The 115,343-nt window shown below is 39.1% G+C and carries 107 protein-coding genes (2 of these 107 cut by a window edge); 57 read left to right on the top strand and 50 right to left on the bottom strand.

Translation table 11 applies throughout. From position 1 onward, the window contains the following. A protein-coding gene (locus ACYVHJ_RS09345; protein WP_460514258.1) for a hypothetical protein crosses the window boundary here: on the bottom strand, positions 1-676 show its start. 1,124 nt of this gene lie to the left of the window's left edge; the window shows 676 of its 1,800 coding nt (coding positions 1-676); it begins with the start codon at positions 674-676; its stop codon lies off the left edge, out of view. A 214-nt stretch (positions 677-890) separates the two neighbouring features. Next, on the bottom strand, positions 891-2,006 hold the full coding sequence (locus ACYVHJ_RS09340; RefSeq protein WP_460514257.1) for an MBL fold metallo-hydrolase: 1,116 nt from the start codon (positions 2,004-2,006) through the stop codon (positions 891-893). A gap of 582 nt (positions 2,007-2,588) precedes the next feature. Here ACYVHJ_RS09340 and ACYVHJ_RS09335 point away from each other — a divergent pair. Further along, a complete protein-coding gene (locus ACYVHJ_RS09335) occupies positions 2,589-2,942 on the top strand; it encodes a DUF3127 domain-containing protein (protein ID WP_339905611.1) in 354 nt (117 codons plus the stop codon). Positions 2,943-3,069: 127 nt separating this feature from the next. On the opposite strand, the gene purE is transcribed toward ACYVHJ_RS09335, so the two are convergent. From purE to ACYVHJ_RS09270, 13 genes are all read right to left on the bottom strand, one after another. Next, positions 3,070-3,594: a 5-(carboxyamino)imidazole ribonucleotide mutase gene (purE, locus tag ACYVHJ_RS09330; protein WP_339905612.1), complete on the bottom strand. Its 525-nt coding sequence runs from the start codon at positions 3,592-3,594 to the stop codon at positions 3,070-3,072. Beyond that, the gene (locus ACYVHJ_RS09325; protein WP_460514256.1) at positions 3,591-4,730 is read right to left on the bottom strand and encodes a 5-(carboxyamino)imidazole ribonucleotide synthase; all 1,140 of its coding nucleotides are present in this window, start codon (positions 4,728-4,730) and stop codon (positions 3,591-3,593) included. The genes purE and ACYVHJ_RS09325 overlap by 4 nt, the downstream gene beginning before the upstream one ends. A gap of 197 nt (positions 4,731-4,927) precedes the next feature. Then, positions 4,928-5,080, bottom strand: coding sequence for a lmo0937 family membrane protein (locus tag ACYVHJ_RS09320; RefSeq protein ID WP_339904655.1), 153 nt, complete (start codon positions 5,078-5,080; stop codon positions 4,928-4,930). Positions 5,081-5,159: 79 nt separating this feature from the next. Further along, positions 5,160-6,938 (bottom strand): P-loop NTPase family protein, encoded by a 1,779-nt coding sequence (locus ACYVHJ_RS09315; RefSeq protein WP_460514255.1) that lies wholly within the window; start codon positions 6,936-6,938, stop codon positions 5,160-5,162. 460 nt (positions 6,939-7,398) lie between these two features. Continuing rightward, the gene (locus tag ACYVHJ_RS09310; protein ID WP_460514254.1) at positions 7,399-9,006 is read right to left on the bottom strand and encodes a PepSY-associated TM helix domain-containing protein; all 1,608 of its coding nucleotides are present in this window, start codon (positions 9,004-9,006) and stop codon (positions 7,399-7,401) included. A gap of 10 nt (positions 9,007-9,016) precedes the next feature. After that, entirely contained in the window at positions 9,017-9,310 is a 294-nt protein-coding gene (locus ACYVHJ_RS09305; protein ID WP_460514253.1) for a hypothetical protein, read from the bottom strand. Between the two features lie 2 nt (positions 9,311-9,312). Next, entirely contained in the window at positions 9,313-9,639 is a 327-nt protein-coding gene (locus ACYVHJ_RS09300; protein ID WP_460514252.1) for a hypothetical protein, read from the bottom strand. A 197-nt stretch (positions 9,640-9,836) separates the two neighbouring features. Then, a complete protein-coding gene (locus ACYVHJ_RS09295) occupies positions 9,837-10,526 on the bottom strand; it encodes a hypothetical protein (protein WP_460514251.1) in 690 nt (229 codons plus the stop codon). A 10-nt stretch (positions 10,527-10,536) separates the two neighbouring features. Next, positions 10,537-10,866: a DUF6686 family protein gene (locus tag ACYVHJ_RS09290; RefSeq protein WP_460514250.1), complete on the bottom strand. Its 330-nt coding sequence runs from the start codon at positions 10,864-10,866 to the stop codon at positions 10,537-10,539. 178 nt (positions 10,867-11,044) lie between these two features. Beyond that, entirely contained in the window at positions 11,045-12,277 is a 1,233-nt protein-coding gene (locus tag ACYVHJ_RS09285; RefSeq protein WP_460514249.1) for a DUF4374 domain-containing protein, read from the bottom strand. A gap of 14 nt (positions 12,278-12,291) precedes the next feature. Beyond that, entirely contained in the window at positions 12,292-14,664 is a 2,373-nt protein-coding gene (locus ACYVHJ_RS09280; RefSeq protein WP_460514248.1) for a TonB-dependent receptor, read from the bottom strand. 405 nt (positions 14,665-15,069) lie between these two features. Next, positions 15,070-16,194, bottom strand: a complete 1,125-nt coding sequence (locus tag ACYVHJ_RS09275) for a PepSY-associated TM helix domain-containing protein (RefSeq protein ID WP_460514247.1) — start codon at positions 16,192-16,194, stop codon at positions 15,070-15,072. After that, on the bottom strand, positions 16,194-18,575 hold the full coding sequence (locus ACYVHJ_RS09270) for a TonB-dependent siderophore receptor (protein ID WP_460514246.1): 2,382 nt from the start codon (positions 18,573-18,575) through the stop codon (positions 16,194-16,196). The genes ACYVHJ_RS09275 and ACYVHJ_RS09270 overlap by 1 nt, the downstream gene beginning before the upstream one ends. A 540-nt stretch (positions 18,576-19,115) precedes the next feature. On the opposite strand from ACYVHJ_RS09270, the gene ACYVHJ_RS09265 reads away from it, so the two are divergent. Beyond that, positions 19,116-19,916, top strand: a complete 801-nt coding sequence (locus ACYVHJ_RS09265) for a hypothetical protein (protein ID WP_460514245.1) — start codon at positions 19,116-19,118, stop codon at positions 19,914-19,916. 130 nt (positions 19,917-20,046) lie between these two features. On the opposite strand, the gene ACYVHJ_RS09260 is transcribed toward ACYVHJ_RS09265, so the two are convergent. The 3 genes from ACYVHJ_RS09260 to ACYVHJ_RS09250 are packed head-to-tail and all read right to left on the bottom strand — an operon-like array spanning position 20,047 to position 22,742. Continuing rightward, complete coding sequence (locus ACYVHJ_RS09260; RefSeq protein ID WP_460514244.1) at positions 20,047-20,910, bottom strand: mechanosensitive ion channel family protein; 864 nt, start codon at positions 20,908-20,910, stop codon at positions 20,047-20,049. A gap of 48 nt (positions 20,911-20,958) precedes the next feature. Beyond that, positions 20,959-21,666 carry a class I SAM-dependent methyltransferase gene (locus tag ACYVHJ_RS09255; protein ID WP_460514243.1) on the bottom strand — a complete coding sequence of 236 codons (708 nt, stop codon included), beginning with the start codon at positions 21,664-21,666 and terminating at the stop codon, positions 20,959-20,961. Next, entirely contained in the window at positions 21,663-22,742 is a 1,080-nt protein-coding gene (locus tag ACYVHJ_RS09250; protein WP_460514242.1) for a type III polyketide synthase, read from the bottom strand. The genes ACYVHJ_RS09255 and ACYVHJ_RS09250 overlap by 4 nt, the downstream gene beginning before the upstream one ends. A gap of 86 nt (positions 22,743-22,828) precedes the next feature. On the opposite strand from ACYVHJ_RS09250, the gene ACYVHJ_RS09245 reads away from it, so the two are divergent. Continuing rightward, positions 22,829-23,698 carry a UbiA family prenyltransferase gene (locus ACYVHJ_RS09245; RefSeq protein WP_460514241.1) on the top strand — a complete coding sequence of 290 codons (870 nt, stop codon included), beginning with the start codon at positions 22,829-22,831 and terminating at the stop codon, positions 23,696-23,698. 126 nt (positions 23,699-23,824) lie between these two features. Then, entirely contained in the window at positions 23,825-27,259 is a 3,435-nt protein-coding gene (locus ACYVHJ_RS09240) for a ThuA domain-containing protein (protein WP_460514240.1), read from the top strand. A 56-nt stretch (positions 27,260-27,315) separates the two neighbouring features. Here the strand turns inward: ACYVHJ_RS09240 and ACYVHJ_RS09235 are convergent, their stop codons facing one another. Then, the gene (locus tag ACYVHJ_RS09235; protein WP_460514239.1) at positions 27,316-28,488 is read right to left on the bottom strand and encodes a Rossmann-fold NAD(P)-binding domain-containing protein; all 1,173 of its coding nucleotides are present in this window, start codon (positions 28,486-28,488) and stop codon (positions 27,316-27,318) included. A gap of 146 nt (positions 28,489-28,634) precedes the next feature. Further along, a complete protein-coding gene (locus ACYVHJ_RS09230; protein ID WP_460514238.1) occupies positions 28,635-29,624 on the bottom strand; it encodes a 2-hydroxyacid dehydrogenase in 990 nt (329 codons plus the stop codon). A 359-nt stretch (positions 29,625-29,983) separates the two neighbouring features. Here ACYVHJ_RS09230 and dapF point away from each other — a divergent pair, with 359 nt between their 5' ends. From dapF to ACYVHJ_RS09205, 5 genes are read left to right on the top strand one after another with little or no spacing between them, the layout of a single operon-like run. Further along, positions 29,984-30,790, top strand: a complete 807-nt coding sequence (dapF, locus tag ACYVHJ_RS09225) for a diaminopimelate epimerase (protein WP_460514237.1) — start codon at positions 29,984-29,986, stop codon at positions 30,788-30,790. Positions 30,791-30,820: 30 nt separating this feature from the next. Continuing rightward, positions 30,821-34,201 (top strand): preprotein translocase subunit SecA, encoded by a 3,381-nt coding sequence (gene secA / locus ACYVHJ_RS09220; protein WP_460514236.1) that lies wholly within the window; start codon positions 30,821-30,823, stop codon positions 34,199-34,201. Positions 34,202-34,212: 11 nt separating this feature from the next. Further along, entirely contained in the window at positions 34,213-34,752 is a 540-nt protein-coding gene (locus tag ACYVHJ_RS09215) for a hypothetical protein (RefSeq protein WP_460514235.1), read from the top strand. Next, positions 34,739-35,929 (top strand): M20 metallopeptidase family protein, encoded by a 1,191-nt coding sequence (locus ACYVHJ_RS09210; RefSeq protein WP_339903607.1) that lies wholly within the window; start codon positions 34,739-34,741, stop codon positions 35,927-35,929. The genes ACYVHJ_RS09215 and ACYVHJ_RS09210 overlap by 14 nt, the downstream gene beginning before the upstream one ends. Before the next feature lie 16 nt (positions 35,930-35,945). Then, positions 35,946-36,716: a S1/P1 nuclease gene (locus tag ACYVHJ_RS09205; protein ID WP_460514234.1), complete on the top strand. Its 771-nt coding sequence runs from the start codon at positions 35,946-35,948 to the stop codon at positions 36,714-36,716. Positions 36,717-36,718: 2 nt separating this feature from the next. Here ACYVHJ_RS09205 and ACYVHJ_RS09200 read toward each other — a convergent pair whose 3' ends face one another. Then, complete coding sequence (locus ACYVHJ_RS09200; RefSeq protein ID WP_339903609.1) at positions 36,719-37,411, bottom strand: ComF family protein; 693 nt, start codon at positions 37,409-37,411, stop codon at positions 36,719-36,721. A 144-nt stretch (positions 37,412-37,555) separates the two neighbouring features. Between ACYVHJ_RS09200 and ACYVHJ_RS09195 the strand changes: the two genes are divergently transcribed. The 18 genes from ACYVHJ_RS09195 (at position 37,556) to ACYVHJ_RS09110 (ending at position 56,631) form a co-directional block, all read left to right on the top strand. Continuing rightward, a complete protein-coding gene (locus ACYVHJ_RS09195; protein WP_339903611.1) occupies positions 37,556-37,918 on the top strand; it encodes a hypothetical protein in 363 nt (120 codons plus the stop codon). Further along, complete coding sequence (locus ACYVHJ_RS09190) at positions 37,915-38,673, top strand: exodeoxyribonuclease III (RefSeq protein ID WP_460514233.1); 759 nt, start codon at positions 37,915-37,917, stop codon at positions 38,671-38,673. The genes ACYVHJ_RS09195 and ACYVHJ_RS09190 overlap by 4 nt, the downstream gene beginning before the upstream one ends. A gap of 41 nt (positions 38,674-38,714) precedes the next feature. Further along, positions 38,715-39,116 carry an ATP-binding protein gene (locus ACYVHJ_RS09185; RefSeq protein WP_339902563.1) on the top strand — a complete coding sequence of 134 codons (402 nt, stop codon included), beginning with the start codon at positions 38,715-38,717 and terminating at the stop codon, positions 39,114-39,116. 1 nt (position 39,117) lies between these two features. Next, positions 39,118-39,567, top strand: a complete 450-nt coding sequence (gene ybeY / locus ACYVHJ_RS09180; RefSeq protein WP_460514231.1) for an rRNA maturation RNAse YbeY — start codon at positions 39,118-39,120, stop codon at positions 39,565-39,567. Positions 39,568-39,620: 53 nt separating this feature from the next. Next, positions 39,621-41,486 (top strand): tRNA uridine-5-carboxymethylaminomethyl modification enzyme MnmG/GidA, encoded by a 1,866-nt coding sequence (gene mnmG / locus ACYVHJ_RS09175; protein ID WP_460514230.1) that lies wholly within the window; start codon positions 39,621-39,623, stop codon positions 41,484-41,486. 1 nt (position 41,487) lies between these two features. Next, on the top strand, positions 41,488-42,375 hold the full coding sequence (locus ACYVHJ_RS09170) for a class I SAM-dependent methyltransferase (RefSeq protein WP_460514229.1): 888 nt from the start codon (positions 41,488-41,490) through the stop codon (positions 42,373-42,375). Next, positions 42,372-44,126, top strand: coding sequence for an Ig-like domain-containing domain (locus tag ACYVHJ_RS09165; protein WP_460514228.1), 1,755 nt, complete (start codon positions 42,372-42,374; stop codon positions 44,124-44,126). The genes ACYVHJ_RS09170 and ACYVHJ_RS09165 overlap by 4 nt, the downstream gene beginning before the upstream one ends. An 805-nt stretch (positions 44,127-44,931) precedes the next feature. Then, a complete protein-coding gene (locus tag ACYVHJ_RS09160) occupies positions 44,932-45,366 on the top strand; it encodes a MarR family winged helix-turn-helix transcriptional regulator (RefSeq protein WP_460514227.1) in 435 nt (144 codons plus the stop codon). A 40-nt stretch (positions 45,367-45,406) separates the two neighbouring features. Then, positions 45,407-47,812: a 3-hydroxyacyl-CoA dehydrogenase/enoyl-CoA hydratase family protein gene (locus tag ACYVHJ_RS09155; protein WP_460514226.1), complete on the top strand. Its 2,406-nt coding sequence runs from the start codon at positions 45,407-45,409 to the stop codon at positions 47,810-47,812. An 86-nt stretch (positions 47,813-47,898) separates the two neighbouring features. Next, complete coding sequence (locus tag ACYVHJ_RS09150; RefSeq protein ID WP_339902570.1) at positions 47,899-49,071, top strand: thiolase family protein; 1,173 nt, start codon at positions 47,899-47,901, stop codon at positions 49,069-49,071. An 83-nt stretch (positions 49,072-49,154) separates the two neighbouring features. Continuing rightward, positions 49,155-50,963, top strand: coding sequence for an acyl-CoA dehydrogenase family protein (locus ACYVHJ_RS09145; protein WP_460514225.1), 1,809 nt, complete (start codon positions 49,155-49,157; stop codon positions 50,961-50,963). Positions 50,964-50,972: 9 nt separating this feature from the next. Further along, positions 50,973-51,482 (top strand): DinB family protein, encoded by a 510-nt coding sequence (locus tag ACYVHJ_RS09140; protein ID WP_460514224.1) that lies wholly within the window; start codon positions 50,973-50,975, stop codon positions 51,480-51,482. A 108-nt stretch (positions 51,483-51,590) separates the two neighbouring features. After that, positions 51,591-52,157, top strand: coding sequence for a glycosyl-4,4'-diaponeurosporenoate acyltransferase CrtO family protein (locus tag ACYVHJ_RS09135; RefSeq protein WP_460514223.1), 567 nt, complete (start codon positions 51,591-51,593; stop codon positions 52,155-52,157). Between the two features lie 181 nt (positions 52,158-52,338). Further along, positions 52,339-52,533 (top strand): hypothetical protein, encoded by a 195-nt coding sequence (locus ACYVHJ_RS09130; protein ID WP_460514222.1) that lies wholly within the window; start codon positions 52,339-52,341, stop codon positions 52,531-52,533. Between the two features lie 399 nt (positions 52,534-52,932). After that, the gene (locus ACYVHJ_RS09125; RefSeq protein ID WP_460514221.1) at positions 52,933-53,460 is read left to right on the top strand and encodes a peptide-methionine (S)-S-oxide reductase; all 528 of its coding nucleotides are present in this window, start codon (positions 52,933-52,935) and stop codon (positions 53,458-53,460) included. A gap of 19 nt (positions 53,461-53,479) precedes the next feature. Next, the gene (gene msrB / locus ACYVHJ_RS09120) at positions 53,480-53,941 is read left to right on the top strand and encodes a peptide-methionine (R)-S-oxide reductase (RefSeq protein WP_460514220.1); all 462 of its coding nucleotides are present in this window, start codon (positions 53,480-53,482) and stop codon (positions 53,939-53,941) included. A gap of 127 nt (positions 53,942-54,068) precedes the next feature. After that, the gene (locus tag ACYVHJ_RS09115) at positions 54,069-55,934 is read left to right on the top strand and encodes a Xaa-Pro dipeptidyl-peptidase (RefSeq protein WP_460514219.1); all 1,866 of its coding nucleotides are present in this window, start codon (positions 54,069-54,071) and stop codon (positions 55,932-55,934) included. A gap of 181 nt (positions 55,935-56,115) precedes the next feature. Continuing rightward, positions 56,116-56,631 (top strand): peroxiredoxin family protein, encoded by a 516-nt coding sequence (locus ACYVHJ_RS09110; protein ID WP_460514218.1) that lies wholly within the window; start codon positions 56,116-56,118, stop codon positions 56,629-56,631. Between the two features lie 56 nt (positions 56,632-56,687). On the opposite strand, the gene ACYVHJ_RS09105 is transcribed toward ACYVHJ_RS09110, so the two are convergent. The 6 genes from ACYVHJ_RS09105 to ubiE form a co-directional block, all read right to left on the bottom strand. Continuing rightward, positions 56,688-56,987 (bottom strand): hypothetical protein, encoded by a 300-nt coding sequence (locus tag ACYVHJ_RS09105; RefSeq protein WP_460514217.1) that lies wholly within the window; start codon positions 56,985-56,987, stop codon positions 56,688-56,690. A 402-nt stretch (positions 56,988-57,389) separates the two neighbouring features. Then, positions 57,390-58,160: a ThuA domain-containing protein gene (locus ACYVHJ_RS09100; RefSeq protein WP_460514216.1), complete on the bottom strand. Its 771-nt coding sequence runs from the start codon at positions 58,158-58,160 to the stop codon at positions 57,390-57,392. A 39-nt stretch (positions 58,161-58,199) separates the two neighbouring features. Continuing rightward, positions 58,200-58,979 (bottom strand): M15 family metallopeptidase, encoded by a 780-nt coding sequence (locus tag ACYVHJ_RS09095; RefSeq protein ID WP_460514215.1) that lies wholly within the window; start codon positions 58,977-58,979, stop codon positions 58,200-58,202. Further along, entirely contained in the window at positions 58,976-59,734 is a 759-nt protein-coding gene (locus ACYVHJ_RS09090; RefSeq protein ID WP_460514214.1) for a Rossmann-fold NAD(P)-binding domain-containing protein, read from the bottom strand. Before ACYVHJ_RS09090 ends, ACYVHJ_RS09095 begins: the two co-directional genes overlap by 4 nt. Positions 59,735-59,794: 60 nt before the next feature. After that, the gene (gene porT, locus ACYVHJ_RS09085; protein WP_460514213.1) at positions 59,795-60,574 is read right to left on the bottom strand and encodes a type IX secretion/gliding motility protein PorT/SprT; all 780 of its coding nucleotides are present in this window, start codon (positions 60,572-60,574) and stop codon (positions 59,795-59,797) included. Next, the gene (gene ubiE / locus ACYVHJ_RS09080; protein WP_460514212.1) at positions 60,523-61,245 is read right to left on the bottom strand and encodes a class I SAM-dependent methyltransferase; all 723 of its coding nucleotides are present in this window, start codon (positions 61,243-61,245) and stop codon (positions 60,523-60,525) included. Before ubiE ends, porT begins: the two co-directional genes overlap by 52 nt. Positions 61,246-61,361: 116 nt before the next feature. On the opposite strand from ubiE, the gene yihA reads away from it, so the two are divergent. Genes yihA through ACYVHJ_RS09065 form a run of 3 tightly spaced genes read left to right on the top strand, consistent with a single transcriptional unit; the run spans position 61,362 to position 62,789 of the window. After that, on the top strand, positions 61,362-61,967 hold the full coding sequence (gene yihA / locus ACYVHJ_RS09075) for a ribosome biogenesis GTP-binding protein YihA/YsxC (protein ID WP_460514211.1): 606 nt from the start codon (positions 61,362-61,364) through the stop codon (positions 61,965-61,967). 58 nt (positions 61,968-62,025) lie between these two features. Next, positions 62,026-62,463, top strand: coding sequence for a DUF5606 family protein (locus ACYVHJ_RS09070; RefSeq protein ID WP_460514210.1), 438 nt, complete (start codon positions 62,026-62,028; stop codon positions 62,461-62,463). Between the two features lie 5 nt (positions 62,464-62,468). After that, complete coding sequence (locus ACYVHJ_RS09065; protein ID WP_460514209.1) at positions 62,469-62,789, top strand: hypothetical protein; 321 nt, start codon at positions 62,469-62,471, stop codon at positions 62,787-62,789. Positions 62,790-62,824: 35 nt separating this feature from the next. On the opposite strand, the gene fbp is transcribed toward ACYVHJ_RS09065, so the two are convergent. After that, a complete protein-coding gene (gene fbp, locus ACYVHJ_RS09060) occupies positions 62,825-63,841 on the bottom strand; it encodes a class 1 fructose-bisphosphatase (RefSeq protein ID WP_460514208.1) in 1,017 nt (338 codons plus the stop codon). A 54-nt stretch (positions 63,842-63,895) separates the two neighbouring features. Here fbp and ACYVHJ_RS09055 point away from each other — a divergent pair, with 54 nt between their 5' ends. Next, positions 63,896-65,164, top strand: coding sequence for an amino acid kinase family protein (locus tag ACYVHJ_RS09055; protein WP_460514207.1), 1,269 nt, complete (start codon positions 63,896-63,898; stop codon positions 65,162-65,164). Positions 65,165-65,213: 49 nt separating this feature from the next. Here the strand turns inward: ACYVHJ_RS09055 and ACYVHJ_RS09050 are convergent, their stop codons facing one another. Beyond that, positions 65,214-65,705: a low molecular weight protein-tyrosine-phosphatase gene (locus ACYVHJ_RS09050; protein ID WP_460514206.1), complete on the bottom strand. Its 492-nt coding sequence runs from the start codon at positions 65,703-65,705 to the stop codon at positions 65,214-65,216. Between the two features lie 169 nt (positions 65,706-65,874). Here ACYVHJ_RS09050 and ACYVHJ_RS09045 point away from each other — a divergent pair, with 169 nt between their 5' ends. Beyond that, the gene (locus ACYVHJ_RS09045; RefSeq protein ID WP_460514205.1) at positions 65,875-66,288 is read left to right on the top strand and encodes a Fur family transcriptional regulator; all 414 of its coding nucleotides are present in this window, start codon (positions 65,875-65,877) and stop codon (positions 66,286-66,288) included. Between the two features lie 49 nt (positions 66,289-66,337). After that, positions 66,338-66,967 (top strand): peroxiredoxin, encoded by a 630-nt coding sequence (locus ACYVHJ_RS09040; protein ID WP_014019877.1) that lies wholly within the window; start codon positions 66,338-66,340, stop codon positions 66,965-66,967. Positions 66,968-67,017: 50 nt separating this feature from the next. Here the strand turns inward: ACYVHJ_RS09040 and ACYVHJ_RS09035 are convergent, their stop codons facing one another. Further along, positions 67,018-68,130, bottom strand: coding sequence for a GAF domain-containing protein (locus ACYVHJ_RS09035; RefSeq protein WP_460514204.1), 1,113 nt, complete (start codon positions 68,128-68,130; stop codon positions 67,018-67,020). A gap of 659 nt (positions 68,131-68,789) precedes the next feature. On the opposite strand from ACYVHJ_RS09035, the gene ACYVHJ_RS09030 reads away from it, so the two are divergent. From ACYVHJ_RS09030 to ACYVHJ_RS09015, 4 genes are all read left to right on the top strand, one after another. Next, the gene (locus tag ACYVHJ_RS09030) at positions 68,790-70,733 is read left to right on the top strand and encodes an HAD family hydrolase (protein ID WP_460514203.1); all 1,944 of its coding nucleotides are present in this window, start codon (positions 68,790-68,792) and stop codon (positions 70,731-70,733) included. Positions 70,734-70,741: 8 nt separating this feature from the next. Beyond that, positions 70,742-71,314, top strand: a complete 573-nt coding sequence (locus ACYVHJ_RS09025) for a pyridoxamine 5'-phosphate oxidase family protein (protein ID WP_460514202.1) — start codon at positions 70,742-70,744, stop codon at positions 71,312-71,314. A gap of 97 nt (positions 71,315-71,411) precedes the next feature. Then, complete coding sequence (locus ACYVHJ_RS09020) at positions 71,412-72,374, top strand: TIM barrel protein (RefSeq protein ID WP_460514201.1); 963 nt, start codon at positions 71,412-71,414, stop codon at positions 72,372-72,374. Positions 72,375-72,745: 371 nt separating this feature from the next. After that, positions 72,746-74,278, top strand: a complete 1,533-nt coding sequence (locus ACYVHJ_RS09015; RefSeq protein ID WP_460514200.1) for an arylsulfatase — start codon at positions 72,746-72,748, stop codon at positions 74,276-74,278. A gap of 107 nt (positions 74,279-74,385) precedes the next feature. Here ACYVHJ_RS09015 and ACYVHJ_RS09010 read toward each other — a convergent pair whose 3' ends face one another. From ACYVHJ_RS09010 to ACYVHJ_RS09000, 3 genes are read right to left on the bottom strand one after another with little or no spacing between them, the layout of a single operon-like run. Continuing rightward, positions 74,386-74,967 (bottom strand): LutC/YkgG family protein, encoded by a 582-nt coding sequence (locus ACYVHJ_RS09010; RefSeq protein WP_339906058.1) that lies wholly within the window; start codon positions 74,965-74,967, stop codon positions 74,386-74,388. Further along, positions 74,964-76,340 (bottom strand): lactate utilization protein B, encoded by a 1,377-nt coding sequence (locus ACYVHJ_RS09005; RefSeq protein ID WP_460514199.1) that lies wholly within the window; start codon positions 76,338-76,340, stop codon positions 74,964-74,966. The genes ACYVHJ_RS09010 and ACYVHJ_RS09005 overlap by 4 nt, the downstream gene beginning before the upstream one ends. Before the next feature lies 1 nt (position 76,341). Next, positions 76,342-77,082, bottom strand: coding sequence for a (Fe-S)-binding protein (locus ACYVHJ_RS09000; RefSeq protein WP_460514198.1), 741 nt, complete (start codon positions 77,080-77,082; stop codon positions 76,342-76,344). Between the two features lie 512 nt (positions 77,083-77,594). Here ACYVHJ_RS09000 and ACYVHJ_RS08995 point away from each other — a divergent pair. Continuing rightward, the gene (locus tag ACYVHJ_RS08995; protein WP_460514197.1) at positions 77,595-78,731 is read left to right on the top strand and encodes a 6-bladed beta-propeller; all 1,137 of its coding nucleotides are present in this window, start codon (positions 77,595-77,597) and stop codon (positions 78,729-78,731) included. Next, positions 78,728-79,861 (top strand): 6-bladed beta-propeller, encoded by a 1,134-nt coding sequence (locus ACYVHJ_RS08990; protein WP_460514196.1) that lies wholly within the window; start codon positions 78,728-78,730, stop codon positions 79,859-79,861. Before ACYVHJ_RS08995 ends, ACYVHJ_RS08990 begins: the two co-directional genes overlap by 4 nt. A 56-nt stretch (positions 79,862-79,917) precedes the next feature. Here ACYVHJ_RS08990 and ACYVHJ_RS08985 read toward each other — a convergent pair whose 3' ends face one another. Further along, entirely contained in the window at positions 79,918-80,631 is a 714-nt protein-coding gene (locus ACYVHJ_RS08985; RefSeq protein ID WP_460514195.1) for an SAM-dependent methyltransferase, read from the bottom strand. A gap of 12 nt (positions 80,632-80,643) precedes the next feature. Between ACYVHJ_RS08985 and ACYVHJ_RS08980 the strand changes: the two genes are divergently transcribed. Further along, on the top strand, positions 80,644-80,877 hold the full coding sequence (locus tag ACYVHJ_RS08980; RefSeq protein WP_339904701.1) for a DUF2905 domain-containing protein: 234 nt from the start codon (positions 80,644-80,646) through the stop codon (positions 80,875-80,877). A gap of 441 nt (positions 80,878-81,318) precedes the next feature. On the opposite strand, the gene ACYVHJ_RS08975 is transcribed toward ACYVHJ_RS08980, so the two are convergent. After that, positions 81,319-82,080: an alpha/beta fold hydrolase gene (locus tag ACYVHJ_RS08975; protein WP_460514194.1), complete on the bottom strand. Its 762-nt coding sequence runs from the start codon at positions 82,078-82,080 to the stop codon at positions 81,319-81,321. A gap of 12 nt (positions 82,081-82,092) precedes the next feature. Then, a complete protein-coding gene (locus ACYVHJ_RS08970; RefSeq protein ID WP_460514193.1) occupies positions 82,093-82,809 on the bottom strand; it encodes a pyridoxine 5'-phosphate synthase in 717 nt (238 codons plus the stop codon). A gap of 146 nt (positions 82,810-82,955) precedes the next feature. On the opposite strand from ACYVHJ_RS08970, the gene ACYVHJ_RS08965 reads away from it, so the two are divergent. The 11 genes from ACYVHJ_RS08965 to ACYVHJ_RS08915 all read left to right on the top strand — a co-directional run bounded on the left by ACYVHJ_RS08965 (position 82,956) and on the right by ACYVHJ_RS08915 (position 92,235). Then, on the top strand, positions 82,956-83,408 hold the full coding sequence (locus tag ACYVHJ_RS08965; protein WP_460514192.1) for a GatB/YqeY domain-containing protein: 453 nt from the start codon (positions 82,956-82,958) through the stop codon (positions 83,406-83,408). A 7-nt stretch (positions 83,409-83,415) separates the two neighbouring features. Continuing rightward, positions 83,416-83,961 carry a CvpA family protein gene (locus tag ACYVHJ_RS08960; RefSeq protein WP_339903924.1) on the top strand — a complete coding sequence of 182 codons (546 nt, stop codon included), beginning with the start codon at positions 83,416-83,418 and terminating at the stop codon, positions 83,959-83,961. Beyond that, positions 83,945-84,535, top strand: coding sequence for an anthranilate synthase component II (locus ACYVHJ_RS08955; protein WP_460514191.1), 591 nt, complete (start codon positions 83,945-83,947; stop codon positions 84,533-84,535). The genes ACYVHJ_RS08960 and ACYVHJ_RS08955 overlap by 17 nt, the downstream gene beginning before the upstream one ends. Positions 84,536-84,667: 132 nt before the next feature. Then, positions 84,668-85,333, top strand: a complete 666-nt coding sequence (locus ACYVHJ_RS08950; RefSeq protein ID WP_460514190.1) for a CBS domain-containing protein — start codon at positions 84,668-84,670, stop codon at positions 85,331-85,333. A gap of 6 nt (positions 85,334-85,339) precedes the next feature. Continuing rightward, entirely contained in the window at positions 85,340-86,215 is an 876-nt protein-coding gene (locus ACYVHJ_RS08945; RefSeq protein WP_460514189.1) for a diacylglycerol kinase catalytic domain-containing protein, read from the top strand. Between the two features lie 74 nt (positions 86,216-86,289). Beyond that, on the top strand, positions 86,290-87,048 hold the full coding sequence (porG, locus tag ACYVHJ_RS08940; protein ID WP_339903919.1) for a type IX secretion system protein PorG: 759 nt from the start codon (positions 86,290-86,292) through the stop codon (positions 87,046-87,048). An 82-nt stretch (positions 87,049-87,130) separates the two neighbouring features. Continuing rightward, positions 87,131-87,874 carry an undecaprenyl diphosphate synthase family protein gene (locus ACYVHJ_RS08935; RefSeq protein ID WP_460514188.1) on the top strand — a complete coding sequence of 248 codons (744 nt, stop codon included), beginning with the start codon at positions 87,131-87,133 and terminating at the stop codon, positions 87,872-87,874. Between the two features lie 87 nt (positions 87,875-87,961). Then, positions 87,962-90,673 (top strand): BamA/OMP85 family outer membrane protein, encoded by a 2,712-nt coding sequence (locus ACYVHJ_RS08930; RefSeq protein ID WP_460514187.1) that lies wholly within the window; start codon positions 87,962-87,964, stop codon positions 90,671-90,673. Between the two features lie 2 nt (positions 90,674-90,675). Continuing rightward, a complete protein-coding gene (locus tag ACYVHJ_RS08925; RefSeq protein ID WP_460514186.1) occupies positions 90,676-91,200 on the top strand; it encodes an OmpH/Skp family outer membrane protein in 525 nt (174 codons plus the stop codon). Between the two features lie 21 nt (positions 91,201-91,221). Beyond that, positions 91,222-91,764, top strand: coding sequence for an OmpH/Skp family outer membrane protein (locus ACYVHJ_RS08920; protein ID WP_460514185.1), 543 nt, complete (start codon positions 91,222-91,224; stop codon positions 91,762-91,764). 87 nt (positions 91,765-91,851) lie between these two features. After that, positions 91,852-92,235: a hypothetical protein gene (locus ACYVHJ_RS08915; RefSeq protein WP_460514184.1), complete on the top strand. Its 384-nt coding sequence runs from the start codon at positions 91,852-91,854 to the stop codon at positions 92,233-92,235. A gap of 320 nt (positions 92,236-92,555) precedes the next feature. On the opposite strand, the gene ACYVHJ_RS08910 is transcribed toward ACYVHJ_RS08915, so the two are convergent. From ACYVHJ_RS08910 to ACYVHJ_RS08900, 3 genes are all read right to left on the bottom strand, one after another. After that, on the bottom strand, positions 92,556-94,130 hold the full coding sequence (locus tag ACYVHJ_RS08910; RefSeq protein ID WP_460514183.1) for a family 43 glycosylhydrolase: 1,575 nt from the start codon (positions 94,128-94,130) through the stop codon (positions 92,556-92,558). A gap of 17 nt (positions 94,131-94,147) precedes the next feature. Next, positions 94,148-95,143 carry a glycoside hydrolase family 43 protein gene (locus ACYVHJ_RS08905; RefSeq protein ID WP_460514182.1) on the bottom strand — a complete coding sequence of 332 codons (996 nt, stop codon included), beginning with the start codon at positions 95,141-95,143 and terminating at the stop codon, positions 94,148-94,150. Positions 95,144-95,318: 175 nt separating this feature from the next. After that, positions 95,319-96,446 carry an amidohydrolase family protein gene (locus ACYVHJ_RS08900; protein ID WP_460514181.1) on the bottom strand — a complete coding sequence of 376 codons (1,128 nt, stop codon included), beginning with the start codon at positions 96,444-96,446 and terminating at the stop codon, positions 95,319-95,321. Between the two features lie 246 nt (positions 96,447-96,692). On the opposite strand from ACYVHJ_RS08900, the gene ACYVHJ_RS08895 reads away from it, so the two are divergent. Then, on the top strand, positions 96,693-97,052 hold the full coding sequence (locus tag ACYVHJ_RS08895; RefSeq protein ID WP_460514180.1) for a hypothetical protein: 360 nt from the start codon (positions 96,693-96,695) through the stop codon (positions 97,050-97,052). Between the two features lie 63 nt (positions 97,053-97,115). Here the strand turns inward: ACYVHJ_RS08895 and ACYVHJ_RS08890 are convergent, their stop codons facing one another. After that, entirely contained in the window at positions 97,116-97,892 is a 777-nt protein-coding gene (locus ACYVHJ_RS08890; protein ID WP_339903847.1) for an HNH endonuclease, read from the bottom strand. 316 nt (positions 97,893-98,208) lie between these two features. Here ACYVHJ_RS08890 and rnhA point away from each other — a divergent pair, with 316 nt between their 5' ends. Both rnhA and ACYVHJ_RS08880 read left to right on the top strand, forming a co-directional pair. Further along, positions 98,209-98,667: a ribonuclease H family protein gene (gene rnhA / locus ACYVHJ_RS08885; RefSeq protein ID WP_460514179.1), complete on the top strand. Its 459-nt coding sequence runs from the start codon at positions 98,209-98,211 to the stop codon at positions 98,665-98,667. After that, positions 98,667-99,395, top strand: coding sequence for a tRNA1(Val) (adenine(37)-N6)-methyltransferase (locus ACYVHJ_RS08880; protein ID WP_460514178.1), 729 nt, complete (start codon positions 98,667-98,669; stop codon positions 99,393-99,395). Before rnhA ends, ACYVHJ_RS08880 begins: the two co-directional genes overlap by 1 nt. Positions 99,396-99,449: 54 nt before the next feature. Here ACYVHJ_RS08880 and ACYVHJ_RS08875 read toward each other — a convergent pair whose 3' ends face one another. From ACYVHJ_RS08875 to ACYVHJ_RS08830, 10 genes are all read right to left on the bottom strand, one after another. Beyond that, positions 99,450-101,351 carry a glycoside hydrolase family 97 protein gene (locus ACYVHJ_RS08875; protein WP_460514177.1) on the bottom strand — a complete coding sequence of 634 codons (1,902 nt, stop codon included), beginning with the start codon at positions 101,349-101,351 and terminating at the stop codon, positions 99,450-99,452. Between the two features lie 85 nt (positions 101,352-101,436). Then, positions 101,437-102,339 (bottom strand): NAD-dependent epimerase/dehydratase family protein, encoded by a 903-nt coding sequence (locus tag ACYVHJ_RS08870; protein ID WP_460514176.1) that lies wholly within the window; start codon positions 102,337-102,339, stop codon positions 101,437-101,439. Between the two features lie 147 nt (positions 102,340-102,486). Beyond that, positions 102,487-103,896, bottom strand: a complete 1,410-nt coding sequence (locus ACYVHJ_RS08865; RefSeq protein ID WP_460514175.1) for a PQQ-dependent sugar dehydrogenase — start codon at positions 103,894-103,896, stop codon at positions 102,487-102,489. 118 nt (positions 103,897-104,014) lie between these two features. After that, positions 104,015-105,433 (bottom strand): serine dehydratase alpha family protein, encoded by a 1,419-nt coding sequence (locus tag ACYVHJ_RS08860; RefSeq protein WP_460514174.1) that lies wholly within the window; start codon positions 105,431-105,433, stop codon positions 104,015-104,017. 132 nt (positions 105,434-105,565) lie between these two features. Then, positions 105,566-105,781 carry a transposase gene (locus tag ACYVHJ_RS08855; RefSeq protein WP_460514173.1) on the bottom strand — a complete coding sequence of 72 codons (216 nt, stop codon included), beginning with the start codon at positions 105,779-105,781 and terminating at the stop codon, positions 105,566-105,568. 126 nt (positions 105,782-105,907) lie between these two features. Beyond that, entirely contained in the window at positions 105,908-106,123 is a 216-nt protein-coding gene (locus ACYVHJ_RS08850; protein WP_460514172.1) for a hypothetical protein, read from the bottom strand. A gap of 36 nt (positions 106,124-106,159) precedes the next feature. Then, the gene (locus ACYVHJ_RS08845; RefSeq protein WP_460514171.1) at positions 106,160-106,858 is read right to left on the bottom strand and encodes a DNA alkylation repair protein; all 699 of its coding nucleotides are present in this window, start codon (positions 106,856-106,858) and stop codon (positions 106,160-106,162) included. A gap of 131 nt (positions 106,859-106,989) precedes the next feature. Further along, positions 106,990-108,297, bottom strand: coding sequence for a D-alanyl-D-alanine carboxypeptidase (locus tag ACYVHJ_RS08840; RefSeq protein WP_460514170.1), 1,308 nt, complete (start codon positions 108,295-108,297; stop codon positions 106,990-106,992). 318 nt (positions 108,298-108,615) lie between these two features. Next, positions 108,616-110,019, bottom strand: a complete 1,404-nt coding sequence (locus tag ACYVHJ_RS08835) for a RagB/SusD family nutrient uptake outer membrane protein (protein WP_460514169.1) — start codon at positions 110,017-110,019, stop codon at positions 108,616-108,618. A gap of 11 nt (positions 110,020-110,030) precedes the next feature. Beyond that, positions 110,031-113,126: a SusC/RagA family TonB-linked outer membrane protein gene (locus tag ACYVHJ_RS08830; RefSeq protein ID WP_460514168.1), complete on the bottom strand. Its 3,096-nt coding sequence runs from the start codon at positions 113,124-113,126 to the stop codon at positions 110,031-110,033. 356 nt (positions 113,127-113,482) lie between these two features. Here ACYVHJ_RS08830 and ACYVHJ_RS08825 point away from each other — a divergent pair, with 356 nt between their 5' ends. The 3 genes in view from ACYVHJ_RS08825 to ACYVHJ_RS08815 are tightly spaced (at most 9 nt apart) and all read left to right on the top strand, a layout consistent with a single transcriptional unit that may run on beyond the window. Next, entirely contained in the window at positions 113,483-113,971 is a 489-nt protein-coding gene (locus ACYVHJ_RS08825; RefSeq protein WP_460514167.1) for a cytidine deaminase family protein, read from the top strand. Beyond that, on the top strand, positions 113,971-114,618 hold the full coding sequence (locus ACYVHJ_RS08820; RefSeq protein WP_460514166.1) for an alpha/beta hydrolase: 648 nt from the start codon (positions 113,971-113,973) through the stop codon (positions 114,616-114,618). The genes ACYVHJ_RS08825 and ACYVHJ_RS08820 overlap by 1 nt, the downstream gene beginning before the upstream one ends. 9 nt (positions 114,619-114,627) lie before the next feature. Continuing rightward, positions 114,628-115,343 carry the 5' portion of a 3-deoxy-D-manno-octulosonic acid transferase gene (locus ACYVHJ_RS08815; RefSeq protein WP_460514165.1) on the top strand. Its footprint extends 529 nt past the window's final position, so 716 of the gene's 1,245 nt are visible here — the first part of the coding sequence; the start codon lies at positions 114,628-114,630; the stop codon falls past the right edge of the window.

Here is a 115,343-nt window from a genome sequence, read left to right as displayed (position 1 = left end):
ATCGTTCTGAAGTTTTGTTATTGCTCCCATCTATTATAGGCCTGGGCCCTTTACCCCAAGCTCCTAAGGTAATATAGGGAGGAAGTTTACCTTTAATCAAGGGGTTTTGGACCTTTGTCCAATCTTCTATCCGCTGCCCTCTTTTCCACAAATAAAACATCCCCGCTTTTCCTGTGCTTATGGCCGGATTGCTTCCATAGAAGTTATCTCTCCACCTTCGGTAGGGATGTTTCCGCGTGCCTTGCCCCTTGTCCTTAACCTCATTGTCAAAGTAAACACAGTTTCTAACCGGTATTCTATAAACCTTACAAATGGTATCCTGAAAATAAGAATCATATAACTTGACCCGCACCGTCAGGTACCTTGTCTCCTTAAAAAGCGAAGCTTTTAGAATGGATAGTTCTCCTCCGGCTGAAATTGAAAATGCTTGGTCCGTATTTCCTGACTGTATTTCGAAACTATAAGAAGTGTCATCTATCTGAGTTGCCCATCTCCTATTAAAAAATTTTTGATGGCTCCACAAAAAATTTACCTTTCCTACATGATCTCCGTTTTCACAATCTTCCGGAAGTATATAGTATTGGTTATAAACAGGAGCATTGGATTTAACTTCTGCAACTGTTCTGATATCTTCTGTATGCGTTATCGGATGCCTAAATGAGGAATAATCTGTCATAAAACCAATTGCTTACCTTATCGTCTCCATTGAAATTAAAAAACGCTCACACACTTGGGTGAGCTTCGTTGGGTAAATAAAAATAACCGCTTCGGGAATAGTTTCAAAGATACTAAATATTTATAATTGTAGATACCTTCCTGATGCTTATGGTTAAATGAAAAATATTGAAGACCTAATTCAAGCTTGAACAAAAATCAATAATATACTTAGGTTATTCTTTGCCCAACAATTGCCACCAATCCGGTTGAGAAATGACAATATTATCCAGCACTATGGGCTCCCCAATTCTTGGAGTAATGACATTTAAATTCAGCTCTTTTGCTTTTTGAGAAACCCGTTCCACCGGATCTGTCCAACTGTGGTGAGACAATTTGAAAGCACCCCAGTGAATAGGCATGATGGTTTTGGCTTTTACATCTTGACCTGCCATTGCTGTTTGCTCAGGAAACATGTGGACAGTCGGCCACAGCTCATTGTATTGTCCACATTCCATCAAGGCCAGGTCAAAAGGCCCATATTCTTCTCCGATTTCTTTGAAATGATCTGCGTATCCACTGTCCCCACTAAAGAATAAATTGGCTGTAGGGGATTGGATGATCCAGGAAGACCATAAGGTATGGGCCCTATCCGAAATTCTTCTTCCTGAAAAATGCTGGGCAGGCGTACAGCGTATAGTCAACCCCTCAAAGTTTTCTTCTTGCCACCAATCCATCTCTACAATGTCTTTCTTATCAATACCCCAGGCTAGCAAATGAGCCCCTACACCTAAAGGAGTGAAAAATGTATTGACCTTTTCTTTTAACTTTTGAATGGAACCATAGTCCAAATGGTCATAATGATCATGGGTAATAAGCACTGCATCTATTGCAGGCAACTTCTCTATTTCAATAGGAAGTTCCTTACTAAACCTTTTGTTTCCTAAAAGAGGATGGGGAGCAGGAACTTCCCCAAACATCGGATCTATCAGTATTGTCTTGCCATCTAGTTGTAATAAAAAGGTAGAATGGCCAAACCAAACCAAGCGGGTTTCGGACCCAAACTGAACGATATCCAGGGAATCAATTTTTACGGTTGCTATATTCTCTTCCGGAACCGAGTTTGGAATGGTCTTCATCATTCCGGTGATGGCTTTGAACATATCACCGGCACTCATTTCCATTTCTACATTTCCATTGTTTACAAATTTCCCATCCTTAAAATGTTTGGATTGGGTATACCTGCTGTAAGCCTCTTCACTAGGCTTTCCACCAAACTCCGGACTAAAATGCATAAACAATATACCCGCTATAATTAGAAGGCCGATTACTGAAATAAGTAGGGTAATCATTCTGTATATTAATTTTTTAAGTATTCTCATTTAGACTGCTAACTATTGCGTCGAAAGCCATGGGTTATAAAAAGAAAAGGTTTTCTCGCAAGAGTCCGAAAAAACCGAGGTGAAAATAAAGTTTAGCTTAATCCAATAGCTTTTTACGGTTAGAATTGTATAGGTTAAATTTAAACGCTAAAGATGCAATAGAACTTCTATTACCTGCTGAAATCCCTACAAAATCTGCCACTTTGTAGCTGTTTTCAATTGCACCAAAGAAGTGGGATCCTAAAATTTCCAACCAGCCTGATTTTCATACGATTCCAACATTTCCCTTAAATACGGAAATCTTATTGAATTATCCGGGTTAAGTTACGATTAAAAACCATTCAGGTTTAAATTTTTTATCAGGTAGGCATTAATGAACAATGGAAGTCTCTCTAATCCAAAACCTAAAAAAGCTCCTATTTTAAGGAATTCGAACTTAAAACAGCAAAACTGCTTTGAATTACCTTTTTGTATATTCTAACCTTCCAAGATCTCGTTTTAAAAATCAAGAGGATTTAATTACCTTCGTTTTTTCATTAAAAAAGAATCAACATGGAGATATCAGGAAAAATCATACAAGCCCTAGAAGAACAATCCGGAAATGGTAGAAACGGAACATGGAGAAAAAGGGACTATATTTTGGAAACCGGAGGACAGTATCCAAAGAAAGTTTGTCTAACTGTCTGGGGGGATAAAATAGATCAGTTTAACATTCAGCAAGGACAAGAATTGACGGCAAGTATTGAGGTAGAAAGCAGGGAATTTAATGGACGCTGGTATACCGACGTAAAAATCTGGCGAGTAAATAATGCAAGCACCCCAAATGCTGCTCCGGCCCCAAAGAATGAAATGCCTGATGTCACCACTTTCAATGATGAGAGTGAAGGAGATGTATTGCCATTCTAATAACAATCAAACCTGAATATATATTTAGCACATTGCTACCCGGTTCAATGTTATTTTGTAGCTATTTGCCGGAGATAAAAAAAGTCGGATTCTAATTTTTGAATCCGACTTTTTTGTTTTCATAAGCCTATTGCTTTGAATCTAGTGCGGCTTTCCAGCCTATCTCCTCCACTCGTTCCGCCGAAGCCAATACTTTTTCTGAAAGAGATTGTTTAAATTCCTCGAGATTTTTTGATACTTCCTCATCATAAGCACCAATGATAGAAGTGGCTAAAATACCCGCATTTTTCCCTCCATTTAATGCCACTGTAGCCACGGGAATTCCGGAAGGCATTTGAAGGATCGAAAGAATACTGTCCCATCCATCAATTGAATTGGAGGATTTTACTGGCACACCAATAACGGGTAAGCTGGTAAGGGAGGCCACCATTCCCGGAAGATGTGCTGCACCTCCGGCCCCGGCAATGATTACTTTTATACCCCTTTTTTTAGCTTCTTGGGCATAGTTTATCATTCGAACGGGAGTTCGATGGGCAGATACTATGGTCAATTCATAGCCTACTTCCATTTCTTCTAAAAATTTGGCGGCTTCAGACATTATTGGCAGGTCGGATTGACTGCCCATGATGATACCCACTTTTATCTCAGTCATGCTTTAATCTTTATAAGTTCTTTTATTCTATCTGCTTTTTCTTTCAATAAGCCGGCATCTTCCGCAAGAAGGGTAACATGACCCATTTTCCTGAATGGCTTTGTGATTTTCTTCCCGTATAAATGTAGGTAGACTCCCTGTTCTTTAATGGCTTCATCCATTCCTTCCACAATGGCATCTCCTGTATAGCCATCTTCTCCCAGCAAGTTTACCATGGCAGCAGGACATCTCAAACCAGTCTCGCCCAATGGCATGTCCATGACAGACCTAAGATGCTGTTCAAATTGTGAAGTAAAATTGGCTTCAATGGTATGATGCCCACTATTGTGCGGGCGAGGGGCAATTTCATTAACCAGCAATTCACCGGATTTGGTCAAAAATAGCTCTACTGCTAATAAACCCACCATGTCGAGCTTTTGAATCACCTCTTCGGCAAGTGCCCTAGCATTTGCTTCTATTGTTGAACTAATATCTGCCGGGGAAAATAAAAACTCAACTAAATTATGCTCAGGATGAAAGGCACATTCCACCGAGGGAAAGCTTTTCACCTCTCCGGCCTCATTCCGCGACACAATCACGGCAAGTTCCTTGTCAAAATCTATTAACTTTTCCAGCAAACCGGGGGCATCAAAGGCCTTTTCCAGGTCATCTGCATTGCGCATTATTTGTACCCCACGGCCATCATAACCTTCTTTTCCCAACTTATTTACGGCCGGCAAAAACGATGCTTGCTTTTTCACCTCTTCTTTATTTTCTGTAAGAATAAATGGAGATGTAGGGATTCCCTGATCCAAATAAAATTGTTTTTGGCTTCTTTTGTCTTGAATGAGCGCGATGATATGGGGTTGAGGAAAAACTTTTACGCCTTCTTTTTCAAGTTGAAATAGGGCCTCAGTATTCACATGTTCTATTTCAATTGAAATGACATCACAATTCTTCCCAAAAGAATAAACTGCATCATAATCTTTCAAGTTTCCATTTACAAAATTATTACTGAGGAATTTACAGGGAGCATTTGGATCAGGATCCAAAATATGCACCTCAAGGTTATAATTGATAGCAGATTGGATAAGCATCCTTCCCAATTGTCCTCCACCCAAAATTCCTAGGGTCTTTTGCTGATAGTTTTTCTGCACAGTATGATAATTTTTTATGAATCAGTACAAAATTAAGGAATCTCTACCATTATGTTGCAGGGATAAGCCATGGCAAGTTAAATTAATCTTTGCACATAGTTTATTCTTTTCACCTAAGAGCTATACGATTGAAAAAATTAGACAAAAAAAAAGGTTACCGCATTAGGTAACCCCATTTTATATTATAATCCAGAAGGCTAAACTGACCTCCCACCAATAAGACGGAACAAAACAGCTATTACTGCTAACACTAATAATATATGTATAAGGCCTCCTACAGTATATACAAAGGCTCCTATAATCCATCCTATTACAAGAATGATTGCAATCACATACAATAAAGAACTCATGGTTGTATTGGTTTTAAATGGTTGTTTTATTTGATACTACTAGACCAATATTTATGCCAAAGTAAATTGAGTCGCTATTTTATAAAGCTTTGTTGATCTCTATGCCCATCAGTTCCATTAGCTTTTGCGCATTAAAATTAGGACAGGAACCTTTCTTTATTGTATAGTCAAATACGATTTCATCCTTTTGAATATCGTGGTGGAAACTGTAATTTACCAAAAAGGGCAACTGGTTTTCCAAGGTGCTTAATTCAATATCATGTGTAGAGATGATACCCTTGGCCTGGGTCTGTGCCAATTGTCTGATTAGTGCCTCACTTCCTAGTACCCTATCTGCCGTATTGGTCCCTTTCAAGATTTCATCAAGTAAATAAAAGACGGGCTCTCCGGCAGCTGCCTTTTCTAAAACTCCTTTGATTCTTGCCAATTCTGCATAGAATGAACTTACACTTTCCCCCAGACTGTCTGTATTTCTCATGCTGGTATACAATGAAAAAGGGCCTGTCTTAAAAGTCTTTGCAAAGGGTGGAATTCCCATGCCTGCCAAAACCATATTTATTCCTAGGGTTCGCATAAAGGTAGTTTTACCGGACATATTGGACCCGGTAAGCAATACTACCTTTTCCTTCTCTCCTAAACTAAAATTATTGGCTACACAGGTTTCTGGGACTATCAGCGGATGCCTGATCTCCTCTGCATCAAATACAGTTTCCTCTTCCCAAATAACCTGAGTACTAAGGTCTTCCTCTTCCATAAATGCGGCCATAGAAACCAATGCCTCCCAAGTTTCAAAGGTTTCTTCCCACGCTCTCATGTTTTGACCGGCCATCTCATTCCATTTCTTTAGCCTGTACAAAACATAAAAATCAACCCAAAAGAGAATATTGAAAATTAAGTACAACAAATTGGTCCTGTTCTCTACCATAAAAGTAAGGTTTTCCAACTGCTTAAGGGCTTTTGAAGCCAAAAACTCATTTTGTTTGACAGGCTTTAAAAACTTTAATAATAATGGATTTTCAAATTGCTCCTTTTCCAAAAGTTTTGCCCAAGCTTGTAAGGTTTTAAGATCACTGTCATTGGGTAAGGATTTCATTGCCTCCATCAGAGGTTTAAATATCAAACCCAATAGCCCCATTCCCACTAGAATAAAAACACTTAAGTAGGCAGTAGAAAAGAAGTTGTACAATACACCAAAAAGAACAATTAGCCCAAGCAGTGGACCAAGAACCATGGGAATAAAATACAAGGATTTCCATGGCAGGCTTTTCTTTAACCAAGAATAAAATCTGGCTTTTCCATCAGAAGTATTGTCTTTTTTCATAAAAGCCTTACCTAGGGCTTCAAATACAAATAGGAAGTCTTTTTTGGAACGTAGTTCCATCAGAGCAGCTTGCTTTTCTTCAGCCTCTTTTGGTTTCAAAGGAGACTTCATCCAAGAAGCCAAACGTGACTTACCTCCACGGCTTACCGTATGGTTGATCATTTGGAACAAAGAATGATCACCAAATAAATCCAGATCACTTGCAAAGGGATGTATAGGATCAATAAATTCCGCTCCTTTGTCAAAATCTTTCAGCTTTCTATTCTTTCGGTTAACACGTTCTTCATGGATCTCTTTGACTGCCTTGTAAAAGCTTTCCCTGTCTTTTTCTTTGTTGAATTTTAAAATCAGGCTTACAAAGACAAAGCTCACAGGGAAAAACAGAAAGAGGAGCCAGTGAATTTCTGTTATTCCTACAATCAATAAGGCCAACATTATTAAGAAAAGTCCTAGGCGTCCTAAAGACAATAAAAGTATTTTGTCCCGGATGGCTGCTAGTTTTTTATCCGGATCAGAAAGGTCAAATTCAACGTTCATGTATTAAGATATTTGGTCATAGGGAAGATGGCTCCCTAATGACAATGACTGTTTTGTTACCAGCGAAACCATTGCTTTACTCGATCTAATTTTGGCCTAGCTTTAACCAAAGCCTAAGCCTTAAGAGTTTTCAAGTGAGATAAGGACTTCACTATTGATAAAAGCCCAGAATTTAGCCCTATTATAGCTTGCAAATTCTTTGTGGCACCATCAACTTTAAATAATGGAAAACACTCCTCGAGTATCGCTCTGGTAAATAAAATATAAATGTAGTATAAAAAGTTAAAACAAAATGAGCAATTTCAATTGAGCCATGTTAGGGAAACCATTCCAAATGATTATTGTCGCGAGCATTCATCCATTATTTTCTCCCATTATCAATGCTATAAAAGAAAATGGGTACCCACAGCACATTTGCCTTTCGGTACCCATCAGGTGGTTTTTCAATCCAAACAAATTTTTAAGCAGGGATCATCTTTCCACTTTTCAATGAAACAGGTTTTTCCAGCTTTATTTTTAAGCCTATGATCAAAGTACCGATTGAGCTAATCAACCAAAAAGCATCGATCAATAAGATATCTGAATAACCCTTGATCCAACTTATCCAGAGCCAATTACCTGTAAACAAGCCATTTGCTAAAGGAACCATTAATCCCATTGCACCACCCAAAATCAATGTCCACTTATTCGTCAGCGCATTGTTTTTAAGGAAAGTGAAAAGCAAGGTTAACAAGAGCCATGACCAAAAATAGGTTTGAAAAATAAATGACACCCTGTCCATATCAGGATCCTGAAGGCCTATTTTTACCATAACAAAAGTAAGGGCTGTTACAGGATACATGCTTAGGCATCCGGCTAAATAAAACCAAACCAACCAAGCATTAAACTTACGCTTGACAGGAGCCACACTTTTTTTATCTCGGGCAACCAACCAAATCATTACCCCGGAAATTATCACAAAACAGGTAACCATTCCTAAAATAAAGTAAATCAGTTTAACAGCAATGCCTCCAAAATCTCCAAAATGTAATCTTTTTATGACTGCTCGAGCTCCTTCCAGATAAGGTACCTCCTCAAATGGGCTCATTTCACTAACCACTTCACCTGTAGCCACTTTATAAGTTATACTGCCTGCACTGGCAAAGTTAATGTCAAAATCTGCTTTTCCTTTAAATTTAACATGCATGTTTTGATCTCTATAATTGTATATCTCAGTAGTGCGAATGTCAAACTTAGGCCACTTTTCTTTGGTTTCGTTGAGGAGGCGGTTGATGGAAAAATCGGTAGACAAGGTTTCGCCACTGAAAGCATACTCAGGCGAATTGAAACCGAAATCATCATAAGCCTTCTCTGTACTGTCCTCATAAATAAACTTAACAATAGCCGGAGACATGATTGTCAGCCCTACAATTAGGTAAACTCCTGTCAGTGCGAAAATAAACTGGTAGGGAAGTCCTAATATTCCCAGTGCAGTATGGGCATCTGTCCATAGGTTTTTGACACTTGCCTTGGGTCTGAACATGAAAAAATTGCTTATTATCTTTTTCCAGTGAACCAAAACCCCGGTAACCACAGCGAACAGGAAGAAAAAAGCAATTATTCCTGCCAGCAAATATCCCGATCGGCCAAAAAAGTTAAGCTGGGCAAAAAAATGTAATCGATACAAAAACTCTCCAATAGAATAAGAGCTCTTATAATCATAAGTGTTTAAATCTTGGGTATTTAGGTATTTGAATGTCCCCCTTCTGCGCCTTCCTGATTCCTTTGGCTTGTCGTTTTTTGGTGGGGAAATATTCATGGACAAGCGTTGTTCATCATAATATTGATTGAAGGTGATGTCCCTATTGATTAAACTTTCATTGGTTTCAAGGCTATCTAGTACCTTATCAAAATCCATTTCTTCCAATTTCCAACCAACTGCCAATGGCTCATTTCTTTCCCAACTATTGATTTCATCCCTGAAAAATGAAAAGGAGCCGGCAAAGAAAATGACATACAATGCCAAGCTGATGAAAATACCGGAAATTGTATGGGTGTGAAAAAGAATATTATATATCCTATTGCTCATGATTGAAGAATTAAATGGGTAAGGATTGACAGAAATAGACTACAGAAGAAAAAACAAGGCTGAGCAAAAGATAAATTGCCCAAATTTTCCATCCTTTTTTGGCTATAAAAGCCACAATAAGAAGCCCTACCCAAAGTAAAAAGCCTCCAAATACCAGCGTGAAGAGCACCGCAACTTTATCCAAAACATAGGAAAGTGCAAGAAAGAAAGATACGGTAACGAAATACCCGCCTATAAGACCTGCTGAAATCCTGGAAAAGCGGTGTAGAAAATTGGGGTTGAGGTGTTTTTTATTGGCAGGCATGATTAAAACAATTCTAGGATTAATAAAAGACCAAATCCGGATATTATCCAGCCGGTTTTGATCCACACCAGAGGGGAAATTAAAACCACCAAGCTACCGACGAGCATTAATGAACAGATAAATGCAAATATTCCCGCACCCAAACCCAGGGCGTATATGGAAAAAAGCATTCCTATCAACATCAATAGGCCACCTATGCTTTTGGCCAATTGTGCATTGGATCTAAACCATTCCTCCCAATGGGCAGGTCTTAAAATTACGGCCCGTTGAGAAGTTTGGTAAAAAAACTCAAACCCCAAGAGGGTAAAGATTGTACTTAATGTAATCATTCTTATATTGTTATTCGTTTCTATGGTTTACAAGACTTAATCAAGTGACCACTTGTCACTTGTGACTAAAAAAAAGGAACACCAGAACCACCACGAAGCAATAATGGTGGTACCGGTGCAAAAAATTAGTTTTAAAAATATAGGATCTTAGCTCAAAAGTCACATAAAAAAATACCCACTTTTCTTATTGGAAAACCTTACCTCTCAACCACCTGAGTTGCACATCTCCAAATTGCTTTAAGCCCCGAAGGATCATCTTTTTTAAGTTTTTCGGTCTTTGTTACTTCAGCAAAGTATTTACCTGATCCATTTATTTCTACCTTGGCTTTTCCTTTTTTGCCTGTAATAAAGTCTAGACTGTTATTGTCAGGCCCCAATATATTGATGGTAGCATCTGGAAGAGGCTCTCCTTTATAGGACACATTAAACCTAGAAGATTTAGGATTTCTACTAAGCATTAGCTCCGTTTGTTCAGTAAGGTCGGCTTTGCCTTTTCCCACCCAAACTTGAGCAGATGCATTGAATTGATAGGCGGTGGTTCCTTTAAGCACTTTTGCGGTATGGCTGATCTGCAGTTGATATTCACCTTTTTCTCCTGCTACAAAGTTTCCTTCAAAATGGTCTTTTCGAGCTACTTTGTCTAATTTAATTCGCTTACCGGAAGGACTGATTAACCAAATCTCAAAATCCTCCACATCAGAATACCAATCTGCTACATCTTCGATGGCATTTTCATGATAGTCTGCATAATAAACCTTAAAGGCATGTGTTTTTCCCAACGCTGTAGTGGCAGATGTATGGATCCACAATGCATGTGCATGAAGGCTGCTAGCCAGCAGTCCAAACAACAAACTCAAAACCAATGATTTTATAGATGTATTTTTCATATTTATTTTATTAAAGCTTTCGAATCATTTCTATCAATTCAAGTTGCTCATTGGCCTCTATGACACATGCTCTTAAATGATAGAACTCTTCTTCTGAAAATGAAAATTGAATGTCTTGATGGTAGGTTTCAATAATTACCCTATCGATACCGTCCATGCAGGGAAATTTGTAATAGTCAAAATCGATCTGTTTCAAATACCTAATAAAGGCTGCAAAATTTACCTCATCAAAGCCAATCATAACTTGGTGATACATTAAGCCCATCCTACAACAGTCCACACATTTGGTGAATATAAAATCGCGGTTTTGATAGATTACTTCCGTTTTACATGTTGACATTCCACAGTTGTTTAGGGATTGAAAATTGCTCTATTTCTATACGCTTAATAGTTTTCATAGCCTACCCAACCAAGGTTCATTTGATTAGGTTATTGCAGCTTACTTAAATTGGGCCTGGGTTTATTTGCCACATCTGCCGGCCGAGACATTAGGACAATCCACCCAGGACTTAATTCCATTATTCCGCCGGGTCCAAATGGCTAATGGCGGTGATTCTTCCCCCTTCCACTTTTAAACCTTGAGTAGCCGTGGCAGAAATTGCGTCAAACTCATAAACCCAACTGCCCGTTTCTGTAGTTATTCCGATATAGGCTTTTCCATTTAGGGTAGAGTAATTATTAATTGTTACCCCGCCTATCTCTTCTTCTGTTGGAGCGCCCGTTACCCATTTAAAGGTCTTGTTATACACATCGGCGATTCCGAAGCGGTTCCCTGTAGAATAAGCTCCTTTTTCCTCCTTCATGGTCAAAATAAATTTTCCATTTCCCGCATAGGTTTTTGCAGTGATATAGTAGTCATCTGCCAATTCTTCCACATTGAAATAGTATGATTGGTCAAAGGCCAATTCCCCATTCTTGATCCTGGTAAATGCAGAAGGCAAAGTACTGGTCATTTCTCCATTGGAAGTAGCGATGGACCCTGAAAAAGCGTAAGCATCTCCTTTTTCATCGACCTCCAAGCCAGAAAGAAAATAGCGTCCAATAAAACTGGTTCTGTTGTCCTTAATTACAGTGTTTAATTCCATGCTTGGATAATCAAAAACTGCGATATAAGCGCTGTCAGGGTAGGAGGTGCCAAAGGTGTCGTTGCAACATGCCTTGATACTAAAATATGGAGCAAATAACTTGTCTCCCACTTGAGTTACCCAAGAAAAGAAAGCCCTTTCTCCATTGTTAGCTATTTCCTCCTGGTTCCATTGTCCATCATCCACGATCTGAACTTGATCGGTGTCTAGCCTGTACCAAGAGGCCATAGGTTCATTACCTCTAGGAATTTTTACCATTACGATATCATCATCCATAGGTCCGAAAGCCTGTACCGTTTCTGATTGAAAATCAGATTTTTTTACAAGGCTTCCATTTGCATCAAGCTCATAGGTAGTCACCGCTCCGGGGTTTCCTTGCCCATAAAGCATACTAAAGAACTTGTTATTGTGAGTGACATAATATCGGTAAGTTCCGTCCTGCTCCACACCATTACCCAGTGTACTAACCGTTCCTTCGGTTAAGCTTTCTGCAGTCAACAAATAATCCGCAACTCCATCTGAAGCCATAGGCGTAGAGGCGATAATATAACGACTTTCTCCGGCAACTACCGGGGGTTCTTCTGCAGTAGGAGTGGTTTCACAACTGATTAAGCTTATGACCAATGCGATCATGCAGGCTAATAAATAATTACGGTTGGTTTTCATATGTTTAGTAAGAATTAGTATATAAAATATCTGATTTTTCCCGAGAAACTTCTCCCGGGTTTTTGTAAGCTAAAATTATCGTAGAGGACTTTATCGAATAGGTTTCTGCACTCGGCTACCAACTGTAGCTTGCCTTTGGACCCTGTGGTATAAGTGGCACTTAAATCGTGGGAAAGTTGCATTGGAACATCGAACTTCTCAGCTCCTAAGCTTGGCCAGTACAGGTAAAAAGCATGCACATAAAGCAAATTATAGCCCAAGGCCAAGTCATTTCCTTTCCCTAACGCATTGGATAGGAGAACATTGATATCTGCATTGCCAAAGAGGTATGGCATATTGGGAACACGGTCTCGGTACACCAAGCTTGGTACCGTCTGGCCCTCTTCATATTTTGTATTGTTCCTTAGATTTTGATAAGTAATATTGGTGCCTGCATTGATCAAGTTGCTATAGCTGTACCTTACTTCGCCCTCCACACCCAGATTGGTCACATTGTAGAGGTTATCCATTACCTGCATGCTTTGGTTATTATTTAACCTTGGCCGGATAAAATCATGGGCATCTCTATAGAATCCATTGGCAGAAAAATCAAGCCGGTGATCCGCATGCAACTGCTTCCAAATACTCAAACCTAAATTGTAATTGTAGCTGTTTTCCGGCTTCAAGTCTAAATTTCCCTGAAGATTTACCATATCGCCAAACAGCTCTTCAGGTTCCGGCAAACGATAGCTTTTTTCAAAGGAAGCCTTGAGCTGAAAATTGCCGGTTAGGAAATATGAGCCGGTGACACCATAACCCGGATAGGTAAAGGTTTCTTTGTTGTTCCGGTAGGCTACATCCCCATAATTACCTGTAGGATTATAAGCCATGGCAAAATAGTTGCTTTGCTTGTATATTTTAGAGAAAGCCGAAATACTGCCCTTTTCTTCCCAGTTTAGTTGATAACTTAGGCCCGTTATGTTTTTAGAGGTCTTTCTTGGTTGCTCATAAATGTCTTTTTCAGGGTACAATTCATCACTGCCTGTCCGGTTAAAACTATTGAGCACATGGCTAACTGCTATGGTATGCAGGTCTCCAAATTGGTAATGTGCATTGGCAGTGAAAACAGCATTATTGTTTTTGAACTTATACATGGAATAGGAGCGTTCGCCGCCTTCGGTCTCGTATTCTTTATATTGCTGAAACCAATTGTAGCGCCTATTGACGGTATCTATGTTCTGTTCCGTTCCGAAATTATAATTGGCATTTATATTTACATCCAAGCCTTTGGTAAACAGGTCGCCCTTATTGTATTTGAGGGTAGGCATCAGAATGGTTCCTTTTCTATGCCAATCCCCAAAAACCGATACTAATCTGGCCCCGGTCTGAATTTCAGCGTAATTTTTACCGGCTGTTAAGCCGAGCATCAACTTGTCTGCATAGGTTTTTCCTTGTACACCCACTTGGGTAATCACGGTCTCATTGTGATAATTGTCATGAAACCTTCGTACACGTTGGTTGGGGTAATATTTCCCGGTTTCTATATCAGCTACATCCACATTCACCCAGTAATTATTGTCTGAGTAATTTTGAAAGGCATTGACCTGCACAGTAAAACCTGATTTGTCCACAAAGGCGGTGTTGATAACTGTCCGGTGGGTATTGAAAGAACCAAAAGAGTAAGAGGCATCTACATAGTTTTTACTAACTTTCTTAGTAACAATATTTACAGCACCTCCCAATGCATCTGCCCCCAAACCTATCGGAACCACACCCTTATATACTTCGATACGTTCTGCTAGATTGATGGGAATATTGTTCAGCTGAAAGGAAGAGCCGAAATCATCCATGGGAATCCCATCAATAAAAAACTTCACTTGTTTTCCTGAAAATCCATTCAAGGAAAAATTCATTCTGGAGCCTACACCTCCACTTTCTCGAACCCTAACTCCTGAAACCCTGTCCAAGGCATGGCCCAGATCCAGATTGGTATGGTGAAGCTTCCTTGCATCCACCACCTCTACATTAAATGCCTTTTCCCTGATTTCGCTAAGTTCTGACTTACCTAGTAGGGTAAACTCCTGAAGATCTGTGGCTGCTTCAGTTAATTGAATGGTAAGGTTCTTGGTTCTTTGGTCTTTTGAAATGATTTGTTGTTTGGATGCATAACCCAAAAAAGAAAAAGTCAAGGTATAGTCCTTGTTGGGAGGCAATTGTAGTCGGAATTTTCCGTCAGCTTCCGTAACCAGGCCTTTTTTTAATTCCAAAACCTGAACCAAAACACCCGGAATTGGCTGACCCTCTTGGTCCGTTACAGTGCCTTTTATTTGATCGGCTTCTTGTGAATAACCGATCTGGGTTAAAAAAAGACACAAAAATATTTGTGACAATATTTTATTATATTGCATTGCTTTTTAATTGGAGAATTAGGAAGTAGTTTACCTGAAACCTTGCAGTTGCCGCTGCAAGGTTTCTTTTTAATCACTATTGTTATTTAGATTAATTTTAAATTAAAACAAATCTAAGGCTAGTCCACTAAGTTGCCAAATGATTTGGGGATTAATTTTCATTTTTTTTTACAAAAATTGAAATTTGAAAAGACCATGGTTCTGACTGTTAATAGCATCAAACAATTAGAGCAGTCCTACATTGATTATCAAGCTATTAATCAGGATTTATCTAGGAATAAAACAGGATATATTAAAGCATTTTGACTAAATACAAACCAAAAATTACGCACTATTTCATAGGTTAATTGAATACCATCAAACTTTTGTCATAGGTTTATTGGTTGGGCTTCGGGTTATGGCATTTCATTCTTTCACGGGCTTGTTTTTATTTTTCCTTCCCCACCAAATCAAGAAACCGGTAATAGGTAATGAGGCAATAATTGCACTTAGAAAAAAGGCTAAAATTTTGCCGGGAAGACCGGCAATAGCACCTACATGAAGGTCGTAATTTATGCGCATTACCTTATCCCCAATGGAAGCCTCATCAAATCGGTTATATATATGATCTACCGGTAATTCTTCCAGTGTATTTTGGTCAAAATAGCGGTAATCCATTTTCCAATAAGTAGATGCATCCGGATTTGCATTGGCAGCTATGGCAGCGTGTTCAAATTCAGGAGGGTGAACTTCTATCCATTCAGCCTTGGGGTACATTTCTCGCATTTTCAACCAGACCGCATCCAATGGCGGAACATTTTCCTGATACGTGACCGTTGAATCTGAAAGTGGCGTATAGTATTCCACATAATCTTCCCCTCCGGAACTTACAAAAAATACTGCATCACGAAACCAAACAAAACCCCAGACTAGCCCGGTAATCGCAAATATGGCGGCAAAGGCCATTACATAAAATCCCAGCACTTGGTGCAGGTCATAGTTTTTCCTCCTCCATCTTGCCTTCCATTTTATTTTTAGGCTTTTGCTTAAATTTTTCTTTTTCCTGGGCCACCATAATATAAGGCCTGAAATAACCATCATAAGAAATACCAGGGTAAAAGAGGCTACTAGCGGTTGTCCTATTTCAGGAGGGAGCCAAAGGTAAAAATGTCCGTCCAATACAATTCTGAAAAAATCAGCGTAAACATCTTTTATTTTCAATACTTCCCCGGAGTAGGGGTTCACATAAACGAAATAATAATAATTTTCTTCATAACTATAGTAAATGGCCTGTGTTGCCCGGTCAGGGCTGGGGTACAGCACTGCGTGCAGGTGTTTGCCCGGAAATGCCTGGTCTGCTTTTTCCCAAATGCTGGTGGGTGGAAGGACAGGAGCATTTTCCGGCTCCACAAACCGGTAGGGTTGGGTCATGTCTTGAATCTCTTCCTGAAAAGCATAGATACAACCTGTAACAGCCACTATAAACACCACGAGCCCGGAACTAAGTCCGAGCCAGAGATGTATTTTTCCTATAATTTTTTTTAACTTCATTAAAACCTATAGTTTAAACTCAAGGAAACATTTCTTGGGTTTTGAGGGGTTACCGTAGACCAGCCTGTATAATATTTTTGATCTGTAAGGTTATTCACTTTTAAAGCTACGAAATATTGGGGGCCGGTATAGTTAATTGCAGCATTGAAAACTTGATAAGCCGGCAAAGCAAAGGAACCAATATTTGCCCTGTTAATGGTCAGGTATTCGCTAGCAGCGTTGCCACCAAAACCAAGACCAAATCCTTTTAAATCACCTGATTGAAAAGCATAACTTGCCCAAAAGTTGATAAGTTGCTCAGGACCGGCCTCTTCAGGCCTTAGCCCCAAATACCCACTTTCCGCATAATCTTGTGTTACCTCTGCATCGTTTTTACTATAACCTGCCACAAGATCAAGGCCTTCCACAGGACTTGCAATTACACTTAATTCAACCCCTTGACTCCTCACTTGACCACCTTGAATAGAGTTATTGACATTATTAGGATCTGTCATTAATCGATTTTTAACATCGATATGATAATAACTGGCCGTTGCAGCCACCTTGTCTTTGTAGAGCTTGGTTTTTACGCCGAACTCGATCTGGTTGGCATTTTCCGGAGAAAAGGTTTTTAACCTTTGGTTGCTTCCGTCTGCATCCGCAACAGACCTGGGCGCCACATTCACAAAACCATTCATATAATTAGCAAAAACAGAGACTTTATCCTCCAAAGGTTGGTAAACGATACCAAACTTGGGTGATAGGGCAGTTTGGGATTCGGCTCCTTCTGCTGACCAATTACCTGATTCACTTTTGAAGTTATCCACGCGAATACTTGCCATTACCGAAAGAGAGGGGTGCAGCTCGGCCACATCCGAAACATAAGCGCTCATGATACGGGTGTTTCCTGTGCTATTCCCTTCAAAGGAATTTTTTAGCAAATCATCCACTCCTGCCTGGGTCAGTACTCCGGTATCATTTCCATCCGAAAGGGTAACAACACCATTACCAACCCAACCCGTACTTCCATTGATCAATGAAGAATGATAATAATCCAATCCGATAACTAGATTATTCTGAACTGATCCAATATCAAGGTTACCAATAAAGTTTTGCTGAATGTCCGTAGTCAAGGTTTGACCATTACGATCTGAAATATATCTGGTAAAACTGTCACCATCACTATTGTCAAACAAATAATGATAATAACCATCCGTCTTTGTTGAACTTCGAGAAACGACAGTCTGGGAGGTCCAGTCATTTGTAATTGCATAAAGTGCTTGGGCCTGCAATCCATAGGAAGTATTGTTCATTCCTAATTCATTACCGGTAAAAGATCGATCATAGTTTTTATCAAAAAGGTCTATCTCTGAAAAGGTAATGGGGTTAGACCTGTTTAAAAACAACATAGGAGCGTTTACAGATTGGGTCTTTAAAAATTCCGTGGTGATCAAAAAGGAAAGCTTTTCAGAAGCTTTGAATTTAAAAGAAGGGGCAATGAAAAAAGATTCTCCGCCACCGGCATCCTGAAAGGTGTTGCTATTTTGATAAGCCATATTGACCCTAACAGCAGACAACTCATTAAGCGGGGTATTGACATCAGCCGTAAGCCTATTTAAGCCATAACTACCGGTAACCCAAGATAATTCTCCTTTAAAACTATCCATGGGTCGCTTAGTGGTAATATTTATTAGCCCACCATATGAGATAACCGAACTCCCAAACAAAGTACCTGAAGGACCTTTGATTACATCTACTCGTTCTATATTGGCCGGGTCAAGACCTCCATTATTGAGACTTGGCATACCATTGACCATGGTGGGTTGCACAGAAAATCCACGCATAGAATAATATTCAGCTCCATCTCCTCCCCGACCGGTTGATTGCCAAAGTCGGGACACACCGGTAGCGTTTTTAAGGGCATCATTCATATTGGTAACTACCTGTTCCTTCAGCAGCCGCGAAGAAATGGAATTGTAAACCTGCGGGTTTTGAAGGTCTGTTAAAGGCAATTTTGCAACGGTAAAAACACTGTCAGCATACAAACGGTTGGTTCCGATATCCGTAACGATAACCTCTGCCAGATCAGATGCTGATTCCTGAAGAGAAAACTTCATGGCCAATCTTTCACCCGCCGCCAATTGAATCGTTTGTTCTTGTCTCTCTGCTCCTATAAAAGAGGCGAATACAGTGTATTCACCAGGGCTGATATTACCGATTTCAAACCCGCCGTTCCTTTCGGTGATGGTTCCCTTTGCCAAACCTACAATGCCAACATTAACATATTCAAGAGCTTGTCCGTCTGAAGTAGTGACTACCCCATAAATGCTCGCCTTTTGACCAAAGGCTATATTGGACACAAATAATATTAATCCTATCGTTAGTAAAATGTTATGTTTCATGAGTTAAATATTTTCACAAACCTACTAACTGTAATGATTCTAAACAAGGTTATATGGAATTAATCTAAATAAAAGGGATTGAATCATCATACAAGAAAAAAGAGAAATCAAGCACAAATGTTCGCTTTTATTTTTAGTCTATAGGTAGGGGCTAACCCCAAGAGAACAATTAAATTTAAACAGCTAGGTAACAATAAGTTTTAAAAGAAATACTAACCAAATTTATAACTGCGAACAGAAATAAGCATAAAATAAAAATTCTGCTCTACAAACAGGGCAAAGTCATTTAAATCAAGGTTTTATGTCCATTTTAATCTGGAAATCCATGCTTTTATGTTTTCAAATACATTTTTCATTAACCTAAAAACAATTAACAAGCAATAAATTCAGTTGTATAGTATTTTTTGCTTTTCAAAACTATTTATATGCTTTGTTAATTATAATAGTTAAAAAGTTGGTTTTTTATTAGTAATTAAAATTTTACAGAAGTACATTTCGGAAACAAAGCAATTAAGTTTACGATTTAGTATTCAATTTGTCATGAATAATTCGAAAAAATATTGGATCAACGCCTTTGTAATAGCCTTGCTAATTTCGGCTGTCTCTTGCGTTTCGGCTGATCTGGAAGAGGACATGACAGTTGTTGATAGAGGAGTTTCTTCAGAGGAAATTTCGGGAATGATGGGCTTAATGGAAGAAGTGGATTTGATGATAATGTCTACTTTGCAACAAGACCTAAGCCAGCAACGACTCTTGCCTTTGATAAATGAGATGACTTGTCCGGGTACAGTGATTTCTAGAGATGATAAAAAAGGAGAAATACGATTAGATTTTGGTTCTGGTTGTATTAGCGATGGAGGTTTAGAGAAACAAGGTTCATTAACGGTCAAATACACAGCTAACTTTTTAAGTAAGGGAAGTCTTCTTGAAATTATTTTTGAAGACTTTTCAGTGGATGGATACAAGTTACAAGGCACAAAAAACATAGAAAACTTAGGCTATGATGCAAAAGAGAGGAAATTAAAATTTTCTTCTTCCATAAAGGATTTTAAAATAGTAGATAGAAAAGCCCAGACTTTTACTATAAATCAGAACTATTTCAGAGAGCTGGAGTTGTCACCTGAAAAAGACGGTTTCAGAATTTATCTAAAAGGCAGTGGTTCATTAGAAGCTGAAAATTACAGCATAACCACTTTTGAAATAGTTCAACCATTAAAATATGTGCAGGAATGCATTGAGTCTGGATCGTTTAATCCAATAGAAGGAAGTTTACAAATCAGCAGTAAAGCTGATAAAACCACCATACTGAACTTTGAGTCCAGTGGATGTGGCTCAATATAGTTGTTTACTTACTTTTAGTATTTTATTTTGTTGTGAGGAAGATTGATTGTAGATAGTTGGTTATTTTTTAATGTAGGGTTTGTCCGGAGTCTCAAAACTTGGTAGTAACTGAGACTCCGGCATTTTTTCCTTATTTTTTTTCTACATTTTTTAATTCAATATTTCCTTCGGGAAAGAAATGATGCACATCTCGTTGAGGAAAGGGAACTTCAATATTGTTCTCTTCTAAAGACTCTTTAATATTTTCCATATTGTCCCAAAAAACAGGCCATAGGTCACCGGCATCTGACCAACATCTCACAGATAAATCCAAAGAGTTGTCTCCAAAATTAGTAAAATAAACTGCAGGAGCAGGATCTGCATGTATTCTTTCATCCTTCTTTAAGGTATCAAGAATAATTTTTCTTGTCAACTTTAAATCTGTACCATATGCTACTCCAACGGCCATCTCCACTCTTCTCGTAGGCTTTTCGGAAAAATTAGTTATGTTATTGTTCGCTAAATTACCATTAGGAACTGTAACAACTTTATTATCAAATTGCCTGATGGTGGTATAGAGAATGTCAATTTTTTCTACTGAACCAAGTGTCCCTTGTGCCTCTACCGTATCACCTATTTTAAAGGGTTTGAATACTAAAATTAGAACCCCACCTGCAAAATTAGCCAAGGAACCTTGAAGTGCTAAACCAACAGCCAAACCTGCCGCACCAAGTATTGCAACAAATGCAGTGACCTCAACGCCCAAGGTGGCAAGAACCGCCAAAATCAGCAACACATAAAGCAAGCCCCTTACAAAGCTTTTCAAAAAACTGGTTAAGGATGCATCTAAATTCGATTTATTAAAAACTTTTGTCAATGCCTTCATCGCCAAACCAATTACCCATTTACCCACCAGGTAAACAATTACAGCAATTAATATACTTTTTAAAGCCAGCAGAACGAGTGGTGTTGCACTTTGGGTTATCCCTTCCAAAGAATTGGTATCAAATTCCATAATTTAAATGATTTTTAAAGATTTTATTAAAATTTCAAAATAATAATCTCAAACCCAGCAAATAACTTGCCATCTAAAGGCCCAATGCCATGAAATCTTATAATGATCTATCCCGGAGGCCTTTAATATATCCTCCCAATCCTCTTTTGTAAATGACCTCAGTACTGAAACAGGCGCATCGTTTTTTACCATTTCTGATTTGGAAAAAAAGTGAGTAAGCCACTTAATGGAATAATAAGCCAAAAAATGTCGGTGTAAATCGTTAATTACAAACCCCAACTTGGTTTGCCTTTTAAGGTTTCTAAGAATTTCCACCAACTCATCAGAAGTAAAATGATGGGTAAATAAAGTACAGGTTTGAATGTCTACCGGATCCTTTAAAAATTCCGGATCAAAAACGTTGGCTTCAACAAAATCAATGGCCAAATTTTCTTGCTCCACCCTTTCTCTGGCAAATGCAATGATATTGGGATTGGCATCTACTCCCAAAATATTTAAACTTATCCTATTTTTTATTGCCCATTTTTTAATGTGGATGGCCATGTCTCCACCCCCACAACCCAGATCTGCAAGGGTAAATGAATCATTTTTTGAGGAATTCATTAGTAGTTTAAGCCCTGAAGTAGTTACCTCATTGCCTCCCAAAAGTTTATTGATTGTCCTTAATTCTTTCAGCGTTTGGGCTACCATCCAACCACTACAGTCAAGGTCATCCATCAATTCTTTCTCTTCACTTCTTTGCAAGAATTTACTCATGATTTACTTATTAATAAGCTTTCCAAGGTCAAGCCGGGTCCAAACCCCATTGCCAATACCTTGCCATGAATAGTGGGATCCCTTAAAATCGCTTCAAGGACAAACAATATCGTGACAGAAGACATATTCCCAAAGTCCTTTAAAACTTGGTGGGAATGTTTGTTTTGACGCTCTTCTATACCAAAAGCAGCCTCTACCTTATTCAATATTTGCTTTCCGCCGGGGTGGATGGCAAAATGTTTAATGCCTGATAAACCAAATTTTTTCTCCATACCTTCCGAAAACTGTTTGATCCCTTTCTCTAATAGTCCGGGAATGTATTTACTCAGCTTCATCTGAAATCCAAAGTTGCCGATGGCCCATGCCATATCGTCCGCACCATCAGGAATAATATTGGATCCGTAATCTTCTATCTGTAAGCCTTGTTCACTTTGCTCTATTAATACAGCTGCTGCCCCATCTCCAAAAAGTGCATTGGCAAGAATATTGTCTTCATTGTATTCTTTCTGGAAATGGATGGTACACAATTCCACACTCAAGACCAAAACTTTGGCCGAAGGCTCACTTTTACAGATTCTGTCTGCCATTTTTATCCCATTAAAAGCGGCATAACAGCCCATAAAATGAATGGCATACCGCTCTACATTACTAGCAAAGCCCATGCTATCAATTATATCCATTTCTACCCCGGGAGCATACATTCCGGTACAGGAAATCAAGATTAAATGTGTGATTTGTTTTGGTTCAAGCTTGCTTTTCTCTAGGCATTTTTCAATCGCCTCCTTTGCCAATTGAGGGGCCACCTGCCTAAATACCTCCATCCGGCAATCCGTTGTGGGAAATGGTTCCAAAAGTTTATTTTTTGGAAAAAACCGAAAATCCTCGGCACTACTAAACCTAAAATCCTCTAAGGCACTGTATCGTTGAGCTATGCCTGATTTTCGGTATACATAGGCCAATTTTCTGCTTTCTTGAGCGTCCAGGTCATGTGCTTTTTGCATAAAACTACAAATCAATTCTTGTTGGATGGGTTTGCCGGGACTCGAAAGCCCAATGCTCTTTATTTGGCTCTTCATTGATTTTAGTTTAGCTTTAGTTTAATGTACATTTCAAGTTAAGTAAAAACCAATGACAAAGCGAATTGTTACCGCGCAATACCATTATGTTTAAAAAGTCCAGTTGGGAACACCTTCGAATTCCATTTTCTTATTACCTCATGCCTGTATTTTGGTTTGGGCTTTCTTTTACAACACATGCATCAATTTACAACATCATTGCCGTAGGCGTTATTCTCCATTTGTTTCTTTACCCTTCCAGCAATGGCTACAATAGTTATTATGACAAAGATGAAAAAAGTATCGGGGGACTTAAAAACCCTAAAAAGGTAACCATTGGCCTGTATTACCTTTCCCTTACCTTCTTTGGATTGTCATTAATAGGCGCTCTATTTATCAATATGGCTTTTTTTCTGATGGTGCTCCTTTATGGATTGGTTTCCATGGCTTACAGCCATCCTTCTGTACGTTTAAAAAAATACCCTTATTTAAGTTGGCTTACTGCCGGCATTTTTCAGGGGGCCTATACTTTTCTAATGTGCCTGATTGGCTTTGAAGCTAGCGGACTAGATTTACTCCTGAAAACGGACTTATTATTTCCTGCGCTATTTACTACTTTATTGTTATTGGGCTCTTATCCTCTTACCCAAGTATACCAACATGAAGAAGACCTTAAAAGAGGAGACATCACTTTAAGTTTAAAATTAGGGAAAATTGGAACATTTTATTTTGCATCCATCTGGTTTATAGTGGCAGGGATGGCCTTCCTTTGGTATTTTATGAGCATTGATCATGGCTGGGCGATCCCTTGGTTTATTGGCGCTACCTTACCTTTGGTAGTTTATTTCTTGTATTGGTTCAGTCTAGTTCAGAAAGACCAAAACTTATATACCAATCATACCATGGCAATGGGGATGAATAAGGTCTCATCCACCTGCTTAAACTTTTTCTTTATTTATTATTTTTTTGCCCAATAAGTGATCCCATTTGTTAAATAAAAGGTTAAAACTTCTTATCAACATTACAATAAGCCTTATTATTTCTATTAATGGTCTAGTCAAAAAAAGATATTCATTATATTGCTGCAAAATAAAAATCAACCTATGTCCAAAAATAGTGTCATGAAGGGATTTTGTGCCCTTATATTTGCAATGTTCCTACTGGGAGCTTGTACCAGTAGACCCGGAGAACCAAAAGTACTCGTTTTTTCAAAAACCAATGGATTTTACCATGAATCCATACCGGATGGAAATCAAGCAATTATTGATTTAGGAAAACAAAACGGCATTGTGGTAGACACCACTACCAATGCGAAGATGTTTACCGAAGAAATTTTAAAGGAATACAGTTCTGTAATTTTCCTCAATACCACAGGCGATGTCCTTAATAATGCCCAGCAGGCGGAATTTGAACGGTACATCCAAGCAGGTGGTGGTTTTGTAGGCGTACATTCCGCTGCAGATACTGAATACAGCTGGGATTGGTATGGTAAAATGGTAGGCGGCTATTTTACAGATCATCCCGGAATCAACGACCCTCATCCCAATGTGCAGGAGGGAGAGCTAACAATTATTGACAAAAACAATAACACCACTTCTTTTCTTCCTGAAACATGGACGAGAACAGATGAGTGGTACAGCTACAAAAATTTCAATCCGGATGTGAACGTTTTGATCTCTTTGGATGAAGACAGTTACCAAGGAGGAGCAGATATGGGCGATCACCCTATCGCCTGGTACCAGGAATATGATGGTGGTCGGGCATTTTACACCGGAGGAGGCCATACCCGAGGATCTTATAAGGAAGAACTCTTTTTAAAGCACCTTTTGGAGGGAATTAAGTATGCCATTGGGGAGAATAAAAAATTAAATTATGCCAATGCTACCAGCAAACCTGTTCCCGATGCGGACCGTTTTGAGAAAGTAAACTTGGTAATGGGCCAGTTCAAAGAACCTACCGAAATGGCTATTTTACCAAATTTAGATATTTTGGTTTCCCAAAGAAGGGGAGAAGTTTTGCTTTACAAAAATGGCAGCAATGAAGCTAATAAGGTTGCCCACTTAGATGTATATTGGAAAACGGATGTACCTAAGGTCAATGCAGAAGAAGGGCTAATGGGTATCCAGGTTGATCCTGACTTTGAAAATAATCATTGGATATATGTTTTTTATAGTCCAACAGAAGAATCGGTAAACCGACTTTCAAGGTTTAAGTTTGAGAATGATACCTGGGACATGGATTCTGAACAAGTAATCCTACAGTTTTATTCTCAGCGAGGTATTTGCTGCCACACAGGTGGGTCAATTGCATTTGACGGTAATGGTTTGCTATACGTTTCAGCAGGAGATAATTCCACACCATTTAATCAACCGGATCAAAAATACACCCTACAAGGCTATGGTCCTTTGGATGATAGACCGGGTTTTGAGCAATATGATGCGGCAAGATCTTCAGGAAACTCCAATGATTTGAGAGGAAAGATCCTTAGAATAAAAGTAAATGAAGATGGTTCTTACAGCATTCCTGAAGGGAATCTTTATCCTGAAGGAACAGAAAAAACCAGACCTGAAATATATGTTCAAGGGAATCGAAACCCCTACCGAATTTCAGTTGATAAGAAAACAGGCTTTTTGTACTGGGGTGAAGTAGGTCCTGATGCGCGAGAAGACAAGTTTGGAGAAAGAGGATCCCGAGGATATGATGAAGTTAACCAGGCTAAAGAAGCAGGTTATTTTGGCTGGCCTTTCTTTGTAGGTAACAATTACCCTTACAATGCCTTTAATTTTGATACCGGAGAAACAGGTAAAGAGTTTGACCCCAACAAACCTGTCAATAACTCCAGGAACAATACCGGAATTAAGGAGTTACCTCCTGCTCAGCCCGCATTCATTTATTATCCATATGTAGAATCAGAAGCCTTTCCTGAAGTAGGAACAGGTGGAAGAAATGCCATGGCAGGTCCTGTATATTATTCTGACTTATTCCCTAATGGAGGTGGATTACCGGAATATTATGATGGCAAACTGTTTATCTACGACTGGATTAGGGGTTGGATAAAGGTAGTAACCATGGATGAAAATGGGGATTACCTAAAAATGGAACCTTTTATGGAGGATGTTAGACACAATGCTTTGATTGACATGGAACTGGGACCAAATGGTAAACTCTACCTCCTTGAATATGGAAAAGGCTGGTTCAGTGCAAATGCAGATGCAGCCCTTTCCGTAATCGAATACAATGCAGGTAACCGGACACCGGTTATTGCATCAATTACTGCAGACAAAACCTCCGGTAGTTTACCTTTAGATGTAACCGTTAAGGTTGCAGCAACTGATCCTGAAAATGATGCCTTAAGCTATACTTGGGATTTAGGAAATGGCGAGACAAAAGAGACCACAGCAGCAGAAATATCCTACACTTATGAAAAACAAGGCGATTATGATATTTCAGTAACGGTAAAAGACAGTGAAAACAAGACCGCAAAAAGCAATGTTGTCAATGTTTATGCTGGAAATATTGCTCCTAGCATTAATGTTACTTTCGAAGGAAATGGAAGCTTTTACTTCCCCAACCAAAAAGTAAATTATGAAGTCACAGTCACTGATCCGGACGATCCTACCGTAGGTGAGGACCTTTCATCACTTTACCTCTCTGCCGATTATATCGAAGGTTTTGATAAAGCGGAAGCAGCCTTGGGTCACCAAGTCATGTCTGAAGCCATGGCCGGTAAAAGTTTGATGGAGTCTTTGACATGTAAAAGTTGTCACCAAATTGATGGTAAATCCGTAGGGCCAGGTTATACCGATGTGGCCAAAAAATATGCGGATTCACCGGAAGCGGTAGACAAGTTGATTAACAAAATCATCAAAGGTGGATCAGGTGTCTGGGGAGAAACGATGATGCCGGCCAATCCAACATTGAAAGAAGGAGATGCAAGAAAAATCGTTGCTTTTGTTCTTTCTTTAGATGGCAAGGATGATCAGGAACCTAGCCTTCCTGCAAAGGGTGAACTGGATCCACTTCAGGGTAAAAAACTTGCCAATAATGGAGTGATGTTACTGAATGCAAGTTTTACCGATAAGGGAGGAAACAATATCAAACCACTTAGTACTTCGAAAACAGTTTTCCTTCGCAACAATAGCATCAACTTAGGAGAGCTTGATGCCACCTATGCTTATAATTCTATGGAGATAAATGGTCAACAGATCATCACCTCTCCATTAGGCAAAGGCTATTTTATGCTTCAAAACATTGATCTTACAGGGTTGGAAGGCATAAACTTTACGGTAAGCGCTCAACGGCCTTTGGATTATGGTTACCAGATTGAAGCCCGATCCGGTGGATCAGAAGGAGAAGTTATTGGCCAAATGGTGGTAAGGAAAAGTGGAGAAGATGGCGCAAATACCCAAAAAGTTGTTTTAAAATTTAATGATAATGTAAAAGAAGATTTTCAAGATCTATACATCGTTACAGAAGCTTTGAATGAAAACGAAACAGTAAATATGGCCATTCTATCAATGGAAATGGTCAGCAAATAAATCCTAGTTTCTCTAAAAGGGCCTGTAAATTCAATATTTACAGGCCTTTTTTTGTCTTAATCTTTCGTTTCCTTTTTCAATAACAATTGCTTTATCCCGGAAAACATAAAAGGCAATAAGGGTACACTGTTCCTTATTTTGAATTCCTCCCAAAAATTACTGTCATTGTCGAGGAATGATAGAATTTTCTCCGGCGAATTCTTCCGGAATAAACTTTCAAAAATATACCTACCGGTCACCTTTTTTGAAAGCAAAACATCCAACAAAGTTCTATCATACCAAGCGTATTTTTTACTTTTCCAGCTATCATCCACAACCGGAGGCTTTTGAAATTTCAAACGCTCCACTATCTGGGACACATTCTTTTGCACAAATTGAAAGGTATATCCGGTACTGGCTTTGGTAAAACCTCCGGCAGTTCCAATATTGACAATTCTCTCACTGTTTTTGATTGTTTTTGAGAATTGGGCCAAGGACATCGGAATCACCCCAAATTCTTTGTGCAGAATTTTATAATTTTTGATACCCAACTCACTTGAAATATAGTCTTTAAGGGTAAAATTGTAGGCTTCCTTTTCCAAGGTGCTTTCACTAAAAAGAGTAAACTCAATCAAGGCTTCAGTGGAACTTGTGGGTAATACATACATAAAAGTAACGCCATGCTGCTGTTCCAACCTGAAATCCATTAAAGTCCCAATTTTTTCATCAAAAACAGGAGAGTCCGCCTTGATAAACCAACCCATAAAATGTTGCAATAAGGTGTTTTGGGTGTTCATCTCGGGAAGAAATAAGGTCGTAGAATTAAAAATATACCTTCCCGTATATTGCTTATTTTCTGTTATCAGTATTGACTGGCCATCCTTTTCATTCATGTCTAGAATGGCTTCCCTCTTAAAAGTAACATTTTCAAATGTAGCCGCATATTCCATAACAAGCCGATAAAAATCACCTGCTTGGATCATTTTGTACCTGTATTTTTTTAGCGTAAAAGTCTTGGCTACCTCCGGAGAAAAAAACTGTAAGGTTGCCCATTTATGGCGAACAATGCCCTCAAAGATACTTTCACCTTCTTCCCAATAGCACCAAGTTCTGTCATTGTCCGATTTTTTAACCTTATCAACCACCAAGATGGTTTTCTTTTGTAGGTCCTTATCCAATAACAACCGATACAATAAGCTTAGCCCGGCCAAGCCTGAGCCTGCAATGATATAGTCGTAATCTACTTTCATCAATTATTATTATTTCCCTTAGGTTAATTTCAGGAAAACCCTTTGAATCAATTTTGTTAAACAAGTCAACCCATAAATTGGCAAGATGTTTACCTTATGACAAAAGCTTTGCTTAGGTCTATTCCAAGTCTGGCAATACTATAAGATCAAATAATTTCGTTTGCTAAGGGCTCATTATTTTCAAATGCGTGGATATTATTTAGGGTTATTACAGTTATTTGATCCATCGCTTCTTTTGTAAAATAGGCTTGGTGCGAAGTGATAAGAACATTAGGAAAACTATTTAACCTTAAGATATCATCATCTTCTATTATGCTTTCGGAGAGGTCTTCAAAAAACAAATTTTCTTCTTGTTCATACACATCTATGCCCAAATACCCAATTTTTTTCTGAGTCAGCCCTTCTATGGCATCCGCAGTATTAATTAAAGCTCCACGACTAGTATTGATGATCATTACTCCTGCTTTCATTTGTTCCAGTGAAGCCTTATTGACCATATGTTTGGTGGACTGGTTCAATGGACAGTGTAGAGAAATTATATCAGCCTGCTGAAAAACCTCTTCCATGGGCAAATATTCAACGCCCATTTCTACTAGGGCTTCGGCTTTCGCAATATCGTAAGCCAAAAGCCTGCAACCGAAACCTTTCATGATCTTACAAAATGCAATTCCAATTTGTCCGGTACCAATAACGCCTACCACCTTCCCATGAAGGTTGAAACCAATTAAATTCTTTAGAGAAAAATTTCCCTCCCGCACCCTATTGTATGCTTTATGGGTTTTTCTATTCAAAGTCATTATCAATGCAACAGAATGTTCGGCCACTGCCTCCGGTGAATAGGCCGGAACCCTTACTACTTTTATCTGGTGCTCCTTTGCAGATTGAATGTCTACATTATTGAACCCGGCACATCTCATTGCAATCAAACGGATTCCGTTTTTGGCAAGCACTTCAATAGTATCCTTGTCTACCTTATCATTGACAAAGGCACAGATAATATCAAATCCGGCAGATAAATTGGCCGTTGTCTTGTTCAAGGCCGTTTCAAAAAAGGCGAAAGTGTACTCATTATTGCTGCTGTATTTTTCAAAATATTCCTGATCGTAAGGTTTGGTACTAAATACGGCAATTTTCATATTGTTTATTTAAGGTCTCAGTTTCAATTTAGCTCAATTGCAACACTAATTTAACAAAGCTGACGGGTTAAAGTTAATTTATGAAAGAGACTTCTTTTTCTTTTTAGCAATTTATTAGTTCTTACTCTTGAAATAGCAGCGATTGATCTTTCCTTGCCATACCTTTTATAAGTCGTTTTGTCAGTCTTGACAGGAAATCCTGTAGTTAATTGAATATAAGCCCGTAAATTCGGCCAAGTTGTTTATTTTTGTAATTCAATCTTCCATTGGTTGGATTATTGTGGGCATTTGGAGGGATTGATAGATCTTTATGGTCTATATTCTTCAATCAAATTGGAAGGTAACTTATTATAAATCAAATGGATATTAACTTCTATAAGTATCAGGGTACGGGCAATGATTTCATCATGATCGATGGAAGGACATTTTCTTTTGGCCCTGATCCAATACCTTATATTCAGCAACTTTGTCATAGAAAGTTTGGAATCGGAGCTGATGGGCTTATACTTATCCAGTCCCATGCAGATTATGATTTCGAAATGTGTTATTACAATGCAGATGGATCTCAAAGCATGTGTGGCAATGGAGCCAGGTGTGCGGTCGCTTTTGCCAAATTTTTACGAATAATTGGACAAAACACTACATTCTTAGCCATTGATGGAGTACATACCGCCACTATTTCGGGTAATAGCATTGCTTTAAGGATGGGTGATGTGAAGGAAGTCCAAAGTGTGGATCAAGATTACTTTGCCAATACAGGGTCTCCACATCACATGCGCTTTGTTGATGACGTGAATGAATTTGACGTTGTTGGTACAGGAAGATCAATCCGAAGAGACAAGCAAAGATATCCTGAGGGTACCAATGTGAATTTTATTTCCATTCTTTCCCCTGATACGATTCAAGTTAGAACCTACGAAAGAGGGGTTGAAGATGAGACACTTTCCTGCGGAACAGGTGTAACAGCTTGCGCACTATTATATGGAGAGCAAAAAGAGAAGAACAATGTAAATATTCAAACTCCCGGAGGTAATCTTCAGGTTAGTTTTGAGATAAATATCGATGGAAATTTCGAAAAGATTGTATTGACCGGACCTGCCGATCAGGTTTTCAGTGGTACCATCAGCGTAGATATTCCATCAGACGCCATTAATGAATACAATTAAATAGCCTTAGAGAAAAAGTATTTAAACAATATGTTAGAATCAATAGCAAAAGGGTTAGCAAAAGTCTTTGGTACCAAATCGGACCGAGACATTAAAGCCTTAAGCCCAGTCGTGGCACTAGTAAATACCGCCTTTGCCAAGTTGGCCGATATTTCTGATGATGAATTAAGAAATGAAACTACCAAGATAAAGGAGATAATAAACGAAGACCTCAAATCATTTGATGATCGCATTTCCGAACTAAGAAATGAAATTGATCAATTAAATCCGGAGGAAGTTCAGGCCAAGGATGCACTATTTAACCAAATTGATGCGGTAGAGAAAGAAAGAGATGAAGCCCTGGAAGTAAGCTTGGAGAAAGTTTTGCCTCGGGCTTTTGCTGTGGTAAAAGAAACCGCCCGAAGACTCAAAGAAAATGGTAAGTTGACAGTCACTGCCAATTTACAAGACCAAACCATGGCTGCCTCCAAATCCTATGTGGAAATCGATGGTGACCAGGCCACTTGGAATAATACATGGACGGCTGCAGGTGTGGAAGTAACCTGGGAAATGGTTCATTATGACGTTCAGCTCTTGGGTGGTGTGGCATTGCACCGTGGAAATATTGCAGAGATGGCCACTGGTGAAGGTAAAACCTTGGTGTCTACTTTACCTGCCTATCTAAATGCGCTTGCAGGCAGAGGAGTTCATATTGTAACGGTGAATGACTACCTGGCCAAACGAGATTCTGAATGGAACGCTCCAATTTTTGAATTCCATGGATTAAAGGTGGACTGTATAGACAAATACCCACCTAATTCAGAAGCCAGAAGAACTGCTTACCAAGCGGATATTGTCTATGGTACCAACAATGAATTTGGTTTTGATTACCTAAGAGACAATATGGCCCGAGATGCTAAAGATCTTGTGCAAGGAAAACATCATTTTGCCATGATTGATGAGGTCGATTCCGTACTTATTGATGATGCAAGAACACCACTTATTATTTCCGGCCCTGTACCCAAGGGAGGAGAGCATGAGTTTTACGAAATGAAACCAAGGGTTTCCACTTTGGTTGATGAACAAAGAAAGCTGGTTCAAAACTATCTTTCCGAAGCCAAAAAGCTGATCAAGGAAGGAAATGATAAAGAAGGAGGGCTGGCCTTGTTCCGAGCTTTCCGCGGTCTTCCAAAATACAAGCCTTTGATCAAATACCTCTCTGAGCCGGGTATTAGGGTAATTCTTCAAAAAACAGAGAACTATTACCTTCAGGACAACAAAAGAAACATGCCTGAAGCGGATGAACCTCTATTGTTTACCATTGATGAAAAATCCAATAGTGTAGACCTGACGGACAATGGTATTGAAGTCATTACCAAGAAGAATGAAGACAATAATTTCTTCATTTTGCCGGATATCGGTATGGAAATCGCCGATTTGGAAAAAAATGATGAAATCGAAGACCACGAAAAACTGGTTAGAAAAGAAGAAATCATCAAAGATTATGGCGTTAAAGCCCAAAGGATCCATACAGTAAACCAACTGTTAAAATCCTACTGTATGTTTGAGAGGGACACTGAATATATTTTGGTGGACGGCAAAGTAAAAATTGTCGATGAGCAAACCGGTAGGGTAATGGAAGGCCGAAGGTATTCTGACGGACTCCATCAAGCCATAGAAGCAAAGGAAAATGTAAAGGTGGAAGATGCCACCCAAACCTATGCAACCATTACTTTGCAGAACTATTTCAGGATGTACCATAAGCTTTCCGGTATGACCGGTACTGCAGAAACAGAAGCAGGAGAGTTTTGGGAAATCTATAAATTGGATGTGGTTGTAATCCCAACCAATAAACCTATACAGCGAAAAGATCATCAGGACAAGGTTTACAAAACCGTCCGTGAAAAATTCAACGCTGTGGCAGATGAAATCAATGAACTAACCGATGCCAATAGGCCTGTGCTGGTGGGTACCACCTCAGTGGAAATTTCAGAACTACTGAGTAGGATGCTTACCATAAGAAAAATTAAACACCAGGTTCTTAACGCCAAGCAACATGCGCGTGAAGCAGATGTGGTAGCAGAAGCAGGTAAAGCCAAAACCGTAACCATAGCCACCAATATGGCAGGTAGGGGTACAGATATCAAACTTTCTCCGGAATCAAAAGAAGCAGGTGGGCTAGCCATCGTTGGTACAGAAAGACACGAATCGAGAAGGGTGGATCGACAGTTGCGTGGTAGGTCAGGAAGACAAGGGGATCCCGGATCCACACAATTTTTTGTTTCTTTGGAAGACAACCTCATGCGATTATTCGGTTCAGAAAGAATTGCCAAACTAATGGACCGAATGGGACTTGAAGAAGGTGAAGTGATTCAACATTCCATGATAACCAAATCCATTGAACGAGCTCAGAGAAAAGTTGAGGAAAACAACTTTGGCGTAAGGAAAAGGCTCTTGGAGTATGATGATGTAATGAACAGCCAAAGAGAGGTTGTTTACCGTAGAAGAAAAAATGCCTTGATAGGGGATAGGCTGGAATTAGATATTCTAAACATCATGTACGATGTTTGCGAAGACCTGATTGAAATGGGTAAAAGCACTGGTGACCTAGAAAACTTGAGAATGAATATCTTCAGTTCTCTGGGCATTGACCAACAATTTACCGAAGCTGAGCTCAAAGAGAAAGATACGGTTACCTTAACTAAAATTCTTTTTGACAAAGCCTATAAAAGCTATACCAGAAAGAACGAAGGTATTCTCAACAAAGCCATGCCTATTCTCAAAGATGTTCACAAGAACAGAGGGGCAACGGTTAAGGAAATCATGGTTCCAATTTCTGACGGTATCAAACAAATTGGAGTGGTCATCAATTTGGAATCTACCCTTAATAATGAAGGCCGAGAACTGATCAGAGCCATTGAAAAGACCGTTACATTGGCCATAATTGACCAAAACTGGAAAGAGCATTTGAGAGATATGGATGACCTGAAACAGTCCGTTCAAAATGCTGTTTATGAGCAAAAAGATCCATTGTTGATTTATAAATTTGAAGCTTTTGAAATGTTCAAACGCTTTATAGGTAAATTAAATGATGATATTGTTTCATTTATTTCCAAATCGGACCTCCCAAAACAAGATCCTGAGCAAGTAAAAGCTGCACAAAATCAATCAGGAGCAGAGCCTAAGGTAACCGCTTCCAAAGAAGAAGTAGGGAATACATTGGGTAATCAAGGTGGACAAAAAGCTGCAGTAGCCAATAGCCGACCAGCTGTAAATAGAGAGCCTGTTAAACCAAGAAAGTCAGACAAGGTTTATGGTAGAAATGACCGTGTTACTGTAAAGTACGCCAACGGGAATTTAAAGTCAGATGTTAAATATAAAAGCGTTGCGCAGGATATTGCTGATGCCAAGTGTGTAATAATCGAAGATTAAATGTCGTTGACATGATCAAAAAAATAAATATATCTCTATTGTCCTTGCTTATTTTTAGTAGCTGTGGCGTTATAAACATTCGGAAAAGTGGTGGAAATATTGACCGGTACAATAACTATACTGAAGACCTAGCGTCAAGTAGGGTTCAGTTTGCCGAGCTTCCTACTTCCGAAGCTGTGACGGAAGAAAGTAGTAGTGCTTCTGCCATTGATACTGAACTCAATAATAGGATCTCACAAATAGCTGAAGAGAATAGCAAAGAATTATTTGTAAATGGTTTTACGATATTAATTTATAGTGGAGTAGATCGAGAAAAAGCTTTTGAAATAAGAAATGAAGCCTATTCCGAATTTCCTCAAACGCAAAGCTATATGGAGTACCAGCAACCCAGGTATTTGGTTAAGGTAGGACGCTTTGTGAATAAAATAGAGGCTTTGGCCACTTACGAGAAAATGAACACCGTCTTTTCGAGTTCTAGAATTATAAAAGACAAGTTTCCGAAATTTGCCGAAGAGAAAAAAGAAGAAAATTTAGAAGATGTTGAAAGATAAAATTCACCAACTTTCCGACAAGTACAAGTCGGAAATTATTGAGCTAAGGAGACATTTACACGCCAATCCAGAATTATCCTTTAAGGAAACCAATACAGTAGCTTTTGTAGAAGAGAAATTACGTTCGTTTGGCATAACTCATATAGAATCAAAAGCTGAAACTGGCTTAGTAGTCATTATTGAAGGTAAAAACCCGGCAAAGAAGGTAATTGCTTTGAGGGGAGACATGGATGCACTTCCGATTGTAGAAGCAAATGATGTCCCTTATAAGTCTACCAATCCCGGGGTAATGCATGCTTGTGGGCATGATGTACATACTTCATCTCTACTAGGTACAGCTAAAATTTTAAATGAGTTAAAGGATGAATTTGAAGGGACCATAAAATTATTTTTCCAACCCGGAGAAGAAAAAATTCCCGGTGGTGCTTCCATGATGATCAAAGATGGAGCACTTCAAAATCCAACGCCCTCAGCAGTAATTGGACAACATGTTATGCCTTTTATACCTGTTGGAAAAGTTGGTTTTCGCAAAGGAATGTATATGGCAAGTGCTGATGAACTTTATCTAAAAGTAATAGGAAAAGGCGGTCATGGAGCAATGCCTGAAACGCTTGTTGATCCGGTTTTAATCAGTGCACATATATTGGTGGCTCTACAGCAGGTCGTAAGTAGAAAAGCAGATCCAAAGACGCCTTCAGTTCTTTCTTTCGGTAAAGTGATTGCCGAAGGTGCCACGAACGTCATCCCCAATGAGGTAAACATAGAAGGCACTTTTAGAACCTTGAATGAGGCCTGGAGAAAAAACGCCCATGAACAGATGCTGAAAATTGCCAAAGGTATAGCCGAAGGAATGGGTGGAGAGGTAGAATTTGAAATTCGAAAGGGTTATCCTTTTCTAAAAAATGAGCCCGAACTTACCCAAAGAGCAATTACTGCAGCTGAAGAATACCTCGGTAAAGAAAATGTATTGGACATAGACATCTGGATGGCTGCGGAAGATTTTTCTTATTACACCCAAGAGATAGATGGTTGCTTTTACAGGTTAGGTACAAGAAACGAAGCAAAAGGAATCATTTCAAGTGTACATACGCCTACCTTTGACATTGATGAAGATGCCTTGGGTATCAGTACCGGCTTAATGGCTTATATCGCATTACAAGAATTAAAGCAGAAATAATTACCCCAAGGAAGCCATGAGAAAATTTATTTTAACTGCCATTGTTATGTGGAGCATTGTGTTGCACTCCTTTGGATGGGGACAGACAGGACATCGGGTGGTAGGGGAAATTGCTTCCTATCACCTAAGTAAAAAGGCAGCCAGAAGTATTCAGGATATTCTTGGTCCCGAATCCCTTGCCATGGTAGCCAATTGGATGGATGAGATCAAATCAGATCCTTCCTACAACCACCTTAATTCTTGGCATTATTTGACGGTGAAAGCTGGAAAAGGCTATGACCCATCCATACAAGAGAAGTCAGGAGACGCCTACGGAAAAACCAAAATGATAATTGCTGCTTTAAAAAATGGCACCCTCAATCAAGAAGATAATAAGGCATACCTTAAAATGCTCGTGCATTTGGTGGGAGACTTGCATCAACCCTTACACGTCGGAACTGGCAACGACCGGGGTGGTAATGATGTAAAAGTTACTTATTTCAACCAAAACACCAACCTTCACAGTGTTTGGGATACCAAGATAATTGATGGAAAAAATTTAAGTTTCACGGAATTGTCTCAGCACCTAAATAGAAGAGCCACCAAAAAACTGGTTTCACAATACCAATCTGATAATTTGGACAAATGGTTGGAAGAAGCTGTAGAATTGAGACCTATAATATATGACTTGCCGGACAATAAACGGCTCTTTTATAGCTATGGCTACAAAACCTATCCTCATATTGAGGAGCGTTTATTGGCAGGTGGAATTCGATTGGCGGGAATTTTAAATGATATATTCAACTAAAATCAATCCCCTGCAGCCAAGACGGCCAAATCTATTTGTTCAGGCTGGCATTTAAACAAAGCATGTGCACAGGAGGCCAAAGTAGCACCTGTAGTTAACACATCATCTACTAAAAGTATCCTTTTTCCCTTAATATCGTCTGCATTCAGGGCTTCAAACACCTCGGAAACATTTTTCCACCTATCAATTCTTGATTTATTGGTTTGGGTTTCTGTTGCTTGTTTTCTCAGTAAGTATCGTTTGCACTCAATTCCTAAAGCTTCAGCAATACCTTGCCCAAATTGTTCACTTTGGTTATAACCTCTAATCTCTCTTTTCCTATGGTGCAGGGGCACCGGCACTATTTCCGTCCAATTGCTTTCATAACCTGCCTCTTTCAATAAATAACCATATTGGAGTCCAACAACTTTGGCCAATAAAGGTTTATTTTTGTATTTTATCTGGTGCAATAGTTTCTGACTAATTCCTTTTTTAGAAAACCGTAAATAAGCCATTACTTTATCAACAGGAGCTAGGCCAAGCAATTTTGTTTTCAAATCATTGTCGTTAGGAATAAGGTGATAATTGGTTATTGGCAAGGCAGAAATACATATTTTACAAAGTTCATTTTCAAATGGAAACAGACTTCTATTGCACAAACAACAAGTTTGGGGAAATACCAGGGATAAAAAATCTGTCCAATAATTGAAACGCATACCTAAATTGCCTTGTTTATAATTGATGAGCCATTTTACCTGCTATATTTGTAATAAAATGGCTTATATCAATTTATGGAAAAAAAACATAAAAAGAAATCAGTCGTAAGAAGCGAAAGAAGAAATTAAATAGTTAACATGGCACTGTTAAAAAAAGACTTGGATTTGGAAAGAAGGTGGTCGAAGCTTCTTTCTGGTTTGCAAGAAATTTTCGGTAAAAAACCATCCGATCTCAATGCCGTATTATTTATAATAGGTGTTCAGGAACTAGGGAAAGGCCCTAAAACATTTTCCAAAGAAGAAAAGCAGGATTTAATGCATATTGCAACATGCAAGGTATTAAGTTTTTCGGGTTTCTATACCCTAGACTTTATTGATCAAGACGGATGGCCACATTGGAAATTAATTAAAAAATTACCTCATTTGAATAGCGCAGACCAAGAAAAGATGCTAAAAATACATGTTTTGGATTATTTTGAAGACGAATTTGAAATTGATATTAAATGAAAATAATTTCCTACAATGTTAATGGAATACGTGCAGCACTAAAAAAAGGCTTTGCTGACTGGTTGGAAGAAGAAAACCCTGACATCATAGGCCTACAGGAGGTTAAATCAATGGAAAACCAGATCGACATATCTATATTTGAAGATTTGGGTTACCACGTATACTGGTATCCTGCAGTGAAGAAAGGTTACAGTGGTGTGGCCATTTTGAGTAAGCAAAAGGCCAACAATATTACTGCAGGTATAGGTATACCTGCTTATGATGATGAAGGAAGAACCATTCGGGCTGATTATGATGATTTCTCTTTTCTATGTGCCTATTTCCCTTCAGGAACAACCGGAGGCATAAGACAAGACTTTAAATACGCCTTTTTAGATGATATCTATGGTTACACCCAAGATTTGATCAAAGAAAAGCCAAACCTAATTCTAAGTGGTGATTATAATATATGTCACAAGGCCATAGACATTCATAATCCTGTTTCAAACAAAAACACTTCCGGTTTTCTTCCTGAAGAAAGAGCATGGATGGATAAATTCACTACTTCAGGATTTGACGATAGTTTCAGGCTATTAAACAAAGAAGCCCATCAATACAGCTGGTGGAGCTATAGAGCCAATGCGAGGGCAAATAATAAGGGTTGGAGAATAGATTACCACATGACTACTTCTCCTGTGAGTTCACGAGTAAAAAATGTAGGCATTTTAAATAAAGTGATCCATTCAGACCATTGTCCTATAGTAATTGAAGTTTAGAGAATAATAAAATAAAGTCGTAATAAAAGACTAAAAATACGATGAAATCAATAAAAATTTCCATTCCATCTTTGATTGAAAATATAACAATCGTTGAAAGTTTTATAGATAATGCCAAAGAAAAGTTTCAGATCAACGACGACATCTACGGTAATATCATGATTTCAGTAACCGAATGTGTCAACAACGCAATCATTCATGGAAATAATTCCAACAAAAACAGCTTGGTTAAATTAGAATTATTATTCTTTGACAATCAAATCAAATTTATCGTTGAAGACGAGGGCAATGGATTTGACTACCAACATTTAAATGACCCAACAGCATTAGAAAATTTAGAAAAAGCAGGGGGCAGAGGCGTTTTTATCATGCGACATTTGAGTGATGAAGTCGAGTTCGATAAAGAAGGAAGCAAAATCACACTTACTTTTTACATGAATTAAAATGGCAATTCATTTCTTTGAAGAAGAAACAAAATCATCCTTGACAAAAAAAAGGATAATCAAGCAATGGTTAAAACAAATTGCTGAGAAAAAAGAGTATAAAATTCAAGACCTGAACTATATCTTTTGCTCAGATGAATATTTATTAGAAATAAATATTCAATATCTCAATCATGATACCTATACAGATATTGTCACTTTTGATCAATCCGAATATGAAAACGAAATAGAAGGGGACATTTACATAAGTATTGATAGGGTTAAAGAAAATGCTGCAACACTGAAAACAACTTACCATCAAGAATTACTTAGGGTTTTGGCCCACGGTCTGCTACATTTATGCGGACTGAAAGACAAAACAGAAAAGGAAAAAATAGAAATGAGAAAAGAAGAGGATGTAGCACTTTCATTGTTTCCACAAACAACTGTTCCACGTGGAACAGTAAAATAAACAAAGAACAAATTTCAACAAGTGTTTCACGTGGAACACTAGAATAGAATAACATGTTTCCAATATACGATGTAATAGTAGTAGGCGCAGGACATGCAGGATGTGAAGCAGCACATGCAGCAGCGAAGATGGGTTCTTCGGTTTTATTGTGTACAATGAACATGAACACCATTGCACAAATGTCATGCAATCCAGCAATGGGAGGAGTTGCAAAAGGTCAAATTATAAGAGAAATTGATGCGCTAGGAGGGATGTCAGGCATAATTTCTGACAAGTCTACCATACAATTTAGGATGTTAAACAGGTCAAAAGGTCCTGCAATGTGGTCACCAAGAAGTCAAAACGACCGAATGCGGTTTGCAGAAGAGTGGAGATTAGCATTAGAAGCAACACCCAATCTGGACTTTTGGCAAGAGATGGTTACCGGAATCGTGGTTAAGGATGGAAAGGTTCAAGCCGTTAAAACAAGTCTTGGTTTAGAAATAAAGTGTAAATCTGTGGTTTTAACCAATGGAACATTTTTAAATGGCCTAATCCATATCGGAGAAAAGAAAATGGGAGGCGGAAGAACAGGAGAAAGCGCTTCTAAAGGAATTACGGAAGACTTGATAAATTTAGGTTTCGAATCGGGTAGAATGAAAACTGGGACGCCACCTAGGGTGGATGGAAGAAGTTTAGATTATTCATTAATGGAGGTCCAGGAAGGGGACAGCCAACCTGAGAAGTTTTCCTATTCAACGAAAACAAAACCGGTACAGAAACAAAGAAACTGTTGGATCACCTATACCAACAAGGAAGTGCATGAAACTTTGGAAACAGGATTTGATAAATCCCCTATGTTCAATGGAAGAATTCAAGGTTTAGGTCCAAGGTATTGCCCTTCAATTGAGGATAAAATCAATCGGTTTGCAGAAAGAGAAAGACACCAAATATTCGTTGAGCCGGAAGGATGGAACACTGTAGAGATTTATGTGAATGGATTTTCCACCTCCCTCCCTGAAGATGTACAGTATAAAGCGATAAGAAAAATCAAAGGTTTTGAAAATGCCAAAATGTTTCGACCCGGATATGCCATAGAATATGACTTTTTTCCCCCAACCCAATTGAATTTAACCCTAGAAACAAAGCTCGTTGAAAACCTGTATTTTGCCGGACAAATCAACGGAACTACAGGATATGAAGAGGCGGCAGCACAAGGATTAATGGCCGGTATAAATGCACACAATAAAGTAAAAGAAAAAGAAGCCTTTATTTTAAAGAGATCTGAAGCATATATAGCAGTGCTGATTGATGATCTGATAAATAAAGGTACAGAAGAGCCCTATAGAATGTTTACATCCAGGGCTGAATTTAGACTGTTGTTGAGACAGGATAATGCAGATTTAAGATTAACTCCCTACGGATACAAATTGGGGCTTGCAAACGAAAAGGAATACCGACAAACTCAATTAAAGGCTGAGAAAACCGAAGAACTTACGAAAAAACTAGAAAAAATAAGGTTATCGCCTAACCAAATAAACGAAGGATTGGAGCAACTAAACACTGCTACAATAAAGGAAAAAATAACAGTTGAAAAACTGATAAAGAGACCAAATATTGGACTTAAGGATATCATTAAGATTAGCGAAGAACTTAAGGAAAATCTAATAGATTATTCAATACCCGTTAAAGAACAAACTGAAATACTGATCAAGTACAAATCATACATCGATAAGGAAAGACAGATGGTTGAAAAGATAAATAATTTAGAAGATCTTAAAATTCCGGCTACAATTTCCTACGAAGAAATTAAAGCACTTTCTGCAGAAGGAAGACAAAAATTGGGCAAAATAAAGCCACAAACCCTAGGTCAAGCTTCTAGGATTAGTGGAGTTTCACCGGCAGACATGTCAATACTCACCATTTATTTAGGAAGATAAAATGTATGAAAGGTTAACTAAATGTCCGCTATGCAAAAGTGAGCAGTTCAACAATCATCTTGTTGTAAAAGACCATGCCATAAGTAAAGAATCCTTTATTATTTGTGAATGCAGCAATTGTAAGCTATGGTTTACCAATCCCAGACCGGATGAAGAAAATATCCCAAAATACTATGACAAACCCAACTATATCTCACATCAAAATAAAAGCAGAAGTTTAACGGATATAGTTTATAATGCTGTCAGAAAATATACACTAAAACAAAAACTAAATTGGTTAAATAGCCGAACATCTAAAAAAGGCAGAATGCTTGACTATGGCTGTGGAGTAGGCTTATTTCCAAAAACCTGTCAAAACGATGGCTGGGAAGCATATGGTATGGAACCCAACCAAAAGGCAGCTACAATAGCAAAGGAAGAAAATAAAGTCAATATTGTTTACAACTTCAAAGCCTTACAAAAATTAAAGAAATTTGATGCCATCACCCTATTTCATGTATTGGAACATATCCACAACCTACATGAAACACTAGATATCCTATTGAGCAGATTGAAAAAAAGAGGTTTCCTATATCTAGCTGTTCCCAATAGAGACGCCTTTGATGCCAACCTATTCAAAGAAGATTGGGCAGCATTTGATGTTCCAAGACATTTGTACCATTTCAATAAGCAATCCATGAATTTCTTGGTTGAAAAACATAAATGCAGACTGGTAGATACCCTTCCATTACCTTTTGATAGTTATTATGTTTCCTTACTAAGTCACCAAGCGAAAGGAAATAAAAACAAATACTTAGAAGCCATCAAAACAGGATACCAATCAAACAAACATGCCAAAACCAATGATAACAACTATTCTAGTTTGCTATTTGTGATTAAAAAGAAATGAAAAACCTTTTCAAAATATCCTACTTGGTTCTAATTGCCACGTTTTTGGGCGCCTGTGCCAAACAAAGCTCTCCGATGGGAGGACCAAAAGATGAAGATCCTCCCATACTATTGTCATCAGATCCAAAAAATGAAAGCATTAACATAAAACCGGAAAAAATAGACTTGGAATTTAATGAGTACGTTGAGCTAGAAAACCCTACACAATCGATCATAATCACCCCAAAAATAGATAAAGATAAAGTCGAATACACAGCCCTTAAAGAACATGTCCTAATAGACCTAAATCAAGAATTGGAAGATAGTACTACCTATGTTTTTAATTTCCAGAAAAGTATCCAAGACATTACAGAAGGTAACCCTGCAGAGCAATTAAAACTTGTATTCTCTACCGGGGAAACCATAGACAGTTTATCGGTTTCAGGACAAGTTGATTACTGGTTTTCAGAAGACAAACAGGAGTTCAAAGATATTCTGGTAGGTTTATACATTAATGATGATAGCACAGATTTATTCACTTCAGCTCCATACTATATCGCACAGGTAGATACTGCAGGAAAATATGAAATAACAAACATCAAGGCAGGGACTTTTAGGGCATATGCCTGGCATGATGAGAACAATTCACTAAAAGCAGAATACCGAAGTGAAGCATACGGCTTTTTATCTGAACCATTAGAGGTAAATGAAAATATAGAAAATTTACAAATAAATCTAAACCGAGCAGATTTAAGCACTTTAAAGATCAATAGAACATCAAGTACAAGTGGAAAATTTGATGTCATTCTGAGTAAAGAATTAGCGAATTATAAAGTATTTCACCAAGACAAAAACACAAAGCTTTTTTTCCGTAAAAAAGACAATAACATAAGGTTTTACCATACCGAGTTAATTAACGATAGCACCGAAGTCCGTATACAATTGATGGATTCAGTTGGGGTAAAAATTGATAGTACATTATATGCTAGATTTGAAGAAAGTGACAGAAGTAAAGAAAAACTTGAAATCTCTACGCTGGGAGTGACTCAATTTATAGATACAATTAACGCAAGGTTGTCGTTTAATAAACCTATTTTCAATATAAATTATGATTCATTATATATAGCTTACGATACAGCGAGTACTATTGCCATCAATCAAAATATGGTAAGCTTTGCAGACAGCTCAGGAAGTAGGACCTTATTGAACCTAACAATTCCAATTAATGATTCTATACCCTACGAAAAGTATAAACTGATTGCAGCTGATTCTACCTTCCAAGATGTGGAAATGCTATGGAATGAGGAAGAATTTGAAGCCACCTACAGTAGGCTAAAAAAAGATAATCTTGGGGATGAAATCAGTGGTAAAGTACTTACAGATGAGCTACCCATTATTATCCAATTGCTCGACAAAAATGACAATATAGTCAGAGAAAAATACCTTACAGAAACAAATCAGTTTTCCTTTACTAAACTGGAAGCTACCAATTATAAGTTAAGAGCCATCATTGACCGCAACAAGAATAAGGCTTGGGACCAGGGAAATATCAACTTCAAGATACAACCAGAACCAGTCTATTTCTATTACGATGAAGAAAGCAGAAGTAAAGAATTAATATTAAGAGGTGGATGGACTTTGCAAGACCAAATTATCACCAAAAGAAGGGAAACAGGTCTACTTATTAACAATAAAAGCAAAGAAACTTACGAAATAGATGAAATTCCTGTAAGTATTTTAGAAATTACAGAAAAAGACTTGCTAATTAATTGATTTTCAGAATAATAAGTGATAATAAGTGTTTATTTAATTTTGTGGATAACCAAATATTGAAAGTGGATAAGTGTGAAGAAAGCGGTTTATATCAACAATTAAAATTGGAATTAATCACAATTTTTATCCACTTTTAAAATCTCTGGGGATAAGCTTCAACTTGTAAACAATTATCCACATAGATACCAACGTAAAAGTTATACCTAATAGCAAAAGACCATTTATACACAGAAAAATACTTAAAACAATTATTCAGCACAAATTCAATGATTTAAGGGTCAGAAAAAATGTGAATAACTGGTGTATAAGTGTTGTAAGATTGGTAAATGGAAGTGTATAAAAAATGTAAGTAGGATTTACCAACATATCCACGCTATAATAATAACAACAGTTTCTTTAATTTATAAAAATCTTAAAATAAATAAGGTGTGTATAAACTTTGAAGCGGCAAGGCAAACAATTTTCATTTTTCAATCATTTGACCATTTTGATAGGAGACAGAAAAATAGAAAAACCTTATTCAGATCTACCAATCGAAAATAATATCCTAGAGAAGTAAACCTGCTCTCAGATAAGTAAAATTTTTTGGTAATTGATTTTTTAAGAAAAAAGAAAAAATACCGCCCTTAATTTTATAGTTTAAATTTCAGCTATAGCTGTACTTATCTGGGCGATTAAAAGCAAAAGACTTATTTTGATTAGCATATAAAAACAAATTGGTAAATGGCTTGTCTTAAACGGCTTAAATAATATCAATTTATTATGCATGCATAATTATTTTTAGTAAATTGAGTTCGATAGAAAAATGAAAAAAGAAGAAACGATAGATTATCAAATTAAGTCTTGTTGGCATGCCATTTCTAGAATGTACAATCAAAAGGCAAATATGGAGGGGATTACCACCTCCATGGGTTTTGTTCTAATCAACATAGATTCTACTGCAGGAACAGCTGCAACTAAAATTGCACCTCAAATGGGACTGGAATCGAGAAGTCTAACAAGATTATTGAAAACCATGGAAGAGAAAGGTTTGATAAAGAAAGTTCAGGACCAAAGAGATAAACGATCAGTTAAAGTATTATTAACAGAGAAAGGAAAACAAAAAAAAGCTGCAGCTGTAAGTACAATTAAGGAGTTTAACCACAAAGTTCGAGATAGTCTTAGTGAGGATGAGATTGGTTCCTTTTTTGTAACATTTAAAAAGATCAATAACGTCATTGATGAACTTCAGAAGTCCTAGACAGATAGGTTTTAACATTAACAATTAGCTAATATAACCAATGAAAAAAAGCATAAAGAGAGTTGCCGTTTTAGGTTCCGGAATAATGGGGTCGAGAATTGCTTGTCATTTCGCCAATATAGGGGTTGAAGTTTTGCTTTTGGATATTCTACCCAAAGCTCCTAACGAGAAAGAAACGAAGAAAGGATTAAGCATTGAAAGCAAAGAAGTACGGAATAGAATAGTGAATGAGGCGCTGAATAGTACATTGCGTGCAAAACCGTCGCCAATCTATGACAAAGCATTCATCAATAGGATTACTACAGGTAATTTTGATGATGATTTGCCTAAAATCGAGCATTACGATTGGGTAATTGAAGTAATTATAGAGAACCTGGAGATTAAGCAAGGCCTATATGAAAAAGTAGAGAAATATAGGAGGCCTGGTACTCTGGTTACATCCAATACTTCAGGAATACCTATTCACTTAATGAGTGACAATAGGTCTCAGGATTTTCAGGAGTGTTTTGCAGGAACACATTTTTTTAATCCTCCAAGGTATCTTCGATTGTTTGAAATTATTCCGGGACCTAAAACCAAACCCGAGGTAATCGACTTTTTGATGAATTATGGAGACAGATTTTTGGGCAAAGAAACTGTTCTGTGTAAAGATACACCTGCATTTATTGCCAATAGGGTAGGTGTTTATGCCATTATTTCAGCCATTCATACCATAGAAAAGCAAGGACTAAGCGTATCAGAAGTGGATAAGCTCACCGGAACGATCATAGGGAGGGCCAAATCAGCCACTTTTAGGACTTTGGACGTAGTTGGACTAGATACTACAGTCCACGTGGCCAATAACCTCTATAAGGTACTGGAACACGATGAATCCAGAGATCGATTTAAATTGCCAAAAAGTGTTCAGGTTCTGAATGAGAACAAATGGTACGGAGATAAAAGTGGCAAAGGGTTTTTTCACATGATTAGGCATGAGGATGGTCGCAAAGAACTAAAAGAAATAGATTTTCAAACCTATGAGTACAAAGCTGTAGAAAAACCAAAATTTAAGGCTTTAGAAGCCTCCAAAGGAATTGATGAACTGAAGGAAAGAATCAAATTTTTGGTCAATTTTGATGACAAAGCGGGAAAGTTTTATCGAGCTATTTTTTATGATCTGTTTCGTTATTGTTCATTTAGAATTCCTGAAATTGCTGATGAACTATATAAGATTGACCAAGCAGTAAGTGCAGGGTTTGGCTGGGAATATGGTCCATTTGAAAATTGGGATATTTTAGGAGTAAAAACTACAGTGGAAGCAATGGAGGAATCCGGTGAAAAGCCTGCCGATTGGGTTTATGAAATGTTGGCTGCCGGACATACAAGTTTTTATAAAGTAGAAAATGGCAAAAAACATTATTACGATATTCCGTCAAAATCCTACAAAGAAATTCCCGGATTGGAATCATTTTTATTGCTCGACACGCTCAAAGCTGCCAACAAGAAAATATGGGGCAATGAAGGAGCTACCATTTATGATTTAGGTGATGAAGTGATTGGTTTGGAATTTCATACAAAGATGAATTCCTTGGGTCAAGAGGTAGTTGAAGGAATAAATACAGCCATTACCATGGCAGAAAAAACCTATAAAGGTTTGGTCATAGGAAATGAAGGGGGAAATTTCTCAGCAGGAGCAAACCTTGCCATGCTGTACATGTTTGCTGGAGATCAGGATTTTGATGAAATAAATCTGATGATTGCCCAATTTCAAGACACCATGCTTAGGGCACGTTTTTCTTCAGTGCCAGTGGTGGTGGCACCACATAATATGGCTTTGGGTGGCGGATGTGAATTGTCATTGCATGCAGATGCAGTTCAGGCTCATGCAGAATTATACATGGGATTAGTAGAAGTAGGTGTAGGTTTGATTCCTGCCGGAGGTGGTACCAAAGAAATGACCATGAGATTTTCCCAAAACATTGAACCCGGAGATGTTGAACTGAATCGTCTTCAGGAAACTTTTATGAATATTGCCACGGCCAAGGTTTCCACCTCAGCTGCCGAAGCTTATAATCTGGGTTTCCTTGAGCAAAAAGATGCCATAACCATCAATAGAAAGCGTCAATTGGCCGAAGCAAAAGAAAAGGTCATCGCCTTGTATGATGCAGGTTATACCCAACCCATTGAAAAGAAGGATATAAAAGTATTGGGGAAATCCTCCCTTGCATTATTTGAGACCGGCATTTCAGGCATGCGCTATGGAGCTTATATTTCAGAACATGATGCAAAAATCGCCAAAAAACTAGCTTGGATAATGAGTGGGGGAGATTTATCCTCTCCTACAGAAGTAAGTGAAAGGTATTTGTTGGATTTGGAGCGAGAAGCTTTCCTAAGTCTAACAGGTGAAAAGAAAACCTTGGAAAGGATCCATAGTATTCTTTTCAAAGGGAAACCTTTAAGGAATTAAATCAAGCCATAATTATTAAGGTTTTACTATTCCAAAAATAGCTTCATACCAATTTAACCAAATTCAAGCATTAAAATAAACATCAAATGGAAGCATATATTATCAATGGCTATAGATCTGCAGTAGGAAAGGCGAAAAAAGGAGGCTTTCGGTTTTATAGATCAGATGACCTTGCAGCGGATATCATCAGGCACCTAATGGACAACGTTCCCGGTTTGGAACCCAAAATGGTGGATGACCTTATCGTAGGCAATGCAGTACCGGAAGCAGAACAAGGCATGCAAATAGGAAGAATGATTTCCCTCTTGGCATTGTCGGAAGATACACCCGGCTTTACCATCAATAGGTATTGTGGATCGGGTTTGGAAGCAATTGCTTTAGCTACGGCTAAAATAAAATCAGGAATGGCAGATTGCATTATTGCAGGAGGTACTGAATCCATGTCTATGGTACCAATGATGGGCTATAAAACGGTATTAAATTATAAAATAGCGACAGAATTCCCAAGTTATTATTTAAGTATGGGCTTGACAGCCGAAGAGCTGGCCAAAGACTTTAACGTTACCAGAGAAGATTCTGATCAGTTTGCTGTTCAATCGCATGAAAAAGCAATTAGGGCAATTAAAGAAGGAAGATTTAAGGATGAGATTGTCCCGGTGGAAGTAGAAGAAACCTATCTGGATAAGTCACTTAAGAGGAAAACAAGGAAATACACAGTAGATACCGATGAAGGGCCCAGACCCGGAACTACCATGGAGGTTTTGGCAAATTTAAAACCCGTTTTTAAAAATGGCGGTCAGGTCACCGCAGGAAACTCCTCTCAAACCTCCGATGGAGCCTCATTCGTGGTGGTAATGTCGGAACGAATGATGAAGGATTTGGGATTAGCGCCTATGGCCAGATTGGCCGCTTATAGTGTGGGAGGTGTTGAGCCAAGAATCATGGGAATGGGGCCAAAAATAGCTGTGCCCAAAGCCCTAAAACAGGCCGGATTGAGCTTGAATGATATCGACCTGATTGAATTAAATGAAGCCTTTGCCACTCAGGCATTGGGAGTAATCCGATCATTGGATTTTAATCCGGATATAGTAAATGTAAATGGTGGCGCAGTGGCGCTTGGTCATCCTTTGGGATGTACCGGAGCAAAGCTTTCCGTACAGATGATCAACGAATTGAAAAAAAGACAGGGAAAATATGGTCTTGTGACTGCCTGTGTAGGAGGAGGACAAGGCGTGGCAGGAGTAATTGAACGACTATAGTCGAGGCCTTTCAAACTTGGGTTCAATCAAATTTACCCAATGAATTAAACCTCTCTTTAAAAAAATTAAAGCCTTAAATAGCCATGGAAAAAATTAATGAAAAAAATGCCCTTAACGGAGGAGAGTTTCTCATAAAAGAAACCCAAGCAAGCGCCGTATTTATACCTGAAGAATTTAGTGAAGAACAGAAAATGATGGCGCAGGCCTGTCAGGATTTTCTAGACATGGAAATCACTCCAAAGATGGAAGAGATTGACAGCATGAAAAATCCAGAACTCGTTCCTTCTATATTGAAGAAAGCCGGGGACCTGGGTTTGCTTGGTATAGCGATTCCTGAAGAATATGGCGGCTTAGGTATGAGTTTCAACACCTCCATGTTGATTGCTGATATCATAGGAGCTGCAGGATCATTTTCTACCACCTATGGAGCACATAGCGGAATTGGTACCCTACCTGTTCTTTACTATGGAACAGAAGAACAGAAAAAGAAATACCTTCCCAAATTGGCCAATGCGGACTGGGCGGCATGTTATTGTTTAACAGAACCGGATGCCGGATCAGATGCCAACAGTGGAAAAACCAAGGCCAGCCTAAATGAAGAAGGAACGCATTACCTGATCAATGGTCAGAAAATGTGGATTTCAAACGCAGGTTTTGCTGATTTCTTTATAGTTTTCGCTAAAATAGATGAGGACAAAAACCTTTCAGCATTTTTGGTAGAAAAGAACTATGGTGGCATTACCATGAATGAGGAGGAGAAAAAAATGGGAATCAAAGGTAGTTCCACTCGTCAGGTGTTTTTCAATGATTGTCCTGTGCCGGTAGAGAATTTACTTTCTGAAAGAGGAAATGGTTTTAAAATCGCCGTTAATATCTTAAATATTGGGAGGATAAAGTTAGGTGCAGGCGTTTTGGGTGGCTGTCGAACAATTTTGGGGTATTCCATTCAATACAGTGCCGAAAGAAAACAGTTTGGACAATCCATTAATTCCTTTGGTGCCATTCAAGCCAAGTTGGCAGAGATGGCCATAAAAACCTATGCTTGTGAATCCCTTTGCTACCGGGCCGGTCAAGATGTTGAAGACAGAATAGATGCTTTGATAAAAGAAGGGATGGAACCCAATAAGGCCAAATTGAAAGGTGTAGAACAATTTGCCATAGAATGCGCCATAGCGAAAGTTCATGGTTCGGAAGTACTCGATTATGTAACCGACCAAGGCGTACAAATTTATGGGGGCATGGGTTATTCTGCCGATGCACCAATGGAGCGTGCTTTTAGAGATGCACGAATTTCCCGCATATATGAAGGTACCAATGAAATCAATCGAATTTTAATGGTAGGCATGTTGCTGAAACGCGCTATGAAAGGAGAAATAGATATTTTGGGTCCGGCCATGGAAGTATCCAAAGAGTTGACCTCAGTACCTAGCTTTGGAAGTACAGATTCTTCACAACCCTTAAATGCTGAGAAAGAAACCCTGAGAAAATTAAAAAAGGTTTTTCTAATGATTGGAGGGAAAGCGGCTCAGAATCTTGGTAACAAAATGGAAGAGGAACAAGAAATCATGATGAACCTGGCAGACATAATGATCGAAATTTATGCCGCTGAATCTGCGCTTTTGAGAACAGAAAGTTTGCTGATCAAAGAAGGTGAAGAAGCTGTTAAATATCATTTGGCAGCCACCAAGGTTTATCTTTATGAAGCGGTGGAAAAAATTCAATCTGCAGGCAAAGAAGCCATTATGTCTTTTACTAAAGGGGATGAGCAGAAGATGCTATTAATGGGATTGAAACGTTTTACTAAATACGACAATATCAACACCAAATCCCTGCGACGTCAAATAGCCTCTGCATTGATTTCCGAGGGTAAATATTTCTTTTTCCATGCATAAATTAATAGTATGAATACACCTGAGGCTTGGCTAAATGGGCCTATTCCAAACATTCCTTTTATGCTTCAACCAGCTGCTCATGCATTGTTGCAGCTAGACAAAGAGTTAAAGGAATGTTTGGATGACTTTCCTGATACCCTTCTATGGCAAACTGTTGCCGGTAGAGCAAGTGTTGGCTTTCACCTGAATCATCTTTATGGGGTGGCAGACCGACTGATAACTTATGCCCAAGAATCAGCATTGTCTAAGGATCAATTTGATTTTTTGAAGAATGAAAAAACACCTAATGCCTCTATTTCCGCCGAAGATCTTGTGAAGCGTTTCAGTGAAAAGATACAGGAGCTACTCCTCATTTTCAGTAAGACCAGTGAAGATGAGTTAAAACAAAACCGAACGGTGGGCAGAAAAAAACTACCAACTACAGTGATGGGATTGTACTTTCATATTGCAGAACATTCACAACGACATTTCGGACAATTACTGGTTACAGTAAGTGTACTTAAGGAAAGAAATAGTTAAGGTATTTTTATATTTGGAGAGATCTATTCCACAGCCGAATCATAATACATTTATTTTCTATATTACAGGGCAATACATCTTTAGCATTACCCATAGTCTCTGTTCCTAATGAAAATAATTAAAAAAATCTTTTTCACCCTGCTGTCCCTATTTTTATTGTACTTTTCTTTCACCAGCCTAAGACAAATCTTAGCTTTTGGCCCTGAACAATTAGGCTTTAAGTCTTCATTATTTTTAGGTTTTATGATCAATTTATGCGTGACAGGGATATTTGCATTTCCAGGTTTTGTCTTTCCTACGAACAAGGCTTTGCCGGAAAATTACTACATCATAAAAAAACCTTCCAAACTGATTAATTGGTACAATGTATTGGGTGTAAAGTATTTTCGAAAACTGTTGATTATATTTTTCTGGGGAAAAAAAGACAATAGAAAAAAGTTTTTTGATGGAAAGAAAAGCGGTTTGAAACAATTTATTTACCAATCGAAGCAATCGGAATTTGGACATTTAGCTGCCTTGGTTCTTTTGCTAATAATAAACCTATTGTTTATAATTCCCGGTTATAATTTATTGGTTTTGTTTACTTTCCTTATCAATATAATTGGAAATTTTTACCCGGTAATCTTGCAGCGCTATCATAGAATAAGAATACAAAGAATCTTAGCCAAGCCATAATGGGAGGGAAGCAGCTTTTCCAAAGGTTTTAGAATTCAAAGAAGTTCGGAATAACATTTCAGAACGAATGTAAATGCAGAAAGTATAAAATTTGTCATAAGTAAGGATCAAGCTTTAAGCCCGAACAAATATTCGGCTTTCTATGGCATGTTCAAGATTATTTATCCAAAACTGAAAGACAATGAAAATACAAACTATTAAATGGCTGCTGGTGGTATTGGTATCTCTTTTGTTAAATTCTTACGACACAGTTTCAGAAATAAACGTACCGGTAGCCATTACAAAAGCTGAGGAATTGAGAAACTATTTTCTGGATGTTTATTCCGGTATTCAAATCCCGCTTGTTTCGTTTGTTGGCAATAAAACATTAAATTAATTTTCAGGATCTCCTATGCCAACTATTAATCAATGTGTACTAGACAGTGGATATTACCAATTGGTTGAGTTGACAAACTTTTCAAGCGATAAAACGCTTATGGGAGAAAATATTACCTACAAGGAGGATAGAGTAAAATTTTTTTAAAATATCAACCAATTTGCTTCGATAAAATACCGCTAATTTCAGATGAAATTAAACCTTTATGCTTTGTAAATGAGTAAAATTTTGTTTGATTTTTTCAATTATTACTACCTCTTCAGAATTTCATGAAAAAGCTTCCAAGGACAAGGTTTTTAGGTTAAATTATCGCTAATGTTTAAATCTTACAGGTATAGTCTTTATTTATAATTAAGCTTATAATTCCTTTCTTTTACTTTGGATTAAACGATAAGTACCATGAACACAGTAACAATTGGACTGGGAGGAGGCTGCCATTGGTGTACGGAGGGTGTATTCATGTCTGTTCGTGGAGTGCTGGAGGTTAAGCAAGGCTGGATTTCTTCAGAAAGCCCAAACCAGGAAGGCTCAGAAGCGGTACTGATCCAATTCAACCCAGATGAGGTCAATTTATCATTATTGATTGCCATTCATTTACACAGCCATAGTTGTACGGCAGACCATCTATTAAGGAAGAAATACAGGTCAGCTATTTATGTTTTTGATGCGGAACAGCAAATGGAGTGTCTGTCTGTTATTAAAGCCATTCAAAAAGATTTTGATCAGCCTATTCTGACCAAAGTGCTCGCCTTTGTGGCCTTTAAAGAAAATAAGGAGGAATTTTTGGATTATTATTACAAAAACCCGGAGCGTCCTTTTTGTGCCAAGTATATAGAACCAAAACTAAAAGCCCTAAAAGATCGTTTTCAAAAAACGATGTTAATAAAACCAACTGAAAAGAAAACGGTTTTATTAAATAAAGGATAAAATTATAAATAGAATAATCATGAACTGGAACGATGTAATACGCTATGCCAACAATGGCAATTTAAAACCTGATCGAAGGGTAGAAAAAACGGATGCAGCGTGGAAAGAACGGTTAACCGAGGAAGAATACAGGGTAACAAGGCAAAAAGGTACCGAACGAGCCTTTAGTTCTGACGTTTGCAGTTCCTTTGAACCCGGAATTTATGCTTGCGTATGTTGCGGAACCTTACTTTTTGATGCCAATGAGAAATTTGAAAGCGGCACCGGCTGGCCCTCTTTTACCCAACCGATAAAAGACAATGCAGTGGCCCATCACAAAGACACCAGCTTTGGAATGGTTAGAGTAGAGACTACTTGCAATACCTGTGATGCTCACCTAGGGCATGTTTTTCCTGATGGACCGGCACCTAGTGGCTTGAGATTTTGCATGAATGCTGTTTCACTTAAAAAAGTGGAACCTAGTGATGAGGTTTCCGGGTAATTGAGACCGAAAGATCCGATCTCGATTACAAATATGGAAATCATTATTAAATTTATCCTTTCACTTGTTTGATAAGCATAATACCTTCCATTCCAGTCAATAGTCTGGAATTCACCAATATTGCCCTATGATGATCTATAATAAGCCACAACCTATCAGAAAAAAAGCTTTTAGAATCGCTTTTTATTTATTGTTACTCCTATCCACTAAGCAGGTATTTGCCCAAGAAGCTGCAACACCTGTATTCAAGAATGGTGAGGCTCAGGAGGTGAAGGCATTTAAAGACCCGGGGAAATGGATTCGCCATGACCTATGGGTGGAAACAGATTTTGATAGTGATGCAGATGGTAAGATGGATCGCATGCATGTGGATGTTACTCGACCTTATCAGACAGAATATGAAGGCCTCAAGCTTCCGGTTATCTACATTTCAAGTCCTTATTTTACGGGAGTAGCGCCGAATGTCTCAGGCTTATTTTGGGATGTTAAACATGAATTAGGCAAGCCCCCGAAAGAACGTTCACATCCGGAAGTAAAAACAATCTATAAAAGACCTCACATTTCTGATTCCCATATTCGGGAGTGGGTGCCCAGGGGATATATTGTGGTTCATTCATCATCTCCGGGAACAGGCTTATCCCAAGGAGCACCCACTGTGGGAGGGAAAAATGAGTCTCTTGCTCCAAAGGCAGTTATAGAATGGTTGTGTGGACGCAGGGATGGGTATACCAGCATTGATGGCAATGAGAAAGTAGAAGCTTTTTGGTCTACAGGAAAGGTGGGGATGACAGGAACCTCCTACAATGGAACGATCCCCCTTGCCGCTGCAACCACCGGTGTGAAAGGTTTAGAGGCCATTATTCCTATCGCTCCCAATACTTCTTACTACCATTATTACCGTTCGAATGGTCTGGTTCGTTCTCCCGGTGGTTACCTCGGTGAAGATATAGATGTACTTTATGATTTTATCCATAGTGGAGACACTGCCATGAGGGCGCGCAATAATGCACGGATAAGAGACAAAGAAATGAGAAAGGGCATGGATCGTGAAACTGGGGATTTAAATGATTTCTGGTTTGCCAAAGATTACTTATACCAGATGGAACCTATGAAGGCTGCGCTGTTAATGTCCCATGGTTTTAATGATTGGAATGTGATGCCGGAGCACAGCAATAGAATATATCAAAAGGCAGTAGAAATGGGAATCCCTTCTCAGCTTTACTATCACCAAGATGGGCATGGTGGGCCACCGCCTTTCTCAATGATGAATCGTTGGTTTACTAGATATTTACATGGAATAGAAAATGGAGTAGAAAATGATGCCAAGGTTTGGATTGTTCGTGAAAATGACTCTCATGAAAAGCCTACTCCTTATGAAGCATTTCCAAATCCCGTTGCTTCTGAAGTAAAACTTTACCTAAACGGAAATGCACCGGGTAGGGGTAGTTTGGCTTTCGTGAATAACAATAGCCAGAAAATGGAAACCTTGGAAGATAATTATTCCTTTGATGGTGCAACCCTTGCCCAGGCAGAACTTACCAATCATCGACTAATTTATCTTACCCCCGAGTTAAAGGAGGATATTCACTTATCCGGCACCGCTGAGATTACCATAAAGCTTTCTTCAAGTAAGGCCGCAGCCAATTTATCTGTTTGGCTGGTCTCATTGCCTTGGAATACCGCCAAAAATGCCAAGATTACCGACAATATAATTACAAGAGGCTGGGCAGATCCTCAAAACCATTCCTCTGAGCGAAAAGGAAAACCTTTAAAACCAGGTAAATTCTACACCATAAGCTTTCCTCTTCAACCTGATGACCAAATTATCCCCAAGGGGCAGAAGATAGCTTTGATGATCTTTTCCAGTGACAGAGAATTTACTGTTTGGCCCAAACCAGGAACTGAAATAACCGTAGATTTGGATAATACGGTTTTGAAATTACCGGTAGTGGGTGGATTAAAAGCTTTAGAAAGTAGTTTTTCTCAACCCTAACTCATTTTGTTTCAAAAATTTACTAAACCTTGGTATAATCGTCTGCGTTTGAAAAATTAGTTGTGGGTTCAAATAGGCCTGCAGGCTTTTTTCTAAGTTTGAACCCTAAAATCATAAGAAGCCTATCCTTACCCCTTAGCCTATTTTGTGTCAATCCTTAAGAAACGAATCAATTAAAACCATGAAAATACAAATACTAGCAGTATTCTCCTTAGTCTTTATATCACACAGTTTATTGGCCCAAGAAAAGGTAAAAAACTTTTCTCTTCCGGCGGTAGGAGATGAAAAGCCATTTGTTTTAAGCGAAGCAAAAGGAAAATACGTTGCCTTGCATTTTTTACTCAAAACAGAATGTCCCTACTGTATCAGGCATACCAATGATTATGTTGAGAAAACCGCAGGGTTAGATGATGTAATCCAAGTATTTATTAAACCCGATACTGACGAAGAAATTTTGGCCTGGGCAGAAAACCTGGATGAGGACAGTTTTACCATTTACAGAGATGTAGGTGCCCAACTGGCAGACGAGTTGGACGTTCCCGGAGGGTATTCCTTCCACAATCAATTGGTTCATTACCCGGCTTTAATTTTAATAGGGCCTGATGGGAAAGAGGTGTACAGGTATATAGGAAAGAAAAATTCTGATAGGTTGTCTGTCAAAAAGTTTATGGCAGTGTTGGAAGAATTGCGAAAATAACTTTTATTTTAATTGCATAAGGAGCAATCGCCGGGTAGTGAGTTGTATGGCTATTTCTATAAGCTGTTGCTTACTATTAAGCTTAGCAGTACCAAATTGATAACCAATCGAAATATTCCCAATAAAATGGCTTTTTTTAGGTGATCCACCAAGTGCCTTTTTTCCATGCTTAGGTATACAATCAATGAGATTAGTAGAATGTTATAAACGGTGATGCCAGTTACGAGATAGTCATACCATACCGGAAGCTGTAATCGATAGAATACCCCATAAAGCACATAAATCAACATGGTCAATGTACTGCTACGCGTATTCCATTTGTACAAGCGTTCTCTGTTTATCTCTTTATTAAACATTTGGGTTTTTAAATTTTTTTTAAATTCAATTCTAGCATCCCCAAAAAAGAAACTAGTTTACCTTTTATTGGTTGAGCACAATTTCATCAAGGCAAATTATGAATTTTGAATTTGATATTAATTACTTACTTAGAAAATTGAAAAGCCTTACTTTATGATAAGAAGATCTTGGCTACTTGTTACGTAGGCCTCAATGTGAGCCGGACTAAGGATAATTAAAAAACCAATGAGCTTGGTACAAAAAGTGAAAGGTTTATTATAAGCCTATTCCTTAAAAAACTGACTAAATGCAAAGTTTGCCTTAATAATTCCATTTCAAAAACAAACCCCCTTCCTTACAATAAAGTAGGAAAGGGGGTTTTACTTATTTTTAGGTGTTTGAGTAAGATTTGTCTTTAAGAGCTATAAAGGTTTGCCTAAAGCAGCGTACCAAATTCCTCCATAAAGGTGCTTTAAGAAATCTGCGTCTACAAAAGCTTCTTCCACATGGCCCAATCCGGTATAAAATATTCTGCCACCATCGTATTCATGGTACCAAGAAATGGGATGTACAGCACCCATACCCATTTTTTTACCATTTCTTTGGCCTACATCGTATGAGGTTTCATCTAGTTGTAGGAGAATATTTACTTTGTTGTTGAAGTTTTTATATTCATACCATTCATCGGTCCATAGCCACTTATCATTGAGGTGGTAGGTGGCAGGATGGTCTCCATTCATTACTTTTATTCTTGCGGTTTGTTGGTGAGGATGATGGTTGAACTGACCTCCAATTAGTTTTGTATACCAAGGCCAGTCGTATTCGGTATCAGTGGCACTGTGTACTCCTACTACACCTTTTCCACTTTTAACAAAGCGTTCGAAGGCTGCCTTTTCTTCTGCATTAAAGATGGTTCCTGTGGTGCTCATCATAATGATGACATCGTATTTTTCTAGGTTTTTATCGTTGACCAAACTTGCATCCTCTGTAGCATATACGGCAAAGCGATGCTTTTTTGCCAACTTTTTTATTGCGGCTACTCCTTCGGGGATCGACTGATGTCTAAAACCGGAAGTCTTGCTTATAACTAAAGCTCTGAATTGTTGGGCTTGACTAAGCGAAGATAAAGAGAGGACCAAGATGCTGGTAATCAGTAAAGAATATATTTTGGATTTGCTAATAAGGCTTTTCATAGGTTATTGAATTTAAAATCAGAAACGATAATAGCATTTTTATTTAACAATATCGAATTTCTCTCTGGCAATCTTTCTGCTGAAGGCATTAAAATGCCACCACTCAGAACCAATACCTTTGAAACCTGCTTCAGTCATTATTTTCCTAAGCAATTGTCTGTTTTCAACTTGTTTTTGGTTTATTTTTCCTTCTTTGAGCATTTGTTCCTCTCGGTCAGGATAGGCAGGGTATCCGAAAAAATCAAAGGCTGTGCCCATATCAAGGGCTTCCCCATTGCTGTTTTTGGCTAGGGTAAGATCTACTGCTACGCCAAAGTTGTGCAAACTTCCTTTTTGTGGGTTGGCTACGTACAGTGGCTTGATGCTATCAGGTTTATCCAGTTCATCCCATAGGATTTGTTGAACAGATTGTGGCCTAACCCCATCAAAGAACAGAAATGTAAGGGAAGAACGGGATTTTTTTAAAGCTTTGTGCGCCATTTTCAACATTTCAATCACTTCTGGTTGTAAATAGCAATTTGTTAGCTCTCCATATACATCCTTTCCAAAGAAATTATTTTTAGTAGAATACCTAAGGTCTACCAGTGTCCCGGGGATTTCTTTTTGTACGTTTAAAAGGCCCGCTTTGATAAGGCGTTGTTCTAATTCTCCTACAATCGGAAGGCTGTCTTTTTGAACAGGGTCAGCTTTTAAGCTGTCCAAGGATTCGGTTTTTGGGAGGCTCACTTTTGCGCTTTGTTCACTAATTTCATTTTTGCCTTCTCCACAGGCCATTAGGCTCAATGCTATTATTCCGCATTTGATGGTGGTTTTTATCATTCCTCTTTGTGCAATTGGGTGGTGCTGGCCTGGGCAGTGGGCAATACAATTACGTCTGCCAATACAACATGAGGAGGTCTGGTTACGGCAAACCTCACCACATCTGCTATATCTTCAGCTTTTAGAGGCGTAAAGCCTTTGTACACATTTTCAGCCTTGCTCTTGTCCCCTTTGAACCTGACCATAGAAAACTCAGTGTCCACAAGGCCCGGGTTGATAGCCATTACTTTTATTCCAAAAGGGTTTAGATCTAAGCGCATGCCTTTGGTAATGGCATCTACTGCATGTTTGGAACCACAATAGACATTGCCCTTGGGATATACTTCTTTACCTGCAGTGGAGCCTATATTAATGATCTGCCCTTGTTTTCTTTCCACCATTCCAGGGATGATCTTTTTAGAAACATAGAGCAGGCCTTTTACATTGATGTCCATCATGGCATCCCAGTCATCCTCGCTGCCATCCTGAATAAAGTCTAGTCCGTGGGCATTGCCTGCATTATTGATCAAAACGGCTATATTTTTCCATTTATCAGACAAAGAATCAATGGCCTCATAGACGGCTTTTTTATCCCTCACATCAAAAACCAAATAATGATAGGCAGTATCTTTTGGAAGTAAGTCTTTTAGTTCTACCAATCTTTCTTCCCTACGACCACAAGCGATGATGTCAAAACCTTCAGCAGCCAGGTATTTGACACAAGCTTTTCCTATGCCGGAACTTGCTCCGGTAATGAATGCAATTTTCTTTTCCATTAGGGAAGATAAAATTTTTCCCCTAAGATTAAAAGTGAAATGGCCTGCAATGCAATTGCCTTACTGAAAATTTAAATAGATGGTGATGGATTTCCTTTTGATGGATGAGATGGCTCCAGCCATTCGTTCATCTGAATATCCCTCTTGGTACAGATTCATCAAGCCATGTGAAAAGCGGATTTCCGGAGAAAACTTAAAAAATTTGAAATAAAGGTCAAAGCCCATACCCATTTCCAATGCCACATCGGTTCCTTTTAGTGCCACCGGGTCTTCATTGGCTTCTTCTTGATTTTTAGTTCTAAACTGTCCGTTTAATCCCCCAATAAAAAACATTCGGGTATTATTAAAGCGTTGGGATTTGTATTTGAGCAATAGGGGAACTTCTACAAGCGTTTCTTCTGTAAGTAGTGGAACAGCATTTATTCCCACTCCATTGATAGCATCCGGATCATCCGTAAAAAGCTGTAACTCGGTACGGTACTCATAAAATCCAGCTTTAGGGGTAAACATCAGGTTAAATTGATCATGTAATCTGGCTGTTACCAAAAATCCCAGGGCAAAGCCGGGAGAAAAACTTGGCATTATGGCCCTAACTTTATCAAGATTGGGATAATCGGGGTTGAGAAAATTGTCCGCATACTTAATTCTTAGCGTACTGTTATGTGCCGCAAGGAAAAAGCCATAAGAAAGCGGTTCATTATCGCTTCCTGATGGATTCAAAATAAAACTCTTTTGCTGTGCTTTTACCAAATGGTTTTGGAAAAAGAATATTGCTAAGAAAAGAAGAACTACTTTATACCAACGTATATTGAACTTATGCCAAATGTGAGCGTTTTGCATTGCGTTTTTTTGAAACCTACCCTTTCAAGAATATTAATAAAATTATCGCCATCAGGAAAAGCCTTTACCGATTCGGGCAAATAGGTATAGGCTGAATTGTCTTTTGAGACGATTTTACCAATTTGAGGTAAAATATATTTAAAATAAAAGGAATAAGCTTGTTTCATCGGGAATTTTTTTGGTGTAGAAAATTCCAAAATCACTGTTTTTCCCCCTGGTTTTAATACTCTGTACATATCTGCCAAGCCTTTTTCAAGGTTTTCGAAGTTCCTAACCCCAAATGAAACGATGACAGCGTCAAACTTATTTTCCTCAAACAGTAACTTTTCTGAATCTCCCATTTGTAATTCAATAAGGTGATCCAGTTTTTTTTGCTTCATTTTCTTCCGCCCTTCATTGAGCATACCTTCAGAGATATCAACACCGATAATCTTTTCAGGCTTTAATGCCAAGGCTTCTATGGCGAAGTCACCGGTACCGGTGGCAATATCTAAAATTAACTTTGGCTTATCTTCCTGCAACATTTTTATGGCTTTCTTTCGCCAGATAATGTCTATGCCTAGGCTAAGAACATGGTTTAGCAAATCGTAATTTTTGCTAATGTTATTGAACATGTTGGCAACTTGTTGCTTCTTGCCTTCTTTTTGATTTTTGTATGGAACTACTGACATGGCTTCTTATTTCAATACAATATTACTAAGTAAACTTGAGCAATGGAAAATTGTTAATGAATTAATGGTTTGGAGACCTTTCAGGAATTTACTTACCTTTGCAAGAAAAAAGAGCCATGTTGAAGAATGCACGCTTTTTAATGAGTAATTCAGACCATACAAAGTGCCCGGCACCCACCAAGCCGGAATTTGCTTTTATTGGTAGATCCAATGTTGGAAAAAGCTCGCTTATTAACATGCTTACCAATCACAAGCACCTGGCCAAAACATCAGGAAAACCAGGTAAAACCCAGTTAATCAATCATTTTGAAATTGATTCTCGCTGGTATATGGTCGATCTTCCGGGCTATGGGTTTGCCAAGGCAAATAAAAAATTGAAGGCTGAATGGAACAAGATGATTCGCAATTACCTTACTGAAAGGGAAAACCTGGTATCTGTATTTGTTTTGATCGACAGCCGACTCAACCCGCAACCTATAGACATAGAATTTATTACTTGGTGTGGTCAGTTGGAATTGCCGGTTACATTGATTTTCACCAAAGCGGACAAACAATCCCAATCAAAAACAGCAGACAATGTGCACCGTTTCCTAGATGAAATGGAAAAAATGTTTGTAGAAGCACCGGAATTTTTCGTTACTTCTGCCATGACAAGCGTAGGCAGAGAAGAGTTAACCCAATTTATAGAAGAAAACGTATCTGAATATTATGAGGAGGGGTAAATACCCCGATCTTTCTGGAGATAATCCTATATTTGCAGCCAATAAAAAAATAACTATCATGGAATTTAAAGACATTGCCACTGTTTCTGGAAAACCAGGTTTATATAAAGTATTGAAACCCAGTAGAAGTGGGGTTATCCTTGAATCTTTGGATGAAAAAAAGGGTAAATTAGTAGTAGGCGCCGCACAGCGAGTTTCTTTATTGAGTGAAATATCCATTTATACCCTTACAGAGGAAGGCGCTTCTCCATTACAGGATATAATGGTGAAAATTGAAAAAGAATTTCAAGGTGATACCGGCCTGGAAGGCGCTGACAAAGAAGAATATCAGGCTTTCATGAAACATATTCTTCCGGAGTTTGATGAAGATCGGGTTTATGCTTCTGATGTTAAAAAGTTGATCAACTGGTACCATATTATCCGTGCCCAATGCCCAGAGGTTTTGGAAGAGGAAACAGGGGAGGATGATAACAAGGCTGAGGAAGAAGAAAAATAAAATGCATGAATTCATCCATTGATAATTCAAGTCTTATTAAGACAGTTGCAGTAGATTTAAAAGATTTACTGCAACTGCCTATAATTCCGGATGAAATTGACAGAGAAAGCTTAGCAAAAGTTATTGAGCCGGTGGTGGCTCACCTACTCAATCAAGAATTTGAAAGATTTCTCACACTATGTTACCGTTTTGACCTTGGTGAAGGAAAAGTGCAGGAAATCTTAAATACCTGCCCTCCGGAAGAAATTTCTTTTCAAATGTCACTCGCCATAATTGATCGCCAAATGTTGAAGGTGCACTTTCGCAAAAAATACAGTGAGCAGTAATTCGCTGTTAATACCTTCTGGCTACTCTCTATTAATCAGCTATTCAAAATTTCTTCTAATTTTTTTACCATTTTGGTAGATCCTATGTAAAAAGGGGTCCGTTGGTGTAAACTCTCCGGTTGAATATCTAAAATCCTATTTTTACCATCAGAGGCCATCCCACCTACTTGTTCAGCAATGAATGCCAGCGCATTTGCTTCATAGATCAACCTAATCTTACCATTTTTGGCTTGAGTGGTGGAAGGATAGAGATAAATTCCTCCTTTGAGTAAATTCCTATGAAAATCAGCCACCAAACTTCCAATGTACCTTGCCGAAGCTCCCTGTCGCTTGCAACTTTCTAAATAGGAAAGAATATTTGGGTTAATCATCGGAGTAAGGCCTTCATTCATGGTAAAAATATTACCATCTTCAGGCATTTTCATGTCGGGATGCGAAAGAAAAAACTCACCCAAAGAACGTTCATAAGTAAAACCATTGGCGCCATTTCCTGTAGAATATACCAGCATGGTGGAAGAACCATATAGCACATAGCCTGCAGCCACTTGCTCACGGCCTTTTTGCAGTACATCCACTTCTTGTATAGGTGATCCAGAAGGAGTAACCCGCCTGTAGATGGAAAAAACAGTACCTATTGAAACATTTACATCTATGTTAGAAGAGCCGTCCAAGGGGTCAATGGCGACTACGTATTTGCCTTTGCTATTTTGCAAATCAATTACCAAATCTTCTTCCTCAGAGACTATGGCACAAACTTCACCTCCTTTGGTAAGGGCTCTGGTGAAACGAACATCAGCTATTACATCCAGTTTTTGCTGTTCTTCGCCCTGAACGTTGATCTGTCCGAAAGCACCGGTTACATCTGATAAACCGGCTCTACTTATTTCTCTGGAAACAATTTTTGCCGCCAAGGCAATGTCTCTCAATAGTTGGGATAATTCTCCTGAAGCAAATGGAAAATCTTCTTGTTTGCTTTTGATAAATCTATCCAAAGTAACCCCAACATTATATGCCAGGTTCTGGGTATCTTGTTTGTAAGGCTGTGTCTTCATACCTTTGAAGTTAATAGATTATCGTTAAAATATTACTTTTTCCTTTCTATTTTCATGATACAACCTTTGGTTTATAAATTTGGTGGTGCGTCCATAAAAGACGCCAAAGCAATTCAACGAATTGCACAATTACTCAAAAGTCGATGGGTAAACAATTTGGTTATAGTTGTTTCTGCAGCCGGTAAAACGACTGATCGACTAGAAGAGTTAATAAGCCTATCCTTTGATAATAAGGAATTTAATGGGCCGTTGATGGACTTGATGGAGTACCATTTGGACTTATGCAAGGGTTTATTTGAAGAGGGCCATTCCATCTATTCTAGGGTCGAAAATCATTTTGCTCAACTGCACAGAGCCCTGGAGAATGCTGCCATAAAAGAAAATCAAGCTTTTTTTTATGACCAAATCATTGGCTATGGTGAATTGATTTCCACAAGGATAATTCAAGAATACCTTTGTCTAATTGGCTGTTCATGTCTTTGGCAAGATGCAAGAGAGCTGATTAGCACTGATTCCCATACAAAAATGGCCAAGGTAGATTGGGCGCTAACGATGCAGCACTGTAGAAAAGCCCTTATTCCAAAGCTTGAAAATTTTCCTGTGGTCACCCAAGGTTTTATTGGAAAGGATCTTCAAGGAAACACCACCACCCTTGGCAGAGAAGGTTCAGATTTTACTGCCGCCATTTTAGGGGTTAGCCTTGGAGCTTCTTCAGTTACCATTTGGAAAGATGTAGCGGGTATCTTGAACGGTGACCCGGACCTTTTTCCGGATGCGGTCAAATTTGAATACCTTGATTTTGAAGAAGCGGCCGAGATGACTTACTATGGAGCCAGTGTGATTCATCCAAAAACCATAAAACCCTTAAGTAAGCATGGAATTTCACTTTATGTGCAATCATTTTTAGACCCTGACAAGCCGGGTACAGTTATAGGTCCATATGGGCAAGCCCCAAGAATTCCAATTACCATTATAAAAAATAACCTGTGCCTTATTGAACTTAGGATAAGGGATCTCTCCATGTTGGGTGGTTTTCATTTTGACTATATTTATGATGTAGCAGATGATATCAACGCAGAAATTCAATTGATCCAAAGTGCTGCTGCCCATATTAATATTGTAATCAACACAATCTCACTTACTGATGATCAAATTACCAAAGCTTTCAGGGATATTTTTCATGTAAGGATAAATAGAGGTCTTAAACTGATTACTGTTAAGAACCCTACAGGGGTAACCTTGGAGCATTACCGAAGGATGGAGGCCGATTTAATTCTCGAACAAAGGAGTCCAGACTTGGTGCAGTGGCTGTTTCAAAGTTAATATTCTATAAAGCGATTTGGCATAGGGATAGAAAGAAATGCCGGATTAGTTACTTTTTAGTTAATTCGGGGTGATTTTTTTCAAGGGTTTCTATGAAGCCGTCCAAAGAGCTGTCTAGGATTTCATAAACCTTCTGAAACCCATCTACACCTCCGTAATATGGATCCGGAACCTCACTAAAGGCTGCATTTTTTTGGAATGACCGCATCAGAAAAAGGTTTTTAGCAGATGTTTTGTGCTGGTTTGCTGCTTTTTTTATATTCGAAAGGTTGGAGTCATCCATCGCAATGAGATAATCAAAGTCCCTGAAATCTGTTCGGTTAAGCTGTCTTCCACGATGGCATATTTTGATGCCGTTTTTTGAAGCAGAGGCCATGGTCCTTTCATCAGGCAATTCTCCTATGTGATAATCTGAGGTCCCACAGCTATCACAATTAAGAAAATTTTCATAACCTTTTTCTTTGATTTTATGATTGAAAAGCGCTTCGGCCAATGGTGAGCGGCAAATGTTACCTAAGCATATAAACAATACTTTTATCATAAAACGATCAGTTTCTGTAATTTGTCTGCGTTCAGCAGGGTTTAATAGGATATGGTTATATTATTAAAAGGTTAAATTACGGAAATCAATGCACTATACATATGAATTTCCTAAAATATTACCTACCTTTGCACAATGAATCCTAAACAGGAATTATTCCTATCTAGAAATGAATGTTGATAGTCTAAAAGAGAAAATTACTTCAAAGGGCATGAAATTTACCCATCAGCGATTGGTGATTTATCGTTCTTTGTGTAATTCTCAAGATCATCCTACTGCTGAAATGGTTTACAATCAGATTACTGAAGAGAATCCGAGTATTTCAATGGGTACTGTTTACAAAACTTTAGAAAGCTTTGTAAATGCAGGCATTTTGCAAAAATTCAGAGATGATCAGGGTTTGATGCGTTTTGATCCTGTGATGGAGACGCACAGCCATCTGTATTGTAATGAAAGCAGTGACATTCGAGATTATAAAAATCCTGATTTGGAGGAATTGCTACATACTTTTTTTAAAGAGAACCAAATTGATGGTTTTGAGGTTGAAGAAGTATCGTTGGTAATTAAGGGAAAAACAAAATAAATTTCTTTTAATATCATTAAATTATCTATAAACAATTAAATTTTATTTTATGTCATTAGTTGGAAAAAAAGCACCTTTATTTAGCGTACCTGCTGTAATTGATGGAGAAGAAATAGTGGAAGATTTCTCTTTAGAGCAATTCATCGGTAAAAAAGATGTTATTTTCTTTTTCTATCCAAAAGATTTCACATTTGTATGTCCTACTGAAATTCTTGCATTCCAAGAGAAATTGGAAGAATTTGAGAAAAGAGGCGTTGCGGTAATTGGCGCTTCTTGTGATACAGAAGAATCTCATCTTGCATGGTTAAACACACCAAAAGCAGAAGGTGGAATCCAAGGAGTAACTTATCCGATCATTGCAGATCCGGTAAAAACTGTAGCCCATAACTTTGGTGTCCTTGCAGGTGACTGGAACTACAATGAAGAAGGAGAACTTACTTATCAAGGTTTACCAGTGGCCTACAGAGCTACTTTCCTTATAGATAAAGAAGGAACAGTTAGACATGAAACGGTAAACGACCTTCCTTTGGGAAGAAATATCGACGAAATGTTGCGTCTAATTGATGCTTTAAGACATGTTGAAAAATATGGTGAAGTTTGTCCTGCAAACTGGGAAGAAGGTAAAGAGGCAATGAGCGCAACCAGAGAAGGTGTGGCTTCTTATTTGTCAAAAAACTAAACAAGACCCCTCATTAATTAATGGAAACCCTGCCAATTGGCAGGGTTTTTTTATTTCTTCAGCGTGTTGAATTTTTTTCTTTTTTCGTTGTAAATGGTGTACAACTCGCGTGTAAAACTGTCCAGTTCCAAAGATACTGATTTTATTTGCTCCACATATTCACGTAACTCTGCCTTTTTAATTACCTTTTCGGTATGAATCAATTCCGTCAACCCTAAAAGACTGGTAACCGGTTTCCTCAATACATGAGAAATATCAAAGGATATTTGTTCCATTGCTTTTTCCAGTTCCACACGGTTGTTTATGTCTTGAAAACATCCGTACAATAATACGCTTCCATCCTTTGTTTTCTTTGCCTGGGCAGTCACAAAATGCCATCTATATTCTTCTTTTGATTTGAAGCGGTATTCTGTATACAGCGGTTTCAAGGTATTGAAAGAATTCGATAAATTTTTTCTAAGGTTTTCCTTGTCTTCAGGGTGTACCAAAGCAAAACCTAATTCAGGAGAGCTTTGTAATTTATCATAGCTTATGCCTAATTGTAAATGTTTAAAGCCTTTGTTTAAAAACTCAAAGCTTAACTTACCTTGAGCATCTTTTTTTAATAAAAAGATTCCGATTGGTACATTGTCTGTAAGCCTTTTTAACTCTTCCGCATTGGATTCAATCTTATTCCGTTGTTCCAGAATTAGTTTTCTATGGTTGAGGTGGTCCATGGCTTTTTTTGCCAAGGCCAATAATGCTTTCCTATGATTGGTTGAAATTTCCCGGGGTTTTTGGTCCAAAACACACAATGTACCCAATACATTTCCACTTGGTGTTGCCAGGGGTGCACCGGCATAAAAACGGATTTTTGGATTTCCTTGAAGAAATGAATTGTCTTTAAACCGCGTGTCTTTGGTTAGATCATTGACAATCATTACCTCATTAGGATTATTGAGGGCGTATTGACAGAAAGAATCTTTTCTACTGGTTTTGTTGAAGTTTAGCCCGGAATTTACTTTTAACCATTGCGCACCCTTGTCTATAATTGTTATAAAGGAAAATGGAACATCACAGATTAATTTTGCAATATTAGCCAACTCATCCAGTTCTTTTATCGGAGTTGTATCTACCACTTGATATGAATCAAGTTCTTTTAATCTGTCTTCTTCATTTACCATTAGGGTAAAATATTTTTAGGTTAATAGGGGAATATTGGGCAATTAAATTATAAACGATGCTATATTGTCAAACTATAATCTTTTTTCATATTAATTATTTTAAGTTAAAATTATATATTTTAATGAAAATTTTTACACCCAATTTTTTGCATGGTAATATTATTTTTAACTATGTGAATATGGTGTGTAGTGCTACTTGAGATATTGAAAATAAGCAAGTTATCGTTAATAAACTAATGTATTAAAACAATTTGTAGTTTACAATTATTTATAATATAAATATTGGTGTTAAATTCTATTAATTTCAATATCCTTATCAGGATAGGTGTTTCTTATGATAAATTAATTCCTGCATTAAAGCGCCTACTTCACTGCCGAATAGAATCATTCAACTCGGACTTAATGTAGAAAAAATGAACTATTTTATTTGAATATTTTTAATTTTCTTATTCTATAATTAGTCTATAAATTTTTTATTGAGGTATTTTATAGATTGTCTTTATTTAAATTTTTTAAAACAACTATCTTAATTTAATCGGTTTTAGTGACAATTCAGTAATGATTAGCACAAACACTACCAGTCTTTCATGCAAAATTAACTTTGCAAATAAAATGCATCTTGATTTAATGTACCTTTGAAAAAACTGAATCATGAATCAATGGCACCTAAATCAGTAGATCATTCTTGTTGCGAAAGTGAAAGTGGTTGTGGGGTAAAAACCAACCCAAAAAATTCAAAACGAAGCTTTTGGCAATCCACATGGATTCCCAGTGTTCTTTGTTTTGTAATATTATTCACGGCCATTTTGGCCGAAGAGCAGATTCCTTTTAATGTGTTAGGTGTCAATGGTTGGTTGTTTATTTACCTTTTAGCCTATTCATTTGTAGGGTTTCCGGTATTGAAAACCGCATGGAAACTTATACGCAAAGGAGAGGTTTTCACTGAATTCTTTTTGATGGGAATAGCAACCATTGGCGCTTTTGCCATAGGAGAATATCCGGAAGGAGTGGCTGTGATGCTTTTTTATACCATTGGTGAGTTACTTCAACACCGTGCAGTAATCAAAGCAAAGGGCAATATTCAGGCACTTTTGGACATCAGGCCTGAGCGTGCTCGGGTAATTAAAGCCGGAAATTCTAGCTTGGTTAAACCTGAAGATGTAGCGTCCGGGGAAATAATAGAAGTCAGGGCCGGGGAAAAGGTTCCTTTGGATGCCCAATTGTTAAGTAATGGGGGAACTTTCAATACTGCAGCACTTACAGGTGAAAGTTTGCCTTCAGAAATCAAGAAAGGGGAGGAGGTTTTGGCTGGTATGGTTAACCTTCAGGATTTAATAAGTTTGCGTGTATTGAGGCCTTTTAAAGATAGTTCTTTACAAAGGATTATTTCTACCGTACAAGAAGCCACATCAAAGAAAGCAAAAACGGAACAATTTATTCGCAAATTTGCTAAAGTCTATACACCTATTGTCACTTATATGGCCCTTGCTTTGGTCATTGTTCCGTATTTTATATTAGAAGATTATTCATTCAAAGATTGGCTCTATCGGGCATTGGTATTCCTGGTAATTTCCTGTCCTTGTGCTTTGGTAATTTCTATTCCTTTAGGTTATTTTGGAGGGATAGGTGCGGCTTCCAGAAAAGGGATTTTATTCAAAGGATCCAATTTTTTGGATAGCATTACTAGTATCAATACCGTTTTGTTTGACAAAACAGGTACTTTGACAAGTGGAATTTTCTCCGTTGAAAAAGTGGAAAGTCTTCCCAATGCTTCTGCCGATTGGACAGAGTTGGCAGCTTCTGTGGAAGCCAATACCAACCATCCAATTGGGCAAGCCATTATCCGGCATATTAATTCAAACCGAAGCCCTTTGGATTCACTAAAAGAATTCCCGGGTAAAGGATTGGAAGGGCAAGTAAATAGTAGGAGGGTGCTTGTTGGCAACAGCTTGCTTATGGAAGATCATGGAATATTGCTGCCATCGCTTGTTACTGATCCCAATAAAACGGTAATTTACTGTGCAATTGAGGATATCCTTTGTGGGTATTTTGTATTAGCTGATCAAATAAAACCGGATGCCAAAGAAGCCATTACTTCACTTAGAAGGCTTGGTATTCAACAAATAATGATATTATCCGGAGATAAAAAGGAGGTAGTAAAAGCATTAGGAAAAGAACTAAAGGCTGATGAAGCCCTTGGAGGAATGCTTCCTGAAGAAAAATATGCTAAAATTGAAGCCCTAAAAAAAGACCCGGAAAATGTGGTCGCATTTATTGGAGACGGTATCAACGATGCCCCTTCCATTGCTGCTGCGGATGTAGGCATAGGCATGGGAGGTGTGGGTAGTGATTTGGCCATTGAGTCTGCGGATATTGTGATTCAGACAGACCATCCCTCCAAGGTAGCCCTGGCTTTTAAAATTGGGAAAGCAACCAAAAGCATCGTATGGCAAAACATTGCTCTTGCCTTTATGGTAAAGTTTTTGGTATTGAGCCTGGGAGCTGCAGGGTTGGCAGGTATGTGGGAGGCTGTTTTTGCCGATGTGGGCGTAGCCCTCTTGGCCATTTTAAATGCCATAAGAATAAATTATTTATTCAAATAAATTCGAACATGCTATTTACCGCTATTACAAGTCAGGAAGAAATATGGGCAATTGTAAACAAGGAGCTTCAATTGGCCTCAAAGGAGGTGCATCACCCTTTCCGCTTCGTAAATTTTTGTACATCAGCTGGAAATCAGCCTGATAGCAGGTATGTAGTACTTCGAGAGGTAACCGAAGAATTGCAATTGTTATTTTACACAGATAGCAGAAGTAAAAAAATAGCTCAAATACGGGAAAACCCCAATGTTTCATTGTTGTTTTACCATCCCTCTGCACGCTGCCAGGTCAAAATTAAGGGGATTACTACCATTTTAGCTCAAAAGGAAGCCAATAAAGGTTACTGGGAAAACATTCCTCCTGAAGCGCAAAAAGCCTATCAGTCCAAATGGCCACCAAAAACTGAGGTAGAGACTTCAGAAAAAGGAATGATGCTGGATGTCAAGTACAATAATGACTACTTTTCGGTAATTAAAGTTGTTACATATGAATTAGAATGCCTTCAATTAGATAGCAAGGGTCATCTAAGGATTGCTTTTAAGAAGGAAAATGAAAAATGGCAATCAAGCTGGCTGGTACCTTAGGCTTAATTTCTATTCAATTGTCCGTTGGGCAAAAGGAATAAAAGTGCTATCTTCAATGGTTTAAAGCCAGCAATAACATTTTAAAAAACAATTTTCCATGCATAACAATAACAGAAGAGACTTCATCAAAAAGACCGGATTGGCAACAGCCATTTTGGGTTTAGGCCTTGGAGGGCAGGCCATTTCCATGGCTCCCCGTAAGGAATTATTTAAAATTTCATTGGCCCAATGGTCTGTCAACAGATTGCTATTCAATCAAAAGATGGACAACTTAGACTTTGCTGTACTTGCCAAAAAACACGGGATTTCAGCTGTAGAATATGTGAACCAGTTTTTTATGGACAAAGCCAAGGATACGGCTTACTTGAAAGAAATGAAAACCAGGGCAGAAGGAGAGGGGGTTACTTCAGTTTTGATCATGTGCGACAATGAAGGAAAATTAGGTGCCAGAGATCAGGCAGAGCGTATGCAGACGGTGGAGAACCACAAAAAATGGGTAGAAGCTGCTAAGTTTCTTGGTTGTCACTCCATCCGAGTAAATGGATATTCTTTTACTAGATACAGTGCAGATAAAAAGGACTTTGCAGAATCACAGAAACTTGTAGCTGATGGCTTGCAAAGCCTTTGTGAGTTTGCAGATACCATGGATATTAATGTAATGATTGAAAATCATGGAGGGTTTTCCAGCGATGCCAAGTGGCTTTCAGGTGTAATGAAAGCAGCCGATCACCCAAGGGCCGGCACACTTCCGGATTTCGGCAATTTCTTGATGTATAGAAATGAAGGAGAAAAAACCCTTAGCTACGATTCTTATAAAGGAGTGAAACAATTGATGCCCTATGCCAAAGGAGTAAGTGTAAAACCTACGGTATGGGATGGCAAAGGCAATCAGTCTCAGCTGGATTATGAAAAAATGCTTTCAATTGTTCTCAAGGCAGGTTACCATGGGTATTGTGGGATTGAACATGGAGAGCAAGGCCGTATATGGGAAAGCATTGTAGAAGTTCGTGAAGAGCTGGAGGCTGCTGAGAAAGCACTTAGAGGTTCTTTTTCTGTTTAATTTGCAATACTATAGGTTTTCTATTTCAAGATAAGCCCACCTTAAAAACCAGTCACTTTGTGGTAATTTCATTAAGGAAATTTTATACCAACAGATTTTCCAGATATGAAAAGTGAACAATATTAAAAATTCCCCTGATTCCATAAACCAGGGGAATTTTTTTTGCCTTATCTTTTTAACCCCAATCTGTATGGATTTTTTGGCAGATAAAATTTTGATGTTGTGCTATACTTATGAATTAAAATATTTCTTTAAGAAGTAAAACAGAATAAATATTTTGGTATTTTACTATATTAGCCTATTCAGTATTGGGTGTTTTTTTGATTTAACCATAACCCTTGTTTAGTATTAAGACAGATAAATTTTACATCATGATTTATAGGATATTGCCATATTTTCTGTTCACAGTAATTATTTTTTCTTGTGCTGAAAAAGAAGACCCATTGCCAAACATTGTCTTGATAATGGGTGATGACATAGGGTATTCAGATATAGGGGCCTATGGGGGAGAAATACAAACCCCAAATCTTGATCGACTAGCAAAGGGAGGCTTAAGGTTTACCACTTTCTATAATATGGCCAAGTGCAATCCCACCCGATCAACCTTGCTTACTGGTTTGTATACAGGTGGAGAGGGAGCAGTTCATATTGCCAACCTGACCAAAACAGCAGGCTATCACAATATAATGAGTGGAAAAGAGCATTTTGACGCTTGGGTGCCGGAGTATTGTAAAGCTGAAAATGTGTTTGATCATTCTTTTTATTTTTGGGCTACCACAGAGTACTTTCTACCCCCTTCGGGGGAGTTTGAAAGGCCATTTTATCTAGAAGGAAATGAAATAAAAGCGGAGGAAATAGAACATGACCAAAGCCCAATGTACAAGACGGACTTTATTACCGATTATGCTTTGAATTGGTTGGAGGAAGCCTTTGAAAAAGAGGATCCTTTCTTTCTTTATCTTCCTTATCATGCGGCTCACTACCCCCTTCAGGCCCGACCTGAAGATATTGAGAAATACCGCGGTAAATACCTCAAGGGATGGGATGTACTGAGAAAAGAGCGCTTTGAAAATATGCAAAATATGGGAGTGCTCCCCAATGGTGCTAAACTCAGTCCTCCTGAAAACAACTTGAACAAGTCTCGGGGACCCTTGTTACCGGATTATACCGATTATTATGCCTGGGACAGTTTGTCTGCTGAAAAAAAAGATTCCCTTGACCTAGAAATGTCTGTTTTTGCTGCAATAATTGATAGGATGGATCAGAACATAGGAAGGATACTGAAGAAACTGGAGGACAATGGTAAATTGGAAAATACCATTATCATGTACTTAAATGATAATGGATCTTGCCCCTTTTATACCAATAAGGTAAAAGATGTAGCGCCGGGTCCTTCAGATTCTTATTGGAGTTTGCGCACCAATTGGGCAATGTTGGGCAATACACCTTTTAGGCAACACAAGCAATCAGGCCTTGAGGGTGGAAGCCATACTCCTTTTATCGTCCATTGGCCAAGAAAAATAGCTCCCAATACCATTACAGATCAAGTAGGGCATGTGGTTGACATTGCCCCTACCTTTTTGGACTTGTTAAAAATCCAATACCCGGACTCAATTCAAGGTCGTCAAACCCTTCCTTTGCATGGTAGCTCCTTGTTGCCGGTATTTTTGGGTGAGCAGCGGAAGGAACCTGAATACTTTATTTCCGGAATGAATAAATTCAGAATGTTTAGAAGTGGAGACTATAAAATTGTTCGGATGAATGGGGGACCATGGGAATTGTATAACATGACCAAAGATCCATCTGAGCTTGTGAATTTAGCGGATACCATGCCTCAAAAAGTCAAAGAATTGGCCATGCATTATGAATCCACCCCTTCCGGAACCTCAAATAAGCTTCCTTGATCTATTCAAAACATAAAACAAAATCAGGCGGATTGCCTTTTATCGCAATCCACCTGATTATTTCACATTAATAAATATCAATAGGGTTAATTCCTGGAATTTAATAATCACTCCATCAAATATACCACCATGCTCCTAGGTCCATGCGCACCTATGATAAGAGATTGTTCAATATCTGCCGTCTTGGACGGGCCGGCTACAAATACACCGTATCCGGGATCAGCAACATTGATCTTTTGGTAGACCTCATGCATATTTCCCAAGAGGTTTTCTACTTTAAGCAAAACGATGAGATGTTGGGCTATAAATGGCAATGCCCTATGGATGATCTTTTTTTCAGGAAGCCATATGGCAGCATTTTCTACCACGCCCCAATCTCCTTCCAATACGGCCACTTCAATGTGCTCCAATTCATGGGGGTCTTTAACTTTTTCAATTTCAAAATTTCCTGAAATTCCATCTACCAATGACAAAACCTGTTGGTCGGCAGTAAACTTTTCTTTCAGGTACTGCTGTATTTGTTCCTTTCCTTCACCTGATTTGGCCAAACCACCATTCAATTTTATACTGGCCTGAAATTGTTCGATAAGGTTGCTCTCATAGGGAAACTCAGGGTGCTCCGGTAATGGAAGCACATCAGGTTTGTTCTTTTTTATAGCCGCTATTATGGCTTCTTTGCTACTGTTCATTGCTTCCTGTTTTTTCGGTACCAGTCCTTGAAACTCTCTTTGGGCACTTCCGGTAATTCTCGGTGTTTGCCCCATGCATTGAAGCTATTGTAAATAAATCCTCTAGGACTTATGGTCAGGGATTTTCTGGCCATTTTACCCATCATGTCAAATAATTTTGGCTTCGACATTACATTTCCCCCAAAGCGCATGGCCCATTTTTTGGATGGCTGGGATGGTCCTTCTTTGGTGATCACTTGTCGCCATTTGTAAAGTTGCTCGTGAATATTAATTTTTACCGGACAAACATTTGTGCAAGAGCCACAAAGGGTGGAGGCAAAAGGCAAAGTGCTGTGTTTTTTCAAGTCCATACCCGGAGAGAGAATGGATCCAATAGGCCCGGGAACCGTAGAGCCATAACTAAAACCACTACTTCTACGATAAATAGGGCAGGTATTCATACAGGCCCCACAACGAATACATTTGAGGGAGTTTCTGAAATCCTCTCTACCCAATTGGTCGGTTCTACCGTTGTCCACCAAGATTAGGTACATTTTTTTACCTTCCCTTGGGCGGTGAAAGTGGGAAGTATAATTTGTGATGCTTTGTCCGGTGGCACTTCTTGCCAGAAGTCGAAGAAATACACCGAGGTCTGCTGCTCTTGGGATGAGTTTTTCTATACCCATGCAAGCGATGTGCAAATCTGCCAGATGTGTTCCCATATCCGCATTGCCTTCATTGGTACAAACCACAAAACCGCCGGTTTCAGCAATTCCAAAGTTTACCCCTGTGATGGCTGCCTTGGCCTGAATAAATTTTTGCCTTAAGTGTTGTCTAGCAGCTTCTGTGAGGTAAGCCGGATCATCTGCACCGGCCTCTGTTCCCAAGTGTTCGTGAAAAATGTCGCCAATCTCTTTTTTCTTAAGGTGTATGGCGGGCATCACAATGTGACTTGGAACCTGCTTATTAAACTGTATGATTCTTTCTCCAAGATCCGTATCCACTACATCATATCCTTTGTCTTCTAGGAAATGATTGAGTCCACATTCTTCTGTAAGTATGGATTTACTTTTTACTAAGTTTTTGACCTGATTTTCCTCCAGGATACGCAATACATGCTGATTGTGTTCATCAGCGTCTTTAGCCCATAGCACTTCTATGCCGTTTTCAGAAGCATTTTTTTCAAACTGTAACAATAAATTGTCTAAGTTTGAAAGCACGTGATCCTTAATTTGAGAAGCATTATTTCTTAGATGCTCCCATTCCGGAATTTTTTGTGTAGAAATGTCTCTTTTGCTACGGACATGCCAAAGTGTATCATCGTGCCAATGACTGCGTTCCTCGTCCTTTAGAAACTCTTCTGCTGCAGCGGCATGGGTTGGTGTCGTCTTCATTTTACTTCTGGTTTGGGGTTTTTGGTACTTGGCCATTGAGGATTTCGGCAATGTGCATGACCTTTACAGGGCTGTTTTCCCGCCGAAGGATTCCCTCCAAGTGCATCAAGCAGGACATATCCGCCCCTGTAATAACCTGAACGCCCTGTTCCTCATGGTCTTTGATTCGGTCTTTTCCCATACTTACTGAGACAGCCTCTTCAAAAACAGCAAATGTTCCTCCAAAACCGCAGCATTCATCTTTCCTGGTAAGGTTTACCAGTTCAATGCCATTTACCATTTCTAGCAATTGTTTGGGTTTATTAAATTCAACCCCCATAATTTCTGAAGGCTTGGCAAGATTTAGGCCTCTAAGCCCATGACAACTTGCATGAATGCCTACCTTATATGGGAAAGTTGCTTCGAGGTTTTTTATTTTTAATACATCGGTAAGAAACTCACAAAGTTCATAGATTTTTGGCTCATTGTCTTTTCCCGAATAAATATGGTCTTTGGTATGTAGGGTACAACTGCCGGATGGGCAGACCACATAATCAAATCCACTAAAGTTCTTTCGAAATAAATCAGCAGCACCCTCTCCATATTCCTGATAGCCTGAATTGGCCATAGGCTGCCCACAACAAGTTTGTTTTAGGGGATAGTCCACATCCACTCCTGCGCTTTCTAAGAGCTCAAGACTGGCAATGGCTACCTGAGGGTAAAATTGATCTACATAACATGGTATAAATAATCCAACTTTCATCAGTGCGGTTATTCTTGGATAATTAACAAAATACATGAGGCCTTTGTTGGCTCCATTTTATAAATATAAGCATCAAAAGTTTTAGTCCCATTCCTAAAACTTAAAATATGGTAAGGGCCCATAATAATTAAATCATGCCATTGCTAAATTTTGTCCAACAAAGGCAAGTCATTGGTGATCCGAAACCCCACCCAAACTTACATCAAACAATAAACTTAGCAAGGATTTTCCCCACCTCCATCCTGCACTGTGCTGATAAGGATTAATTGATTCAGAAGACAATTTATTCTCAGAAAAAATAATCTTAATTTGATTATAAACTAATAATTTCGAAGATACTTGTAACTACTAAATTAATTATATAAATTGAATCCCGACTTTCTCATTACCAGTGAGTTTTGAGCATTCTATTTCAAAGATTTATCCAAACCGGGCTATGGTTTATAGTTGGCTGAGGAAACTGGGAAAGTTAGGGTAATTATTTTCTTGTACCACTATCAAAAACCATCAATATGAATAAACCCAATCCTATATTCTTATCGATTGAAATAGTACTCTTTTTTTCAATGCTTGCTTGTTCCAAGCCTGTTTCCGAAGAAGAAATAGTAAATGTTTCTATAGCACCTGATGATTATTCTACCTTGTCTTTTCAAGATTTTACCGTACAGGGAATGACTGCTCTTGAAACAAGGGAGGACAACCTGATGGGCATGGATCTGCGAATAAAATTTTCAGACAATCTTATAGCTGTAATGGATGAAACCAAAAGTGATAAACTTCACCTATTTGATGGTAAGGGAAAATATCTGAGGGCAGTAGCTGAGGTAGGAGAGGGTCCCGGAACCATCCAATCTCTAAGAGACTTTGATCTAGAAAAAGAGGAAGAGGTATTGGTGCTTTCTCCTTTTGAAGATAAAGCCAAAGTATACAAAGTATCTAAGAATGGAGACTTAAGTGAATTATTTGAATTGAATTATGGTGCGAATTCTTTCGCCAAGTTAAAGGAGGGAGGTTTTCTTTTTCAAGGAAGTTATAACCTACCTTTTGTAAAGCATAGGGTAATTCAAACAGATAATGAAGGGAATATCCGCCAACGTTATTTAGAAAATGATTACGAAAACCAAATGTTACCCATGTTAGAACGAAATTTTTTTCCGGCTGATCAGGGGCTGTTTATGATGGAAATATTCAATCCAAATATTTACCTGTATCAGGGAGATAGCCTTGCTCAGGTTCTTTATGCAGACTTTGGCTATTATAATTTACCGTCCAATTTTTGGGAGGTGGACCTTATGGATAGCTTCGGAAAAATCAATGAAGATGGTTTTGCAACTTTTAGGGCTGCTTTTCAGCAAGGGAGTTTAATGGTTATAGATATTGTGGTGCAAAAAGGTAGGACCGTATCCAAATACATTTTGTTTAAAAAAGGAAAAGAGATTTACAAACTAAAAGCAGACAAAGACGATGATATGCTTTTCTATTATCCCATTGGCATCAATCGTGACGAACAAGTACTTTTCCTAACCTACCGGTCTATATTAGCAAAGCATGCCCAAGAATTTCCGGATACATTCTCTGTAGATGGTTTGCCCAAAGAAGATTTTGATTACCCTGTATTATTGCAAGTAAAATTAATTGAAAATCTATGAGAAGGACTTTGTGCATTGCCATTGGCCTACTACTTTTTAGTGCTTCCTGTAAGGAGTCGGTCAAGAAAGAAATTGGGACAGCTCCGGTGGAGCTGAAAATAGAACCGGAAGCAATCCAAACAGCCTATGATTTAAATAAATTTGAACTTATACCATTGGAATTCAATGATTTGTCCTTAGTTGGGGCCATTGACAAGTTGATAGTGGAAAAGGATAAAATCTATATACTTGATAAAGAGATCGCAAAAAGTATTTTATGCTTCTCTATTGCCGGAAAATTCCTATTCAAGATTAACAGTATTGGAGATGGACAGGGTAAATTCTCCAAACCATTTGACTTGGTTTTATTTGATGAATCGCTTCAGATTTTGGATATAATCCAAAAGAAAATCCTTGTATTTGATTTGGAAGGCAATTATAAGCACGAAAAACCAATCCCGTTTGAGGAGCAGGTGGTCAATTTTTTTCCGCTCAACCAAGATTTTACCGCTTTTCATATGGATGGTAGGTCTTTTGGATCGGAAGAAACGGAATTTATCAGGGTTTTGGGTAATAAGGATTCCACCACTACTACCCAAGGAGTAAGCGATATAGGTAGCACAGATGCCTATCAAATTCCCATAGAGTTTTCGAAGCATAAGGGCCAAGTAAGTTTTCTCCATGCATGGACAGATACCATTTACAAAATCTCGGAAGAAGGGATTGAGCCGGCATACCTCTTAAATTTTGGTGCAAATCGCCTGGACGAAAAGGTCAAGAAACTGCCATTAATGGATATGAGAAAGTTTATAATGGAAAACCCATATGTATTTAATGCTGCCAATCTTGTTGAAAATGATAAATACCTGAGCTTTCAATGGGCGCGGAGTGCGGAGGGCTTTGCCAATTCTGAAGAACAAAAATATGTTTCCTATTATAATAAAAGTACAGGGAGGCTTGTTCATTTTCCATTGTCAGAAAACTGGTTGGGCAATGTGAATTTGCAGGGGCCACTATATGGAACCGAAGACTGGGACAAGCTTTCAAAAGAAATTCGAGATGAACTTATAAAAGAAAATGGCGGAGTACTATCCGGTGACCTGGATACGGGAAACCCTATTCTTATCAAATACAAACTAGAAAAAGAGTGAAGAAAGTATATGGATCTTTACTGCAAGAATTCCGGCATTATTTAGGCCACAAATCTTTAGGAATGATAGATCAGAAAAACAGCCGGTATTTTATGAAGGTCCGGATGTTTTTTGCGCCAGTCAGAAACTTTTTTGGTCTGGATCATTTCATCTGATCCCGTAATATTGCTTGCAATGCAAAGCAAGGTATTATTGCTCAGGTTGGCCAGTAAATCTTCCAGCATCCGATTGTTTCTGAAAGGGGTTTCCATAAACATTTGGGTGGTTTTTTCCCTGATTGATTTGGCCTCTAAGGATTTGATTGCTTGTACCCTTTCTTTTCGGTCGATGGGCAAATATCCGTTGAAGGTAAAGGATTGTCCATTAAAACCTGAGCCCATCAAGGCCATAAACATGGAAGAAGGTCCCGGCAAGGGAACCACTTTAATGCCTAATTTATGTGCCAAGGCGACGGCGTTGGCCCCGGGATCAGCAATACCCGGACAGCCGGCCTCAGAAATGATGCCTACATCATGCCCATTAAATAAAGGATCTAGCAATTTCTTTAGGTGTTTTTCGGGCGTTTTTTTATCTAGTTTTTCCAGGTGAACCTCTTCCAAATTAACACCTAGCTTAAGGCTACTGATATACCTGCGAGCGGTTCTAAAATCTTCTACCAGGTAATGGGAAGTTGCTGCAATTACGTTTTTTACCACAGGTGCCATGATGTCCCGGCCTGTTTCAAGTACCAATACATTAGGTATCAGGTATAATATTCCCTTAGCTTTCATTATTTTTGGATTATGGAAAATGGAATGCCTTCTTTAGCAAAAGTACTTATTTTTATCGGACTGCTGTTACTGATGGCAGGATTGCTGCTCTGGTTCCTGCCTAAATTTCCCGGTTTTAAGGGTTTGCCTGGCGATATGGTTTTTAAAAAAGATAATTTCACCTTTTATTTTCCCTTGGGTACCAGTATACTGCTCAGTTTGTTGTTGACCCTATTGCTGTATTTGTGGAGGAAATTTGGGGGTTAATGTTTATGGGTGCTTTGTGATAAAGCTATGAAGGATCGTTTTTGATTGAAAGCGTTTGGTGATAATTTTTACTCCTATTATCATTTTTCGCTAGCAAACTTGGGTATTGTTCAACCCCATCCGGGGTTGAGGTAAATTGTGGTATTTACCAGTCCGTGAGTAAAACTCACGGTTATTGTTGTTCAGGCCCTTCAGGCCTGGCAATACGTAAAACTATATTTTACTTTCTGTTAAACTTGATGTAGCATTGGTAATTAAGGAGTAACCAAAAGAAGCCTGAAGGGCTTCACCAATAATAGCCACAGTTTTTAGCCGTAGACAGGATGAATTAGTTAATAGGATTGAACAAAAAGGGAGCTAATACCTAAAGGTGTTAATCAATGTACAAGCTCTCTAACCATTTACCTCGGAATTATTTAAATTGTATTAAAGTTTCCGGTCTCAACTCCCAAGAAAAGTTTTCAAGGTGTAGATCACCGCTTCGGGCTGCTCTGCATGTAGCCAATGACCGGTGTTTTTAATATGGATGATATGATTTTCTGGAAATAAATTCTCTATATCTTCTTTGTCACTGCTTTGGATATAATCTGAATTGGCTCCTCCCATAAAGAGTGCAGGGCCGGCGAAAGGCTTGTCAGCAGTTATTTCCTCGCCTACATTTTCGATTTTCTTGGTGATGATTGGTAGATTGATTTTCCATTCAAACGCTCTCTCTTTTCTGGTCAAATTTTTAAGCAAAAATTGACGAATACCTCGTTCAGGAATATATTCAGCCAGTTTGTCTTCAGCTTCTTTTCTGGATTTCAAGTTTTGAATGTCGATGGCATTTAGCGCTTCCAAAATGGTTTGGTGATGTACCGGGTAAGGTCTTGGTGCAATATCAGCCACCACTAATTTCTCCACCATTTCAGGATAAGTCAAAGCAAATTTCATTACCGTTTTTCCTCCCATGGAATGCCCTAGAAAACTGGCTTTTTGTAAACCTTCGGCTTCCATAAATTCCTTTAAGTCCGCTGCCATGGCCTCGTAATTCCAGGTATCGCTGTGAGGGGAATCCCCATGGTTTCGCTGGTCAAGTAGGTAGAGGGTATAATTCTCTTCCAATCCTTTGGCAATGCTCATCCAGTTGTCAGCAGAACCAAAAAGGCCATGCAGGATTACCAAAGGCTTTCCAGTTCCTGTTTTTCTAAAGTTTAATTTCATAGTTGGTTTGGTTTATACTTCCAATTGTCTGCGGTACATCTGTATGGTGTTTTCAAGCCCATAATAAAGTGCATCACAGATCAGGGCATGTCCTATGGAAACTTCATCCAAGTAAGGAATTTGCTCTTTTAAAAATTTCAAATTGTGTAAATCCAAGTCATGGCCGGCATTCAAGCCCAGGCCGAGTTCTCTGGCAAGGGCCGCTACCTCTAAATAAGGAGCAACAGCCTTTACTTTGTCTTTGTGATAAGTACTCGCGTATGGTTCTGTGTACAATTCCACCCGGTCTGTTCCAGTTTCTTTGGCCGGTTCAAAGTATTTACTTTCCGGATTGATAAAAATGGAAGTCCTTACCCCATAACTGTGTAGTTCTGAAATAAGGTCTTTGAGCATCTCTTTGTGTTGGATGGTGTCCCATCCGGTATTGGAAGTAATAGCCTCCGGTGGGTCCGGTACGAGTGTGGCTTGTGCCGGTTTGGCCAGCCGAATGATTTCCATGTACCTTTTGTCCGGATAGCCTTCTATATTAAATTCCGTATTGACTTGATCTTTTAGTGCAAATACATCGTTATACCTGATATGTCTTTCGTCAGGTCTTGGGTGTACGGTTATTCCCTGGGCACCAAACCGCTCTGCATCCAATGCTACCTGAACCAAATCGGGATTATTGTGTCCTCGGGCATTTCTTAAAGTGGCAATTTTATTTATGTTTACACTTAATTTCGTCATGTTCTAAATATCAGCTAATTTTGTGCTAAATTAAATATATTGCGTTAACATCGAAAATACTGATGGGAATAAGACGTTTTTTAATTTTCACTTTCTATTCTAGGATAATACTAATTTTAAATATAATTAAGTAAAAAATAAAAGTCATGAGCTTAAAAACTGACATAGAAAAAGAAATCAAAAAAGCAATGCTGGCCAAGGAAAAAGACAGGCTACGTGGATTAAGGGCCATCAAATCCTTGATCATGCTTGAAGAAACCAAAACGAGTAGTGATGCCGGTCTTACCGATGCCGAAGAGTTACAAATCCTAACCAAAGCAGCCAAGCAAAGAAGAGATTCTATAGAGATATTTGAGAAGCAGGGCAGGAAAGATCTTGCCAGTTTGGAGATTACTGAACTGGAAGTAATTAGTGAGTTCCTTCCCAAGCAGCTAAGTGAAGAAGAATTGACGGCAGAGTTGGAGGCTATCATCAGTGCAACGGGTGCATCAGGACCTAAGGACATGGGAAAAGTTATGGGCATGGCAACAAAAAAATTGGCCGGTAAGGCGGATGGAAAAGCCATCTCTCAAAAAGTGAAATCACTTTTAAACCCTTAAGGCAAATTTGAGCACGATAGACATTATCATATTGGGCATGCTGGCTGTTGGGGCCTTTAGTGGCTACCGTCAGGGGCTTTTTATTGGGATTTTGTCTATCCTGGCTTTTTTTGTGGGTATAATTCTTGCTTTTCGTTTTATGAACTGGGGTGCTGAGCTGCTTACAGATAAGGTGGAAAGTCTGACCTTTATGCTCCCTTTTGTGGCATTTGTCTTGATCTTTCTGGCTGTTACGGTCACCATTCGGGTTTTGGCTTACCTTGTCAAAAAAGCCTTGGATCTAACTATTCTGGGAACTTTTGATAGCTTTGCCGGAGCCATTTTGGGTATTTTCAAATGGAGTATTATGATCAGCCTTTTGATTTGGGTGGCCAATTCCTTTGAATTTCAAGTGCCTTCCGAAATGAAAAAAGATGCTGTAATCTACCCTGTTATAGTACCTGTGGCCCCTACCATGGTTGCAGTACTGGATGATTACACCCCAATTATTGATACGGCCATTGCTACTATCAAAGAACTCGTAAATACCTCTTCCGGTGATTTTGTTAATTGATAACTTCGATTCTTTTGCTCATATTCTAGCAGATTATTTTAGAAGAACTGGTGAGCAGGTAACCGTTTTGCGAAACGACGCAAGTTTGGCTGAAGTACAGCGCTTATCCTTCTCTGCTTTGGTGATATCACCGGGGCCGGAAACACCCAATAAAGCTGGTAACTTAATGGAAATTTTGAGCTATTATCATGATAAGGTACCTGTTTTGGGGATTTGTCTGGGGCATCAGGCCATAGGTATTTTTTTTGGCGCCAAATTGGTGAAGAGCCCTAGGCCCATGCATGGGAAAATTTCTCTTGTCAGCCAGAAAAGGAAGCATGAAGTATTGAAAAATATTCCGGGACGATTTAAGGTAACCCGTTATCATTCCTTGGAATTGGAGGAGCTTCCTGATAGTTTGGAAGTTATTCTTGAAGAGGAGAATGGGGCAGTGATGTCTTTTTCCCACCGCTACTTGCCCATTGTAGGGATTCAATTCCATCCGGAGGCTCACCTTACTGAATATGGTGAGCAGTTGATCCTAAATTGGGTCAATTTAATAAATGAATTGAAAGTCTCCCAAATTCATTATTGATGCTTGTTTAGCGATAAATTGCTGCTTTATTAGCTGCTTTCACCACCGAAAAGGTTAAGAAATTAGGGGAATTGAACAAAGGGAGGCTTAATCTCGTTTTATTTTTCGAATCCTTTTAATACCTTTATCTACATGCGTGCGATAGAATTTATAAACAACCTCATTCCTCCTCTAAAATTTACTGACAAAGTAAAGTTAGGGCTTTCCTGGATGGAAGAAATCAGGACGGATATAATACCTGTTGTAGACAAAGGTTTATTTAAGGGTTTTATTACAGATGAAATCATCTATGAACTCAATGATCCTGAAATGACCCTTGAAATTGTAGAGTTGGTTGGAAGTGCGAGTATTGTTCAGGAAGATCGTCATATTTATGATGTATTGAGGGTCTCCTCAGAAAATGAAGTTAGCATGGTGGCTGTGTTAGATAAGGAATTGAAATACCTGGGCGTGGTTACCCAAGAAGGAGCTATATCTGCTTTTACCGATAGCATTTCTATCCAATCGCAAGGGGGAGTACTGATATTGTCCATGTTTATGACCGATTACAGCCTCTATGATATCGCAAGGGTGGTGGAGTCAGAAAATGCAAAGGTGCTTAGCAGCTTTATATCAGATGATCCCCTAGATGACAGTAAAATTAAAGTTACCCTAAAAATAGATCAGGTAGAACTCCGACACATCAAAGCCACGTTGGAGCGATTTGGGTACAAGGTTATTGACCATTACCAAGAAGAAGAAGGCATCAATAGCGATCAGGATCGGCTGGGAAACTTGATGCGGTTTTTAGATATCTGATCTTACATGAATATATTACTTCACGGCATCAATATATCCACTCAGTTTCAAACTTGTATTCTCCAACTGATTCAAGCTTTTGAAGAGAAAGGATCAAATGTTAAGCTTACCAAAAACTTGTTCAATTCCTTTCGAAAGAAGGGGGACTTAAGTCCTATTGTGACCCCTTTGAACTCAAAGAATGATTTGGCAGCCATAGATGTGGTCATTTCCATTGGGGGAGATGGCACTTTATTGGATACCATTTCCCTAATTGGGGCTTATGAAATCCCGGTATTGGGTATCAATACCGGAAGGATGGGATTTTTGGCCACCATAGCCAAGGAAGACATCAAAGCCGCTGTAAAAGATTTATTGGAAGGCCGTTATGCTTTGGAAGACAGGAGCTTGGTCAGGTTAGAGTCTAGTGTACCGCTTTTCAAGGGATTAAATTTCGGATTGAACGAGTTTACCATTCACAAGAGAGACACCTCTTCGATGATTACGGTACATACCTATATAGATGGAGATTACCTGAATAGTTACTGGGCAGATGGGATCATTGTATCCACCCCCACAGGATCCACAGGTTATTCTTTAAGTTGTGGAGGCCCACTGATATCACCATTGGCCAAAAACTTTGTGATTACCCCGGTAAGTCCGCACAACCTGAATGTGAGGCCGATTGTGGTTTCTGATGATAGTGAAATCTCCTTTAAAATAGAAGGTAGGAGTGAAAAATTCCTTGTATCTTTAGATTCCAGATCTGCGCCAATTGATGCGTCCGTAGAACTGAAAATTAAAAAAGAATTATTTGTAGCGAAGCTGGTTAAGTTTCACGATTACAGCTTCTTTGACACCCTCAGGCAAAAATTGAACTGGGGATATGACATGAGAAACTAGTTTTAACAATATTTAACCCACAGTATACTTGGTTGGGTTTTTTATTCGTTGGGTAGTTTATAAATTGCAACGACTTGAATAAATCCAGGTTTTACACATTAGCACTATCAGTAATTTTGGTCTTTTTAAGTTTGGGGATTTCTCAAACTGTAAAAGCCCAACAGCATGAGATAGGTTTAGGTTTAGGTGCGGGGACATATACCGGAGATATCCTTCGGATCATTGATCCAAACCAGCTTGGTATTCAAGGAACGTTATTTGGCAGACGAAATTTTGACAATGCCTGGAGCTTAAGGGCCGGGTTTTCCATCGCAAGATTAAATGGAACGGACAGCATTCGCCCCATAGATCAGGTAGCAGCAACCAGAAATGCCTATTTTAATGGCACCATGGCCGAAGTATCTGCAAGGATGGAGTTTCATTTCATGGACTATATGAGCCATAAGTCAACCAGTAGGTTTTCTCCATTTGGCTTTTTTGGTCTGGGATATGGTTTGTTTTTCGGACAAGGGCAATCCTATGAAGGAGACATCCAACCCGGAAATTACAGTTTGGGCACGGTAATTCTTCCCTTTGGGGCAGGAATAAAATACAAATTAAAAGACCGTATTTTACTCTCTTTTGAAGGGGGGGCAAAGGCAACCTTTACAGACGATTTGGATAAAATAGGAGATGAATCCATTTATTTGCCACGTTACAGAACCGATCCGGGCACAGGAAATCAAGTGCTAGAACCCACAAGCATTAATTTTGGCAATTCATCTGACCGCGATTGGTATTACTTTTTGGGCTTTACCATAAGCTATTCCTTTCATCAGATCAAGTGCTACTAGTACAATAATTGACCTCAGGATAGAATTTTTAAAAAAGAAGTGTCATTTTTGTAAATCAATTAAACCAACAGAGAATTTTGGAATGAATGAAGTGATTGACAAGGGCAATATACCCCGACATATTGCAGTGATTATGGATGGCAATGGGCGTTGGGCTCAGAAGAAAGGAGCCATGCGAATATTTGGCCACAGAAATGCATTGGCCGCTGTAAGGGATGCCATCGAAGGGTCGGCAGAATTAGGGGTAGATTTTATTACCTTGTATGCCTTCTCTACTGAAAATTGGTCCAGACCCAAAGATGAAGTGGATGCCCTGATGGAGATATTGGTTCAGGCCATAACAGATGAGGTGCCCACCATGATGAAGAACAATATCAAATTGGAAACCATCGGTGATATTGATAGCCTTCCTGATTCGTGCAGACAGCATCTTAAGATGGGGAAAGCAAAAACCAAAGACAATACCGGCATGACTGTCGTGTTGGCATTGAGCTATAGTGGTCGTTGGGAGTTGGAAAAGGCTGTTCAGGCAATTGTCAAAAAAGTAGTTAATGGTGAGTTATCAGCAGAAGCTATCAATCAAAAAGTGATTGGGGAGCACCTGAATACTGCCAATATACCTGATCCGGAACTGTTAATCAGGACCAGTGGTGAAATCAGGATAAGTAATTTTATGTTGTGGCAATTGGCCTATACAGAATTATATTTCACCGAAGTGCTTTGGCCGGATTTCCGGAAAAAACACTTGCATGAAGCCATTCTTGCTTTTCAAAAAAGAGAAAGAAGGTTTGGTAAAACAGGAGCACAAACTAAAGGCTCTATTTGACACTACTTGTTCTGAAATGAATTGAGAATTTCAGAATTATTGCTGCCTCAGCACAAATATTACTGGGGTTAAATTTGATCGTTTGAAATGAAAAAGAATTTATTAATTATTTACTTGCTGCTATTGACCGGAGTGGCAGAGGCCCAAATAAGGTTGGGGCAAAGCCGGTACACCAGTAAGGAGCCGGTAAATATTATAGACCTAAGTTATACCAGTCCCAAAAAGTACCGAATAGCATCCATTGAGGCTGTAGGTTTAAGTACATTGGACGAAACAGCCATTATTTCTCTGGCAGGTCTTCGTGTGGATGATCAAATAACGGTTCCCGGTGATGCCGTTTCAGGAGCACTAAAAAAGCTCTGGGGGCAAGGAATTATTGGAGATGTTAAAATCCTGGTAACCAAAATAGAAGGGGATGACATTCACCTTTTATTAGACCTGACCGAGAGGCCTAGATTTAGCCGTTTTGATTTTACCGGGGTAAACAAAACCCAAGAAGGAGAACTCAAAGACAAGGTAAATATTACCGGGCGTGTTGTTAGAGACGATGTACTCAATACAGCTCAGCGTAATATTAGGGATTATTTTGTTGGCAAAGGCTTTCTGAATACAGAAGTGAAAGTAATACAGGAAAGAGATACTACACTTCCCAACAGTGTCAAACTTCGATTTGACGTAGACAAGAAAAGCAAGGTACGTATCAATGAAATAGCCTTTGATGGCAATGAAAATATTTCAGACAACCGCCTGAAGAAAAAAATGAAAGGAACACATGAGCATGCTCGTGTTTATATATTCAAAGATCTAGTGTCAAGGCTTATAAAGGCCAATCCTAAAAACATCAGCAATGCAGTGGCGAATAGAAACCCTGTTACTGATGAAGAAGTGAAAACGTATATCAATAGAAACTTTAAACTTAATTTCTTCAATGGGTCTAAGTTTGTAAAAAGCGATTACCGAGATGATAAAAAGGCTATCATTGATTTTTACAATAGCCGTGGTTATCGGGATGCAGAGATTTTATCAGATAGCGTTTTCCGTTTTGATGATAGCCGTATAAATATTGACCTTGACATTGAGGAAGGCAAGCAATACTATTATCGAAACATTGCGTTTTCGGGAAACTATATTCATACAGATGAAGAGCTTCAAGCAAAACTGGGAATATTCAGTGGAGATATATATAATAAGGAAAAGCTTGACAAAAGGCTGAATTATGATCCCCAAAGAGGAGACGATGTCAGCTCATTATACCAAGACAATGGTTATTTGTTTTTTACAATAGACCCTGTGGAGGTGAATATTGCTGCAGATTCCATAGACATAGAGTTGAGGATTTTTGAAGGACCTCAAGTGACGGTAAACAGTGTTTCAATTGAAGGGAATGAGCGTACCAGTGACCATGTGGTCATGAGGGAAATACGAATTCTTCCCGGACAGCTGTTCAATAGAAAAGCCTTGGTAAGAACCATTCGAGAGCTGTCTCAAATCGGTTACTTCAACCCTGAAAATATTGAGCCGGATATGCGCCCTAATTTTGAGGATGCCACTGTTGACATTACCTTCCAGCTTGAAGAAAGACCCAATGATCAGATCGAACTTTCCGGAGGTTGGGGTGGTCTCTTTGGCTTTGTGGGAACGGTAGGACTTACCTTCAATAACTTCTCAATCAAAAACATCAAAGACTTTTCCAAATGGAGACCACTTCCCGTAGGGGATGGACAGAAACTTTCCTTGAGAGTACAGGCCAATGGTAAAAGTTTCCAGAATTATAGCATGTCTTTTACCGAACCTTGGTTTGGAGGCAAAAAACCAAATGCTTTAAGTTTTAGCTTCAACCACTCTGTACAAAGACAGTTGAATTTTTACAGTACAACCAATTTCGGTGAAGAACTGGGATCTTTCAAAATCACCGGTGCTTCCATTGGCTTGGCAAAAAGGGTTACCTGGCCGGATGATTACTTCCAGATCAGTAACAGCCTCCAGTTTCAGAATTATAATTTTGATGAATATGGAAATTACTTTGGCTTAAGCTTTAATACTGGTAATGCGAAAAGTGTGGCCTTGAACACCACCATATCTAGAAACAACCTGGATCAGGCCATTTACCCTAGATTTGGTTCTAACATTACCTTGAGTGCCTCACTCACTCCACCTTATGCAGCCCTTAACAAAGGCCTGACAAGTGAATCAACTGATCAGGAGAAATACCAATGGCTGGAATACCACAAATGGATGTTTGATGGGTCTTTTTACACTCCTGTAATGGGATCTAACAAACTGGTTCTGAGCGCGCGAACTCACCTGGGTTTCTTAGGTTCCTATGGGAACAAAACAGGTATAATTCCTCTTGAACGTTTTGTTTTGGGTGGTGATGGTATGAACATGATGAACTTCGCATTGGGTCAAGAAATTATTGGTCTGAGAGGTTATGAAAACCAATCCATTACCCCTGGAAAAGAATTTAGAAATCAACCCAATGCACCTGTAGCTTATGGTGGTGTGGTTTATAACAAACATGTAATGGAACTCCGTTTCCTTGTATCTCCTAATCCTTCTGCTACCATCTTCTTACTTGGTTTTGCAGAGGCAGGAAATAACTGGGGAAATTATCAAGATTATAACCCCTATGATCTGAAAAAATCTGCCGGTTTTGGTGCGAGGATATTCATGCCGGCTTTTGGTTTATTAGGTATCGATTGGGGTTATGGATTTGATGGAGTTTCAACAACAAGTGATCCAAACCCAGGACCAAGTGGTGGAATGTTTCACTTTACCATTGGTCAACAATTCAGATAATTATGGAAAAGTCCCTGAAATTGTTATTTTTGCTAACCTTTTTGCCCATTGTGTTAATGGGGCAGAAATTAGGCTATGTTGATACAGAATATATTCTCAACAAGCATCCGGATTACAAAAAGATTCAGGGAGAAATGGAAGCCTTAAGTTCGGAATGGAAAAAAGAGGCACAAAATTTGGAGGAGGAGATACAACAGATGTACAGTGACCTCCAAGGTGAGCAGGTTTTGCTTACCGAAGAAATGTACCAGGAAAGACTGGCACTAATAAGAGAAAAACAAAAAGAGGCCCGGGCCTTCAATAACAGAATATTTGGTGAAAATGGGCAAATGTACCAGAAACAAGCAGAACTGCTGCAGCCGCTCCAATCGACCATCTATGATGCCATTGACAGGGTCTCTAAGCGAAATGGCATAGCCATTTTATTTGACAAAGCATCAAGTCCTACGTCCATAATTTATACGGACCCAAGACATGATTACTCGGATTTTATCATAGAAGAATTAGGATTAGAAGAAAACAATTAAAATTAACAAAGTTTAACAATTATGAAAGCAAGAATTTTCCTATCAGCAATTGCCCTCTTTTGCTTTGGATTTGTAGCAAATGCACAAGAAGTCAAAATTGGATATACCAATGTAGAGTATATCATGAGCTTGATGCCGGAGATGGAGCAAATAGACGCTGATATCAAAGACTATAGCAACCAGTTGGGTCAACAAATCCAAACGAAAAGTACAGATTTTCAAAGACAAGCACAGGCTTTTCAGCAAGCTGCACCTAATATGACAGAGGATGCAAGGAATACGAAGCAACAAGAACTTCAAAAATTGCAACAAGAAATCCAGAAGTTTGAGCAGGATGCCCAAGCAGGTTACCAAAGAAAACTTCAGGAGTTGTTAGAGCCTGTACAAACCAAGGTTTACAACGCTATTAATTCAGTAGCAGCAGAACATAATTATACACATATCTTATCTGAGTCTGCAGGTCAGGCACCAGTGATTTTGTATACCAAAGACAATGATCCATTTACAGATCTAGTTTTGGCCAAGTTAGGTGTTGAAGCGCCGGCCGCTCCCGCTGCCAATTAATTAAAACTTAATAAAATTATTTTATGCCCGGTTGCTTTTAAGTGACCGGGCTTTTTTATTTTTGGACTTCTACTAAATGTATAGCTTATGAAATGGAAATTTTTAATTGTTTGTTTTTTAGCGGTTTCGCCCTTATTTGCTCAGGAAGAGGTTCCTTATGATCTAGAAGCAGTGGAAGTAATGCTAGATGCTGAGGTAAATGGCTATCGCACATTTAAGTATGCCATCAGAAACAATGGTCCGGAAACGGCTCCTGCGGGAACTTACCGTGTGTTTTTAAAGGTAAACGGCAAGATGATTAGTTTTGATACCAAAACTTCTGACATCGCATCAGGAAAGTCCTTGGTGTACGCTTCCGGTGAAAAGTTTTTAGCCAATCAACCCGGCAAAAAATTAAAATACCGCCTGATTATCAATACCAAGGATAGCAAAAAGAGCAACAATAAACTTAAAGGAGAGATTATCCTTTGACTTGTGATGGGCTAAATGCTGAATTTTGAGATAGTTTAAATCATCAATGAAACCCGTTTACATGTTTACATGAATATTCGGCAGGGACTCACTTTCTCACGGAGGTTTAGGAGCCTTGGCTTTTCTCATCACATTCCCTATCCAGATGCAATGAAACAGCACAGGAATTTGAAATTATAGCGGCACATATAAAGCCACTTGTCAATGGGGAAATCTGACTTGTAATGCTTCTCTAAATAAATTTGATCCTAGAAAAACTTACTTTAATCAATGTAATATTTTTCTATTGGATAAATTGATGACCACTAGGCCATGGATCCTTATTTGTTTACGATGCTTGTCCGAATGAAATTCATTCTTTGGTTTTCCTTGCCTTTGGCAAACATGCCGAGCCTGAAACCCATTCCCCAGGGTACCAAATGACTGGCGTCAGCCACATGATCAAAAGTATCCCATGTGCCATCCTCCAATTTAAAGGAAAATCGTAGCAAATGACCTTCAGTCACTTCCATTTTCAGCCCAATTTTGCCTTCCAATGCAATTTGCTTTTCCTTCAAAATTGATTCTGATTGGTTTCTGGTTTCAAAAAGTGACAAGCCATCCTTGCTAGCCCCAATGCCAATGCCTGCGATTGGTGCCCCAAAACCATTATGTGCAGCACCTACTAATAAAATGCCTCCTTTTGCATCAGAGCGATCTATATTGAGACTTGTTTCCAAATAATAGTTTGTTGATTTGGTACTTTGTACCAGCAAACTACCCATCTTTTCATTTTCCTCAGAGGCTTGTAAAACCAGGCCGTCCTTACCTGTTTTAAACTTAATATCCTGGGTGACACGCCATTGCCATAAGGGATCCAGACCTTCCTCAAAATCATCGCTAAAATTGATCATGCCCTTCTCCCGGCTATAGGTAGCCTTGTTCTCAAAAATCGGCCATTGATCTGCTGTCCAGGTTAATTGCTCCAAAACCCCTTCCCTTCCAACATATACGGAGCCCTCGGAGTTATAGGCATGGTAAAGCATGAAATAATCACCGTCTTTTTTTACCACAGTCCCATGACCGGCACATTTCCAGTCATCGTTATCAACCAATATCGGATTACCACTAAATTTTTCCCAGGGGCCCAATAGTTTTTTTGCCCTTGCTACTCCGGTTTGGTAATTGCATTCTTTGTCACAGCAAGCTCCTGCGGAATAAGTCGCATAAAAATACCCGTTTTCTTTAAAAACACTCACTCCTTCCACGAGGTTTCTTTCCCAGGGCTGGTCATTCCTGAAAAGTTCTATCGGCTCGCCGAGCAAACGTGTTCGCTGTTCGTTAACCTCCTGTGCCCACAGGGGGGTAGGTAAGCCTTTACTGTTTCCATCTTCCTTCCACAATACATAGATTTTGCCATCATTATCCCTTACCTCGTAGGCATCTATGGACCCAACCTCCTGGGCCACCAAGGGGCCGTGATCTTCGAATATGCCTGTTGGAGAATTTGAACTTGCCACAGCCACACTTAACCGGTTACTTTGTTTGTCTCTGGCGGTGTAATAGGCATAAATTTTTCCTTGCGCTTCATCATAGGAAAGCTCAGGTGCCCAAAAATTGTTTTTAGCCCACTTGGGTGCTCCTTCAGGAAACACATAATTGATCAACTCCCACTCCAATAAATCCTTTGACTTGTAAATGGGGAACAAGGGTGCCCATTCGTTGGAAGTGGCAGAAGCATAATACTCGTTTCCTATCTGAATGACAGTAGGATCCGGGCGATCACCTGGAAGTACTGGATTAATAATGACTTGGGCTGGGTCGTTTAAATTTGTTTCTTTGTTTTCATTCGTGGGCTTTCGCTGACATCCCCAAAGGATCAAGAGGAACAATAAAGCGTTGAAGGTAAATTTCATAGGGTTAGTTGCTACTTTTATCTTTCTTTTTCTCCGGAAGGTACTGGTAGAACTTCATTTATAGAAACTGGGTTACCGAAATCCGGGCTGCCATCCTTCCGCCATTGGAATGGTTGTAACCGAATATCTCTATCCCATCCCGGTTCTGTTCCCTTTTTGGAATGGTATAGGATCCAATCTTCGGTGCCATCAGGTGACGTTGCAAAGCTGCAGTGACCTACCCCGAGAACGGTTTCATTTCCCAAAAAAACCGGTCCCGTTTTGACCCAATTTTCCGGAAGCAAAGGGTCTGCTGATGCCTCTTTTAATTTCAATTGACCCATACGGTACTCTTTTAACCAGGATTCTCTGGTGGAATATATAATAAAGGTAAGGTTATTTCTTTTCAATACTTGTGGCCCTTCGTTAAGGTCCAGCTCCCCTCCCGTTTCCCAACTTTCTTCTGGTGAGGATATCTTTACACGGTTGCTGCTGATGGTGGCTGGGTCGCTCATTATGGCAATGTACAGGTGTTGGGCCGTACGATCGGTCTCCCTGTTTTCCTCCCAGCCTGACCAAATGGCATATAGTTCACCTTCATGTTCAAATGGAGTGAGGTCGATTGCCCATTTCACCGATTCGGGATCTGTTATATCATCTCCAGTGTACAACATACCCCTGTCTTCATAAGGGCCAAACGGATCATTCCCCTGTGATTTTAGTACTCCTGATTTTTGGTGGATAAATGGCCCTCCAGACTTTTCTCCTGCAGCATAATAAATGTACCAGTGGCCGGCTATATAATGTATTTCCGGTGCCCAAATATTTGCTGAATTCCATCCCTGATCCGGCGCATCCCATACTTTATGAAAAATACCATGCTCTGTGAGTTTTGAAGACATGGAGATCGCTATGCCTCCTCCAGAAGATGCGCAATAATAATAATCGTCTCCTTTTTGAAATACCCATGGGTCTGCCCCGTCTCGGATGGGGTTGGTAAAGGTTTTCTCTTTTGAGAATTCGTTACAACTCAAAGAGATAAAGAAGCATAAAGAAAAAAGACACTTCCATGGTCTTGGAATATTTTTTGAAATTACCTTCACTGTTGAGTGTATGGCCGAATAATTCATAGCTGATTATTTATGGCTTTTGACAAAAATTAAACCCCTTTGATGGTTTTCAAAAATGGATGGCAAAACATAGCCATTATTAATCAGGGAAAAGGCTATGGTCCATATTAGGAATGACTCGGAGCGCATTTTTATAATACACTTTCTTTAATACCTCATCCGGCAGGCCCAGGCCATACATGCGCCAAAATGCATGGTATTTCTTGTAATAGGGAAAATATTCATCCTCAGTTTCCAGCACCCTGAAATAGGTGTAAAACTCCTCTTTATTATAGGCGTCCTTTCCAAAAAGAATCCTGTCTTGGTATTCAATGAAGAACCTTTTGGCAGCCCTTGGTTGCCGGCCAAACTCTGCAATAACGGCTGCGATCCCAAAATTAACATTGGGATATTTGTCAAGGTGTTTTGCCGCTTTTTCCAAGTCATTGGCCATCCATCCCATGTGGGCATTGATAAAGGTAGTGTTTGTATGCTTTTCAAATATGGCATGTTGCTCGGCTATGATTTGTTCAAAAGGAGCAGGGTTATTTGCACCTCTCTTCCTATTGGGTCGCAACTTTAACTCCAGCCAACGCTCATTGTTACTGTCCATGGTTTCCCAAAAAGGAGCCGGGTCTGCTGCATGAATAAGGACTGGAATTCCCAATTCTCCGCATTTGGCCCAAATGGGATCCAGATCCGGATGATTGATAGGAACCCTTTTGCCATGTATGTCTTTTACACTCAAACCCAAGCTTTTGAAGATTTTTAAACCATTGGCACCATTCATTACATCTTCTTCCAAAATGCTTACTGCCTTCTCTTTCCAGTCTTTCTCTCCAAACCCGGAAAAGGAAAGATTAGTGAAAACTATAAACCTTCCAGGAGCTTGTTTATTAAATTGGCGGACCATAGAATTGAGGTATTCTTGGGCATCACTGTCCTCTCCATTTCTGGAGAATCTTTTACCACTAAGATTTACCATGGTCGCCATGTTTATTTCATCCATTTCCCTTGTTAGGTTTGAAATAAGCGATTCATCAACATTTCTCTGGTGGCTGTGAATGTCCACAAATGGAAACTTTGCTCTTTTGATGGGGTGCTCGGGTACCACCAAGGTAGACTTGGGGTTATAAGATTCAAAATCCATTTCCTGCGCCAATAGAGAGAAGTTGAATAAAACCATGAGCAGGGGAGTAAGAGCGATGCGGCCAAAGCTATTTTTCATTCGTGGTAAAGGTTAAGTGTTCAATCCTTAATTTATGACTAAAATTGCATTCTTCAAGCTTCAAACTTAGCCTTTTTCACCAAACGCTTCTGTTTTGGAAGTTTTTTCATAATAATATGTGGAAGGGAGCAATGGAAATAGTGGGATCTTTTTAACTTAATTCTATTTTATTACAGGCCCCATGTAGCGAAACCGGGGTAGAAGACGTATGGATGTTAAACCAATTTATTATTAAATAACGCTTTTATGAAAAAATTTACTTTTCCCCTTCTCCTTTGTCTTCTCTTATGTTTTTCCTGCAACGAAGAACATGAGCCGGAAACTAGTTGTGGTGTAACTGAACCGCTAGCCAATTTGCCTTGGCTAAAAACCATACAGGTAAACTATGCCTCTGCTGAGATGTCGGAATACAACTATATAGGACAGGGCAGCTATAATGGTGAAACCGTGTTTTATCTGGCCAGTTGTTGCCCCAATTGTAATTGGCAACTTGTTACTTATGACTGCTCGGGAAACCAAATTGAGGAGGATCATACGCTAGATGACCTCGATTCGAAGCAAATCATATGGAAGGCTGAGGATTCTGAATGTGTCTTTGAGGAATAGATTCGATTGCGCATTTTTGGATGCTACTAAAATACATAAATCCATTCTCTTTTGAGATTGGGTTTATGGTATATTACCGATGTTTTCCTTTATTTGTTGATATTCAGCCTTCAATTTATTCAGCTTGTTTTTTTGTGCCAAATACTCGGTTTTTAAGATCAAGCCTTTTTGAAAATTGCGCTGTAAAATGGCATCTACATTTTCAGCATTTTTTACAGTATTGCAAGTTCTGCAAGAGGAGACCAAGTTAGATTTCCAATCGTAGCCACCATCTGCTTTGGAATGGATATGGTTTAGGTAAAAATCAGGAGCTTTAAGCTCGCAAAGACAATAGAAACATTTGTTGTTATCCCTTTTCAAAATTTCGTTTCTTTTGTTAAGATCGGTAAGAATATCGTCCTCCGAGTCACCATACATGCTTTCTTCTATGGTATCTTCAATTTTAATCAGCTTTTTTATGGCTTTGATCTCCGAAGGTAGTTTTACGATGTATTCATTGATTTTACCGGGTCGGTGAACCTTTTTTAGGATCCCAAATTTAACCAGGTCATTTATCCCACGTTTGACCACATCCTTGGACATGGGATTGTCAAAATTAGATAGCATATTTTGTCCCAATGCAGCAATTTTAACCTTAATTTTCCGACTACCTATGGAATAATAAGCCCTTTTAAAAAATAGCATATAGAGAGCAAAAGAGCGGACTTTTAAGAACCTTGGCAAATACTTGGTGGCATAGTCAAATTCCACTAGAAAATCGTGAAGGGAAATGGATTCATAAGCAGGCTCCTCGGTTTCCGAAATAATTTCTTCAGCTTTGTTTAAAATGTATTTTTTCATGTTTTAATCATTGCTAATTATTCGTATTACCTACAGATTGGCCTAAAATCCCTGAATTGTGATTTTAATTAATGCTTAAAAACGAAATATTTAGCCATTTTTCCAAATAATTCATCGCTAATAATTCCCTTTATTTTGTCTTTATACCTGGTGCCAACAGCATGGAGTTAAAGTAGTTATAGCAATTGCTATTATTACCTGAATAATAGAAGATAGATTTGGCACAAGGTCGTTTTGGACATAAGCTTAAGTCCGGGCTTACTTTATGGGCCGTTTGCAATATTTCCATTATTTTTGAAGCAAAATAGATCTGTAGATGATAAAAATATATACCGACGGAGCGAGTAGGGGCAATCCCGGAAACGGAGGATATGGGGTGATTTTACTCTATAAAAATTTAAGAAAGGAGCTTTCCGAAGGTTTTCGCCTGACTACCAATAACCGAATGGAATTGCTTGCTGTCATCAGAGGGCTGGAGGCATTGAAAGTAGAAGGGCTGCCCATAACCATCTTTTCCGATAGCAAATACGTGGTGGACTCCGTTCAAAAAGGTTGGATTTGGGGTTGGCAGAAAAAGGGTTTTAAAGGCAAAAAGAACATGGATCTTTGGATAAAGTACATTCCCCTTCACCTGAAATACAAGCCAACTTTTAAGTGGGTTAAAGGCCATGCAGGAAATCCACTCAATGAAAGATGTGATGAATTGGCGGTCTCAGCAGCCATGGGAAATAATTTGCCCGCTGATCAGGGTTATGAAGCGGAACAAAACGGCTAATGGGACGCCGGTCAAACAGCTATTTCCAGTTCAAGCAGTTTCGCATAGAGCAAGAACGCTGTGCCATGAAAGTGAGCACCGATTCAGTCGTCCTTGGCGCCCTAGCAAGGGCTTCTCATCAACCCGGAAATATTCTGGATATTGGCACGGGTACAGGTGTATTGGCATTGATGATGGCCCAAAAGTACCCGGTAGCCGACATTGATGCGGTAGAAATTGACAAAGAAGCTTTCGAACAGGCCAGGCAAAATGTTTCCTCCAATAAACTAGGAGCCCGGATAAAGGTACAACGGCAGGCTTTTCAAGCATTTGAACCAAATCAAAGCCAGATTTATGACCTCATTATCACCAACCCTCCTTATTACAGCGGGCAGTTGCAAAGTAACCAAACCAATATAAACCTTGCCAGACATGAAAAAGGGCTTAATTTTACCGATTTGTGGACTGGTATTGATCGTTTGCTGAAAACAGAAGGGGTGCTTTGGCTAATATTACCACCCAATGAAATGGAGGATTTTAAAAGTCTAGGAAAAGAGATAGGCTTTTACTCAAATAGCCAAACCCTACTTCAGGACCGAGAAATCAGTAAAGTCCACCGTGTAATTGCTTCTTTTACCAGAAAAAAGCCAAAGCAAAGCGAAAAAACTGCCTTGGTTATCAAAGATGCAAACAATGCCTACACTACCGAATACATTGATCTGCTCAGAGATTATATGCTGCATTTTTAATTGAAGTGGGCCAATAGCAAGAAAAAGTAATTGCTATTGACCATCCCTTATTTTTTATTTAGCAGGTTTTATCACCATCGCCATGCCCTTGTGTTTTCCCAATTTGAATTGCATGAAGTCCTTTGAACTTAGGGTTCGCGTTTCTAAAGCTACTCTACTATGCGTATTTACTTCTTCATCGTCGGTGAAAATGGTGGCCGAATACGTTGTGTTTGGGTCTAAGAAATCAAATGAAATTTCATTGTCCCTTTCCTGATACCCATTAAGAGCACCTAGAAACCAAGAGTCTCCACTTTTTCTGGCGACAACTGCATGTTCTCCCGGATAGCCGGATAGCACCTTAGTGTCATCCCAAACCGTAGGCATTTGGTCGAAAAATGTCAATTCAGGTACTTCCACAATATAATTGGTACTGTTTCCGGCTCCTTTATGTGCCCCGGGAGAATTCTCCGGTCGGTCATACCAATAAAGAAATTGCCAGGGGCTGTAGATCATAACTGCCTTGGCCAGTTGCGAAGCGTGAGAGCCCATTTTATTGTCTACCCTTTCTGCAAAGTAGCAGTTGGTATGGTCGCCGGCACCTGCCAACATGCGGGTAAACAAGGTTTTTAAAACCGTGGTATTGTCAGGAGATTCCTCATCCCCGCGAATGCCTTCCTGTGTCATCAGGTTTGGATAGGTGCGAGAATAGCCCGTTGGGCGATATTCATCGTGTATGTCTATCATAAGGCCATGGTCTGCGGCTTTTCGCACCGCTTCATGTAACCAGCTGGTCCATTCCTGTGGACCTACATTTACAAAGCCATATTTGATGCCTTCTACTCCCCATGATTTTAATAATGGCAATACTTCATCCAGTTGTTTTTCCAAAGCTCTTCGGTTGACATACAAAATCACCCCTATTCCTTTGCTTTCTGCATATTTGATTACCCTTTTAAGGTCCAGAGGGCCCTTGGAGCGGTTTGGATCTACTGTAATTGTGGTGGCATCCGATGCATCATCGTATTCATTTCCATACCAGCCTGCATCAAATTCTATGTATTGCAGCTTGTGTTTTACAGCAAAGTCTACGCAGGCAATCCCCCCATCTGTCGTAAGGGTAACTTCCCGAATAACCTTTCCGGGTTTTATCCAGTCTGAGTTTTTTATCGCATTCGGCGCATTGAGGTTCAATAATAAATAATTGTTTTCCAAGATTTCACCAGAAGATTTACCAGCCATAATGGTTCTCCAAGGACTTGTAAATGGACCGTCAAATTGTACTTGGCCTTCAAGACTGGCTACTAAAGCAGTAGGCTTGTCCTTGGACAATTCAAACTTCATTCGGGCAAAATCAACCAAAGCAGCCTCACCCAGGGCTACAAATAAGGAGTCCTGGAGTTCCACCAATAAGGGTCGCTCCACAATTTTCTCACCTATTTCGCTGACCTTTTGTTTGATGATTTCTCCTTGCGCCCTTTCAGAAATCCATGCTTCTGCATGGGCAGGAAGAGAAAACTCGGTCAGTTCAGCATCCAAGGAGACCGGGTCCCCATTTTCAAATTCATATTGAAAAGCTAACCCTTCGTTATAGGCCCTTATCTTTAATCGAAATGGAGTTGTTTTTCCATCCTTGGAACCAAAGGAAACAATAGATTGATGGTATTGATCCGGGTACATGTTTTTTTCCCCATAAACAGGTTGCCAATCTGAATTGACCTCAGTTTCTTCAATCCCTGTAATTTCAAGGTTTTGATCAATTAAAGTGGCGTTGGATAACTCAAATCCCAACAAAGATTTTTCAACGATTTCAGTGCCCTCATAAAATGCTTGGTAATACAATAGGGAATCTTCGAGCAGCAATTCATACTTGTATTTTCCATTTGGACTGCTTACCTGCACATTTTTAGGGCTTGAGCAAGCCATAAATGCTAGGGCCAAAATAAAAATTCCAAAAGAGCTAAAAAGGTTTTTCATTGGGGAATAAGGATTATTGGTGAAAATCGTTTCTAATTGAGCAAGGCTATTAATATTGGGATAAGGGTTGTTGTTCAGAGAAGGGTCATTCCCACTTTACATATTTTTGCCAGTTGTGTTCTTCTTTGAAGCCCAACACTTCACGTATTTTTTTATTTGAAAACAAGGCCTCGTGTTCTTCCAGCTCACGAGTAATGGGAACACCCGGAAAAAACCTTTCCGCCAATTCTTTGCTTGGAATCACCGCCCCATTGTGGTCATTTCCAGCATTGAAAACCTGATAACCAAGCCCGTCTTTTTCCAAGCATAAGTCCACAATTTGTCCTAAATCCCTGGCATCAATATAACAGAAGGCGTTCCTTCTGCGCACTTCAGGGTTTTTAAAGTAATGCGGGAACAGCTGCTCATATTCATGGGGTTCTATGACATTTCCTATACGGAGCGCATAAATATCAACGCCTGAACGCCGCTGAAAACTGCGAGCGGTTTTTTCATTCACCACCTTAGACAAGCCATAACTGTCCATGGGATCTACATCATAATCCTCTTCCAACGGCAGGGACTTGGGGTCAGTTGGGCCATCTGAGAAGCAGACACCATAGGTAGTTTCTGAAGAGGCAATGATGATTTTTTTAATGCCAAGTTTTACCGCCGCTTCTATCACATTGTAGGTACCCATGGTATTGACTCGAAACGTCTCATTGTCAGGGTTAATCAGAATTCTGGGAACAGCAGCAAAATGTACTATTGCATCAAATTTTGGCACACCATTTCCCGGCTCCAATTCATCTAAGGCGGCATAGGAACTCATGGCATTGAACATTTGTCCGGAATCTGTAATGTCTGCTATCAGGTTGTCCACCCCGGGATGATCCAAAGGTTTTAAGTCTACATTCATTACCCGATGGCCTTGAGCAAGGAGGTAAGGAACCACGTGTTTTCCTGCTTTGCCGGATCCACCGGTAAAAAAGATTCGCTTTTTAGTCATTTTTGTTATTGTTAATCAATGATATAATTTTTGACAACCAAATATAGTTATGAGATAGGTTTCCTGATTCAATTCAATCCATTTAGTAATTGGGATCGACTATTCAGCGAATAACAGGATTACCTTATCAGTTGCGGAGCTACCGGTTTATTGTGGAGTGATCCTTAAAATTTTGTCTGGTTGGTTGAGTACCACATATAAGGCTCCATCGGGACCAAATTTTAGGTCTCTAACACGGCCATATCCTTTTAAGATCATTTCTTGGTATTCCACTTTATTGCCATCGATGGGTAGTCTTCGCACTTCCTCAAAGGCAAGAGCACCTATAAATAAGTTGTTTTTCCATTCGGGAAAGAGGGGGCTGTTCGAAAATTCAGCCGGAGAAATCGCTATGGATGGATTCCAGTATATAACGGGCTGCAACATTCCTTCCTGATTTGTTTGGTCGGATACAACGCTACCGTCATAGTCTATTCCATAGGTAATATCAGGCCAACCATAATTGCCTCCTTTCTTTAAGATGTTCAATTCATCACCTCCCATAGGGCCATGTTCTGTAAACCAGATGTCACCCGTCTCAGGGTGTTGAGCGATTCCCTGCACATTTCTGTTTCCTCTTGTAAACAATTGAGGCAATGCATCGGCTTGATTAATAAATGGATTGTCATTGGGAACACTTCCATCAGGATTGATGCGGTAGATCTTAGCAACCGGCTTACTCAAATCCTGAGCGTATTCGGCATAACCCATATCACCAATGGAGAAATACAAGAAACCATCCTTGTCAAATAAAAACCTGCATCCCCATCTATTTCCATTTGTAACCAATAGTTTATTAGGTACTTCAAACAATTTTTCTTCGGCTATCCAGTTGTTATTCTTAATTTTACCCCTCACAATTTTAGTCATAGCTGGGGCAGAAGCATCAGTAATTCGCTCAGGTGCATAACTAAAAGCCAAGTAAACCCATCCATTTTCTTTGTATTTAGGATCTATCGCAATATCCATGTAGCCACCGGTTTTAAATTCCTGAGATTGGGGGACTCCTTTAACAGGCTCTTCCAAAGGGGTTCCTTCTACAATCCAGCGAAGCATTCCGCGACGTTCAGATACAAGGGCACTGTCCTTGGATACGAATTCAATGGCCCAAGGAGTTTTGATCGCATCCACTACCCATTCCTCAGTTTGTAAATCATATTTTTCAGATTGGATATGCTGTGGAATGGATCGATCGATATTCGGTTGAATTTCCTGTGCGTCGGAAATATAATCCACCAGAGACCTAATTTGTTCTTTATTTAAAACCTGGTTCCAGGCAATCATTTCTGTTCCGGGAATCCCAAAAGTGATATTTCTTGTCATCAAGCTTCTGCTTCTACCGTATTTCCATGCCGTTTTGATTAGGGAACTGGCTGAATTGCCTTTTAAATTAGCTCCATGACATCCTGCGCAGTAAGTTTTGTACAATTTTCCACTCTCTTGTGCAAATCCACTTAGAGCTAAAAAAGAAAATTGTAGAACCAACAACGCGAGTATTTTGATGACCTTCTTCTTCATTAATTGATCTGTAGGTGACATTATGAATGATGGAATATACTATTTTTGGCTGGTGTATCCAATTTTGGTTTGCAAGGTCCATTCCAACTTTAATTGAAAAAGTTTGAATAGACCCAATTTAACATTCGGGAATATTTACAGAAATTTTGGCCAAACCTCCTTCGGAAGTTTCTTTGTATTTGGATTTCATATCAAGGGCCGTTTCCCACATTACTCGAATAATATTGTCCAAATTCAAGCGTGCAGCAGAAGCGTCGCTATCCAAAGCCATATTTGAGGCTGTAATAGCCTTAATTGCCCCCATGCTATTTCGCTCAATACAGGGAATCTGTACCAAGCCCCCGATGGGATCGCAAGTCATGCCCAAGTGGTGTTCCATGGCGATTTCGGCAGCCTGACACACCTGTTCTTTGGTTCCTCCAAGCGCTTCAGTTAGTGCTCCTGCTGCCATAGAGCTGGATACCCCTATTTCTGCCTGACAGCCACCCATAGCCGCAGAGATCGTTGCCCCTTTTTTATAGAGGGTACCGATCTCTCCGGCAGTGAGAATAAATTTCACTATTTCATCTTCTCCAAAATTCGGGGTAAAACAATGGGCGTACATCATTACTGCAGGAATTACGCCTGAGGCACCGTTGGTAGGGGCAGTAATGATCCTACCAAAAGAAGCATTTTCTTCATTTACGGCCAGAGCAAAAACACTTATCCATTTATTTACGGTATCAAAATCCTTTGGCCCATTTTTAATGGCTTTGATCCAGTCAGCTACCTTATCAAAATTTTGGTCCTGCAAAAACTTTTTGTTCAGGTCGTAAGCTCTTCGCCTTACTTTCAGCCCCCCGGGTAGTATTCCGGATTTATTAACACCTCTAAAAATGCAATTTTTTATTTCCTCCCAAATATAAAGGGCTTGTTTTCTGGTTTCAGCTTTAGTTTGCCAAGCTGTTTCATTGAGCATTACCAGTTCAGAAATGCTGAGATTTAAGCGCTTGCAATTGTCTAAAAGGTCTTTTTGGGAGTGGCATGGGTACTTGCTGGTTATGGGATTTGTTGCCACATGTCCCGTATTTTGTTTCACCACAAACCCTCCCCCTACAGAGAAATATTCCTGAGATATCAAGGAACCATCTTTTAATGTGGCTTCAAATCGCATTCCGTTTGGATGATACTCCAGGCTTTTGCTGTAATCAAAAAGGATGTGTCTTTCATAATTGAAATAGATGGAATGCTTAGCAGAAATGGAGATACTACCTTGACTTTTAATTCCTTCAATCTTTTCACCAATTTTATCAGTGTCAATGGTCTTAAAATCTTCATTTGAGAGGCCAAGAATGACGGCAATATCTGTTCCATGCCCTTTTCCTGTCTTGGCCAGTGAGCCAAAGAGGCTGGTACAAATCTCAGTGACCTTATGAAGCTGATTATTTTTTCTTAAATGGTCTAAAAAAAATAGGGCAGCTCTCCAAGGGCCCATGGTATGTGAGCTGGACGGTCCTATGCCTACCTTTATAATTTCAAAAATACTTATTGACTCCATATTGATTTTGGACCTTACCAATTACAATTAATAATGTCATGTAATTTACGCCTAAGGATCCAATAGGTAAAATTCTTATGGGGTTTTAATTGATTTAACACTCATTGGGTCAAATCATTTATTAATTTTAGCCTAAACAGAAAATTTATCCTTTTTCCAATTCAATGGGTTGGTGGAAATGTAATGTTGAATTCTTTCGAATGAGGCAGAATTCCTGATGATATGGTCGTGAAATCTGGCCTGCCAGGAAAAATTGGCATTTATTAATCGTGCCTGTTTGGTAACAGCAGATTTGTAGGAACGAATAATCGTTGAAATGCTGCCTGGTTTAGGTGATATTTTTGACATTTTTTCATTTATGGGTCTGGTTGGCGCGGTAGATACGTTGCATTGCAACGAATCTATCGGGGTGAATTGATCATGTTTAATCACCAATATACCATGGGTATGATTGGGCATCACAACGAAATTTGCCTATTTAACAAACGGAAAATGTTTGGGTATTTCCATCCAATATTTGTGGGCGATTTGGCCTAATTCATTCAATTGCATCGTAGCATCCACAATTTTCCCAAAAAAATGTCCCCTATTTTTTGTACAGATGGTTATAAAATAGGCACCGTTTTTACGATAATCATAACCGGGTAAACGAATAGATCCTACGCGGTATTTATTTTGGTATTTGTCCATTTTATTTTTGGCAAATTTTTATACAAAGCCTTCCATCTACCCCCTATAGATAGCCCTTGGATAATCTGACATTCTGATATTGTCTTTCTTTAACTCATTCAATGCATTCTTCGCAATCCATTTTGCCGCAGGGCTTTCAATTTCCAGTATTTCTTGGGCTACAAGGATAGCTTTTTTGTTCAGGTCGGGGTTTCTTTTTCCAATATTGCGCAAAGCCCAATTCACAGCTTTTTTCACATAGATTCTTTCATCATTGGCCTCCCGTATCATGATGGGAAAAAAGGATTCAAAAACCGCATTTCCTGACAGTTTATCTGCCATGCAGAAGGCAGCCATAATTGTGAAACCTGCTCTTTTTTCAAACTCAGGTTTCCTTTTTGTCCATTCAAAGACCTTTTCTAGGGCAAAATCACTTTTAGCAAATAAACCCATAGAAAAGCTATCACAAACTTCCCAGTTCTCAAATGTCTTCACCCACTTTTCCATCAATGCTTCGGTAAGGTCCTTGGGTCGAAATATTTTGCTACATAAAATCCGCCCTTCGTAAATACCACTATCAAAAAGCTGCAAGCCAAGTTCATTGTCCTTTCCGATATCCCTGGCTATCTTTTTTAATTCAGCATGGTAAATCCCCAAAGAATTATTAGAGACTATCCCAAATTTCTTTTTCTTAAAAATGACTTTCTCTGGATTTTGAAGCGCATAAAGCCGGTCCACGATTTCCTTGTAAGTCACTGGTTTTTATATTTTTAAATTGATATTATCCGCCTAAATCCTAAATTTCACCCCAAAATTCTAAAGCATTAATAATTAACAATTAACCATTAACACTTAACAACTAACCAACAATAATTAACAATTATTCATTAATAATTATCATGAATAAAATAAAGCAATTTTTGTAACTCCTTCTTTTGCACGCTTGAACTCCCGGTGTAATTGTTGAAAAAAGTGCTGAAAAGCAGGGTTTGGCCACTTTTGGTAAGGAGAAAGCCACTGAGAGCAGTGCTCATTGCCAGGGTGCCGGTTTTGGCGTAAATGTATGCGGGCTGACCGGGGTCTGCAGGGTACCAGTTGCGGATGGTGCCGGATTCTCCACCCGCCGGGAAGTAGGCTTTGATTTTTTCCATAGGCACTTCAGTATGGATTTTATGCAGCAACTTTATGACTGACCGAGGGGTAAACATATTCTGTGGAGAAAGACCTGACCCATCCACCCATTGGGGCTCATCAGGAAGATCTGCCAAATAATGTTCCTTTGCATAGGAGATGCCCCCTCGGATATTGATTGAATCCAAGACCGCATCAGAGACAAGAACCATCAGCTGTTCTGCTAAAAAGTTGTCACTGATTTTCATCATTTGGGCATACAAACTGTCCGCCTTTACAGTAGGCAATTTTTCATGTGAGGATTTGGAGTAATTCGTATCTTTTATGAGTGTAATTTGCTTTCCTACTGCTTCCTGAAGGAGATTTCTGGTCAAATTTGCAGAGGTAATAAATGGTTTATCAGTCGCAAAGGCCAAGCTGTCCTTTTCTTTATTTATGGCATATTCATAAGTGTTTTTCTCAAAGTCCCTTTGAATAAAATAGTTGCCGGAATGGGTTTGTGAGGAAGGCATTAGGGGTAAAAGCACTGATTTTGGATAGGGCTTTGCTTCCGCTAACTCAGCTTTTTTAGAATAGCGCAAAACATTTCCATAAATGGGCATGGCGGATCTTTCGGCAGCAAAATAGTAAGGAAACCAATTCCAAGACCATCCGGGCCCATAGCTGGAAAGCCGCTCAAAATTATTTACCATAAACAACTTCTTGTCTGCATTTTTAAGAAAATTGATGGCAGTACTGTCTTTAAAGTCAGGGTGCAAAAGTGAGGGGTCTCCCGTTCCCCAGAAAATAAGAGAATCTCCTTGGTAGGTATAGTTTAGCCCATTGATATACCCATCACCCAAGGCCTTGTAACTGGAATAAAAGGTAAATATTTTGGTATTGGAGGCTGGGATAAAGTATTTGGCCTCGTTTAATTTTACAAGTGTTTTGTCCTTCACCGGATCATATAGCATAAAGCCCATGTGACCTTTTTCAAACACATCAGAGGTACGCACCGTTTTATTGATTTTTTGGACGGTGCAGGAGAAGAAGAACAAGAAGCACAACCATTTACAGTTTTTCATAGGAAAAGTCTTTGCGGAATACATTTCGATTTGGCTGTTAAGCCTTAGGAAAAGTAATATTTTCTAGCCAATCTAGGAAGTGATTTTGGTATTTACTGGTCAATGATGGGGGTAAGGTTATTGTTCAATTTTTCTACCAATTTTCCCTCAGGTGATATTGGTGGTATTGTTGTTTTTTTGCAGCAAAACTGACAAAATCTTGGGTATAATGTTCAATAAATAAGCGGTTTCACCCTTGGCTATAAATATATCGCCCATACTGGGCTGAAAATTTGAATATAAAAGCCCCTCTATTTTAAAATAGAGGGGCTGGAATTTTTATTCGTCCCACCAGATTCTATCTAGTAGGGTGACATCAGGCACGTTACTGCCATTCCTACTCACTTCATTGTCTGGATAGGCCAGTCTTCTGATATACTGTCCATTGAGATTACCATTCAAGTTTTCAGGCAAAGTCATGTCCTTGTATCCATAATCAAACCTTCTGGCATCATTCCAGGTTTCAGGGTGGAGAAAAAGAGCTACCCATTTTTCTTTCATGATGTCATCCAGTGTAAGTGATGCTGCTCCCATGCTCACTTCCGGGCTATTGAGGTAAGCCATTTTATCATCATCGCTTACTTCTAGCATGTCCATATGGGCTTCAATTCCTTCAAGGTAAGCGCTGTAGGCTGCCTGGGGATCGGAGTCCAAAGCTACTTCAGCCTCAATAAACTTTTGTTCAGCATAGGTTGCGATTAAAAGTGGAGACTGTTCAGAGGTATAATATTGACCGGGGATCAAGGTGGATCTGGCACCTTGCTCAGGTGCATTTCCTCTGCCAGCTCCATTGGTTACTCCTACGTATTCTCCATCATCCGTAGCACCAATCATCAATGACATCCGTGGATCAACTACTTCATAGGATGTTCCATCCAATGTTTCTATAAACTGAGTAGATATCCAACCGCCTAAAAGCAAATTTTCATTGTTTATGGCTACTTGTGCCCAAGGATTGAATCGCTGTTCAAAGAAGATCACCGTGGCGTCATCGTCATTACTCGTCATGCCACTAGCCAAAGCGGTCAAAATAGCTTGGGGATCATAGGTAGTTGTCCCTTTTGTATGCAACATAAACCTGGCTTTAAGCATATTGCCGAATTTTATCCAAGAAGAAACGTCTCCATTAAAGATAAAGTCGTCATCTCCCAATGAAATAGAGGTAGTACCGGAGAGGTTTTGGATGCCTCGATCGAGTAAGCTGAATACTTCAGAATACAAGGCTTCATCGTCATCATAAGTAGGAGTAACAGAACTAAAATCAAAACCCTCAGAGTATGGAACGTCTCCAAATACATCCACAGTCATTCCCAGGTTTAATGCCATCAGGATTTGTCCGGCCCCAAGGTAGTGTCCGGCATCTTCTTCTTCGGCCTTTTGCATCAGATCTGTCAAATCGGTCATTACGTTGAATAAATCAAACCAAAGACCGCTATAATTACTTGCCTCCATTATATCAGAAGCACCTGCCGGATTTGGGGAGGCAAGGTATTGGACGTAGTTGGAGGTGATGCTACCAATGGCCTGCACATTGAGAGAGGTCTCATAGGTGGCATTGGTCATCAGCCCGGATATTGGTGCATCTTGTGGGTTGTTAGGATTTTCATTAACATCGAGAAAGTTCTCGCATGAGCTTAACGCTAAAAAAAGCATCAGGCCAAATATAGTATATATCGCTTTCATAGTTGCAGTTTTTATAGTCCAAGGTTCAGGTTAAAGAAAAAGCTCTGTACACCGGGATAACCCAGCCCTGTGAAACCAACAGCATTGCCACCAGCACCTGCAGAGAAGGATTCCGGATCAAATCCATCCCAAGGGGTATAAAGAATGATATTATTGGCAGCAACAGAAACCCGAGCAGTCCTAAAGGGAGTGTTTTCCAGCAAGTTCGAGTTTAAATTATAGGCTAGTGTGATGTTTCGTAATTTGATAAAACTGGCATCGCTCACAAAGTTCTCACTAGTAGTTCGGTAATAGTTTCTCCAATAGCCGGCGCCATAATTGACTCCATCCGGACCCTCGCCTTGGCCCAGCCATACTTCTTTGGTGTTGGTAGATCCATCTGCCAACACACCTTCAAAAACCCTAAAATCTTCACGTGCTTCAGTAAATTCATTTTTACCAAATGCGGAAAGGAAATTTGCGTACTGATTGTATTGTTCCAATCCGGTTCTGAAGTCGATTAGGAAGGACAATTCAAAGTCTTTATAGGTGAAATCATTTCTAATGCCACCAATCCATTTTGGCACGGCGTTACCCAAAATAAGTTGGTTTCCTGTTCTCACCGGAAAACCATTGGTACCAATTATTATTGGAAGGCTGCGGTCTAGGAATAAATTGTCAGGGTCAGCCCCTAATCTTTCGTAAGAGCTTCCAAAGATATTTCCATAGGCCTCTCCTTCAAGCAATTTCATCGTAACTGTTGATCCTGAATAACCAAATTGGCTTCCCACAACAATCTCATCAATACCTTCTCGGATGCTCTTTATTTCATTATTATTGATGGACAAATTTGCGCTGATGTTCCAGGTAAAGTCATTGGTTGTTATAGGGCTTCCCCCTAAAATAAACTCAAACCCACTGTTTTGAATTTCCCCTGCATTGGTGATATACGAAGAAAAGCCTGTGGCATCCGATACAGGAACAGGGATAATTTGATCCTTCGCGTTGGACTTATAATAGGTTACATCAAAGTTTGCCCTGTTGTCTAAAAAGGCTGTTTGTAAGCCAAATTCGATGGATGTGGTTTGTTCAGGCTTTAAGGCCAAATCTCCATAGACCGAATTTCTGGTAAAACCCACCTGACCATTCAAAGGAAAAATAGAAGGAGAAACATAGGTGGCACCCAAAATATGCGGATCTGTATCTTTACCTACCTGGGCCCATGAAGCTCTCAATTTACCAAAGGTGAACCAGGAGGGTAAGGCTATATTTTCACTAAACACATAACCCAAATTAAAAGATGAATAGAAAAAGGAATTATTGTCCTTAGGTAAGGTAGAAGAGATATCATTTCTACCTGTAATATTTAGGAAAAGGTAGTTATTATAGTCTACCATCAGGTCTCCATAAAAACCTACCAGCCTTCTGATACTCTTGCCTTGACTGGCAAAAATTTGGGAAGCGGCACTTAAATTGTAAAACTCCGGAATCACAAAATTCTCTCCCCGAGCGGTCACCCTGTCATATTTACGCTCAAAAATATCATTTCCTAACCTCAAGCTGGTATTCAATGATGTACTAAATTCTTTTTTTAGGGTAATGTAGAAATTGGAAGTAAGGTCTCTGCTGTTGATCCTGGTCTCTTCTAAATATCCGGTAGAGCTTAGCGGAACTTCTCCATCAATGCCTTTTGGTCCGGGTGTAATTTCTGTCCGTTGATCACTGTAGAAGTCATTTCCTAGTCGATAAGAAAAAGACAACCAGTCCGTAGGCATGTAATTTAGGTTAATGTTTCCAATTACCCGGTTTACATTGTCTTCATAGGTAGCAAAACGCGCATCATAGATTGGGTTGGTATTGGAATAGGTTCTCATGGTACCATCCTCATTGATATAATCTCGTACATCGGTCGTTTCAGACCAATACATCATCCGTTCCATAAAACGATCATGAGGTACCCTATTACCTCCGGAGTTGCTATAATTGACAGATCCTGAGAAATTAAACTTTTCAGAAACCTTTACACTTCCGGATAGTTTGGCAGTGGTTCTTCCCCAAGTAGAAAAAGGTATGATTCCCTCTTGTTTTAAATTACCGAAGGAGCCGTAGAAGGTAGCTTTTTCATTGCCTCCCGAAATACTTATATTATTATCTATTTGCACTCCTGTGTTAAAAGCCCTGTTCCAGTTGTCTTGATATTTGTGGTCAGAAACAGTTTGCTGCACCTCTGAAATAGGAGCTCCCCATGAAGGCCAGAAACTACTGGGTTGGTACACTCCACTAAAACCTTGTCCATATTCGTCTTGTAACTTTGGTAGCTGGTTCAAAGTTTCAAAACCAACAGAACCGTTGTAATTAACCCTCACTTCACCTTCTTTGCCTTTCTTTGTAGTGACAATTACAGCACCATTGGCTGCTCTCACTCCATACAAAGCGGTAGCCGCTGCCCCTTTCAATACAGAAATTGAAGCGACATCATTGGGATTGAGGTCTGCCATTCTATTGGATAGCCCCCTGGGGGTACCTGTTGATTCTATGGTAGAGTTATCCACCGGCACTCCATCCACTACAAAAAGCGGTTGGTTATTGGCTCCAGGATCTAGTGAATTAATTCCTCTGATGATGATTCGTGCAGATTGACCGGGAGCACCACCTGAATTGGTTATCTGTACCCCTGCAGCCTGCCCTTGAAGTGAACTTACAAGATTGGGTTGTTTTACCTTGGTAATGGCTTCGGCATCAATATTTTGAGCAGAATAACCCAGTGATTTTTTCTCCTGTGAAATACCAAATGCCGTTACAATGAATTCATCCAAGCCCTTTGCTTCGGATTCCATAACCACGTTTAGGGTCTTCTGCGTACCCACAGTAATAGATTGTGAGGCATAGCCAATATAGGAGAAAACCAATACGGTGTTCTGATTCGGTACATTGATGCTAAAGTTGCCATTGATATCAGAAACTGTACCTGTTCCTGTGCCCTCGGCAACAATGCTGACACCCGGAAGCCCTGCAGGGTCTTCCGCCGCAGTTACCTTTCCTTGAATGTTAATTTGTTGGGCCACAAGTGTCCCATTTAACATCAGAAAAAGTACCGTTAATAAATAGTAGGTAGAATTTTTCTTCATAGAATTAATAGATTTAATTGACAAAAATTATACAATTCAAATATTCCTAAGTTTTTATCCAAAAGGTAGAGTTTCGCTAATATATTTAAAGAAATAGCCTAATTTTTTACCCATATTGGGCTTATTTACTTAAGGATTCTACTTTTAGGGCTTTTTGAAATCATAAATTACCAATTAAGTTAGTTATAATAATTTAAAATCTTTGCAAAAGACAAAATATTTACTGAAAAATTAAGCTTGTAAAAGTAGGTTAACAATTATACAAAAAAGGGGTAGTACCCAATCTTAAAACCGTCGATTACCCTTCTAAAACGCCAAACCTAATCTCTCTCCTAATAAAATTGATATATTTGAATATGAAGGAAAATAAAAAAGTCAGCCATATCAATACCCTAGAATTAATTGACCCTGAAAATTTAGATGAAAGGCAAGGGAAATTAATTGACCTGGCCCTCAAGGCGACAGAAAATGCGCATGCACCTTATTCTAATTTCCGGGTAGGTGCAGCTGTGATTTTAGCGGATGGACAGACATTTTGGGCAAATAATCAGGAGAATATTTGCTATCCTGCAGGTATTTGTGCCGAGAGGGTTTTATTAACCTATACCCATGCCAACTTCCCTAAGCTAAAACCGTTAACAGTTGCAATAGCAGCCATGAAAGCCGACAATACAGGTTTGGCTACCGTTACGCCTTGCGGGTTGTGCAGGCAGACCATTAGCGAATATGAAATGAAATTCCGCAGCCAAATAGAACTGTTGATGCTACAGGCTGACGGGAGTGTATTGAAAGCCACGGGGATAGACCAGTTGTTGCCCAACAAACTTGAAAATTTAAACGAATAATGGTTCAAAAAGAGCTACAATTTCAAGCGAAACATACTTTTTCACTTAGCCATGCGTCTACAGGAGATGAAAACACTATCTGGATTGTTTTTCATGGATATGGCCAACTGCCTAAATTTTTTCTAAGGAAGTTTAATTCTTTTTTTGAGGAAAAGACCTTAATAGTGGCTCCTGAGGGACTCAACCACTTTTACCTTGAAGGCTTTTCGGGAAGAGTTGGGGCCAATTGGATGACCAAACACGAGCGCGAAATTGATATCACCAATAGCAATGCCTACCTCAATGCTATGATGAAAGAACTGCTCAACAAATATAAAAAAATACCTGAAATAAATGTGTTGGGATTTTCTCAGGGAGCTGCCACCATGAGCCGATGGATCTGCCAATCAAATCTTAAACCAACCAAAGTAGTTTTTTGGGCCGGAGCTCCGGCCTATGATTTGGATACTGCAATAATGGTTGAGAGGCTTAACAAAAGTCAGGTCATTTTGGCATTGGGTGACAATGACCCTTTCTTGCAATCCCAAATTTACTCCCAAGTAGAAAATCGGCTTTCAGAGGCTGGTTTTGCCAACTTTAAAGAACTTAGGTACAGTGGAGGCCATGAAATAGACTCGGGATTGCTCAAAGAAATATTTTTGATGTAATTTTGCCCCATGAGGATTTTGTACAACTTGGGAATGATTTTGCTTGATGGGCTGATGAAGATTGGCAGCAAAAGATCAGCGAAGCTCAAACTAGCCGTCGATGGAAGAAAAAACACCTTTGAAGCGGTAAAATCATTTCGGAAAGCAAACCCGAGCCCTTTGGCTTGGTTTCATGTGGCCTCTCTTGGAGAATTTCTTCAGGCAAAACCGGTAATTGCCGCATTTAAAAAAGAATATCCATTATGGGGTGTTGCAGTAACTTTTTTTAGTCCTTCGGGCTATGAACAAGCCATTAGAAAGAAGCAAGAGTGGGTTGATTTTATGTGCTACTTGCCCATAGATTCGCCAAATAATGCTGACCGATTTGTAGACTTTCTCTCACCTGATATGGTGTTTTTTGTTAAATATGACCTGTGGGCCAATACAATTTTAGCAATCAAAAAAAGAAAAATACCCCTCTATTTGGTAGCTGCTTCTTTTAGAAAGGAACAAGTCTATTTTTCTTGGTATGGTAAGTTCTTCAAGGATATTTTGCTCCGCTTTGATCATATATTTGTTCAAAATCAAGCCACTAAAAAACTACTTAATCATGTGGGCGTTAAAAATATTAGCATTACGGGGGATCCTCGCTTTGACAATGTATACAATACCAGCCTATCTCCTAAATTATTTCCTGAAATTGAGCAGGGGATTGTTCAAAAGGTAATGGTTTTGGGTAGTGTATG

Source organism: Cyclobacterium sediminis (genome assembly GCF_054781075.1).
Note: the sequence above shows the minus strand (reverse complement) of the source record. Positions and strands in the feature narration are given on the sequence as shown.

Bases quoted from the DNA above. Each gene is read 5' to 3' on its own strand.
- ACYVHJ_RS09340 (WP_460514257.1), bottom strand. From the start codon at position 2,006: ATGATTACCCTACTTATTTCAGTAATCGGCCTTCTAATTATAGCGGGT.
- ACYVHJ_RS09335 (WP_339905611.1), top strand. From the start codon at position 2,589: ATGGAGATATCAGGAAAAATCATACAAGCCCTAGAAGAACAATCCGGA.
- purE (WP_339905612.1), bottom strand. From the start codon at position 3,594: ATGACTGAGATAAAAGTGGGTATCATCATGGGCAGTCAATCCGACCTG.
- ACYVHJ_RS09320 (WP_339904655.1), bottom strand. From the start codon at position 5,080: ATGAGTTCTTTATTGTATGTGATTGCAATCATTCTTGTAATAGGATGG.
- ACYVHJ_RS09315 (WP_460514255.1), bottom strand. From the start codon at position 6,938: ATGAACGTTGAATTTGACCTTTCTGATCCGGATAAAAAACTAGCAGCC.
- ACYVHJ_RS09310 (WP_460514254.1), bottom strand. From the start codon at position 9,006: ATGAGCAATAGGATATATAATATTCTTTTTCACACCCATACAATTTCC.
- ACYVHJ_RS09305 (WP_460514253.1), bottom strand. From the start codon at position 9,310: ATGCCTGCCAATAAAAAACACCTCAACCCCAATTTTCTACACCGCTTT.
- ACYVHJ_RS09300 (WP_460514252.1), bottom strand. From the start codon at position 9,639: ATGATTACATTAAGTACAATCTTTACCCTCTTGGGGTTTGAGTTTTTT.
- ACYVHJ_RS09295 (WP_460514251.1), bottom strand. From the start codon at position 10,526: ATGAAAAATACATCTATAAAATCATTGGTTTTGAGTTTGTTGTTTGGA.
- ACYVHJ_RS09290 (WP_460514250.1), bottom strand. From the start codon at position 10,866: ATGTCAACATGTAAAACGGAAGTAATCTATCAAAACCGCGATTTTATA.
- ACYVHJ_RS09285 (WP_460514249.1), bottom strand. From the start codon at position 12,277: ATGAAAACCAACCGTAATTATTTATTAGCCTGCATGATCGCATTGGTC.
- ACYVHJ_RS09280 (WP_460514248.1), bottom strand. From the start codon at position 14,664: ATGCAATATAATAAAATATTGTCACAAATATTTTTGTGTCTTTTTTTA.
- ACYVHJ_RS09275 (WP_460514247.1), bottom strand. From the start codon at position 16,194: ATGAAGTTAAAAAAAATTATAGGAAAAATACATCTCTGGCTCGGACTT.
- ACYVHJ_RS09270 (WP_460514246.1), bottom strand. From the start codon at position 18,575: ATGAAACATAACATTTTACTAACGATAGGATTAATATTATTTGTGTCC.
- ACYVHJ_RS09265 (WP_460514245.1), top strand. From the start codon at position 19,116: ATGAATAATTCGAAAAAATATTGGATCAACGCCTTTGTAATAGCCTTG.
- ACYVHJ_RS09260 (WP_460514244.1), bottom strand. From the start codon at position 20,910: ATGGAATTTGATACCAATTCTTTGGAAGGGATAACCCAAAGTGCAACA.
- ACYVHJ_RS09255 (WP_460514243.1), bottom strand. From the start codon at position 21,666: ATGAGTAAATTCTTGCAAAGAAGTGAAGAGAAAGAATTGATGGATGAC.
- ACYVHJ_RS09250 (WP_460514242.1), bottom strand. From the start codon at position 22,742: ATGAAGAGCCAAATAAAGAGCATTGGGCTTTCGAGTCCCGGCAAACCC.
- ACYVHJ_RS09245 (WP_460514241.1), top strand. From the start codon at position 22,829: ATGTTTAAAAAGTCCAGTTGGGAACACCTTCGAATTCCATTTTCTTAT.
- ACYVHJ_RS09240 (WP_460514240.1), top strand. From the start codon at position 23,825: ATGTCCAAAAATAGTGTCATGAAGGGATTTTGTGCCCTTATATTTGCA.
- ACYVHJ_RS09235 (WP_460514239.1), bottom strand. From the start codon at position 28,488: ATGAAAGTAGATTACGACTATATCATTGCAGGCTCAGGCTTGGCCGGG.
- ACYVHJ_RS09230 (WP_460514238.1), bottom strand. From the start codon at position 29,624: ATGAAAATTGCCGTATTTAGTACCAAACCTTACGATCAGGAATATTTT.
- dapF (WP_460514237.1), top strand. From the start codon at position 29,984: ATGGATATTAACTTCTATAAGTATCAGGGTACGGGCAATGATTTCATC.
- secA (WP_460514236.1), top strand. From the start codon at position 30,821: ATGTTAGAATCAATAGCAAAAGGGTTAGCAAAAGTCTTTGGTACCAAA.
- ACYVHJ_RS09215 (WP_460514235.1), top strand. From the start codon at position 34,213: ATGATCAAAAAAATAAATATATCTCTATTGTCCTTGCTTATTTTTAGT.
- ACYVHJ_RS09210 (WP_339903607.1), top strand. From the start codon at position 34,739: ATGTTGAAAGATAAAATTCACCAACTTTCCGACAAGTACAAGTCGGAA.
- ACYVHJ_RS09205 (WP_460514234.1), top strand. From the start codon at position 35,946: ATGAGAAAATTTATTTTAACTGCCATTGTTATGTGGAGCATTGTGTTG.
- ACYVHJ_RS09200 (WP_339903609.1), bottom strand. From the start codon at position 37,411: ATGCGTTTCAATTATTGGACAGATTTTTTATCCCTGGTATTTCCCCAA.
- ACYVHJ_RS09190 (WP_460514233.1), top strand. From the start codon at position 37,915: ATGAAAATAATTTCCTACAATGTTAATGGAATACGTGCAGCACTAAAA.
- ACYVHJ_RS09185 (WP_339902563.1), top strand. From the start codon at position 38,715: ATGAAATCAATAAAAATTTCCATTCCATCTTTGATTGAAAATATAACA.
- ybeY (WP_460514231.1), top strand. From the start codon at position 39,118: ATGGCAATTCATTTCTTTGAAGAAGAAACAAAATCATCCTTGACAAAA.
- mnmG (WP_460514230.1), top strand. From the start codon at position 39,621: ATGTTTCCAATATACGATGTAATAGTAGTAGGCGCAGGACATGCAGGA.
- ACYVHJ_RS09170 (WP_460514229.1), top strand. From the start codon at position 41,488: ATGTATGAAAGGTTAACTAAATGTCCGCTATGCAAAAGTGAGCAGTTC.
- ACYVHJ_RS09165 (WP_460514228.1), top strand. From the start codon at position 42,372: ATGAAAAACCTTTTCAAAATATCCTACTTGGTTCTAATTGCCACGTTT.
- ACYVHJ_RS09160 (WP_460514227.1), top strand. From the start codon at position 44,932: ATGAAAAAAGAAGAAACGATAGATTATCAAATTAAGTCTTGTTGGCAT.
- ACYVHJ_RS09155 (WP_460514226.1), top strand. From the start codon at position 45,407: ATGAAAAAAAGCATAAAGAGAGTTGCCGTTTTAGGTTCCGGAATAATG.
- ACYVHJ_RS09150 (WP_339902570.1), top strand. From the start codon at position 47,899: ATGGAAGCATATATTATCAATGGCTATAGATCTGCAGTAGGAAAGGCG.
- ACYVHJ_RS09145 (WP_460514225.1), top strand. From the start codon at position 49,155: ATGGAAAAAATTAATGAAAAAAATGCCCTTAACGGAGGAGAGTTTCTC.
- ACYVHJ_RS09140 (WP_460514224.1), top strand. From the start codon at position 50,973: ATGAATACACCTGAGGCTTGGCTAAATGGGCCTATTCCAAACATTCCT.
- ACYVHJ_RS09135 (WP_460514223.1), top strand. From the start codon at position 51,591: ATGAAAATAATTAAAAAAATCTTTTTCACCCTGCTGTCCCTATTTTTA.
- ACYVHJ_RS09130 (WP_460514222.1), top strand. From the start codon at position 52,339: ATGAAAATACAAACTATTAAATGGCTGCTGGTGGTATTGGTATCTCTT.
- ACYVHJ_RS09125 (WP_460514221.1), top strand. From the start codon at position 52,933: ATGAACACAGTAACAATTGGACTGGGAGGAGGCTGCCATTGGTGTACG.
- msrB (WP_460514220.1), top strand. From the start codon at position 53,480: ATGAACTGGAACGATGTAATACGCTATGCCAACAATGGCAATTTAAAA.
- ACYVHJ_RS09115 (WP_460514219.1), top strand. From the start codon at position 54,069: ATGATGATCTATAATAAGCCACAACCTATCAGAAAAAAAGCTTTTAGA.
- ACYVHJ_RS09110 (WP_460514218.1), top strand. From the start codon at position 56,116: ATGAAAATACAAATACTAGCAGTATTCTCCTTAGTCTTTATATCACAC.
- ACYVHJ_RS09105 (WP_460514217.1), bottom strand. From the start codon at position 56,987: ATGTTTAATAAAGAGATAAACAGAGAACGCTTGTACAAATGGAATACG.
- ACYVHJ_RS09100 (WP_460514216.1), bottom strand. From the start codon at position 58,160: ATGAAAAGCCTTATTAGCAAATCCAAAATATATTCTTTACTGATTACC.
- ACYVHJ_RS09095 (WP_460514215.1), bottom strand. From the start codon at position 58,979: ATGATAAAAACCACCATCAAATGCGGAATAATAGCATTGAGCCTAATG.
- ACYVHJ_RS09090 (WP_460514214.1), bottom strand. From the start codon at position 59,734: ATGGAAAAGAAAATTGCATTCATTACCGGAGCAAGTTCCGGCATAGGA.
- porT (WP_460514213.1), bottom strand. From the start codon at position 60,574: ATGCAAAACGCTCACATTTGGCATAAGTTCAATATACGTTGGTATAAA.
- ubiE (WP_460514212.1), bottom strand. From the start codon at position 61,245: ATGTCAGTAGTTCCATACAAAAATCAAAAAGAAGGCAAGAAGCAACAA.
- yihA (WP_460514211.1), top strand. From the start codon at position 61,362: ATGTTGAAGAATGCACGCTTTTTAATGAGTAATTCAGACCATACAAAG.
- ACYVHJ_RS09070 (WP_460514210.1), top strand. From the start codon at position 62,026: ATGGAATTTAAAGACATTGCCACTGTTTCTGGAAAACCAGGTTTATAT.
- ACYVHJ_RS09065 (WP_460514209.1), top strand. From the start codon at position 62,469: ATGAATTCATCCATTGATAATTCAAGTCTTATTAAGACAGTTGCAGTA.
- fbp (WP_460514208.1), bottom strand. From the start codon at position 63,841: ATGAAGACACAGCCTTACAAACAAGATACCCAGAACCTGGCATATAAT.
- ACYVHJ_RS09055 (WP_460514207.1), top strand. From the start codon at position 63,896: ATGATACAACCTTTGGTTTATAAATTTGGTGGTGCGTCCATAAAAGAC.
- ACYVHJ_RS09050 (WP_460514206.1), bottom strand. From the start codon at position 65,705: ATGATAAAAGTATTGTTTATATGCTTAGGTAACATTTGCCGCTCACCA.
- ACYVHJ_RS09045 (WP_460514205.1), top strand. From the start codon at position 65,875: ATGAATGTTGATAGTCTAAAAGAGAAAATTACTTCAAAGGGCATGAAA.
- ACYVHJ_RS09040 (WP_014019877.1), top strand. From the start codon at position 66,338: ATGTCATTAGTTGGAAAAAAAGCACCTTTATTTAGCGTACCTGCTGTA.
- ACYVHJ_RS09035 (WP_460514204.1), bottom strand. From the start codon at position 68,130: ATGGTAAATGAAGAAGACAGATTAAAAGAACTTGATTCATATCAAGTG.
- ACYVHJ_RS09030 (WP_460514203.1), top strand. From the start codon at position 68,790: ATGGCACCTAAATCAGTAGATCATTCTTGTTGCGAAAGTGAAAGTGGT.
- ACYVHJ_RS09025 (WP_460514202.1), top strand. From the start codon at position 70,742: ATGCTATTTACCGCTATTACAAGTCAGGAAGAAATATGGGCAATTGTA.
- ACYVHJ_RS09020 (WP_460514201.1), top strand. From the start codon at position 71,412: ATGCATAACAATAACAGAAGAGACTTCATCAAAAAGACCGGATTGGCA.
- ACYVHJ_RS09015 (WP_460514200.1), top strand. From the start codon at position 72,746: ATGATTTATAGGATATTGCCATATTTTCTGTTCACAGTAATTATTTTT.
- ACYVHJ_RS09010 (WP_339906058.1), bottom strand. From the start codon at position 74,967: ATGAACAGTAGCAAAGAAGCCATAATAGCGGCTATAAAAAAGAACAAA.
- ACYVHJ_RS09005 (WP_460514199.1), bottom strand. From the start codon at position 76,340: ATGAAGACGACACCAACCCATGCCGCTGCAGCAGAAGAGTTTCTAAAG.
- ACYVHJ_RS09000 (WP_460514198.1), bottom strand. From the start codon at position 77,082: ATGAAAGTTGGATTATTTATACCATGTTATGTAGATCAATTTTACCCT.
- ACYVHJ_RS08995 (WP_460514197.1), top strand. From the start codon at position 77,595: ATGAATAAACCCAATCCTATATTCTTATCGATTGAAATAGTACTCTTT.
- ACYVHJ_RS08990 (WP_460514196.1), top strand. From the start codon at position 78,728: ATGAGAAGGACTTTGTGCATTGCCATTGGCCTACTACTTTTTAGTGCT.
- ACYVHJ_RS08985 (WP_460514195.1), bottom strand. From the start codon at position 80,631: ATGAAAGCTAAGGGAATATTATACCTGATACCTAATGTATTGGTACTT.
- ACYVHJ_RS08980 (WP_339904701.1), top strand. From the start codon at position 80,644: ATGGAAAATGGAATGCCTTCTTTAGCAAAAGTACTTATTTTTATCGGA.
- ACYVHJ_RS08975 (WP_460514194.1), bottom strand. From the start codon at position 82,080: ATGAAATTAAACTTTAGAAAAACAGGAACTGGAAAGCCTTTGGTAATC.
- ACYVHJ_RS08970 (WP_460514193.1), bottom strand. From the start codon at position 82,809: ATGACGAAATTAAGTGTAAACATAAATAAAATTGCCACTTTAAGAAAT.
- ACYVHJ_RS08965 (WP_460514192.1), top strand. From the start codon at position 82,956: ATGAGCTTAAAAACTGACATAGAAAAAGAAATCAAAAAAGCAATGCTG.
- ACYVHJ_RS08950 (WP_460514190.1), top strand. From the start codon at position 84,668: ATGCGTGCGATAGAATTTATAAACAACCTCATTCCTCCTCTAAAATTT.
- ACYVHJ_RS08945 (WP_460514189.1), top strand. From the start codon at position 85,340: ATGAATATATTACTTCACGGCATCAATATATCCACTCAGTTTCAAACT.
- ACYVHJ_RS08935 (WP_460514188.1), top strand. From the start codon at position 87,131: ATGAATGAAGTGATTGACAAGGGCAATATACCCCGACATATTGCAGTG.
- ACYVHJ_RS08930 (WP_460514187.1), top strand. From the start codon at position 87,962: ATGAAAAAGAATTTATTAATTATTTACTTGCTGCTATTGACCGGAGTG.
- ACYVHJ_RS08925 (WP_460514186.1), top strand. From the start codon at position 90,676: ATGGAAAAGTCCCTGAAATTGTTATTTTTGCTAACCTTTTTGCCCATT.
- ACYVHJ_RS08920 (WP_460514185.1), top strand. From the start codon at position 91,222: ATGAAAGCAAGAATTTTCCTATCAGCAATTGCCCTCTTTTGCTTTGGA.
- ACYVHJ_RS08915 (WP_460514184.1), top strand. From the start codon at position 91,852: ATGAAATGGAAATTTTTAATTGTTTGTTTTTTAGCGGTTTCGCCCTTA.
- ACYVHJ_RS08910 (WP_460514183.1), bottom strand. From the start codon at position 94,130: ATGAAATTTACCTTCAACGCTTTATTGTTCCTCTTGATCCTTTGGGGA.
- ACYVHJ_RS08900 (WP_460514181.1), bottom strand. From the start codon at position 96,446: ATGAAAAATAGCTTTGGCCGCATCGCTCTTACTCCCCTGCTCATGGTT.
- ACYVHJ_RS08895 (WP_460514180.1), top strand. From the start codon at position 96,693: ATGAAAAAATTTACTTTTCCCCTTCTCCTTTGTCTTCTCTTATGTTTT.
- ACYVHJ_RS08890 (WP_339903847.1), bottom strand. From the start codon at position 97,892: ATGAAAAAATACATTTTAAACAAAGCTGAAGAAATTATTTCGGAAACC.
- rnhA (WP_460514179.1), top strand. From the start codon at position 98,209: ATGATAAAAATATATACCGACGGAGCGAGTAGGGGCAATCCCGGAAAC.
- ACYVHJ_RS08880 (WP_460514178.1), top strand. From the start codon at position 98,667: ATGGGACGCCGGTCAAACAGCTATTTCCAGTTCAAGCAGTTTCGCATA.
- ACYVHJ_RS08875 (WP_460514177.1), bottom strand. From the start codon at position 101,351: ATGAAAAACCTTTTTAGCTCTTTTGGAATTTTTATTTTGGCCCTAGCA.
- ACYVHJ_RS08870 (WP_460514176.1), bottom strand. From the start codon at position 102,339: ATGACTAAAAAGCGAATCTTTTTTACCGGTGGATCCGGCAAAGCAGGA.
- ACYVHJ_RS08865 (WP_460514175.1), bottom strand. From the start codon at position 103,896: ATGAAGAAGAAGGTCATCAAAATACTCGCGTTGTTGGTTCTACAATTT.
- ACYVHJ_RS08860 (WP_460514174.1), bottom strand. From the start codon at position 105,433: ATGGAGTCAATAAGTATTTTTGAAATTATAAAGGTAGGCATAGGACCG.
- ACYVHJ_RS08855 (WP_460514173.1), bottom strand. From the start codon at position 105,781: ATGTCAAAAATATCACCTAAACCAGGCAGCATTTCAACGATTATTCGT.
- ACYVHJ_RS08850 (WP_460514172.1), bottom strand. From the start codon at position 106,123: ATGGACAAATACCAAAATAAATACCGCGTAGGATCTATTCGTTTACCC.
- ACYVHJ_RS08840 (WP_460514170.1), bottom strand. From the start codon at position 108,297: ATGAAAAACTGTAAATGGTTGTGCTTCTTGTTCTTCTTCTCCTGCACC.
- ACYVHJ_RS08835 (WP_460514169.1), bottom strand. From the start codon at position 110,019: ATGAAAGCGATATATACTATATTTGGCCTGATGCTTTTTTTAGCGTTA.
- ACYVHJ_RS08830 (WP_460514168.1), bottom strand. From the start codon at position 113,126: ATGAAGAAAAATTCTACCTACTATTTATTAACGGTACTTTTTCTGATG.
- ACYVHJ_RS08825 (WP_460514167.1), top strand. From the start codon at position 113,483: ATGAAGGAAAATAAAAAAGTCAGCCATATCAATACCCTAGAATTAATT.
- ACYVHJ_RS08820 (WP_460514166.1), top strand. From the start codon at position 113,971: ATGGTTCAAAAAGAGCTACAATTTCAAGCGAAACATACTTTTTCACTT.